The following is a 115,343-nucleotide window of genomic DNA, read 5'->3' as shown; positions in this document are numbered from 1 at the left end:
TCCGACCCTGGCTCTACACGCTGTCCGCGGCTGTTCCACTGGCGGATCTCCTCGTTTTTTGCCAACGGGCCCCGGGGCGCGAACGGATCCTGAGGGTGGATCCAGGGGTAATCCGCCTCCGCCACCCAAGGCTGGCTGTCCAGCGGCAAACGGTGGCCCATTGGGGAGCCGCCCGGCACCAGGTAACAGCGCTCACTGCGCAGGAACCAGGGGCCCGTCTCCCACGTCTGTTCCTTTTCGGAGACCCGCAGGGGCAACACGTAGCCCACCGGCTTATCCAGGCCGCGACTGAAAATCTGCTGGAGCTGTTTCCGCTCCAGTGCGTTTTCCAGACGGGAGTCGAAGGGATCGACGTTGACCGGCAGGCGCCGCTCGCGCCAGAGATAATAGAAGGCATCCTCAAAAGCCGGGAACACCTGTTCGGCATCCAGGCCCAGCTCCCGGGTCAGGTTCTGTATAAAGCGCTCGGCCGCTTCTGCGGTGGCGCCGCTGTCGGTGCGTTCGTCCGCCAGCCAACGTTCATCCTGCCAGATCTGTTCTCCATCCTTGCGCCAGAAACAATTCAGAGACCATCTGGGCAGCGGTTCGCCCGGGTACCACTTGCCTTGGCCGAAGTGTACCAGCCCGCCAGCACTATAGCGGTCCCGCATCCGGTGGTAGAGTTCGATGGCTTTTTTGCGCTTGGTGGGGCCCATGGCCTCGGTGTTCCACTCCGGCTCGTCCCGGTCATGATTCGCCACAAAGGTGGGTTCGCCGCCCTGGGTCAGGCGCACATCGAGCTCAGTAAGGCGCTTGTCGACATCATGACCTAGCCCAACAATGCGCTGCCACTGGTCCTCGGTGTAGGGTTTGGTTACCCGCGGCGCTTCCCAAATGCGCTGGACGCTCATCTGGTGCTCGAACTCAACCTCACAATCCTCCACCATGCCAGTAATGGGCGCGGCGGAGGACGGATCGGGGCTGCAAGCCAGGGGAATATGCCCCTCCCCGGCAAACAAGCCGGAGGTAGGGTCCAGCCCCACCCAACCCGCGCCGGGCAGGTAGACCTCGCACCAGGCATGCAGGTCGGTGAAGTCTTCCTCGGCCCCGGAGGGGCCGTCCAGTGCTTTCTGATCCGCCTTGAGCTGAATCAGGTAACCGGACACGAACCGCGCCGCAAGCCCCAGGTGCCGGAGTGTCTGAACCAGCAGCCAGGTGGAATCCCGACAGGATCCAGAACCTTTTTTCAGGGTTTCCTCCGGCGTCTGGACACCCGGCTCCATCCGAATCAGATAGTCAATTCGATCAGCAACACGTTGGTTCACACCCACCAGGAAATCCACACTAGGGGTTTCCTTGCGGTCTATGGTGGCCATCCACTTACGGAAGTCCGGTGTCTCCGGCAGTTTCTGTAAGTATGGTGCCAGCTCTGCCGTCTGCCATTCCTCGTAGTCGAAAGGAATGGTCTCCGCCCGGGGTTCCAGAAAGAAATCAAACGGGTTGATCACGGCCATCTCGGCAACCAGGTCTACCGTGATCTTCAGTTCATCGGTTTTCTCAGGAAATACCAGACGGGCCAGATAATTAGCCTGCGGATCTTGCTGCCAGTTCAAGAAGTGACCTTCCGGCTCAACCTTCAGCGAGTAGCTGAGAATGCGGGTTCTCGCATGCGGACACGGTCGCAAGCGAACGATCTGCGGCCCCAGGGTAACCGGGCGCTCGTAGCGATAGTGCGTGGTATGACTCAGGGCAACGTGAATCGACATGAAACCTATCTCGCAGGCGAATATGTTTGGGAGTTTCAGGCTGTCTCGTAGACAGGAAACCAGGTCTCTGCAATGTCATCGTGAAGCTCACCGATCTCCAACTGCAGGTTTTCCAGGAACAGGATCCCCTCATCCTTACGAATAAGCGCATCCACGTCTCCTTCCCGGGTGTGACGTACCGCCTGTAATGCCGTGCGTAACGGAATCTCGTTCCTTGGCAAACGACCGAGGGCACTGGCCACCTCGTTGAGGCTGTGCAGCACCGATCGCGGAAACGGCTCGTTCTGCAGCAGAAAGCGAATGACCTGGGGTCCGCTAACCTTGCGTCGAACATTGTGACGGTACATCTGGAAGGCACTCTGATAACGCAGCACGCTGGTCCACAGCAGCCCGCCGTAGGTTTCGGTGCCATCCCAGCCATCCAGGAACTGCAGGGCACCCACTTCAATCTGCCGGGTGGCCATGTCAGCCCGCTCCAGGTTGCGCCCGACCCGGATGAAGTCATACCCCTCGTCGTGACTCATACAGCCGGCAAGCAAGCCATTGAGCATCTGGCAGCGCCCCACGATTTCGTTCAGGAACTCGTATCGCGCGCGCTTGCCAACCCCCTGGTCTATGTGTTCCAGAATGTACCGGTAAAGCTCGTTGATCACCTCCCAGGCATCGGTCGGAATCTGGTCCCGAGTCGTGCGAACATTCTCCCGGGCCGCTTTGATGCAGGAGGCTATGGAACTCGGGTTGTAACCATCGGCCATCAGGAACTTCACACAATTGCGCTCATCGGCCTTCTGGTGGTGCTGATCGAACAGGGCTTCCATTCCGGTAACCGCTACCAGACTCTTCCAGGACAGTTGGGTTTCTCTCGGCATATCCAGCGCCAGGGAATTGAAGGCCATGATCATCCGGGCGTTGTTCTCGGCCCGCTCAAGGTATCTGGCCATCCAGTACAGTCGTTCCGCTACACGTGACAGCACATCAGTTCTCCTCGTCCACGATCCAGGTATCCTTGCTTCCACCGCCCTGGGAAGAGTTCACCACCAGGGAGCCTTTGCGCATCGCCACTCGTGTAAGCCCTCCAGCGGTTACGTAGGTTCGTACGCCCTGCAGCACGAAGGGCCTCAGATCCAGATGCCTTGGCGCCAGGCCCTCGTCGCAAAGGGTCGGCGCCACCGACAGGCTCAAAGTGGGCTGGGCGATGTAGTTGCGCGGGTTCTTCTTGATCAGCCGGGCAAACTCGGTGCGCTGCTTCTTGGTGGAATGGGGCCCAACCAGCATCCCGTAGCCCCCGGATTCGTTCGCCGGTTTCACCACCAGCTCATCGAGGTGTTCGAGGACATACTCCTGGTCCTGCTTGTTCACACACATATAGGTGGGCACGTTCGGGATGATCGGCTCCTCATCCAGGTAGTAGCGGATCATGTCCGGCACAAAGGCGTAGATGACCTTGTCGTCGGCCACGCCGGCACCGGGTGCATTGGCCAGGCCAACCTTGCCATTGCGCCAGGCCCGCATCAGGCCCGGCACGCCCAGAGTGGAATCCGCCCGGAACTCCTCCGGGTCCAGGAAATCGTCATCAATGCGGCGATAGATCACATCCACACGTTCCAGGCCCTCGACCGTGCGCATGTAGACACAGTCATCCTCACCAACCACCAGATCAGCCCCTTCCACCAGTTCTGCGCCCATACGCTGGGCCAGGAAGGAGTGTTCGAAATAGGCGGAGTTGAAAATGCCCGGCGTGAGCACCGCAATTTTCGGATGGTCCTGGGGCCTCGGCGAAATCGATGCCAGCATGTCGAACAGCTGGTTGGTGTAGTCATCCACCGGCAGGATGCTGGTGTTGTCGAACAGCTCCGGGAACACCCGCTTGGTCAGCTGCCGGTTCTCCAGCATGTAGGAAACACCCGAGGGAACCCGCAGGTTGTCCTCCAGGACATATACCTTGCCGTCTTTGTCACGCACGAGATCCGATCCACAGATGTGGGCCCAGACCCCCAATGGCGGCGTAAACCCCCGGCACTGCTCGCGGAAGTTCTTGGAGTTGGCGAACACGTACTTGGGGATCACCTTGTCCTTGACGATGTTCTGGTCGTTGTAGATGTCGTTGATGAACATGTTGAGGGCCGTCAGGCGCTGCGCCAGTCCCTGCTCGATGGTTTCCCACTCGCGGAGCGAGATCACCCGGGGAATGATGTCAAAAGGCCAGGCCCGGTCAATATTTTCGCCCTCACTGTAGATGGTGAAGCTGATCCCCGTCTCCAGAATCGCCAGTTCGGCAGCCTGCTGGCGCGCCTGAATCTCCTCGGAGTCAAGATTGCCCAGGTAGTCGGTAATCGCCGTAGCTGCGCGCCTGGGCTTCCCTTTGGCGGCGATCAGCTCATCATAGAAGTCGTTTGGGTCATAGTTTTTCCAGTCAATCGATTTGTTCTTCTTCATTTGATGTCCTTTCATTAACCACCGTGAACTATTCGGTGTACCAGGCGAAGCTTTTCCACCACCGGAGGAGGAAGCACAAAGGGGTAGGCGTCTTCATGCCCCATGCTTCGGTTCAGGCTGTTGAGCGCAAGCGTCAGGGGTAACCAGTGCTTGATCAGCGCATCGAAATCATCGGCCTGGTAAGGATCAAACGCTGGGCCCGGTTCGCTGCTCAACATAGGGCTCTGGCGAGCGTTCACCCGCATCCCGAACTGCCAGGCGGTTTCCAGTGTATCCACCATATGCAGGTAGTGTGCCCAGGTCTCCGCCCAGTCTTCCCAAGCGTGGCTGCTGGCATAGGCGCTGATGTACCGGTTTTGCCAGTCACTTGGCGGGCCGTACTGGTAATGCTGATCCAGGGCTTGCGGGTAGTCTCTGGTATCGTCACCAAAAAGCGCCCTGACTTTATCCAGCCAGGGACTGTTACGAACCAGCAGATCCCAGTAGTAGTGACCGGACTCGTGGCGGAAGTGCCCCAGAACAGTGCGATAGGGCTCAGCCATTTGGTTACGCATCCGTTCCCGTTCCACCGGGTCCGCCTCGGCAATGTTTATGGTGATGACACCATTAGCATGGCCGGTTGCTACCTTGGAGCGCTCATCAAACATCGCCGGCTGGTCGGCCAGAAAATCGAAGGCCAGTCCAAACTGTTCTTCATTGCGGGGAGCGCAAGGCAGCTTGAGCCGCAGCACCGAATACACCAGGCGTCGCTTCTCCTTTTCCAGACGCAGCCAGAGATCGTGGTTTTTCGGGATACTAAGATTGGGAATGGTGCGATTCAGGCGGCAGGCGACGCAGAAGGTGTGGGGATCGGTTTTGGGGATCAGCCAATTGCAGGCTTGCTGATTCTGATAGTTGTCACACAGCCGATAGAGGTCACCACTGGCGACACTCGCCCAGGTGGCATTACCTTCTGGCTCGATAGCCAGCAAATCCATAACATCCGGAGCAAAGCCCAGGTCCGCCCCGCAGTTGGTACAACGACTGTTTTCAAAATAAAGCAGGTTGGCGCACCGGCCACAATGGAACAGCTTCATTGGAAGGCATCCTTGGCCACCATCGGCAAGACCATGCCTTCAAGTATTGGCCATCCAGGCCAAAATGCAAAGAATCCTCAAATAGGTACGAACGCGCACCGGATCATCAGGAAAGCCCGAGTCCTTGTTTGGGAGCAGCTAGGCGAGCGAATCTGACAACCTGCACTAGTATGTAGGTATCCAGACATCTGATTGATCGGGAAATCCGGAGGCAAACCAATAATGAAAATCGGTATCCCAAAGGAAATCTTTAAGGACGAGCGGCGGGTGGCCGCTACGCCACCCTCGGTTCACAAACTGATCGGCCTGGGTTACGACGTGATCGTTGAAGGTGGCGCCGGGGAGGCAGCAAACTACTCCGACGCCGCCTATGAAAAAGTGGGCGCGGCCATCGCCGCTGATACCACCATGTTGTGGAAAGAGTCCGATTTTATCCTGAAAGTCCGGTCGCCCATGGAGAACCCGGCGCTGGGCAAGCACGAAGCAGACTTGATGAAGGAAGGGGCGTTTCTGGTCAGCTACCTATGGCCGGCGCAAAACCCGGAGCTGCTGGAAAAGCTGGCCGCCAGAAAGATCACGTCTTTCGCCATCGACAGCCTGCCCCGCATCAGCCGCGCCCAGAAGATGGACGCCCTCAGCGCCATGGCGAATATTGCCGGCTACCGGGCGGTGATCGAGGCGGCGAATCACTTCGGACGTTTCTTTACCGGGCAGGTAACGGCTGCTGGCAAGGTGCCACCGGCTAAGATTATGGTGATCGGTGCCGGGGTGGCGGGCCTCGCAGCGATCGGCGCCGCTAACAGCATGGGCGCGATCGTTCGGGCTTTCGATACCCGACTGGAGGTGAAGGAACAGGTCGAGAGTATGGGGGCCGAGTTCCTGGTGCTGGATTTTGAAAACGAGGATGGCAGCGGCAGCGGCGGCTACGCCAAGCAGATGAGCGACGAGTTCATCAAGGCGGAGATGGCGCTATTTGCAGAGCAGGCGGAAGAGGTGGATATCATCATCACCACCGCCCTGATTCCCGGCAAACCGGCACCGAAGCTGATCACCGCCGACATGGTGAAATCCATGAAACCCGGCAGCGTGATCGTCGATCTGGCCTCCGAGCGGGGTGGTAACTGCGAACTCACTGAGCCCGGCAAGGTAGCCCATCATCATGGCGTCACCCTGATCGGCTACACCGATCTGCCAAGCCGGATGGCCAAGGTGGCCAGTGACCTGTATGCCACTAACCTGGTGCATCTGCTCACCGAGCTGACACCGGAAAAGGACGGCCAGCCAGTGGTGAACATGGAAGACGAAGTCATCCGTGGCCTTACGGTAGTGCACGAGGACGACATCACCTGGCCACCTCCAAAACCCGAATCGCCGGTCAGCCCAAAACCGGCACCGGGCACCGAGGAGCCGTCAGCCGAAGCAAAAGCCGCCGCCAAGAAAAAGGCCGACCGCCGCAGCCAGATCGGCAAGGGCGTGTTATTCGTGGTCACGGCACTGGCACTCTACGGAGTCGGCGCCCACGCGCCAGAGAGCTTCCTGCAACACTTCACCGTATTCGTGCTGGCCTGCTTCATTGGCTGGCAGGTGATCTGGAACGTTACGCCTTCCCTGCATACACCCTTGATGAGCGTCACCAATGCCATCAGCGGCATCATCGTAATCGGCGCCATTCTGCATCTGGCCCAGGCGGAAAATATTGCCGTGGGCATCATGGCGTTTGTCGCGGTGCTGATTGCCAGCATCAACGTGGGCGGTGGCTTCCGGGTCACCCATCGCATGCTCAAAATGTTCCGCAAGTAGGAGACGTCCGATATGAGCACAGGACTGGTGAGCGTGGCCTACGTGGTCGCAAGTATCTGTTTCATTCTCAGCCTGGGTGGTCTCAGCCACCAGGAATCGGCACGGCGAGGTAATCTTTACGGCGTAGCCGGCATCATCATCGCGGTGGGGGCGACCCTGGCCAGCGTCGACGGTGGTATCAGTGCCATTGTTATTGCGGTGCTGCTCGGTGTCGGCATTGGCATTCCCATCGCCAACAAAGTGGAAATGACCCAGATGCCGCAGCTGGTGGCCCTGCTCCACAGCTTTGTGGGTTTGGCTGCGGTGCTGGTGGGCTTTTCAGGCTACATCGAGCCGTTGATTGCCACCTCCGGTACCGAGCACACCATCAAGCTGGTGGAGATATATGTGGGCATTTTCATCGGTGCCATTACCTTCACTGGCTCACTGGTGGCCTGCGGCAAGCTGGACGGCCGAATCGACAGTAAGGCGCTGACCCTGCCCGGCCGGCACCTGATGAACCTGGCAGCGATCATTGTCTGCGTATTCCTCGGGGCCTGGTTCCTGGGCACCGAGAGCATGGCCCTGGGCATCGGCGCCCTGATACTGATGACCATCATTGCCTCGGTCCTGGGCATTCATCTGATCATGGCCATTGGCGGCGCCGACATGCCGGTGGTGGTGTCCATGCTCAACAGTTATTCCGGGTGGGCCGCCGCTTCCATCGGGTTCATGCTGGGCAACGATCTGCTGATTGTCGTGGGTGCCCTGGTGGGCAGTAGCGGTGCCATTCTCAGCTACATCATGTGCAAGGCCATGAACAGGTCTTTCATCAGCGTGATCCTTGGCGGATTCGGCCAGACCAGCAGCAGTTCGGCAGCTTCGAATGGCGACCAGACGGTGCACGAATCCAGTGTCGATGATGTCTGTGAGGAGCTGCGCAACGCCCAGTCGGTGATCATTGTGCCCGGTTACGGCATGGCGGTGGCCCAGGCCCAAAATGGGGTCAGCGAGATGACCAAACTACTGCGGGACCGGGGCGTGAACGTGCGTTTTGGCATCCACCCCGTAGCCGGACGCCTGCCAGGTCACATGAATGTGCTGCTGGCCGAGGCCCACGTACCCTATGACATCGTGCTGGAAATGGACGAGATCAACGACGACTTCCCGGATACCGACGTGGTTCTGGTGATCGGCGCCAACGACACGGTGAACCCGGCAGCGGCTGAAGACCCGGGCAGCCCGATCGCCGGCATGCCGGTATTGGAAGTCTGGAAGGCCCACCAGGTGGTTATCCTCAAGCGGGGCATGGCCACCGGTTATTCCGGGGTGGAGAACCCGCTCTTCTTCAAGGACAACGCCCGTATGTTGTTTGGCGATGCCAAGGACAGCATCGACAAGCTGGTCAGTGGTCTGCGGGGCTAGAGGAAGGCTTGCGGGGCTGAACTGATACAACCTGAACTATCATCATCGGGTGGCGTTCACCAACCCTGAGAAAAGCCCCCGACTGGCGGGGGCTTTTTTTGTGCAGCTTACTTAACCTTAGGGTCCAGCTCGCCAGCCGCGTAACGCTCGAACATCTGCTCGAGGTTCAGAGGCTTGATCTTGCTGGCCTGGCCGGCGCAACCGAAGGCTTCGTAGCGAGCTACGCAGATATCGGTCATGGCGACCATAGTGGCTTTGAGGAATTTGCGCGGGTCGAATTCGGCCGGGTTCTGGGCCATGAAGCGACGAACGGCACCGGTAGAGGCAAGACGCAGGTCGGTGTCGATGTTGACCTTGCGCACGCCGTGTTTGATGCCTTCGACGATTTCTTCCACCGGTACACCGTAGGTTTCCGGAATCTCACCACCGAATTCGTTGATCACTTTCAGCCACTCCTGGGGTACGGAGCTTGAGCCGTGCATGACCAGGTGGGTGTCCGGGATGCGGGCGTGAATGGCTTTGATCTGGTCGATGGCCAGGATGTCACCGGTCGGCGGACGGGTAAACTTGTAGGCACCGTGGCTGGTGCCGATGGCGATGGCCAGGGCGTCCACGTGAGTCTTCTTGACGAAGTCGGCGGCTTCTTCGGGATCGGTCAGCATCTGGTCGTGGTCCAGGGTACCTTCTGCGCCGATGCCGTCTTCTTCACCAGCCTGGCCGGTTTCGAGGGAGCCCAGGCAGCCCAGCTCACCTTCTACGGAAACGCCACAGGCGTGGGCCATTTCAACGGTGCGACGGGTAACGTCTACGTTGTATTCGTAGCTGGTCGGGGTTTTGCCGTCTTCACCCAGTGAGCCGTCCATCATGACGGAGCTGAAGCCGAGCTGGATGGAGCGCTGGCAGACGGCGGGGCTGGTGCCGTGGTCCTGGTGCATAACCACCGGGATGTGGGGCCATTCTTCGATGGCAGCCAGGATGAGGTGGCGCAGGAAGGGGGCGCCGGCGTATTTGCGGGCACCGGCAGAGGCCTGGACAATCACCGGGGAGTCGGTTTTGTCGGCGGCTTCCATGATGGCGCGCATTTGTTCCAGGTTGTTTACGTTAAAGGCTGGCACACCGTAACCATGCTCGGCGGCGTGGTCCAGAAGTTGCCGCAGCGATATCAGGGCCATGGGTTGTCTCCTTCGTTGACTTTTTGAGGTTTGAATTCTGTTCGTTTTTAGACTTTGGAGTCTGCTTCGGCTGGCGGCGGCGCTGGCCTCCCGAGACACGCCGTAAATACATCCCTGTAGGCTTGAGCGCAGCATCCATGCTGCGCACAGTCTCGGGAGGCCAACCCCACCACCAGCCTTGCGAATCTAACTATTGAGTGATCCCTTAAGCACCACGTTCTTCCAACACCGCTACTGCCGGCAGGGTTTTGCCTTCCACGAATTCCAGGAACGCGCCGCCGCCGGTGGAGATGTAGGAGATCTTGTCAGCTATGCCGTATTTGTCAACGGCCGCGACGGTGTCGCCGCCGCCTGCCAGGGAGAAGGCGTCGCTTTCGGCGATGGCTTCAGCCAATGCTTTGGTGCCGTTGCCGAACTGGTCGAATTCGAATACGCCAACCGGGCCGTTCCACAGGATGGTTTTGGCGCTCTTGAGCAGGTTGGCGAACTGGCCGGCGGTTTCCGGGCCTACGTCGAGGATCATGTCGTCGTCGCTGACGTCGGAGATGTTTTTCACCGTGGCGGTGGCGGTTTCGGCGAATTCGCTGGCGACCACTACGTCTACCGGCAGCGGGATTTCCACGCGGCTGGCGATGTCTTTGGCGGTGTCGATCAGGTCGTGTTCGCACAGGGATTTGCCCACCGGGTGGCCGGCTGCGGCCAGGAAGGTGTTGGCGATGCCGCCGCCGACGATGATCTGGTCGCACACTTTCTCAAGGGCGTTGAGCACGTCGAGTTTGGTGGAGACTTTGGAGCCGCCAACGATGGCGACAACGGGTTTGGCCGGGTTATCCAGGGCTTTGCCGAGGGCGTCGAGTTCTGCTGCCAGCAGGGGGCCGGCGCAGGCTTCTGGAGCGAACTTCGCTACGCCGTGGGTTGAAGCCTGGGCGCGGTGGGCGGTGCCGAAGGCGTCCATCACGTAGACGTCGCACAGGGCGGCGTATTGTTTGGCCAGGTCTTCGTTGTCTTTCTTTTCGCCTTTGTTGAAGCGAACGTTTTCAAACAGCACCACTTCGCCGTCGGCGACTTCAACACCGCTGAGGTAATCCTTGATCAGGCGCACTTCCTGGCCCAGCAGGGTGCTCAGGTGTTCGGCGACTGGCTTCATGGAGGAGGCTTCGTCGTACACGCCTTCTTCCGGGCGGCCCAGGTGGGACATCAGCATGACTTTGGCGCCGGCGTCTTTGGCGGCTTTGATGGTCGGCAGCGAGGCGCGGATGCGGGCGTCGCTGGAGACTTTGCCGTTTTTGACCGGTACGTTCAGGTCTTCACGAATCAGAACCCGCTTGCCGGCGAGGTTCAGGTCAGTCATTTTTTTGATGGCCATAATCAGGTTCCGTAGTTATGGGTTCACAGGTGCAAATTGTTAAGCCTATGGGTGGGGTCAGACCCCTTTGTATCCGTCGGGGCTGGGTGAAAGGTCAGGCCCCTTTGTAACCTTCAGGTTTTGGTTAGCCACGCCTTGCTGACATCCAGCATCCGGTTGGCGAAGCCCCATTCATTGTCGAACCAGCAGAGTACTTTCACCATGGTGCCGCCGGTGACTCGGGTCTGGCCGCCGTCTACCACGCCGGAATGGGCGTCGTGGTTGAAGTCGGAACTGGCCAGCAGTTCGTCGGTGTAACCGAGGATGCCTTTCAGGCCTCCCTTTGCGGCGTTCTGTAATAGCTGGTTCACCGCCATTACATCGGTGGCCTCGCGTACATTCACCACCATGTCTATAGCAGAGACATTAAGCGTTGGCACGCGCATGGCCACGGAGCTGAAGCGACCCACCATATGAGGCAGCAAACGCTCGATGCCACGGGCCAGTCCTGTGTCTACCGGGACGATATTATGAAGCGCGCTGCGGGTGCGGCGCAGGTCCTGGTGGTGGTAAGCATCGATCACCGGCTGGTCGTTCATGGCGGCGTGGATAGTGGTGGTACTGCCCTGCTCTACGCCGAAGGCGTCGTCCAGTACCTTGATCACCGGTACCAGACAGTTGGTGGTGCAGGAACCCGCAGCCACAATCACATCCTCAGCATTCAGCTGGTCGTCGTTGATCCCGAACACCACGGTGCGGTCCACATCGGATTCGCCTGGCTGGGAAAACAGCAGGCGTTGGGCGCCCGCCTCGATGTGCTTCTCCGCTGTGACGCGGTCGGAGTAGGCGCCGGAGCATTCCAGCACCAGGTCTACGTCCAGCAAACGCCAGGGCAGATCACTCGGGTCCGGGTGGCGCAGCACCCGGATGCGATCGCCGTTGACCACCAGGTTATCGCCATCCACCTCCACCTCACCGTGAAACCGCCCGTGGGTGGAGTCGTATTTGGTGAGATGGGCGATGGTGTCGATATCCGACAACTCGTTAATCGCGACCACCTGCAGATGGTCGCGATAGCCGTTTTCATAGAGTGCCCGCAACACGCACTGGCCTATGCGGCCGTACCCGTTGATGGCGATGCGAAACGGCGTTGAGTTGGTCATCAGGCGTCCAGGAGCTCGTCAGCCACTTCCAGGATGTTATCGACGGTGAAGCCGAATTCCTTGAACAGCTCGCCAGCAGGCGCAGACTCACCGAAGGTGGTCATGCCCACAACCCGGCCGTCCAGGCCCACGTACTTGTACCAGTAGTCAGCAATGCCGGCTTCGATGGCGATGCGGTTGGTGACTTCCAGCGGCAGCACCTGTTGCTTGTACTCGGCGCTCTGGGCGTCGAATACATCGGTAGACGGCATGGACACCACACGCACAGCCTTGCCCTGCTCGCGCAGCTTGAGGGCAACGTCTTGGGCCAGGGCCACTTCAGAGCCGGTGGCAATCAGGATCAGCTCCGGGGTGCCTTCGCTGTCAGACAGCACGTATCCACCCTTGGCAACGTTGGCCAGCTGCTCGGCGTCACGCTGCTGGTGCGGCAGGTTCTGACGAGAGAACACCATGGCGGTGGGGCCGTCGATGCGCTCGAGGGCGGCTTTCCAGGCCACCGCAGATTCCACGGTATCGGCCGGGCGCCACATGCTCATGTTCGGCGTGGTGCGCAGGCTGGCCATCTGCTCGATGGGCTGGTGCGTGGGGCCGTCTTCGCCCAGACCGATGGAGTCGTGGGTGAAGACAAAGATGGAGCGCTGCTTCATCAGAGCCGCCATGCGTACCGCGTTGCGGCAGTATTCCATGAAGATCAGGAAGGTGGCGCCGTAGGGAACAAAACCACCGTGCAGGGCGATGCCGTTCATGATGGCCGCCATACCGAACTCGCGCACACCGTAATAGATATAGTTGCCGGAGGCGTCGTCTTTGGTCACACCTTTGCAGCCAGACCAGATGGTCAGGTTGGAACCGGCCAGATCGGCGGAGCCGCCCATCAGTTCCGGCAGCAGCGGGCCATAGGCGTTCAGGGTGTTCTGGGATGCCTTACGGGAAGCGATGGTGTCGCCCTTGTCCTGGCATTCCTGAATGTAGGCCTGTGCCTTCTGGGCGAAATCTGCCGGCAGTTCGCCGGCCATACGGCGCTTGAACTCAGCGGCCAGTTCCGGCTCGGCTTTTTCGTAGGCGGCGAATTTCTCTTCCCATGCCTTCTGGGCAGCAACGCCTTTTTCTTTGGCATCCCAGGCTGCGTAAATTTCAGAAGGAACTTCAAACGGACCGTGCTGCCAGCCCAGCGCTTCCCGGGTCAGGGCGATTTCATCGTCACCCAGCGGGGCGCCGTGGCAATCTTCCTTGCCCTGTTTATTGGGGGAACCAAAGCCGATGATGGTTTTGCAGCAGATGATGGTGGGCTGATCGGTATTCGCGCGGGCCGCTTCGATGGCCGCACGAATGGCATCGGCATCGTGGCCATCCACGTTCGGGATAACCTGCCAGCCGTAGGATTCGAAACGCTTGGGCGTGTCGTCGGTAAACCAGCCTTCTACTTCACCATCAATGGAAATGCCGTTGTCGTCGTAGAAGAACACCAGTTTACCCAGGCCCAAAGTACCGGCCAGGGAGGCGACTTCGTGGGAGATGCCTTCCATCAGGCAGCCATCGCCCAGAAATGCGTAGGTGTAGTGATCAACAATCTCGTGGCCCGGGCGGTTGAACTGCGCCGCCAGGGATTTCTCGGCCAACGCGAAACCAACGGCATTGGCAATGCCCTGCCCCAGCGGGCCAGTGGTGGTCTCGATGCCCGGCGTATAGCCGTATTCCGGGTGGCCCGGGGTTTTGGAGTGCAGCTGGCGGAAGTTCTTGATGTCGTCAATGGAGACGTCGTACCCACTCAGGTGCAGCAGCGAATACTGCAGCATGGAGCCATGGCCGTTAGACAGCACAAAGCGGTCACGGTTGGCCCACTGAGGGTTGGCCGGGTTGTGGCTGAGGTAATCGTTCCACAGTACCTCGGCGATATCCGCCATACCCATGGGCGCACCCGGGTGGCCGGACTTGGCTTTCTGAACCGCATCCATGCTCAGCGCGCGAATGGCGTTGGCGAGATCTTTACGGGACGACATTGACTATTCTCCAGTGTTTTTCAGGAAAAGAATTCAAGCTGCAAAAACTGCTTAAAAAGAAGGCGCGTATTTTCGCCGATTACGGTATGCCGGGGCAAATCCATATGTAGTGGTTTTCCGATGGCGGCGGCACAAACTCGCCAAAGCAACTGATTTCACAAAGCCATAAATCTATATCAAAAAATTTTGATATGACTATTGATCGACCAACTAATCCCCCCTACACTTGCCAACCATGACCTCACTCAATGCACATGCTAACGAACTGTCCTCTGTGGACACCCTGGCACCGATCTTCAAGGCGAGCGGAGACCCCCTGCGCCTGGAGATCCTGCGGGTGCTGCGCCGTGACACCTTCGGCGTGCTTGAGCTGAGCCAGCTGTTTGATATGCGCCAGTCCGGCATGAGCCATCACCTGAAAGTGATGAACAAGGCCGGGTTGCTGGAACCCCAGCGTGAAGGCAACGCCATTTTCTACCGCCGCCCCCTGCATCTGGACAGCGACAAACTGGCGGACCAGGCGATCCGGCAGATATTCGAGACGGTAGACCGCGTGCCCTTGCCGCCGCAGCTGGAAGAAAAGATTGAGGCAATACGTGAGCAGCGGGCGGAGCAGTCCCAGGCGTTTTTCTCCCGACACTCGGAGCAGTTCCGGGAACAACAGGAATTGATTGCAGCCTTTGACCTGTATGCCGAGCCCACAGCAGAGCTGATCCGCAAGCGCACGACCCGGCAAGAATGGCGCAGTGCGCTGGAAATCGGCCCAGGTGAAGGTGCCTTCCTGCCCGTACTGTCAGCCCTGTTTGAACACGTGGTAGCGCTGGATAACAGCAAGGACATGCTGGCCAAGGCCACCCGCACCTGTATTGATGAGCGTTTGAATAATGTGGATTTGATTGAAGGCGTCACCGACACCCTGCTGGCCCGCGGTGATGCCTTTGACCTGATCGTCGCCAACATGGTGCTGCACCATGTGCCCAGCCCGGCGGACATCTTCCTGGATGCCGCGGCACTGATGAACAGCGGTGGCTGTTTTATCGTCAGTGATTTGTGCAGCCATGATCAGGACTGGGCGAAAGAGAATTGCGGCGACCTCTGGCTTGGCTTTGAGCCGGAAGAGCTGACCGCCTGGGCCGCTGATGCCGGTCTGACCGCCGGAGAGCAACTGTTTATTGGCCTGCGCAACGGTTTTCAGGTGCAGGTCAGGGAATTCTGGAAAACGACCGCAACGGGCTGAGGCCTGCGCGGATACTGGAACATCAAAAAACTTTGATATTGTCGTACGTAGAAATACGTACACTGACTTTGAAAACGCTCACAAAGGAGCACCGCTATGTCTGACTACAACATCTTCACCTCCGAATCGGTCTCTGAAGGCCACCCGGACAAACTGGCCGACCAGATTTCCGATGCGGTACTGGATGCCATCCTGGCCGACGACCCGCACGCCCGCGTGGCCTGCGAAACCATGGTCAAGACCGGCGTTGCCATCGTTGGCGGTGAAATCACCACCAGCGCCTGGGTAGACCTGGAAGACCTGGTGCGCGGTGTGATCAAAGACATCGGCTACACCTCCTCAGACGTGGGCTACGACGGCGACACCTGTGGCGTGATCAATATCATCGGCAAACAGTCTGTCGACATCGCCCAGGGCGTTGACCGCCAAAAGCCGGAAGACCAGGGCGCCGGCGACCAGGGCCTGATGTTCGGCTACGCCAGCAACGAAACCGACGTGCTGATGCCGGCCCCGATTACCTTCTCTCACCGGCTGGTACAGCGCCAGGCCGAAGCCCGCAAGAGCGGCCTGCTGCCGTGGCTGCGCCCGGACGCCAAGAGCCAGGTCACCTGCCGCTATGAGAACGGCCAGGTTGTCGGTATCGATGCCGTGGTTCTGTCCACCCAGCACGACCCGGACGTGACCCAGGAAGACCTGAAAGAAGCGGTGATGGAACTGATCGTCAAGCACACGCTGCCGGAAGAACTGCTGCACAAAGACACCCAGTTCCACATCAACCCGACCGGCAAGTTCGTGATCGGCGGCCCGGTGGGCGACTGTGGCCTGACCGGCCGTAAGATCATCGTAGACACCTACGGCGGCATGGCCCGTCACGGCGGTGGTGCGTTCTCCGGCAAAGACCCCTCGAAGGTTGACCGTTCTGCCGCCTATGCCGGTCGTTACGTGGCCAAGAACATCGTCGCCGCCGGCCTGGCCGAGAAATGCGAGATCCAGGTGTCCTACGCCATCGGTGTAGCCCAGCCGACCTCCATTTCTTTGAACACGTTTGGCACTGGCAAGATCAGCGACGACAAGATCATCGACCTGGTACGCGCGCACTTCGACCTGCGCCCCTATGCGATCACCAACATGCTGGACCTGCTGCACCCGATGTACCGGGCCACCGCAGCCTACGGCCACTTCGGCCGCGACCCATACGAGATGACCGTTGGCGGCAAGACCTTCACCGCGTTCCCGTGGGAGAAGACCGACCGCGCTGCGGCTCTGAAGGACGCTGCAGGCATCTGACGATTTTGGGTCTGACTCTTTGAGTTGGGCCCTATTTTGGCCCGGCCCTCTGATTTTGGAGTGGGCGGCGGCAAGGAACGTCTTTCCGGGACACGCTCAAGCCGTCCGTGGGCGCTTAGCTTTGGCCATCCATGGCCAAAGATAGTCCCGGAAAGACGTTCCTCACCACCGCTTTTGCACTTGTGGTGAGGGCTTATCGAAAACTCTTTCATGCAAGACGCTGAAAGAAGGCCAAATTCAGTATTTCGGCGTACCGGAGACGGCATACGCCAAAAGTTTGAGAGAGGAGATGGGGAACGTCTTTCGCGGAATTTCGAAGGCCAAGGATGGCCTGAGAGAAGCGCACATGGATGTGCTCGTAGCGGTTCCGCGAAAGACGTTCCCCATCTCCGACACAACCCATACAGGCGGTACCCGATAATGTTCCGGGACCGTAGAGAAAGGCTGACAGGAGAACACCCAAATGAGCACTCCGGCAGAAAAACTGACCACGTTTGAAGACTACAAAGTCCGCGACATCACCCTCGCCGACTGGGGTCGCAAGGAAATCAAAATCGCCGAAGGCGAAATGCCCGCCCTGATGAAACTGCGCGAGAAATACAAAGCCGAGCAGCCGCTGAAAGGCGCCAACATCATGGGCTGCATCCACATGACCATCCAGACCGCCGTATTGATTGAAACCCTGGTGGAGCTCGGCGCTAACGTGCGCTGGTCATCGTGCAACATCTTCTCCACCCAAGACCAGGCCGCAGCCGCCATCGCAGCACAAGGCATACCCGTGTTCGCCTGGAAAGGCGAAACCGATGAAGAATACGAATGGTGCCTGCACCGCACCGTGGGTGCGGACGTAGACGGCTGGGAACCCAACATGATCCTGGATGACGGCGGCGACCTGACCGAAGTACTTCATAAAGAGTACCCGGCCATCATCAACAAGTGCCACGGTGTGACCGAAGAAACCACCACCGGCGTTCACCGCCTGCAGGAAATGCTGCGTGACGGCACCCTGAAGATCCCGGCGATCAACGTGAACGACTCAGTCACCAAATCCAAGAACGACAACAAGTACGGCTGTCGTCACAGCCTGAACGACGCCATCAAGCGTGCTACCGACCACCTGCTGTCTGGCAAGAAAGCGCTGGTGATCGGTTACGGTGACGTAGGTAAAGGCTCTGCCCTTTCCCTGCGTCAGGAAGGCATGATCGTAAAAGTGACCGAAGCCGACCCGATCTGCGCCATGCAGGCCTGCATGGACGGCTTTGAAGTAGTGTCTCCGTACATCGACGGCATCAACACCGGCACTGAGCAGGGCATCAACACTGATCTGCTGGGCACCACCGACCTGCTGGTGACCACCACCGGTAACGTCAACGTGTGCGACGCCAACATGCTGAAGGCCCTGAAGAACGGTGCTGTGGTGTGCAACATCGGCCACTTCGATAACGAAATCGACACTGCCTACATGCGCAAGAACTGGGAGTGGGACGAGGTCAAGCCGCAGGTTCACGTGATCTACCGTGACAAGGCCAGCAACGACCACCTGATCCTGTTGTCCGAAGGCCGCCTGGTGAACCTGGGCAACGCCACCGGTCACCCGTCTCGGATCATGGATGGCTCCTTCGCCAACCAGGTGCTGGCCCAGATGTACCTGTTCGAGCGCAAGTTTGCTGACCTGCCGGAAGAGTCCAAGGCCAAGGGCGTTTACGTTCAGGTTCTGCCCAAGCAGCTGGACGAAGAAGTGGCCCGCGCGATGGTGGAAGGTTTTGGTGGTGTGATCACCAAGATGACGCCAGACCAGGCAAAATACATCGGTGTGCCGGTCGAAGGCCCGTACAAGCCGGAAAGCTACAGGTACTAAGCGGAAACGATCATGGAATCCCAGAAGCAATTCAAGCGCCGTTTCAGCTTTGAGTTTTTCCCGCCCAAGACCGATCAGGGCAAGGAAAAACTCCAGGCGGTGCGCAACCAGCTGGCCGAGGTGAACCCGGATTTCTTCTCGGTCACCTTCGGCGCCGGCGGTTCCACCCGGGACCGCACCATTGAAACGGTACTGAACCTGCACAAGCAGGGCATTTCCACAGCACCGCATCTGTCCTGCGTGGGTGGTACCCGCGCAGAGATCGGGGAGCTGCTGGATCTGTATAAAGAGAACGGCATCAACCGGATTGTCGCCCTGCGCGGCGACCTGCCCTCAGGTATGGGCGCCTCCGGTGAGCTGCGTTACGCCAACGAGCTGGTGGAGTTTATCCGGGAGCACAGCGGTGATCACTTCAATCTGGAAGTGGCAGCCTACCCGGAGTTTCATCCCCAGGCGCGCAACGCCGAGGAAGACCTGAAGAACTTCGCACGGAAGGTACAGGCCGGCGCCAACAGCGCCATCACCCAGTACTTCTTCAATGCCGACAGTTACTTCTACTTCATCGACCGTCTGGAGAAGATGGGCGTCACCATTCCGGTGGTGCCGGGCATCATGCCTATCGTCAACTTCTCCAGCCTGGTGCGGTTCTCGGATATGTGCGGCGCGGAAATCCCTCGCTGGATCCGCAAGCAACTCGAAGCCTACGGCGACGACACCGACAGCATCCGCAAGTTCGGCGAAGAAGTGGTCACCGAGATGTGCGAAAAGCTGCTGAAAGCCGGGGCGCCCGGGCTGCACTTCTACACCCTGAACCAGGCTGAACCCAGTATCTCCATCTGGAAGAATCTGGGCATCAGCGACCGGGAGAAGATCGCTTTCTGATCTGCTCCCCGAAGCCCTCTGCCAGCCGGCAGAGGGCTTTCTCTTTCTCCCTCCCCAGTTTCATAACCAACTGATTTTCTGCAAATCCTGCTTTTCTGGTCTAGGCTGTGTCTGATGTATCCCCATCAACGCTCCTCGCACGGCAAGCGTTAAAAGCGGTTACCTGTGCGAATTGCCTTACCGGGCAAATGGAGCATAAAAAAACAGAAAGGAGATCACATGAGCACGAAATGGCTGAAAACACTGGGCGCTGGTCTGGCATTGTCGGTTGCAGCGTCAACCGTTAGCGCAGAAACCCTCCGAGTGGTGACCGACCCCAGTTTTGTCCCCTTTGAAATGATGGACCAGGAAACCGGCGAGATGATCGGTTTCGACATGGATATCATCTCTGAGGTGGCCGAGCGCGCGGGATTTGAGTACAACCTGCAGACCATGGATTTCAACGGCATTATCCCGGCCCTGCAAACCGGTAACGTGGATATCGCGATTGCCGGCATAACCATCACCGAAGAGCGCAAGCAGATTGTCGATTTTTCTGATCCCTACTACGACTCAGGCCTGCGGATTCTGGTGCGGGCAAACAACAGTGATGTCGATGAGCTTTCTGATCTTGAGGGCAAGAAAGTTGGCACCAAGATCGGCAGCACCAGTTACGACTTCCTGATGCAGAACCTGGATAACAATGGCGGTGTCACGCCGTACCCGGGCAGCTCCGATATGTATATGGCGCTGATGTCGCGGTCCATCGATGCCGTGTTCTACGATGCTCCCAATGTAGGCTACTTTGCCAGCACCCGTGGCGAAGGCCGGGTGAAAACCGTCGGCCAGCTTTATGAAGGCCAGCAGTACGGTATCGCCCTGAAGAAGGGTAGTAAATGGGTTGGCCCGGTCAATGAAGCACTGGCTTCTATTAAAGAGGATGGCACCTACAAGGCCATTTATGAAAAATGGTTTGGCCCCATGCCTGAAGACAAGTAACCCGCCATCCGTTCTGGTCAGGGCGTACAACGCCCTGACCGGTTCCTCCCAACTCAACGGAGACTCACACTGTGGAATTCCAGTTTCAGTTTGACTGGCAGGCAGCAATCCATGCCATTCCATTTCTGGCCAAAGGCATCCCCTACACTTTGATGATTTCCTTTGGCGGCCTGGCCATTGGCTTTGTGCTGGGCATCCTGTTCGGTTTGCTGAGCATCAACAAAAGCTGGTTCCTGCGCTGGCCAGCCATTGCCTACATCGAGATTTTTCGTGGCACGCCGATTCTGGTTCAGGTCCTGTTTATTTTCTACGGCCTGCCAGACCTGATCGGTGGGCCCATCGACCCACTCACCGCTGGCATTGCAGCCATCGCACTCAATTCCGGCGCTTATATTTCCGAAGTGGTACGCGGTGGCGTGCAGTCCATCGACAAAGGCCAGACCGAAGCCGGCCTGTCGCTCGGTCTCTCAAGAACCCAGACCTTCTGGTCCATCATCTGGCCCCAGGCGTTCCGGCGCATGATTCCGCCACTGGGCAACCAGGGCATTGTCAGCATCAAAGACACGTCCCTGTTTTCTGTCATCGGCGTAGGTGAACTGGTCCGCCAGGGGCAGGTGTACATTGCCAACACGTTTACCGCGTTCGAGGTGTATTTCGTGGTGGCGCTCATGTACCTGGCCATCACCTTAACTCTGTCCCTGCTCCTGCGTTTGCTTGAGCGCCGTGGCGTAGCGTCTGTCTGAAGGAGCCCGACAAATGACTCAGATTGTGAAAATGAAGGGCATGAACAAGTACTTCGGCAAACTGCATGTCCTCAAGGATATTGACCTTACCGTCGAGCAGGGAGAAGTAGTGGTGATTATCGGTGCCAGCGGCTCCGGCAAGTCCACTTTGATCCGCTGTGTGAACGGCCTTGAAGAATATGAATCCGGCGTCCTGGAAGTAGATAACCAGAAACTCGCGCCCAAAGGTGGCAACCAGCAGGCATTGTCGGAAATACGCAAGGAAGTGGGCATGGTGTTCCAGCAGTTCAATCTGTTCCCTCACCTGACGGTACGAAAGAACATCATGCTGGCCCCCATGAAAGTCAAAAAGGCGTCCCAGGTAGTGGCCAACGCCACCGCAGAGCGCCTGCTGGACAGAGTGGGCATCGGCAACCAGGCCGACAAATACCCCAGCCAGTTGTCGGGTGGCCAGCAGCAACGGGTAGCCATCGCCCGGGCCCTCGCCATGGAACCCCGATTGATGCTGTTCGACGAACCTACCTCGGCGCTAGACCCGGAAATGATCGGGGAGGTGCTGGATGTCATGCGGGAGCTGGCCAAGGAGGGGATGACCATGATGGTGGTTACCCACGAGATGGGATTTGCCCGGGAAGTCGCAGACCGGGTGATCTACATTCATGAAGGCCAGATTGTCGAGGAAGGCAGGCCCGACGATGTCTTCGACAATCCCCAGAACGAGCGTACCCAGGCATTTCTGTCACGGGTGCTGGCGCACTGACCGCCTCGCACCCGGTTCTTTTGGTCTCGGTAGTTGTCTAAGGCTTACCGAGGCCTGCAATCACGCTCTGGCCAGGCGGAACAGCAATTCCGGCGACAGCCGCTTGACCCAGAGCGCCGCCATTTCCTTGCCCTTGCCTACCGGGATTTCACGCTTTTTCGCTTGAAGCCCTTTGAAGATCACCTCAGCACATTCGTTTACGTCCATGCCACCGGCAATGTCGGCATCTTCCTCACCATAGGCAGAGCCATCACCGGCCAAGGCATTACGGGAAATATCCGTGCGAATGAAGCCCGGCGTGATGGTGGAAACCTGAACACCCTCGCCTTCCACTTCCGCACGAAGGGCATCAAAAAAGCCCATAACCGCATGCTTGGCGGCGCAATATCCGGTTCTCATGGGGGCGCCGACTTTGCCGGCCACACTGGAGGTGACCGCCAAGTGGCCGGAACCGCGCTCCAGCATGAGGGGCAGTACGGCCTTGGTGAGTGCAATCTGGCCCATCACATCCACATCCATCAGTTTCTGATAGACCGACATATCGGTGTCTTTGCACAAAGAGCGTTGAGACACACCGGCGTTGTTAACCAGAAGATCAATGGTTTCGAAAGTATCCAGAACCGTCTGTACCGCCGTGGGCAACGAGGCCCAATCGGTGACATCCAGCGGGAGCACAAGGACGTCATCAGCAGCCAAACCGGCCTCCCGGCAACGGCTCGCGACTCGCTCCAGTTCACTTGCTCGCCGCGCCGATAACACCAAACGCGCACCATCTTTTGCATATCGCAGGGCGAGCGCCTCACCAATGCCGGAGGAAGCTCCGGTAATCCAGACAGTTTGTGCAGACATAACCAGTGAGTCCTTGAGTTGTCGATTGTTGTTCTTGCCTAATCTGAACCTGAGACTACACCAGCCCTTGTTCCCTCGCCATAGCCATTGCAGCTTTAGGCCCGGTCCAGAGTGAAGGCAGGATAATCAGGGAAACCGGTATGGCTGTGAGCACAATAAACTGTTGAAGCACCCCGATCTGACCAGCACCCATATACAGCAGAATGGCGGCCATCAGCGCCATCGCGCCTCCCCAGAATACCCGAATCCAGGGGCTGGGCTCATCGTGACCCGCACCGACCATGGCAATGGCGTAACTCATGGAATCGCCGGTAGTAGCAACAAAAATGGTGGTAAGCAAAAGAATTGCTGCGGCCATCCAGGTGCCGCCGGGCAACGCCTGAGCGACGGTCAGAGTGGCAACATCAAAGCGGAAACTGTTCAGCGCATCGGTGAGGTCAAAGGTTCCGGCCAACTGGTGATAGATACCGGAACCGCCCAACAGGGTGAACCAGATAGTCGTAGCGATCGGCGCCAGCAAAGCCACGGCAAGAATCATTTCCCGCACGGTCCGCCCACGGGAAATCCTTGCGACAAAAACGGCCATCAACGGTGTGTAGCCGATGAACCAGGCGAAGAAAAACACGGTCCACCATTTCATCCACCAGTCTGGCGCCGTTTGCGCAGTCATGGTGGCCATGGCGAAAAACGACGTGACATATTCACCCATAGACTGGGTATAGGTGTTTGCCAGGAACAACGTCGGGCCAAAGATAAAAATGACCGCCGCAATGGCCAGCGCAAGCAACACGTTAAAACGGCTGAGCAACTGGATACCTTTGTGTAGCCCGGTCATCGCGGACGTCATGTAAACGCCCGCCAGTACAATCAGCACGGTCAGCTGCGTGCCATAGCCGTCGGTCACGCCAAACAACTCGTGTAGACCAAAGCTCATTTGCGTGGCAAGAAAGCCTATCGGCCCAACGGTGCCCGCCACCACCGCAATCACACAAAACGCATCAACGATGCCGCCAAGGCGTCCCTGGATAACCTTCTCGCCAAACACCGGATACAACAATGTGCGGGGCTGCAGTGGCTTGCCCTGATCATAGTGGGCTCTGGTCAGAACCAGAGCTGTCAGCGAACCGAGCACCGCCCAGGCCAAAAAGCCCCAATGGGTAAACGCCTGCGCCATGGCCGGTGCGACTGCCGCCGCAGTCCCCGCCTCGGTACTAAACGCCGGGGGCGTCACCACAAAATGATACACCGGCTCACCGGCGGCAAAGAACACGCCGCCACCGGCCAGCAAGGTACACATGATCATAGATAACCAGCGAAAGCGACCAATCTGAGGCCGATCCAGGCCTCCTACCCGCGCAGCCCCGGCGCGACTGAGCGCCGTTCCGATGGCAACGAAGAATGTCAGCAGCAGAAGTAACTGAAAAAAGGAACCCAGATACTTTGCTGTCCAGGTGAAACCGGCACCAATAACACTGGCCACAGATTCGCTGTTGACGATTGAGGCCCCGACAAAAAACAGGATAAAACCGATGGTAAGGATCAGAACCACCGGATCACTGTCGGCCAGGGCGTTGGATTTGTCCCGTGTCACGGGAACAGATGATGTCGCTGTCATGAGTGATGCCTCTCGAGAAAAAAGCCGCGCAGGCTACAGGAAAATTCGCGATCTTGCACGGATCAGCTACTAAGTACGCGGCTATGGAGAAAAGGCATCACCAAGAAGGTCACAACAACTGCCGGGTAACCTCATACTCCCGCTCAATCTTTGCGTGGGAGTCCTCGGCCAGGAACTTGGCGACCTTTTTTCCCAGGAAAGGCACATCGCAGTGAACAGACAGGTTCACGTAGTTGATGCAGCGATTACCATTGCCCAGCAAACGCATAATGCCCTTGATTCGAGCTGGCACCCCATCAATCCTTACCCGAAACTCGCAGTGCCACTCGCCATCGTCTTTCTTGAACCAGTGCTCTTCCTGGCGCACCCGGTTCCACTCCCGATGAAAGCTCGCCAGCATGCCCGGTACCGGGGCTGAGGCCATCATTTCCCGCTCAATGACCAGCTTGGCTGCAGCATCGTCCCGTTGCAGCTCAGCTACACGAAGGTTCCGGGAACCGAGCTTCTCGTTCTTTTCAATAATGTGATGCTCACTGAAGAACCGTTCGATGATGTGATCCAGCCCTACCTCATAGGGATGCTCCAGAGTCAGCTCCATAATCGCCTCCTGTTGTGTTGAATTCATTGTTGCTTTAGCCGGCCATCCTCACATTGGCCGCCCGAGCGAGCGTTTCTGGCATGGAAGCCATCCGACTGGTTCACACGCCACCGCTGTTCTGGGTCACACCCAGGCGCTGTTAACCGAGCGTTCCGGGAAGTATCATGGGCGGTCTCAAACAAAATGCCCCAGCCGGGACGACAGGAGAACACGATGCGCAATGCTGATCTGGTCGCACGGGACCTCAAATCCGTGTGGCACCCCTGCACCCAGATGAAAGACCACGAAAGCCTGCCGCTGATCCCCATCAAGCGCGGCGAAGGCGTGTGGTTGGAAGACTTCGAGAGCAACCGGTATATCGATGCGGTCAGTTCGTGGTGGGTGAACCTGTTCGGCCATGCCAACCCGCGCATCAACTCCGCTATCCAGGAACAGATTGGCCAGCTGGAACACGTGATTCTGGCGGGCTTTACCCATGAACCGGTGGTCAACCTGTCTGAACGCCTGATCGAAGTCACACCGGAAGGGCTCAGCAAGTGTTTCTACGCGGATAACGGTTCATCCGCCATCGAAGCCGCCCTGAAGATGAGCTACCACTACTGGAAAAACCTGGGCCAGCCCGGCAAGAAAAACTTCGTCAATCTCAGCAACAGCTACCACGGCGAAACCCTGGGCGCACTGGCACTCGGTGATGTGGCGCTCTATAAAGACACCTATCAGCCGCTGCTGATGGAGGTACTTACTGCCCCCTCCCCGGATGCCTACAACAAGGAACCGGGTGAAACCGACGAAGACTACGCCCTGCGCCAGTTCGAGGCCATGGAAAAACTGCTGGCCGAACGCCACGACGAAATCTGTGCTGTGGTGGTCGAGCCCCTGATCCAGTGCGCCGGCGGCATGCGCATGCATCACCCGATTTACCACACCAAACTGCGGGAAGCCTGCGACCGCTACAACGTACACCTGATTGCCGACGAGATCGCCGTGGGCTTTGGCCGCACCGGTACCCTGTTCGCCTGTGAACAGTCCGGCATTACCCCGGATTTCATGTGCCTGTCCAAGGGCCTTACCGCCGGCTATCTGCCGTTGTCCGCCGTACTGACCACCGAAACCGTGTACAACGCCTTTTACGACGACTACGAAACCCTGCGCGCCTTCCTGCACAGCCACAGCTACACCGGCAACCCCATCGGCTGCGCCGTCGCCCTGGCCACCCTGGACATCTTCCGAGACGAAAACGTCATCGAGAACAACCGCCAACTGTCCCGCTGCATGGCCGAATCCGTCGCACACCTGGCCGACCACCCCAACATCGGTGACATCCGCCAGCACGGCATGACACTGGCCATCGAAATGGTCAAAGACAAAGCCAGCAAAACCCCGTTCCCCTGGCAGGAACGCCGGGGCCTGAAAGTCTACCAGCATGCCCTCACCCGCCAGGCACTGCTGCGGCCGCTGGGCAACGTGGTGTACTTCATGCCTCCGTATGTCATCACCGAAGACCAGATCCGCCACCTGGCCCAGGTAGCGACCGAAGGCATCGGCATCGCGGTTAAAGGCTGAGGGCAGCCCATGCGCATACCCAGGATATTCACAGACAGCCCGCTCCAGACGGGCAGCCTTTGCGAGCTTGACGAAAACGCCGCCAACCACGTGGGCCGGGTACTGCGCATGCAGCCAGGCCAGGAGTTGCGCCTGTTCAACGGTGACGGCCAGGACTACACCGCCACCATCACCCAGGCCGGCAAGAAAAACGTCCAGGTAGAAATAACCGATGCTGAAACCAACAGCACCGAATCTCCCCTGAACATCATCCTCGGCCAAACCCTGTCCAAGGGCGACCGGATGGATTACGCGGTACAGAAAGCGGTCGAAATGGGCGCCACCACCATCGTGCCCCTGACCACCGAACGCTCTGATGTAAAACTCAAAGGCGACCGGGAAGAAAAACGCCTGCGCCACTGGCAACAAGTCGCCATCAGCGCTGCCGAACAATGCGGCCGGGCGCGGGTACCGAACATATTGCCAGTAATGACCGTTGCCGAATGGCTGCAATACAGCCAGACAGCCGACCTGCGACTGGTACTCCACCACCGCACCGAGCAGTCGTTGAACACCCTCACCAAGCCGGGCAGCGTTGCCCTGATGATCGGCCCGGAGGGTGGTTTGACCGCCGATGAAATCAACCTGGCAGAACAAAACGGCTTTCTGCCCGTGGCCCTTGGCCCCCGAGTATTGCGCACCGAAACCGCCCCAGTTGCAGCCATTGCTCTGTGCCAGTGGCTGTGGGGAGACATCGGCAGCTGAGGTTTGTGGCCCTGATTGGCAAACCTGCGGGCGTCGCAGTCATTGACAGATCTGGCGGCGGCTAACATTATCCGTGTCAGACAAAACTTGGCTGACCGCCCCGAACCTGGGGTGGTCGGTTGGGGGACAGGTTTCCAAAACCTTGTGGAGCCATGGATGGCGGAGCAGAGCGTACAGGGAAGTATTCACAGCGTGTTTTGGAAACCTGTCCCCCAACCGGCCGCTTGCACCCAAGAAAACAAATAAGAGCCCAGGATGACAGACCTACTTACCAATCCAGAGTTTTGGCAATACCTCAGCATCCCCGTGATAGCGGCCCTGATCGGCTGGAGCACCAACTGGCTCGCCATCAAAATGACCTTCTACCCCCTGGAATTCATTGGCAAACCACCACTCCTGGGCTGGCAAGGCATCATCCCCTCCAAAGCACGGAAAATGGCCGCCATCAGCGTCGATGCCACCATCTCCAAAATCGGCACGGTCCAGGAAATCTTCGACCAGATCGACCCCAAAGTCCTGGCCGCCCACATCATCTACACCGTCGACCCACGCATCGAAGAATACGTAGACGAACTCATGCTCCGGGAATACCCCACCTTCTGGGAAAACCTGCCAGCATCCGCCCGCAAAATGGTCTACGACAGGGTTCGAAAGTCCACACCACAACTGGTAGACAACCTGGTTGACGACATCTCAGACAACATCGAAGACCTGCTGGACATCAAAGGCATGGTCATCGAACGCCTGGCCCGGGACAAAAAACTGCTTAACCGCATTTTCCTTGAATGCGGCGACGTAGAGTTCCGTTTCATCATCAACTCGGGTCTCTACTTCGGTTTCCTGTTCGGCCTGATCCAGATGGCCGTCTGGTACTTTTACCCCGCCATCTGGGTACTGCCCCTGTTCGGCCTTCTGGTCGGTTGGGCCACCAACTGGATTGCCCTGAACGTGATCTTCCGACCGCTTCATGAACACAAAGTCGGCCCACTTCGGCTCCAGGGCCTGTTTCTCAAGCGCCAGCCAGAAGTTGCCGAGTCTTTCTGTCACATCGTGACCCATGAAATTCTCACCGTGGGCAACATCATCAACTCCATCCTTGAAGGCCCCAAGGGCGGGCGGGCCCGCAACATGGTCAAGAAACACATCAAACCCCTGGTGGATGAAACCGCCGGCATGGGCAAGGCGCTGACCCAGATGGCCTTCGGCCCCACCGGCTTTGCCACCCTGAAAAACCAGGTGGGCGAGAAAGCCATCCAGATCTCCCAGAGCTCCTTCAACAACCCGGTGTTCGAGCAGGACCGTGCCCGCGCAGTGGAATCGATTATGGTTGAGCGGATGATTGCGCTGTCATCGGAAGAGTTCCAGGACCTGCTACGCCCCTGTTTCCAGGAAGACGAAATCAAACTGATTCTGGTTGGGGCTTTCCTGGGCTTCGTCGCCGGTGTGTGCCAACTGGTATTCGTGTTTGGAGAAGCCTTCTTCTGAAGCCACACAAGGCTGTGCAGGGTTGCGTAACGCAACTATACTGAACCGGTGAACGGTCACTTTTAAATACACGTTAAACCGGAGGCAATGGATGCCGGGCTTTTTTTCCTGGATATCAGGCTTGTTTGCAACGCCGCCACCAGCCGCGGCTGCCACCGAGACACGCCTGTTTAACCCGGCGCAAAGTCACAGCCCCGAACAACACGCGTCAGACGCCGTGGTTGTCAAACAACTGGAAGACCACCTGTTCTGCTGGCTGCTTGACGCCTCTCCCGCTATGCTCCGGTCCGAACCCGCCGGGGCAGAACAAATACTGGCCGAGCTGGAGCGCCGCCTGCGCTCCAGTGAAATGGAAGAGCTACCGCGCAGGCCCGGCAGCCTGCCCATGCTGATGCGGGCGCTGTCTAACGAAACGACCGACCGCAAGCAGATTACCGACATCATCCTGAGCGACCCGTCGCTCACAGACCAACTCCTTCAGGTAGCCAACAGCCCCTACTTCCGGCCCGGTGACAACACCATAGAGTCAGTGGATCAAGCGGTGTTTGTCTTAGGGCTGGATGGCATCCGTAACGTCATTTCAGCAGCCGTTATGCGCCCGATGATGGCCGCAAGAAACAGTCGGGAAGCCCTGTTTGCCCAGCGGGCCTGGCGCTGGGGGCTTACCTGTGCCAGATCCGCAGAATTGATTGCCCGCATTCACCGCGACGACACCAGTGCCCATTTCATGGTGGGACTGCTACCGGCACTTGCCTATATCACCATTCGTCGGGAACTGGGACGCATCTGCCGGACACAGAATACGGGCAGCGAGCCAGAGCCAGCAGTTCTGAGGATAGCCCTGATCCGCCATCAATGGACCGCCTGCCAGCTGCTGGCCAATGTCTGGAACCTGCCGCCGAAGTATCATGCCTGGCTGCTCTCGGCAGAGCGCCCGGCACCCAGGCAGGCACACTCAGCGCTCACCGATGGTTTGTTGTTGGGCACCCGTGAAGTGCTGCGCCATGCCCGCCAACGCAACCTGCCGGAAGACAAGCTGGCTCAGATCGTGCACCTGACACCGGAGCAGGTTACCCCTGTGCGCAAGGCCGTTGTCAGAATGCTGCAGGAAGGCAAAAGCTCAAAAGCCGACGCCTGACACCGTCGAAGCATCCTTGGCGCTGTCTTGGGAATCTTCCCCGCCAGCCAGCAACTCCGCAAAACTGACATCTTCCCGGTGGCCCACCAGATCTCTCAGCTGCACCGGCATGGCACTGCTTGGAAGGCGGTCAACAACCCGGTCCTCATCCCGGCGGATGGTCTGAAGGACGCTTCCAACCGTGATAAGGTGCAATGCCTTGCCGGGTACCAATTGATCACCATTACGCCCCGCCAGACTCAACAGGCCGGCGCGAATCAGCTTGTCACTGATGCTCCGTGTGACCTCCCCAGGTACACGCAGATCATATTCCAGCGCCTCTTGCTGCGGTGCTGGCTGCCCCAGGCTGAACGGCTTGGCCACCATCCACATCAACGCCAGGCCCACCCGCTCCTGCAACTCCGGAGCCAGCTGCACGTTCTGACGCTTGGCCACAGACCCCGGATTCTGCATGTAAAAGGCCAGGCTGGCGCCGAGCAGCAGGATCATCCAGTTCAGGTAGGTCCATATCAGCAGGATTATGCCCACCGCGAAGCCCGAATATATTGCCGCGTACTTGGTCGAATTGGCTACGAAGGACGCAAACAGCATACCCGCCGCCTGCCAGGAAACACCCGCCACCAGACCAGCAATAAACGCATAACGCAGCTTCACGCGGGTATTGGGGATGAACACATAGACAAACGTGAAGGCCCCCACCACCAGGAAAAACGGGGTAAAGCGGCTTACCATCACAATCAAAGAACCGAACGGCTCAATCTCCATGAACCGCTGCACCACGTTGGATGAAAAAATGGTGGCGGTCACACCAATGGCCGACACCATCAGCAGTGGGCCAACCATGATCACGCTCAGATAGTTGCTGAAGCGCTGGGCCATGGATCGCATCTCGGGCACGCGCCAGATCATGTTGAACGAACGTTCGATTTTCTGGACCAGCGAAATGACGGTGTACACCAGCAGTGCCAGACCAACAGAGCCCAACACGCCAACTCTCATGTTATCGACAAAACCCAGGATGCGCTCTGCAACCTCCATGCCCTGGGGGCCCATCGGCTCAAAAAACTGGTATAGCAAGGGCTCCATGCGCTGGTGCACACCCATCGCTTTAAGCACCGAAAAGCTCAGAGCCAGCAAGGGCACAATGCTTAGCAAGGTGGTGTAGACCAGGCTCATGGCGTGAAGGGTTAGCTGCCCGCTGATGACATCCCTAGCCACGGCATACACAGAACGCCCGGTTTTATAGAGCCAGGTCCAGGGCCACTTCTGGGGTGGATTGGGGTTGGCGAGAATCCACTTCTCCGCCGCCTGAAGCCGCTCTTTGGTTTGAATTGATGCCACGCAAGATCCTGCTTGTCAGTGTTTTCTACAGCTTATCAGCCGAAAGCCAGTAAACAAGGGGATTATAGTGGCGCCGCATCCTTGCCAGGCCGGCACGCTGGTGCCAACCGCTCGCAGCAATCCAGTCCCTGGTTAGTTGGCAACGTAGTGCCGGCGCGTCCATCCCCGCATTTCGTCCAGCCGCTGCAGGCGGACAGCTGCCTGGCTGAGGGTTGGGCGAATCGGCGCATCGCCTTCCAGCATGGTCGAGAAGCGGCGCGTCATCAGGTCCCAGAAGCGTTTCATTTCGGGAATATTGGGCATAATTTCGCCACCACGGGCCGACCGGAAGGTCTGATCGATAAATGGGTCCTGACTCAGCGTCTTCACCACCTCAAGGTGGGCGACCGCTCCCAGTGGTTTGTCATCATTGACTGCGTGAAGCCCCTCCTCCGTCAGCAGATAATCCTCAATAAATTGCCGGGCAAGATCCTGATTCGTGGAAACCGCACTGATGCCTGCAGCCAACACCCCCACGAACGGCCGGCCCACTGTGCCCTCCACTGTGGGAACATCGGCGATACCGACATCGATCCCGGAGGCCCGTAGCTCGCTCCAGGCCCAGGGACCATTGATGATCATGGCCACCTTTCCGGCCTTGAAGCCTTCCATCATGGTTCCATAGTCGGTATCCCGTGCCAGCACCCCCTGTTCCAACAGCTCGCGAATGCCGGCCACGGCGCGAATCGCACCGTCTGTAGCGACCCCCACGTCAGACAAGTCGTATACGTAATCATCAACACCAAAACTGTAGCCGCCGGAACCGGCAAAGATCGGCCAGGAAAAATAGACATTGCGATAATCCCAGGCGATGGCCTGGATATCCTCGCCGGCCAATTGTCGGTGTACCTCTGCCACCTGCTCCAGAGTGGTCGGCGGTTCCGACACCAGTTCCCGGTTGTAGAGCAGGCTCACCACCTCCATGGCGATGGGGTACCCGAACACCCGTTCACCAACCGACACCGACTGCCAGGCAAATGGGGCAATCACCTCACGGACAGCGCGGGAAGGTTCAATGGCCGCAAGGTGGCCTTCATTAATCCAGCTGCCAAAACGATCATGGGGCCAGATGATGATATCGGGCGCCTTGGCAGTGTAACCATAGTGATCATACTGGGTGGTGAGGTCATCTGGCGTTTCAACGGTCACGGGCACGCCGGTTGCGGCCTCAAAGCGCTTACCGACTTCGGCAAGCCCCTGATACCCCTTGTCGGAATTTATCCAGATCAGCAGTTCGCCGCGTTCAAACGCCTGCACGGCATGGGATTGGAAAAACAGGCAGACCAACACTGCCAGAGTGGTTCGGATCATCGCGCATAGCCCTTTTGTTGTTATTCGGGTTTTGCGCCATGAGAGCAGATTACGTCAACGATCGCGTCATACACCTGCGATAATCCAAGGGGTGAACGAGGGGGCGTAAGTTCTCAGCCCCCGGCAGGAACCTACCGAGCAAGATTGCCCGCAGTGATCTCCACAATCCGCTGACGGGCCTCACGGCTGGCCCAGGCGGAGTGGGGAGTGAGAATCAGGTTCGGAATATCGTCGGCCAGCAGTGGGTTACCGTTACGTGGCGGCTCCTCAGTCAACACATCAAAGCCAGCCCCGGCGATCTGACCATTGCGCAGGGCATTCACCAACGCCGCTTCATCTACCAGACCTCCCCGGCTGGTGTTGACCAGCAGCGCTGTGGGTTTCATCAACCCCAGTTCCCGCTCACCAATCATATTCCGGGTGTCATTGGTCAGCAGGCAGTGCAGAGACAGTACGTCGGCCTGCGCCAACAGGTCGTTCAGCGGAACCCGGGAATAGCCATCGACCTCCCCGGGCTGCTGACCCGGCCGACAACCCAGCACAATGTTCATACCAAAGGCCTTTGCCCGTTCCGCCACGCCCTGGCCCAGGTCGCCATAGCCGACAATGCCCAGAGTTTTGCCCTCCAGCTCCATAATCGGGTAGTCCATCAGGCAGAACATATCACTCTTGCCCCAGGTGCCGTTTCGGGCATCCCGGTTGTAATCCAGCAACCGCGTAGCCAGCGCCAGAATCAGCGCCATAGTATGCTGGGCTACCGTGGAACGGCCATAGTTGGTCACGTTCATCACCGTGATCCCATGCTCCTTTGCGGCCGCCCGGTCAATGTTGTTCAGCCCCGTGGCCACCACCGCAATCGTCTTCAGCTCCGGGCAGGCGTCGAAGTGCTCCCTGCCCAGCACCACCTTGTTTACCAGCACCGTATCAAAACCCTGAATCCGCTCCACAACCTGCTCGGGCGCGGTTCGGTCATAACAGGTCAGGCCACCGGTCACCTGCTCTAGCGGCGACAGATCCACATCACTGCCAAGGGTTAGGGTATCCAGAAAGACCGCCTTCATACTTTTCTCCCAACTCATGATCGGCACAGATTAAGGTAGACTGGGTAAAACGAGCAAATTCAGGGAGGCAAACCATGGAACACGAATTCTGGCACGAACGTTGGGAAAAGAGCCAAATCGGCTTCCACGAAGGCACGGTAAACCAGTACCTGCACGATCACTGGCCGGAACTGGCCGGCCAGGGCGCCGAAGCCGTATTCGTGCCCCTGTGCGGCAAAGCCCATGACATGTGGTGGCTCCACGACCGTGGCCACCCCATCATCGGCGTGGAACTCAGCGACATCGCCTGCAAGGATTTCTTCGAAGAAGCCGGTGAAAAAGCCAAGGTCCATCCGGGCGAGCCTTTCACCACCTTCAAACACGACGACCTACAAATCTGGTGCGGCGACTTCTTTCAACTGGTGCCGGATGATCTCAAACACATCCGACTGGTCTACGACCGCGCAGCGCTCATCGCCCTGCCCCCGGAAATGCGCAAAGGCTATGTGGACCACCTGACCGCCATCATCCCGGACGGCACCAGAATCCTGCTGATCACCCTCGATTACGACAGCAACGAAATGCAAGGCCCTCCCTTCAACGTCAGCGACGAGGAAGTGTTCCAGCTGTATAGCGAGGACTACGAAGTTAACCACGTACTGAAGCGCGACATGGCCCACGACAACCCTTTCGCCAAAAGAAGAGGCCTGAGAAACGGCGCCGCAGAAAGCGTGTTTACACTAACGAAGAAGTAAAGGCCCACCGCAGTCCAAAGGCTGGGGCCCCCTCCGAAGCCCTGATCGACGTATGCCGGGGCGGATTTTTTAGATCAAACTGAATGTCTGAGCAAAGCGAGTTTCAGTTTGATCTAAAAAATCCGCCCCGGTGTACGTCAGCCCTAAAATCCGATACGCCCCGTAACATAATTTAATGAACCTAAGGTGAACCCCACCTGTCCAACCCCCGAACTCTGAACTAAGCTCAGAATAAGCAGGCCGGAAAGCTCCGGATAACGTATACCTGTTTAACAGAACCATCCCATCAACCTATTAACCAGAGCACACCGCCCGGACCGGCGGCGTTTCAGCAACGGGGATATTGCGTGAGTTAAAGCGGTTTTATAACAAGCAAGAGCAAGCGAGGGGCCATCTATGAGCATTCTGCAGCACTTCAAAGACCGGTATGCATCCACTCAGGAGGAAGAATACTCCCTTGAGGAATACCTGGAGATCTGCAAAAAGGACCCAACAGCCTACAGCACCGCCGCCGAGCGAATGCTGATAGCCATCGGCGAGCCAGAACTGATCGACACCTCCCGTGACCCTCGCCTGTCACGCATATTTTCCAACAAAGTCATCAAGCGATACCCGGAATTCTCCGAGTTTTACGGCATGGAAGAAGCCGTGGAAAACATCGTGTCTTTCTTCCGCCATGCTGCCCAGGGCCTGGAAGAGAAGAAGCAGATTCTTTACCTGCTGGGCCCGGTGGGCGGCGGCAAATCCTCCCTGGCGGAAAAACTCAAGGCACTGATGCAGAAGGTGCCGTTCTATGCCATCAAGGGCTCGCCGGTCAACGAAAGCCCCCTGGGCCTGTTCGACCCGGACGAAGACGGCCCGATTCTGGAAGAAGAGTACGGCATTCCCGGCCGCTACCTGAAAAGCATCATGTCGCCCTGGGCAGTCAAACGCCTGCACGAGTACGGTGGTGATATCAGCCAGTTCCGGGTGGTAAAACGCTACCCCTCGGTGCTCGACCAGATCGGTGTGTCCAAGACCGAACCCGGTGACGACAACAACCAGGATATTTCGGCGCTGGTGGGTAAAGTCAATATTCGCATGCTGGAAGACTTCTCCCAGGACGACCCGGACGCCTACAGCTTCAGCGGCGGCCTGTGCAAAGCCAACCAGGGCCTGATGGAATTTGTGGAAATGTTCAAGGCCCCCATCAAGGTGCTGCATCCGCTGCTGACCGCCACCCAGGAGGGCAACTACAACACCACCGAGGGCATGGGCTCGGTACCCTTCGACGGAGTGATCCTGGCCCACTCCAACGAATCCGAGTGGCAGACCTTCCGCAACAACAAGCACAACGAAGCCTTCCTTGACCGGGTGTACATCGTCAAGGTGCCCTACTGTGTGCGGGTGACCGAAGAAATCGAGATCTACCGGAAGCTGCTGAAAAACAGCTCCCTGTCCGGCGCCCCCTGTGCCCCAGACACCCTCGACATGCTGGCCCAGTTCTCGGTGCTGTCGCGCATCAAAGATCCGGAAAACTCCAGCATCTTCTCCAAGATGAAGGTGTACGACGGCCAGAGCATCAAAGACACCGACCCGAAAGCCAAGTCCATTCAGGAATATCGGGACGCCGCCGGTGTGATGGAAGGCATGGACGGCTTGTCTACCCGCTTCGCGTTCAAGATTTTGTCCAAGGTGTTTAACTTCGACACCACCGAAGTGGCAGCCAACCCGGTACACCTGTTGTACGTGCTTGAAAAACAGATTGAGCAGGAACAGTACCCGTCTGAGATCCAGGAAAAATACCTGCGTTTCATCAAGGAATACCTGGCACCCCACTATGTGCAGTTCATCGGCAAGGAAATCCAGACCGCCTATCTGGAAAGCTACAGCGAATATGGCCAGAACCTGTTCGACCGTTATGTGACCTACGCCGACCTGTGGATTCAGGACCAGGAGTTCCGGGACCCGGAAACCGGGGAAATTCTGGACCGTGCCTCCATCAACGACGAACTGGAAAAAATCGAGAAGCCGGCGGGCATCAGCAACCCGAAGGACTTCCGCAACGAAGTGGTCAACTTTGTACTGCGGGCCCGGGCCAACAACCAGGGCCAGAATCCCAGCTGGCTCAGCTACGAGAAACTGCGCAGCGTGATCGAGAAGAAGATGTTCTCGAACACCGAAGACCTGCTGCCGGTGATTTCCTTCAACCCGAAAGCCAGCCAGGAAGACCAGAAGAAGCACAAACAGTTTGTGGAACGTATGGTTGAACGTGGGTACACCGAGAAACAGGTCCGCTTGCTCGCTGAGTGGTATCTGCGTGTGCGTAAGTCCCATTAACTGCCAGCGGGAGCAGACCCATGGGTATGACCCACATAGTCGACCGGCGACTGAACGGTAAAAACAAAAGCGCGGTGAACCGGGAACGATTCCTGCGCCGCTATCGCCATCACATCAAAAAAGCGGTGTCCGAAGCGGTCCAGAAACGTTCCATTACGGATATTGAACGGGGCGAGAAAGTCAGCATTCCGGCCCGGGATATACAGGAACCCATCTTCCACCACGGCCCTGGTGGTCGGCGGGAAGTGGTACACCCGGGCAACCAGGAATGGGTGGCCGGTGACACCATTCCCAAACCCCCGGGCAGTGGCGGTAAAGGTCAGGGCCAGGGCCAGGCCAGCCCGGACGGTGAAGGCATGGACGAATTTGCCTTCCAGATCACCCAGGAGGAATTCCTGGAGTTCCTGTTTGATGACCTGGAACTGCCCAACCTGGCCCGCAAGAAACTCAAGGATACCGAAGCCTTCAGTTACGTGCGCGCCGGGTTCACCAGCCAGGGTGTGCCCGCCAAACTAGATGTGGTGCGCTCCCTGCGGGGCGCCCATGCCCGCCGGCTCGGCCTCGGCGGCGCCCGCAAGAAGAAAATCAAGGATCTGGAAAAGCAGCTGGAAGCCCTGAGAGGCGCGCCGGAGGATCTGGACCCGGCCTTCAGCCATGAGGACCAGATCAAGGTGCTGGAAGACGAAATTGCGCGCCTGAAAGCCAACGTCAAACGCATTCCGTTTATCGACGAGATCGACCTGCGTTACCGCCAGCACCAGAAGCAGCCCAAGCCCGCTACCAGCGCCGTGATGTTCTGCCTGATGGACGTGTCCGGTTCCATGACCCAGATGCACAAAGACATCGCCAAGCGCTTTTTCATCCTGCTGTATCTGTTCCTGAAAAAGAACTACAAGAAGATCGATGTGGTGTTTATCCGCCACCACACCAGTGCCAAGGAAGTGGACGAAGAAGAATTCTTCTACAGCCGGGAAACCGGCGGCACCATTGTTTCCAGCGCCCTGAAGCTGATGCACCGGATCATCGAAGCCCGATACTCGCCGGCGGAGTGGAACATCTACGCCGCCCAGGCATCGGATGGGGACAACTGGAACGATGATTCCCCGGTTTGCAGCAAGCTGTTGGCCAACAGCATTCTGCCGCTGGTGCAGTACTACTCTTACATCGAAATCACACCCCAGGACCACCAGATGCTCTGGTATGAGTACGAGAAGATCCTGGAACAGTTTCCCCAGAGTTTTGCCATGCAGCAAATTGCAGACCCTGGCGATATTTACCCGGTATTCCGACAGTTGTTCGAGAGGAAAGCGGCATGAGCAGCCTGATTGATCGCCCGAACGCACCGGAGAGCGAACAACCCAAGGCAGGAACGCCCATTTCCACCGGCTCGGAGTGGACCTTTGAGCTGATCCAGAAGTACGACGAGGAGATTGCCAAATGCGCCGCCGAGTTCGGCCTGGACACCTACCCTAACCAGGTGGAAGTGATTACCGCGGAGCAGATGATGGATGCCTACAGTTCCGTAGGCATGCCCGTGGGCTATCACCACTGGTCGTTCGGCAAGCAGTTCCTGCAGACCTCCAAGGGCTATCAGCGCGGCCAGATGGGGCTGGCCTACGAGATTGTGATCAACTCCAACCCCTGCATTGCCTACCTGATGGAAGAAAACACCCTGCCCATGCAGGCGTTGGTGATTGCCCACGCCAGCTATGGTCACAATTCGTTTTTCAAAGGCAACTACCTGTTCCGCACCTGGACCGATGCCAGTGCGATCATCGACTACCTGGTGTTCGCCCGCAATTATGTCGCCGAATGCGAGGAGCGCCATGGCGTGGATGCGGTGGAAGAGATCCTCGACTCCTGCCACGCCTTGATGAACTACGGCGTGGACCGCTACAAGCGACCGGCGCCCATTTCCGCCGCTGAGGAAGCCCTGCGTCAGAAAGAGCGGGAGGAATACCAGCAACGGCGAATTAACGATCTGTGGCGGACCATCCCGAAACCGGAGGAAGATGACGACCCGGTCAAACGCAAACCCCGGTACCCGGAAGAGCCCCAGGAGAACCTGCTGTACTTCATCGAGAAGAACGCGCCACTGCTGGAAACCTGGCAGCGGGAACTGGTGCGGATTGTACGCAAACTGGCACAGTACTTTTACCCGCAGCGCCAGACCCAGGTGATGAACGAGGGCTGGGCCACCTTCTGGCACTACACCCTGTTGCACCGGATGTACGAGAAAGGCCTGGTCACCGACGGCTTTATGCTGGAATTCCTGCAAAGCCACACCGCGGTGGTGTATCAGCCACCATTCAACAGCCCCTGGTATTCCGGCATTAACCCCTACACCCTGGGCTTCTCCATCTTCACCGACCTGCGCCGCATCTGCGAGAACCCCACCAAGGAAGACCGGGAGTGGTTCCCGGACATCGCCGGCAAGGACTGGCTGGAGACCGTGCATTTCGCTATGCGCAACTTCAAGGACGAAAGCTTCATTCAACAGTTCCTGTCGCCAAAAGTCATGCGGGACCTCAAACTCTTCGCCATCGAGAATGATGACCAGGAAGACCACTACACCGTGACCGCCATCCACGACGACCCGGGGTACCGGGTGCTGCGGGAGAAACTGGCGCGCCAGTACAACCTCAGTTACCGGGAGCCGAACATACAAGTGTGGAATGTGAATGTGCGGGGCGACCGTTCACTCACCCTGCGGCATATTCCCGTGGACCGGGTACCGCTTGGCAAGGAAACAGACGAAGTGCTCAAACACGCCCACCGGCTGTGGGGCTTTGATGTGCACCTGGAAAGCGTGGATGACGGCAAGGTGGTTGAGGAACATCACTGCCCACCCAGAGGCGCTGAGGAGGCGTGACCACAATGGGCCACCCCTGAGATCACAAATCAGAAAGTCAATTCAAGGCCCGCATAGAACGTTCTGCCGGCACCGGGCTCGAAGTAACCGCGATCTTCAACGGCCCGGTCTGCGTTGGCATTAATGCGCACGTTGCTGAAATAATCTTCATCCAGCACATTGCGGACACCGGCGTAGAGACTGAGCGTCTGATTACCCAGACGCACGGAGTCACCCGCGCGGGCGCCCAGCAACCAATAATCGCTTACCTTGGTCTGGTTGCTGTTCTCCGCATAAAAGCTGCCAACGTACTGCCATTCCAGCGCTGCGAACCGGCCAGCCATACCCTGCCACTCCAGTTCAGACACCCAGAGCGTGCCGGGCAAGCCGGGGATGTCATTGCCATCAGCATCATTGCCCTGTTCGTCAGTGAAATCGCGCAGCTCGTAGTCTGCCAGAGTCAGTGCAGTAGTCACCCGCCAGGCATAGGAAATATCCCAGCCCAGGCCCAGTTCAACGCCATTGCGGCGAGTCTCGCCGGCATTTTCGTAGAAGGTGCGGCCGTCCAGTTCGTAGGGCAGGATTTCATCCTTAACCCGAATGGAGAACAGTGCCAGGTCGTAACTGAGTGAGTTACCCCATAAACCACGAACACCAATCTCCCGGTTCAGCGCCTTTTGCGGTTCCACATCCGGGTTAAAGCCCCCGGCACCAGAGGGGTTGGCAAACTCGGTAAAGGTGGGCGACTCGAACGCCGTGCCAACGGTGGCATATACCTGATGCCGGGGCGCCAGGCGATAGCTCAGGCCAACCACGCCGCTGACTTCCCGGAACGTCCGGCTGCCGGAATCATCACCGTCCTCAAGCCGGTCATCATCGACCGACAGGCGCAGATGATCCCAGCGGGTCCCGAGTGAAAAATTCAACCGATCCGTCAGCGCCAGATCCCCCTGGGCGAATACAGCCACGTTTGTCGCGTTCTGGGTTTCTGCCTGGGTTTGCCCGGTAATCTCGCCCATGGGTGACACCTGGTAGCGCCGGCGGTCATCCGACTGCCGATGGACATCCGCGCCGGTTACCCAGGTCAAAGGTCGCCCGGCCAGCTCGGAACCTTGCTGGTACTGGGAACTGATTCCGTAAAAATGGCGGTCGTAGGCCACTCGGCTGGCGCCGGGAAAAGGCAACTGCTGGGCGAAATCCCGATGACTGTAAAAGGTGTTCACGGTGACCTCACCGGGCAATACAGCGGCATCCTGATACTGCAGCCCCAGGGTTTGCTGATTCACCGTCTGGCCGCTGTCCAGCCGCTTGGCCATAAAGGTAGCCTGGTTCGGATCATCCTCTACCTGGGACAGGGTCAAGCCGCCCGGGTCCTGGGCTTTCGGGTTATGTAAGGCGTTGAAGGTGGCGGTCAGCTCCCTCTCGGAATCCAGCTCATGGGAAACTCGGGCGTTGAACAGGCCCTTTTCCGCCTCACTCTGTTCCCGGTGGCCGTTTACATTCATCCAGGACAGCGTTGCGATGGCACTGGTGTCGCCGTGAACGCCATTACCCTGAATGGCGGCCTTGCGGTAATCATCGCTGCCGCCATCAAGGCGCAGCCGGGCACCGGGGGGCAAATCATCGCCACGGGCCGTGGTGATATCCAGCACGCCACCGGCGGCATTGCCATACTGCACCGAGGACGGGCCCCGAATTACCTCAATGCGCTGAGCGGAATCCAGGTCGATGGCATCGATCTGCGACTGGCCATCCGGCAGGGTATAGGGAATGCCATCTACCTGAATGCGGATACCCCGAATACCGAAGGGCGCACGAGCCCCGAAACCCCGGGTCGACAGTCGCAGATTCTGGGCGAAGTTGTAACGGTTCTGGAAGAAAAGCCCAGGCACGGTATTGAGGGATTCGTCCAGTTGCAGGCGCTGCTGGCCCTGGCGGATGGCGGGGGCGTCCACTACGCTGACCGCAGCGGGGGTATCGTAAAGGTCACGAGCCAGGCGAGGTGAGGTCACTTCCAGAACGATTTCCCCAATCGCCTCGCCCTCGTCCGCAACCTGTGCCGCCAACTCGCTTGACGGCATCATGACCGACCCAATGGCGAACGCAATCACCAACCGCTGTGAGTAACCATGCCCCTGAGCTTCCTCTTTCACTTCGCTTCCCCCCCTGCCATCAGTTGCATGATACGCACCAGCCGCGAACCCGATCACATCCACGCAGGCCTGAGCATAACGACTAAGCCGGAGACTGAATACCCAACAATAGTTGGAATATTGTGCTCCCAAAGGCTGGCAGGTACGTCACCATCAACAGCGTAGTGCCCATGACCATCACCGGGAGAATGAAGCGGAAATTGCGCTGCCAGAAGGTACCATACAGGCTCTCCGGCGATGTGGGCACGCCCACCACCTGCCTGGTCAGCAAATGGTTGAGCGCCACGGGTGGAGTCAGATACCCCATTTCAAATGCGAGCACGGTCATCACCCAGAAGTGAAGCGGATCAATACCGTTGTTCAGGGCAATTGGTGCCAGCGTGGCGTTCACCAACAGTACCGCGCCATAGGGGTCCATGATCATGCCTATAAACACCAGCAAGCCCATCAGCAGCGTAAGCGTCATCCACACCGATCCCAGTTGTTCCGGGAACAACTCAAGTAAGCCCGAACGTTCGATCAGGCCGCCGACACTGACGGACAGTGCCATTAACATCAGCAGGGCACCGATCAGGGCACTGGATTCACGGGTAGCGCGCAACACAGCGGATGAAAAGCCGCTTGCCAACGGACCACGGGCATCCTCCGGCAAATCATCAGTGTCAGGATCCGGTGTTTTGAGCACCCAACGCTCGAACGCCAGCACCAGCAGCAAAATCAACGGCAGAATGGCTGGCGCAGAGAACTCATCCAGCCCCCTATTCAGCAGTAGATTCCACAGCAGGATCACGCCCGCGAAAATAGCCACGTAAGGCAGCAGTGGCAACAACGCACGCAGCATGCCGGGCACCGCCTCCCGCAGTGGAGCGATCTCTCCTTTCGACGGCCCGCCAATCAGGAACACATAAATCGCGTACACCGACGCGGTCAACAACAATACCCTGGCGCCGGCGCTGAACAGTTCATCGGTGGTCACACTGTTGTTGAGGGTGGCAACAATGACCACCAGCAGACAGGGACGCAGCATGGTCCCCATGGAGCCGGAGATCGCCGTAGTCGCCAGTGCCAGTTGCTCCGATGTACCCGCGCGCCGCAGCTCCCGGTAAAGAGTAAGGCCCGCCGCCAGAATAAAGATACCGGACGCGCCGCTGTAGGCGGTGGGCAAGGCAGTGAGCAGCAGCACCGCCACCCCGAGCCATTTCGGAGGCAACCGCCAGGGCCGCAGAACATCGAAGACCTTCCTGGGAAGATGGGTGCGCGCCAGCAACATACCCACCCACACGTAGAGCCCAAGATTGAGGAACAGTGCCGATAACTCCGCCATCATGGTGAGGTAGACGGCAATACCGTGGTAGAAGCCGTGAAACGCAAACTGGATAGAGGCAGAAATACACATGAAGCTGTAAAGAGGTACGCTCAGCATGGCCCGAGACCAGCTTCTGCCCACAGGCAGGTCATCCCTCCGCTGGCGCAGCTGCCAGAGGGAAATCAGGGTGAGCGAACCAAAACCCGCCACCCAGATATCGTGCATGAACAGATGGGCCAGGGGCATGCCGGCCTCTGCCTGGGCCAGCTCCTGTTGCCGATAAAGCCAGGTAGAGGCGGTCAGTAACCCGTTGGCCACCAATTGCGAAACCGTGGCAACCCGATCATCCAGACGGCTTTCTACCGGCCGAAGGGCAATGTGCTGACGCCCCAGGGTTGCGGCCGCTGCACAGAACAGCAGCATCAGCCCCAGCAGCACCCGACGATTTCCGGTTACCAGCAGAACGGCCTGAGACAGCCCTGCCTCTACCAAAACGAAAGCCTGAACCCCTGGAGTGTTGAGCGACTGTAGGCGCTCCCAATTAGCAAGACGATTCTCGCAGGCGCGGGACGCGGCCAGCACTGAAGCGCGGACCTGTTCATGGTCGATCTGGTCGCCGAACACATCGGCAAATGGGTCGGCAGATTTTTCCGCCTTTTTAACCGCAACCGCCAGGTCTACAGCCGCTTCTTCATCGACCACGACCTGGCAACCCGGCGCACTGATCCGGTCGATCACCCGCAGGTTGAAGTAGTCGGGCCAGGTTTCCCCGCCGATTTCCAGTATCCGCGAGTGCAGGGTTTCGCCTACCGAGGCCAACAACGTCAGCACAAGAATGGCCAGCATCGGCGCACTGGCCAGGGTCATTGACCAGGTGCGACTGGCCGATACAGGAGCGGTCCGGGAATCGGTGGTCATGGCTTACTCCACCGGATTACTACATTCCTCACGGCTACCGTCAGCGCGGCACCGGATCTTGCGCTGCAGAGTCAACATGTCCCCGCTGTAGTACCCTTGCTCGCGCAACTCCAGCCTCGCTGCCTGCATCATGGCATCGTATTCCCGGCGGTCTTCAGCGGGAATTCTGATCCACCACTTGTCCGGCACCTTTTCCTCTTCCATCCGGACGCGACTGATTATTTCATCGGACCCCTGGAAAAAAGCCTCTCGCACAAGCTGCGCCAGTTCGTTGGGGATGACCTCGGCGCGGCCAATCAGCTGCATGGTGATATGGGTCAACGGCAGGTCGATAATGCCACCGTCCGGCTCCAGCCCCTTGTGCAGCTCCAATACCTCATAGGCTGCCAGCGGTGCTGCCAGTACGTCGACCACCCCGGTATTGAACATATTGGGGGCATTAACAATGTCAGCGACCACCGGGGTAGCGCCCACACCAGAAATCATCTCCGCCTGGGTAGGATCGTAATCCAGCACCACCACTCGCTTACCAGATGCCTTTGCCAGGGTATTGATGCTGCGGTCGTTCACAAACACGTGGGCGGCGCCCGCCGGAGCAATACCCATCACCACATAACCGTTGCTCACCATGCGATCCGCACTGCGGGGATCGGCCATCAGCTGCAACCCCAACTGCATTTGCTCGTGATCCGGGAAGCCGCCAATCGAATCCAGGGTGCCGGTGTATTGATTGAACAATCGCGCACGCAGCCCACTCATCAGCGCCGCGTCGCAGGTACCGGATTTGAGCTCTTCTACCATCACCGATTCGCTGGTGTAGGGCACCATCTCTACGTTGATACCGTACTGAAGAATTCGGTGCCGCTGATCCTGGGCTGCGCCATAAATAGGGCCGGAGCGCCCAAAGATATCCCAGACACATACCCGGTAGGTCCGGTCTGGATCGGGCTGCAGGCCGGTCAATTCCTGCATGGCGTTGATACGCTGTTCCAGGGGAAGGCTCTGGTCATAAACCTTCGCCCGCAAGTCTTCATTGGCCCAGGTCAGAACCGGGAGGAAAGACATCGCGAAGGTGGTCGCCAGTAAAAGACACCGGGTGATCCAGTGGCAGGAAGGGGGCGTTCGAAGGGCAAGAGGCATCATTATTGTTATCCTGAGCTGAAAATCTGTGGGCTCAGGGTAACAGTGATGCCTTCATGCCCCTCTGTCTCTGGCGGCAGCGGGCGGCTGGCAAATATGTCAATCGACTGGTTGGGAGGCGGTGGTCTGCACATTGGATTTGGGAATAATGCTGCGGCCATAAACCGCCAGCAAGAACCCGATGGGAAACATAAGCACACCGTATACGGCAGCGGGGATGGACATGGCGCTGGATTCCAGCAGCGTCAGGGTAACCATCAGGCCAATGGTCGCGTTCTTGACGCCCAGTTCAACCGCCACGGCCAGCGACTCGCGCTGCGTCAGGCCCGCCGCACGCCCGGCAAGCAGGCCCAGAACAATGCCCACCACATTGAGCATGATGGTTGAAGGACCAGCCTGCTTCAGCAAATCGCCGATCTGGTCACGAACACCGAACAGCAGGGCCACAATCAGAACCGCCAGCACCACGCCCCCGAAAATGCTGACGACACTCTCAGCTTTACGTGCCAGCTCAGGCTTGCGAGTGCGCACAATCATGCCAAGAGCCACCGGGAACAACACGATGCCCACCAGCATGCCGATGGTTTTGCCCACTGGTAGCGAGATGTCCTCCGCCGTGCCCATAAAATGCTGCAGGGCCATATTGGCAAACAGCGGCAGGGTTATGATGGTGATCAGGCTGGCTACCACGGTCAGAACAATAGACAGGGCAATGTTGCCCCTGGCCAGTAAAACGAACAGGTTGGATGTGGTGCCGCCAGGGCAGGCTGCAATAATCACCAGCCCCACCGCGATGGCAGGCGACACCCCAAACAGATAGGCCAGCGCAAACGCAGCCAGCGGCATCAACAATATCTGGGCGATGGTGCCGACCACCATGCCACGGGGGTAAACCGCCACCTGGCGAAAGTCCCGAACGGTCAGGGTCATCCCGATACCGATCATGATGATAAAGAGCGCCACCGGCAAACCTGCCGAGATCAGCGGGCTGGATTCCACGAAACCTCCGTCATTCTTTGTTATTCATTGTTTGCAGAGAGAAATTAGCACACTACCCGACAGATCGGCAGCGCCGGATGGCTACATTGTGTAACTGCAAAACCCTGTAAAAGCCAGAACTAAATGGGCGTTTTGATCGTGTGTTACTGCGGTAATCAGTATACTTGCATGTAACAATCAAAAAATGACTAAGTGACGGAGATACACAAGGAATGAAACGTCTCGGAACACTGGACGCCTCATGGCTCGCGGTAGAATCTGAAGATACCCCCATGCACGTCGGTAATTTACAGATTTTCTCGCTACCGGAAGGCGCTACGGAGACTTTTCTGCGGGACATGGTGACCCGCATGAAGGAAGCAGGTGATGTCGCAGCCCCCTGGGGATACAAGCTGGCCTGGTCCGGCTTTCTTGGGCGACTGGTGGCACCAGCCTGGAAAATCGACAAGGACATCGATCTCGATTACCACGTCAGACACTCAGCCCTGCCCCGTCCCGGCGGCGAGCGGGAGCTTGGCATTCTGGTGTCGCGCCTGCACTCCAACCCCCTGGATTTTTCCCGCCCGCTGTGGGAATGCCATGTCATCGAGGGGCTGGAAAACAACCGTTTTGCCCTGTACACCAAGATGCATCACTCGATGATTGACGGCATCAGTGGCGTGCGCCTGATGCAGCGTGTACTGACCACCGACCCGGATCGCACCAACATGCCGCCGCCCTGGACGGTTCGTCCCGAGCGGCGCCGTGGCAGCAAGACAGACAAAGAGGCCAGTGTGCCGGCGGCCGTCTCGCAAGCCATGGACGCGCTGAAACTGCAGGCCGATATGGCGCCAAGACTCTGGCAGGCCGGTAACCGCCTGGTTCACTCTGTGCGGCACCCGGAAGATGGCCTGACAGCACCCTTCACTGGCCCCGTGTCTTTGCTGAATCACCGGGTGACCGGCCAGCGCCGTTTCGCCACCCAGCATTATCAACTGGAGCGGCTGAAAGACTTGGCACATGCCAGCGGTGGCTCCCTGAATGATATTGTTCTGTACTTGTGCGGTACGGCTCTGCGCCGGTTCCTGCTTGAGCAGGACCAGCTGCCAGACATCCCTTTGACGGCAGGCATTCCGGTTAACATCCGCCCGGCAGATGACCAGGGTACAGGTACCCAGATCAGCTTCATGATTGCCTCTCTCGCTACCGATGAAGCCGACCCGTTGAACCGGCTTCAGCAGATCAAAACATCTACCCGACGGGCCAAGGAACATCTGCAAAAACTGCCGAAGAGTGCACTGACCCAATACACCATGCTGCTGATGTCACCCTATATCCTGCAGCTTATGTCTGGCCTGGGCGGGCGCATGCGGCCGGTGTTTAACGTGACGATTTCCAACGTCCCGGGGCCGGAGCGAACGCTTTACTACGAGGGCGCAAAGCTGGAGGCCATGTACCCGGTGTCTTTGATTGCCCACGGCGGGGCCCTGAACATTACCTGCCTGAGCTATGCCGGCTCACTGAACTTCGGTTACACCGGCTGCCGCGACACTCTACCCAGCATGCAGAAGCTGGCGGTGTACACCGGGGAAGCACTGGATGAGCTAGAGAGCCTGATCCTGCCTCCGCCCGCTAAAACGACAAAGGTAAAACCTCAAAGAAGCAGAAAAGCGCCGAAAGCTACGGGCACCAAAAGCCAAAGCTGATCTCCGGGCAGACCTCCCCGGCGCTAATCCAGGGTCTGAAGGTAATCCTGCAATGCGGCCGGATCGGTGAGTTCGATCCGGCCGTAGGTCAGTTTCAGTAGCCCCCGCTGCTCAAAATGCTTGATCCACTGGTGCACGCCCTGTCGGGTCATGCCCATCATATTCGCAATGTGTTCCCGGGTAATGCGGATGGTCACCGGCTCGGTGCCAGCGTCACCATCGCCCTGAATCTGGGCCAGAAACAGCAACCTCCGGCCAATCCTTGCGGCAACGCCTCGAAGTGCATCGTCTTCAATAATCGACATCGCCGCCCATAACCGGCGGCTTACCATGTCCAGAACCACCGGATAGCACTCAGGGTACTTTGCCATTACGCTCCGGAATGCATCGCCCGGTAGCTCTACCAGGGTTGCCGCTTCATGAGCCGTGGCGCCGTACACCCTTTTCATACCGGGAGAAAAAACTGAATCCCCGAACCAGACTCCGGCGTTGAACATGATCAGAGTGGCTTCCCGCCCTGCGGAATTGACGGAACTTATCCGGACCACACCCGAGGCAATCACATTCAGAGTGGCTGTGGCAGATCCTTTGTCGTAGATCGGCTCATCCGCATCGAATATCCGAACTCGGGCAATGTCGGCAAGGTCGTCAAACGCCCGCACAGGGAAACCTGCAAACAAGGGGCAGTCAGCCAGGATGGTCTTGATGTTAGTCATAACCTCAATTGTAAACAATTTGACAGTCTTGGCCGATCACTTATCCCTACACTCGACGCTAAAGAGGATGAATACCACAAGAACAACACCCATAGAGAGAAACACATCATGTCAGAACAGCTCTCCATTCCGTCAAAGAAAAACAACGTCAGTGAACAAGAATGGCAACTGCGGGTCGACCTTGCAGCGGCCTATCGCCTGGTGGCACTCCACGGTTGGGACGACCTTGTCTTTACTCATATCTCCGCGAGGATCCCCGGCGATGAGCACCATTTCCTGATCAATCCCTACGGGATGATGTTCGAGGAAATTACCGCATCAAGCCTGGTACGTGTTGACCAGGACGCAAACAAGATCGACCCCGACGATTTCGACATCAATCCCGCCGGCTTTACCATCCACAGCGCCATTCATTCGGTGAGAGAAGACGCAGCCTGTGTGATGCACCTGCACACCGCCGACGGCATTGCGGTATCGGCGCAACAGGATGGCCTGCTTCCCCTATCCCAGCAAAGCCTGTTTGCGCTGGCCAGCCTGTCCTATCACGATTATGAGGGTGTTGCCCTGAGGGAAGACGAAAAGGCACGTCTACAAAAAGATCTGGGCAACGCGAACTTCATGATCCTGCGCAACCACGGCCTGCTGACCACCGGGACCAGCATTGCCGATGCGTTTCTTGCCATGTACATACTGCAGACCTCGTGTCAGATCCAGATCAAAGCGCTGTCGGGCGACCGCCCATTGACGCCCATCCCCGCCGGCATAGTCGACACCATCAAACAGCAAGCCGAACAGGTTACCAAAGGCCTTGGTGGCAAACTGGCCTGGCCTGGCTTGCTGCGCAAGCTGGACCGCATTGACCCAGGTTTCCGGGACTGACAGGAGCTCACATGCTTGCAAACCTTGGCCTTCTGGCCGGTCTGATTTTGCTGATTGTGATGGCGTTGCGCGGAATCAATATTCTGGTCGCAGCGCTGGTATCCAGCCTGATTGTCGCGGTGACCAACGGATTGGGACTATCCCCGACCCTGCTGGAACACTTTCCTTTTGGTCCGCTGGGCGCCTTCAGCTTTGCCGGCAAGTTTTTTATCCTGTTCCTCGCCGGCGCCATCTTCGGCAAGATGATGGCCTCAAGCGGGGCTGCGGGCTCCATCGCCAATGCCATAACCCGTGGCCTGGGCGCAAAACGCACCATCCTGGTGACCATACTGGTGTGTGCGTTGTTAACCTATGGTGGTGTCGTGGTGTTTGTGGTGATCTTCACCATGTACCCGCTGGGCGTCGCGCTCATGCGCGAAGCCAACCTGCCAAAACGCCTGTTTTGCGGCGCCAGCGCGCTGGGGTCTGGCACCTTTACCATGACGGCACTGCCTGGCACTCCCTCTATACACAACGTCATCGGGGCTTCCGCTCTTGGCACAGACCTGTTTGCCGGCGCCCTGATCGGGCTGACCGCCGGCGCTGTTATGTTGGTGTTGGGACTGGTGTACCTGGAACGGCAATGGACCCGGGCTCGCGCAGCCGGAGAGGGCTACCAGGTGAATGCCCAGGATGAATACATGGAGAACATGGCGCCTGCGCTACAGCATGGGCCCAAGTGGCAACGCAGTATTGTTCCGCTACTGCTGGTTCTGGGCACCATTATTGTTCCGAGACTGTTAACCGCACTCGGCATAGCCGATGGCGAGACGCCTTTGCTGGGCCCCCTGATCGCTTTCGCCGGTAACGAGCCGATCGTCTGGCCAAGCTTTGCCCTGATGATTGGCGCGGGTAGCTGTGTGTTGCTGTTCCCGGATTTTCGCAGCAAGGCCATGGAAAGTCTGGGCGTTGGCGCCAACGACGCTATCATGCCTTTGCTCAACACGGCCGCCGTGATCGGGTTTGGCAGCGTGGTGACTCAGACTACCGGCTTCAACAGCTTTGCGCAGTGGGTACTGGAGCTGCCGCTACCTCCGCTGTTATCCGCGTTCGCCTCAGTCAGCGTGGTGTCGGCGATTGTGGGCTCGGGGTCCGGGGGATTGCAGATCTTCATGCAGACCTTTGCGGAAAAGTATCTTGCGATGGGTATAGAGCCGGAGACCCTGCATAGAATTGCCACCCTCGGTTCCGGCGGCATCGACTCACTGCCCCATTGCGGCGCGGTAATTGCCATGCTGACCATCATGGGCCTCAAGCACAAGGAAGCCTATAAGGACATCTTTGTGGTGACCGTCGCCATTCCAGTTATCGCCACCTTGGTGGCCATTGGCGTGGCGTCGGCAACCTAGTGTCCCGCCTCAGGCGCTGTCGCTGTTCCAGTTGGCAGCGCCGACAAACACCATCTGCAGGAAACGGGTGGTGCGCTTACGCACCTGGCCGATCTGGTAATCGTCGTCTTCGGATATGCTGAGCAGGTCGGTCAGGCTGAAGGCCACGGTTCGCACTACCAGATCGCATGTTACATCCAGATCGGCGTCACTAAGATGCTCCATTAACCTGAGCCGGCGAAGATCGTTGGCCAGCTCGCTGGCGAAGAAACGCATTTCACTGCGAATCCCCTCCTGTACCGCCCGACTTTCCCCCGCCAGGCCCTGAGCCATAAACAGGAAGAAACTTCGGTTGGCCTGGGCATGAGCCACGAAGATACCCACAGACTCTTCAATCAGCTTGTCCGCCTGCAACACATTGGCTCGCGCTTCCCGCATCATTCGGCGTAGCACCAGGCCCAGCTCATCCACCAGCTGCAAACCCAGATCGTCCATGCTCCGGAAATGCCTGTAAAAGGATGTAGGCACCACACCCGCCTGCCGGGTGACCTCCCGAATGCCCAGGCTGGCGAAATGCCGGCCTTTACCCACCAATGCCAGAGCCGCACTCATCAGCTTCTCGCGGGTTTCCCCTGGCTTGCGCCTTTGTTTGTCTGCCATTCCTCTTCCCGTACCGCTTAACCAGGTTCACAAGTGTACACATTAGACCGGAGAAAGAACCACCAGACTTGTCATTTCGAGCCAACCATCACGCCAGGTAATTGTTGAAAGTCAAACTTGTGTGTACAGTCGTACACATTAGTGAACACTTGTACACATGCAGTGGAACAAGTACCAACAAGTATGGAGAACCAATCATGCTGGCACGACTTTCAAACACCAAAGCACTTCACTGGCTTGGCCGGCAGTTACTGAACCGGGACAACCCGGCCGGCTATTTCGACCCGCTGGCCGAAGCCATCAACCCGATGTGGGTACAAGAGTACACACCGGCACGGGTAGAGAACATTATTAACGAAACAGCTGACACCAAAACCTTCGTTCTGAAGCCGGCAAAACGATGGGCCGGGTTCCAGGCAGGTCAGCATGTGAACATCTGTACCGATATAGAGGGTGTTCGCCGCACCCGCACCTTCAGCCTGTCCAGCTCACCGTTGTTGTGGCAATCCGAGGGGCAGATCACCCTGACCATCAAGCGCCTGCCCGGTGGACTGGTCACCAACTGGATGCACGACGCCCTGCAACCGGGAGATGTGATTGGGCTTACAGAGGCGTTTGGGGAGTTCCTGATTCCCGAGCCGGCGCACCCCGTGCTGTTCATTGCCGGCGGTAGCGGCATCACCCCTATCCTGAGCCAGCTTCAGACCATGGCAGCAGAGGACTATCGGGCCCCCGTTACCCTGCTTTATTACGTGCGCACCCATAATGACGTGATCGCCCGGGAAGCACTGCAGGCCCTGGCAGCACGCTGGCCTGCGCTGTCACTGACTATCATCGCAACCAATGAGAGCGACGAGCCTCGTTATCTGCGGGACAGCGACCTGGAGACCGTCGCGGGCATCAAGGCCAGAGAAGTATTCCTGTGCGGACCCAAAGGTCTGATGGACCTGGCAACGGACCTTCTGGCCAAGCGCGGCCTGAAGGAGAAGCAGATGCACAGTACCTTTTTTGCGCCCCCGGCACAGGCATCTCTGGATAGCGATCAACTGGGCGGTGAGGTGACCTTTTCCAACAGCAACCTGAAAGTGGGCTCAGAAGGCGATGCCAACCTGCTGGAGATTGCCGAAGCCGCTGGCCTGAAACCCCAATACGGCTGCCGCATGGGCATCTGCCACCAGTGCAGCTGCCGCAAAACCAGCGGCATCGTGGTTAATCGACTTACCGGCAAGGTCTCCGGCCCGGGTGAAGAGCCTGTTCAACTTTGTGTTTCGGTTCCCCAAGGGCCTGTCGCCCTGGACGTCTAACCCCATTCTTTTGTATTGCGGCGATTATTGCCGCAGGGAGTCATCGATATGAAAAAGCTTAACGAAGACCAACTGAACGAACTGCAGAAAGACCTGGACGCCATCCGTGACGAGGTCATTGCAGACCTGGGCGAGCGGGATGCCAAGTACATCCGCAAGATCATCCGCCTGCACCGCACCCTGGAAGTGGGCGGCCGGGTGATGATGCCCTTCGGCTTCATTCCACCCGTATTCGTGGCTGCTACCGCTACGCTGGGTATCGCAAAAATCATAGAGAACATGGAAATCGGCCATAACGTCATGCATGGCCAGTACGACTGGATGAATGACCCGGCCCTTAACTCTCAAACCTATGAGTGGGACACCGTTTGCACCAGCGATTCCTGGCGCCGGACCCACAACTACGAGCACCACACCTACACCAACATTATCGGCAAAGACCGGGATTACGGTTATGCGGTGCTGCGCCTGAGTGATGACGTGAAATGGCACCCCGGCCACCTGTTGCAGTTCATCAACTACATCCTGCTGACCGTGCTGTTCCAGTGGGGCGTCGGCGTACACGAGCTGGAGAGCGAGAAGATCCGCCGGGGAGAGTTGCGCTGGCGCGACAAGCTGCCGTTCCTGAAGGATTTCGTCCGTAAGGGTGGCCGCCAGGGATTCAAGGATTACGTATTCTTCCCGCTGCTGACCCTGCCTGTCGCTCCTATCGTTCTGGCAGGCAACGTGGGTGCTAACCTGATTCGTAACATCTGGGCATCCACCGTTATCTTCTGCGGGCACTTCACCCAAGATGCGGAGACCTTTACCGAGGAAGAATGCGAGGGTGAAAGCAAAGGCCACTGGTATCTGCGCCAGCTCACCGGTTCATCCAACTTCACCGGCGGCAAGTGGCTGCACGTGTTGAGCGGACACCTGAGTTACCAGATTGAACACCACGTGTTCCCCGACCTGCCGGCTCACCGTTACCCGGAGATTTCCGAGAAGGTTCAGGCAGTGTGCGAGAAATACGACATTCCGTACAACACCGGGAGCTTTGCCAAACAGTATGGCACCGTCCTCAAACGTATCGGCAAATTCTCGCTGCCGGACGTGGTAAGAACCCGATTGGAAGGAAAGCGCGAGCTTCAGGCGATCTGAAGCAAGCGCACCAGCTGTGGCCGGTGTTTATCCTGGATAACATCGGCCAGAGTGTATTTGTCGAGTGTTTCAAGGAAAGCCTTCAAGGCTTCGGCAAACATGGCCTTCAGGCCGCACACCGGGGTGATCTTGCAGGCGTTCTTTGATGAAAAGCACTCAACAATGCTGAGGTCCTGCTCCGTTTCCCTGACAAGAACACCGATGTTGATCTCATTGGGCGCCATGTGCAGGCGCATACCACCTTTCTTGCCCCGAATGGTCTCGATGTAGCCTTTCTTGTTGAGCTGATGAACCACTTTCATCAGGTGATTCTTGGAAATTTCGTAGCTGTCTGCAATTTCCTGAATGGTGGCCAGACGATCACCCTGTTCAGCCAGATAAATCAGAACTCTCAAGGAATAATCTGTATAGCGGGTGATGTGCATTCATAACTCCATAAATATGACGGAAAACTTTAACAGGATGGCCTCGTGAGCAGATAACCTGCAACGCTCAGCAGGAACAGCCCCGAAACCGTCAATACAAATACCGTTGAACCTAGCCAGACCAACATGCTCCAGCTCAACGCCATCATGGCGCAGGCAAGAATCTTCGCCTTAACCGGAATGGCCCTGCGCTCATGCCACTGGGCAATTGCCGGGCCGAAAGTCGGGTGCTCTTCAAGCCACCGGGCAAACTCCGGAGACCCTTTACTGGCAAAGTAAGCCGCCAGTATGACAAACGGCGTGGTCGGCAACAGCGGAAGAACAACCCCGACGGCACCAATCGCTACAGACATATACGCAAGTATCCGGAAACCGGTTTTACCGGAAGGTGCTTTCATGGCACGGGTCTCGGAACGATTCATAACTGCATCTATTCTACCGTGAATCAGTGTACGGGTCTGCCCAACTTGCTCAGAAAGGCCAGACGGGCAACGTAGGCAATTTTCACCCCAACCGCGAATAACAGGGTTCCGATGTGGGCGGCAATCTGCACTGGCAGTGCCAAGGCATCGGCCAGCGGGTAAGCCAGCATCACCGTCAACAGCAACCCCAGGAACGACACCAGAACCGCGGTATTGGATATGACCAGCCATTTTTCAAAGCGTTCCATAACCCCCTCCACCTAATTACATTTATTGCGATTACATCTTTAAGGCTATATCGAACGACATCGAAAATCAAATTCGAAAAAATATCTAAACAAATCAATTGCAAGAGCCAATTTAAAGACCTGAAACACAGAATCCTAGAACTTTATATTTGACATTCAACTTACATCTAAATGAAAATTCACTCCGATACATTTATCTGTTATACATGTTTAGGAGTGCATAATCATGAACCTGACTAACCTTCCACTCGGCCAGCTGGCCCGTGACATTCCTGGGGCCTCCGCCGTGCTGCATCGCCACAAGCTCGACTTTTGCTGTCATGGTGACGCCTCATTGATGGCTGCAGCCACGGCAAAAGGACTCGACCCGAACGCCATTGCCAGCCAGCTGATCGCCTTGCAAGCCCGGACTGACCAGGCTACGCCAGAAGACCAAACCAGTAACGAAGCGTTGATTGAGCACATTCTGACTCGCTTCCACGATGTACACCGTGAACAACTCCCTGAGTTGATTCGATTGGCTCAGCGCGTAGAGCGCGTTCACAGCAAGCACCCCCGCTGCCCTTCAGGGCTGGGCGCACACCTTGAAAACATGCAGAACGAGCTTGAATCGCACATGCAAAAAGAGGAACAGATCCTGTTTCCGATGATTGCCCGTGGAATCACTGGCATGGCCGCAGCACCGGTTTCAGTCATGCGCAATGAACACGAGGACCATGGTGCCGCCCTGGCTGAAATCCACAGCCTCACCTTCAACCTGACCTTGCCAGAAGGTGCATGCAACACCTGGAGAGCGCTCTATCTGGGCCTGACCGAACTGGAGAATGACCTCATGGAACACATCCACCTGGAAAACAATGTGTTGTTCCACCGGGTTGATGGCTTGCTGGGGGGCGCGCAACGTGGCTGACTATCGAAAACTCTGGTGGATTCTGATCGCCATTCTGGCAATCACTTTTACACTGCTTGGTTACTTTGGTCGGGAGGTCTACCGAGAGGCTCCCCCCATACCCGACCAGGTGGTTTCTCCCGCTGGCGACCTTCTGATGACAGAAGAGAGCATTCTTGATGGCCAGACTGCCTGGCAGTCCATGGGCGGTATGCAAGTCGGATCTATCTGGGGGCATGGTGCCTATCAGGCGCCGGACTGGACTGCAGACTGGCTTCACCGCGAACTGGAAACCTGGCTGGAAATTGCCGCACAGGAGGAGTTCGGGCATGCCTGGCACAGCCTGAGCGGCCAACAACAGAACGCTCTGCAGTACGATCTGAAAACTGAATACCGGAACAACACCTATGATGACGCCACCGGTACCCTGCATCTCTCAGACCGGAGAACCCGCGCCATTGCCAAAACGGCCGACTACTACAGCCGGTTATTCAGCGATGCGCCAGAGCTACAATCCACCCGCGCAAGCTATGCGATGAAGGAGAACACACTGCCCAGCCCCGAGCGCCGGCAGCAAATGACTGAGTTCTTCTTCTGGACGGCCTGGGCTGCAGCAACCGAGCGCCCGGGAAGCAACGTCACCTACACCAACAACTGGCCACACGAACCGTTGATCGACAACAAGCCCAGTGGCGAGAATGTGGTCTGGTCAGTGATCAGCGTCATTCTCCTGATCGCCGGGGTAGGAGGCCTGATCTGGGCCTGGGCATTCTTGCGCAAACACGATGACGATGAACCTGCGGCGCCGCTTAAAGATCCCATCAGTGCCCTTGCACTTACCCCCTCCCAAAGGGCACTGGGAAAGTATCTGCTGCTGGTCGTCGGCCTCTTCACCTTCCAGGTCATGCTGGGTGGGTTTACCGCACACTACACCGTCGAGGGTCAGGGCTTCTACGGAATCAACACGTCGGAATGGCTCCCGTACTCGCTGGTCCGCACCTGGCACATTCAGGCGGCGCTGTTCTGGATTGCGACCGGCTTCCTGGCAGCCGGACTGTTCCTTGCGCCCGTCATCAACGGCGGCAAGGATCCGAAATTCCAGAAACTGGGTGTAGACGTGCTGTTCTGGGCACTGGTTGTGGTCGTTGGCGGCTCATTCATCGGTAACTTCCTGGCCATTGCCCAGATCATGCCCCCGCATCTGAGTTTCTGGCTGGGCCACCAGGGTTATGAGTTTGTCGACCTTGGGCGTCTCTGGCAGATCGGCAAATTCCTGGGCATCGTTTTCTGGCTGGTCTTGATGTTACGCGGCATTGTGCCAGCACTTCGCCAACCCGGTGACAAAAACCTGCTGGCATTGCTCACCGCCTCGGTGGTTGCAATTGGCCTGTTCTACGGCGCTGGTTTCTTCTACGGAGAACGTACCCATATTTCCATCATGGAATACTGGCGCTGGTGGATTGTTCACCTTTGGGTAGAAGGCTTCTTTGAAGTATTCGCCACGGCCGCCCTGGCGTTCATCTTCTGCAGCATGGGACTGGTCTCGCGCACCATCGCAACGTCGGCCAGTCTGGCCTCCGCCAGCCTGTTCATGCTCGGTGGCGTACCAGGGACCTTCCATCACCTGTACTTCTCTGGCACCACAACACCGGTGATGGCGGTTGGTGCAACATTCAGCGCACTGGAAGTTGTGCCATTGGTTGTCCTTGGCTATGAAGCCTGGGAAAACTGGCGGCTGAAGACCCGCGCTCCGTGGATGGAAAATATCCGCTGGCCGCTGATGTTCTTCGTTGCTGTCGCGTTCTGGAATATGCTCGGCGCGGGTGTTCTGGGTTTCATGATTAACCCGCCGATCGCCCTCTATTACATTCAGGGCCTGAACACGACGCCCACCCATGCCCACGCAGCGCTGTTTGGTGTCTATGGGTTCCTGGCCCTGGGCTTCACGCTGCTGATCCTGCGTTACATCAGGCCGAGCATTGTCTTTGACGAACGACTGATGAAGATCAGCTTCTGGTGGCTGAATATCGGGCTCGTCCTCATGCTGTTCACCAGTCTGTTGCCCATCGGCATCATCCAGTTCCTGGCAAGTGCCAGTGAAGGCCTCTGGTACGCCCGAAGCGAAGCCTTCCTGCAGAGCGATGTCCTGCAAACCCTTCGCTGGATCCGGACTATTGGCGATGTTGTGTTCATCGTTGGGGCGCTTGGGGTCACCTGGCAGGTGGTAAAAGGCATTTTCTTCCCCAATCTGGAGCCGGCGCCCTACCCTGATGATGAGGCCATCTCCGAGCGGGCATAGAGTGTATTGACCGTTTTCCCCGGGGCCTTTTCTGGCCCCTTTTTTTTGGTTCATACAGGGATTACCCCCCGAGAGGTATCGGATTGGGTTGGGATATCTGTGATACTTTGACTATCCTTTATACATATGACTCCAGACAGGGAAACCTGCCCATGCCGCAAGCCAAGCTGACCGACCGATTTGGCCGCACCGTCAATTACGTGCGCCTGTCGGTGACTGACCGCTGCGACTTCCGCTGTGTGTACTGCATGGCGGAGGACATGACCTTTCTGCCCCGCCAGCAGGTTCTGACGCTGGAGGAGATCGCCAGGCTGGCTCGAAACTTTGTTGCCCTGGGTACGGAAAAAATCCGCCTGACCGGTGGCGAACCCCTGGTCCGCAAAGACATCCTTGAGCTGGTCCGCGAAGTAGGCACCTATGGTTTGCGGGACTTTGCCATGACCACCAATGGCAGCCAGTTGCCGACCATGGCGGAGAAACTGCGTAAGGCGGGCCTGCACCGTCTCAATATCAGTCTGGATTCCCTGGATTCCGAAAAATTCCGTTCCATTACCCGCACTGGCAATCTGCAGCAGGTATTGGACGGTATTGATGCCGCCCGGGACGCAGGCTTCCGCGGTATCAAGCTGAATACGGTGGTGATGAAAGGCCGTAACGATGAAGAGATTCCGGAGCTGATTGAGTTTGCCCGGAAAAAGCAGGTGGATATCAGTTTTATCGAGGAGATGCCGCTGGGCGAGATTTCGGAGCATGATCGTGGTCTTGCTTTGTGCACCAGCGAGGAAGTGCGCGAGATTATCCGCCGGCGCCATGAGCTGATTCCGGTAGCCAAGGATTCTGGCGGGCCGGCACGTTACTATCAGATGCCGGACAGCGATGTTCGGGTTGGGTTTATTTCACCGCATTCCCATAACTTCTGTTCGACCTGTAACCGGGTTCGGGTGACGGTTGAGGGACGGCTTTTGCTGTGCCTTGGCAATGAGCATTCGGTGGATTTGCGGCGGGTTCTACGGGGCAATCCGGTGACGGATGACAAGCTTCAGCAGGCGATCATTGATGCGATGGATCTGAAGCCGGAGCGGCATCACTTTTCCAGCAATGGTGAGGTTCAGATTCTTCGGTTTATGAATATGACTGGCGGTTGATTGTCTGTTTCGGCTCCTAGCCTGCGGGGGTAGGCGTTAGAGCAGGTGAGGGAAGGCTTTCCAAAAACCGCTCCTTCGGCACATCCCTGTGGCGCTTCTGCTCCGCCATCCATGGCTCCGCAAATTTTTGTAAAGCCTTCCCTCACCTGCTCTCTCTTACTTCTCGGACTCCGCCTTTACAGGCTATCTCAAGCCTCCCGTGGTTATCTGATCCAGCCGTCGGGCATCTCAATGGCCATTGTGACTGCTATGATTGTCAGTCATCTGACCGGAACGAATACCGGCATCTTCCTGATTATGCATATCGTGCATGCCATCCATCCCCTCCATGCCATGCATTGCCATACCAGCATTCAGGTGCTCCAGCGTGATATCCGCAAAACCGATGACCTGACCGCCGTATTCTGCGGCAAAGTCGGTCGCTTCGGATTCTGTTTCGAACGAGGCCAAGGTCGGACCCATGGCACCGGTGCGTTCTGAGCCGACGACGTACCAGGCTTCACGGGCGTCGATCAGGTGGGTGTCGTCCGGGTGGTCCCAGTGGGTTTCGGCCATGTTGTGGACGTAGAGGGTGTGGTCGCGGTTTTCGTTTTCCGGCTGCAGGAACCAGGCGAACATGTCTTTGGTGGAACAGAACTTGCGGGTGTGCTGCTGGCGCTCGGTGAAGGCCTGGCCTTTGGGGCCGGGGAAGCTGGTGATGACCATGCCGCATACGTGGCATTCGTCGCCGGAGTCAAAGTGAACGGGGTCGGGTTTGGCAGCGGTTTGTTGTTCGCCGTTGGAGCAACCCGCGAGGGTGATCGCCGTCAGGGCCGCTATAAGCCATTTGGTGAGCGGTGTGGGCATGGTTCTGTTCTCCGGTGGTATCAGATTTTTCGGTTTTTGAATAACAACAGGGCGCCAATCAGCGGTGTGGCACACCAGAGCGCCAGGCCCAGCCAGAGTCCTCCGGTACCGATGGGCAGGTCTGAGCCCAGGCTGAGTACACCGCTCAGCTGGTTGCCATCACCGAAGGCCACGATATTGAGCAAGCGGTAGATATCGGTGGGGTTCAGCATCAGCAACCATGGCAGCAGCTCCGGGTTGAGCTTGCCCTCGCTGGCAACAAGGATGCCCAGCAGCATCAAGTCAAAGATCAGTACGAAGAAGAACCAGATGGCCAGGGCCAGGCCTGCGGCGACCGGTTTCTCGCTGACCCGGACGCTGACCAGGTATGCGAGGGCGATGAACCCCCACCCCAACAGAACGGTTGAGCCGATGAACCGGCCCATGGCGGCCGCCAGGGCACCGACGGCGACATCGTCTACCAGGACGGCGATGGCGATGGCCGCAACCCCGAACCCGATGAGTGTGGCCAGGGCCAGGGTCAGGCCGTGGCCAAGGAATTTGCCGAGCAGGAGCTGGTTTTTACTGAGAGGGTAGGTCATCAGCAGCAGAAGTGTGCCGCCCTCTTCTTCACCCACAATAGCGTCGTAGGCAAGCAACAGGGCAATCAGCGGTATCAGGAAAATGCCAAGGCTGGCCAGGCTGGCAATGGTGGCCGGCGTGGAGGCGTAACCGACCTGCCCGGACGCCGCCGCACCAAACCAGGCAATGCCCAGAGCCAGGGTGGCAAACACCAGGCTGATCGCCACCAGCCAACGATTGCGAAAGCTGTCGCTGAGTTCCTTGCGGGCAATGGTCCAGATAGCATTCATTGGCCACCTCCCCGGTGGGCCAGTCCGCCCGACCCGATGAAGTGGACGTAGATATCTTCCAGGCTGGGCTGGTGTATTCCCAGGTCCGCCACCTCTCCGGAGTTCATCAATGCGTGTATCAACGCCATTTTTTCCTTCGGTCTCACGTCCACTTGCAGGCGGCCGTTGTTGCTTTTCATGAGTAGCCCGGCGTTGGGGCGTGCACCGTCAATCGCTTTCTCCAGCGCCATCATGGTAGTGGCCGGCTCCAGGCTGAGGGTGACCGGCATGTTGGCCTGGCGGCGAAGTGCCGGCAGGTCGCCGGCGGCTTTCAAGGCGCCATCGGTCAGAATGGCGGCGCGGTCGATATAGGGTTCTACCCCCGGCAATACATGGGAGCACAACACAATGCCCGTGCCCTCATCCCGCAGGCGCCGCAGCAACCGGTACAAATCAGCCGTTGCCACCGGGTCCAGACCAACCGTGGGTTCGTCCAGCATCAACAGTTTGGGCTTGCCGAGCAGCGCCTGGGCCAGGCCAAGGCGCTGGCGCATGCCCTTGGAGTAGGTTTTGGTGCGGGCATCCATGGCATCGCCCAAGCCAACCTGCTCCAGCAGCTCTGGCACCTGATTCAGGCTCGCACCTTTGAGCCGGGCAAAATGGCTGAGGATTTCCCGCCCAGTCAGCTGCGGGTAGAACATCACGTTCTCCGGCAGATAGCCTATATGTTGGCTTACGTGGGGATCACCAGCTTCGCCACCCAACACAGAAACCTGGCCCTGGGTCGGTTTCATCAAACCCAGAATGAGTTTGATTGAAGTGGTTTTACCCGCCCCGTTGTGGCCAAACAGTCCGAGAATTTCCCCCGGCTCCAGCCGCAAGTCCACGCCGTGGAGCACCGTCGCCTTATCGTAGCGGTGGCTCACATTGTCCAGTCGAAAGCAGTTCATCGGATCTCCGATTGCAGGTGTTCGGGAATTCGCATCAACGGTTTGGGATCACTCACCCCGGCAGACTTCACCACCGGAAACGCATCCTGCACCCAACGCAGGGTGTCCACCGCCGGGCTGAACATCAGCACCCGCGCCTCCGGGTACTTCCACAACAAGCGGTCCACGTTGTCATTAGGCTCGTAGGGCACATCACCAATGCCATCCTGGTTACGATCCCAGCCCAGATAATCACTCCAGAAATTCCCTCGCCCATCCTTCGCCCAGGACTGGGTACGCGTGGCCACATACTTCACCTGCCGCTCGTTGTTCACAAAGGCATTATCAAACACCTCGTTCTGCTCGGAACCGGCGGTCAGATGAATGCCGATATTGCTGTTGCCGAAGTAGTTACCCTCGAAGGTGTTGTACAGCGAGTTATAGATGAACACCGCCTTGCCCTCGCCTCCGGAAATCATCACCCCACCGGTTTGCCCCTGAGACACCCCGGTGACCACATTGCCTTTGAGGGTGGAATTGGTGATGAAATTCATCAGAATCCCGTAATTCTCATCATTCTCCGACCGGTTATTCACCACCGTCAGATACTTGCTCTGCATCAACGCGTACCCCGTGCGAGTGCCACGGGTCACATTGCCTTCCAGCAGGTTGTGCATGGAGTACATGTAGTGAATGCCATAACGCAGATCCGACATCACGTTATTGCGAATCTTGTTGTTATTCGCCGTCTCGATATAAATCGCATCCCGGGTCTGGCGAATGTCATTTCCCTCAATCAACGCCCCGGTGGTATTGAACAGATGAATCCCGTTGCCCCGATCCTGGGACCGAAGGTTTGTATCCCCCCGTATCTCGTTATTCCGGACAACCACATCCGGCGTCGCATCCAACCAAATCCCAAACGCCGGCCCCTGAAGCCGGTTATCCGCAACAACCGCCCCCTTAGCTTCCCGAGCCACAAAAATCCCCGCATCCAACTCATTCAGATCCTGACCCCAGTTGCGCACCACACAACCGGAAAACGACACCCCTTCCGCCAGAATCTCCACGCCATGCCCTGCCCCGCCGGCATCAATCACCGAATCCTCAGCACAGGACACAGAAACGCCGGGCACCCGGATAGCCAATGGTGGAAGCTGCTCGGAAGGAAGCTCGAACGATGCGCCTGGCTCCAGGGCATCCAGCTGATCTTGCAGGTTGGCACTTGCGGTCAGCGAAATCAGAGCGACTGACAGGGCCACCCCATAACGCAAAAGTTGATACATCAAATGCTCTCTAAGGTTGATAAATAGCCCGTGGACGTCGCAATCTCAGACAACACACGGGAAAACTCCTCAAATCTGCAGCTCCCAGAGGGCTGCACAAAGCCGGGCAAATCAATGGGAGAGGCCTTTCCAAAACCTTGCGGAGCCAGGGATGGCGGAGCAGAGCGTACACGGACGTATCCACAGCGTGTTTTGGAAAGGCCTCTCCCATTGGTTTGCTTCACCAATACTTGAAGGCTGGGGCCCCAAAAAAGGGACCCCGAACCAAGGTCAGAAGCTATCAGGCCTTCTCGACCAACATGCGACCACCCATCTCCATATGCAGCGCATGGCAGAACCAGTTGCAGTAGTACCAGTAAACCCCAGGCTTACCCGCCGTAAAGGTCACCGATGCCGTCTGCTGAGGACTGATCTCCATACTCACACCATGGTTCACCATACAGAACCCGTGAGTCACATCCTCAATGGAGTCCAGATTGGTCACAACCACCGTAACCTCATCACCCTCCTTCACCTTGAACTCCAGCATCCCGAACTGAGGTGCCACAGAGGTCATGTACACACGAACCTTCTTGCCATCCCGGATAACCTTGTTATCCGCTTCCAGCGTCACGCCGTCTTTCTCAGCCTGCGCACGGGTAGAGGCAAAATAAGGATCGTTCCGGTCCCAGATCTTCTTCGGACGGATCTGGTCACGGCGCACAAGGATGCAGTCGTGCGGTTCAGCGAAAGCAGGGCCGTCGTGTACCAGTTTCATTTCCTCGCCGGAAATATCGATCAGCTGATCGTTCTCCGGGTGCAGCGGGCCTACCGGCAGGAAACGGTCCTTGGAGAACTTCGACAGCACCACCAGCCACTTGCCATCCGCATCGCGGGATTCAGTCAGCGACGCGTGGTTATGGCCCGGCTGGTAGTGAACATCCAGCTTCTGGCGGATGTAATTCACTTTCTCGCCATTGTAGTGCTTGATGGCATCGTCAATGTTCCACTTGGCCACCTGGCTGTCGATAAACAGCGTGGTGTAAGCATTGCCGCGACCATCGAACGTGGTATGCAGAGGCCCAAGACCCAGCTCCGGCTCCGCAACAATCGGATCGCGGTCACCGATCTTGTCATCAAACAGATCATTGAGCTTGTCGATGGCAATGATGGACACGGTCGGAGACAATTTGCCGTTGGCAATGAAGTACTTGCCATCGGGGGAGGTATTCAGGCCGTGAGGGTTCTTCGGCACCGGAATGTAACGGGTAACGTCGGAACCCTTGCGCCCCTCAACCACGGGCACCTTGGAATCACCGATGGTTTTGAAGTTGCCGGCTTTCACGGCCGCTTCAATACGCTCAACGTTGAACACCACCACCCAGTCACGGTCGTTACGCATGGTACCGGCCAGGTCTACGGCTTTCTCGGAGTTGTAGCAGGTAGAGGCTGCATATTTGCCGGTGAAGTCCGCATCGGTGTTATCCAGGTTGCCGTCGACAATCACCTGCCATGCCACTTCCATGGTGTCTGCGTCTACGGCCGTAAACATGGTGTAGCTGTTCTCAAGGCTGTAATCGCTGCCATCGTTCGGCTGTGGAATCACGAATTCCGCGTTACAGAAAACATACTTGGTGCGCGGCACCTTCTGAAGACGCAGACCGTGAATCGCCTGAACGTTCGGGATATGGGTGACCTTGTCAGTCTTGAAGATATCCAGGCGGATACGGGCGATCCGGCTGTTGGCCTTGTCGTTGATGAACAGGTACTTGCCATCGTAGTGGCCATCGTCCATCGAGACGTGCGGGTGGTGACAGTCACCGTTCAGGTACAGCTTGTCTTTACCCAGGATTTCCTTGCTTTCGTCAGTGATGCCCCAGCCGGTGGCAGAGTCCACGTTGAACACTGGAATTCGCATCAGCTCGCGCATGGACGGAACACCCAGAACACGCACTTCACCCTGATGCCCACCGCTCCAGAAGCCGTAGTACTCATCCAGCTCCCCTGGCTCAATATGGGCCTTGTTGCGGGCGTCTCGGGCTGCGGCGGCGAACGATTCGCGGGTCATCATGGTGGTGCCGAGGCCAGTTGCACCAGCCACGCCGGCCAGGGCCGCGGCCCCCATAAAGCGGCGACGGCTCAGGCCACCTTCGGGAACCTCCGGTGCGTTCTGGCTCAGATCATCTTTCTTGCTCATAGCGACAACTCCGTTATTGGTTATGGCGGTTTTAGCTTCTCATGGCTTTTTATAGGTACTGCTCAGTTCACCTGAACCACGGGGATCTCCTCCGGGTGGCCCGGTGCGTTGTGACCACGGCGTTTGCCCCGGCGCTTGACGATCAGCGGTGGGCACTTGTGGTCATCGAAATAGGTCATCTGGCAATCCAGGCAGTAGTGGCACTCCATGTAATTGATGTGCCCATCCGGATGGATAGCCTGCACCTCACATTCGTGGTCGCAGAGGCGGCAGGGGTTACCGCACTCTTTGCGGCGCTTGAGCCAGTCGAACACCCGCAGCTTGGAAGGCAGAGCCAGGGCGGCTCCCAGCGGGCACAAGTAGCGGCAGAACACCTTCCGGGTGAACAGGTTGACCACCAGCAACAACAGGGCGTAAGTGACGAAGGGCCAGGTGCGATCGAAGCGGAGCGTAATGGCGGTTTTGAAGGGTTCCACCTCTGCCATTCTTTCTGCGGTAGCAAGCGACTCCAGGGAAACACCAAACAACACCAGAAGAATGATGTATTTGATGGCCCAGAGGCGCTCATGCACGGCAAACGGCACGGTGTACTGGGGCACCTTCAGTTTGCGGGCAATTTCGTTGGTCAGTTCCTGCAGGGCGCCGAACGGGCACAGCCAGCCGCAGTAAACCGCTCGCCCCCAGAGCAATACGATGCCAGCCACCACCGACCAGAGAATGAATAGCATCGGATCAATCAGGAAAGTTTCCCAGCGGAAGCCGCTGATCACGCTGTTCACAAAGGTCAGTACGTTGACAATCGACAACTGCCCGAGGGCATACCAACCAATAAAGAACAGGGTGTAGGTCAGGAATGCATGGCGAATCCAGCGCATCATCCGCGGCTTTTGTACCAACCAGTCCTGGAAGAACAGGATGAACAGCAGCACCGCAATACCAAAACCAACCACGATGATCTGGAACTGCTTCTGATACCAGACCTGAACCCACATGGGTTGCTCTTCCAACCACTCTTCCTGGGTAAGCTCGGGTTCCGCACGGGTGTAATACTTGTCAGGCAGTTGGTATTCCAGGGGGAACACCGCAAATTCGCTGTCCAGAGGGCCGGTCTGGCGCTTTACGGTCAGCTCCAGGGACCAGGGTTCGCCGGGGTCGAAATTGTATTGCTGGCGAATGATGAAAATGGCCATTTCCGGCAGGCGCGGCATATCGCCCAGGTACACATCGCTCAGGCGATAGTAGTCCAGGTCACGGAAGTTGAAGGTGTCTCCGAACTGGCGGATCTGCAAGCGATCAAAGATACCGCCACGCACATAGCCTGAACCACGGAAGGAGTAGGACCCGGTGGCCAGCACCGCAATGGCATGCTCGCCTTCCTTCAACTCAGACATCAACCACTCGTACTGGCGATCACCCAACAGGTTACGGCCAATGGAAGGCACATCCAGGTAAGCGGTGTATAAATCGATCAGGGGTTCGTCACGCTGATCCGGTGCGGCAGTTTCAAAACCCTCTGCCGGCCCACCGGCAAAGGCATCATCCACCTGGCCCCGGGTCAGCAGCATCCGGCGAATGGAGCCATCACCGGTTAATTCTGTCCAGGAACGTTGCCGAAAGCTGTCCTTGATCACTTCCGCCTTGGGTGGCCGCTTACCAACGCCAACGCCTTCGACCAGGCCCAGCTCACCGCCAACTCGATGCGCCGTGCGCATAATGACTTCGTTGATGACCATGACCGTGACGGTCGCACCAGACAGCCCATCCACCGCCACCCTGCGTTCGGACGATTTTCCCCCAACGGTTACTCGCTGGTCAGCTTTCAGGCCGGCGTATTGGTCAGTGAACTCATGCATCTTGGCTTCGGGAATACCGATCAAGAGAATCGGTTCATCGTGATGGATCACCCGTGCGCCTTTAATCTCGCCTTCGGTATCCAGCACCACCATGGCGTTCAAGGGCTTACCGGAGTATGCCGGGGTTTGCACGAAATCGAGGGTCTGGTAGGCGTAGCCCACCAGTTCATCGCCGGCGTAGAGTTCCTGGATGGCCCGGTTGTCTTCCCGGGGCTCATAGCGAGTGACCGACGGAATGGCAACCTGGATCACCTGCCGGCCGGCAACGGGCTCGTATTCACTGAGCGACGTGGCGCTGGCAACCGATGCAAGAAGCATCAATGCCAGCATTACGAGAACAGATTCCCTGAACACTCAAACCCCCAATCCAATCGGAATACAACTAGGGTGGACAATGATTGATAAAAATCACATACCTCTTTTTGGATACGCCAGCGGCGTAACCGGACCGGTTCAGCCCAGGCTCACGGCCTGGCCGGATTGATCGAGGGGTAGGTAATTGCCAACGTTACCCATACGGATGCTTTCGACCATCATGGTCATGGGTTGCTGGGCTTCATCACTGGAGGGTTCTATGCCGCCACGGCCAGACATGGCCGCCACGAACACCATATCCCAGTCTTGGCCGGTGGTTCGGGATTCTTCAGCCAACACAGTGAAGTCTGGCGCTTCCTCAGGGGTTTTATCCACGCAGATTACCGGGGTCAGCGCCCCACCCTCACCACGTTCGAAGGCGGCCCGCTCGGCAGCGGATGCATCATCTGGCAGCTCGGCTTTGCAAAACACGAACAGGAATCGCTGGGGCTCATGTTCGTTCTGGCTGGCCTTCACAAGGTCCTGGTAACTGCTGATCATAATGATGCCCCTGACTTGGCGAAAATTGGAAAAAAGGGTCCGGAGGACCCGAAAGCTACTGGCTGATTTCGATCAGTCGCTGAGGATCGGAAATGAATAGTTTGCTGCGGTTCACCCGAACCAGGCCGTTGGACTTTAGATCGGCCAATATCCGGGAGAAGGTTTCCGGCTGCATGGCCAGGCGCGAAGCCACCAGGCATTTGGGCAGGGGCAGTTCAACTTCGCCCCCTTCCAGGGCGCCATTAGGCAGCAGGTCAATCAAGTAGCGGATCAGGCGGTCACGGGCGTTCTGGACGGTCATGATTTCCAGGTCGTGGAACCGTGTGACGGCGCGCATGGCGTAATGGCGAAGCGCGGCCTGGGCATACTCCGGGTGCCGGTCGAGCAGGTCCTGATAGGCTTTGACCGGGATCATCAGCACTTCGCTGGATTTGAGTGCTTCGGCGTAGCAGGCGTACCTTGGCGGATCGGCGTAGATCATGACTTCGGCGAAGCAGTCGCCGGGGGCGATGCTGTCGAGGGTTCTGTCGATGCCGGAGGAGTCCAGGCGGTAGAGTCTGAGGCGGCCGCTGATCACAAAGAAGAAGTGGTGCGCTGGCATGTCCTGGCGGTAGAGCAGCTGGTGGTGGCCGAGACGCAGGCGCCGGGACTGCTGGATGAGGTAGTCCAGGTCGTGGGCTTTGAGGCTGCGGAACAGGGCGTGGCTGCGTAGTGCTTCCAGGCCGTCTTCTTCATCAAGCGGTTTGTTGATGGCGACGAGTACGGGTTTGGTGTATCGGCTTTCGGCGCTTTGGGTGACGGCCATTGGGGTATCCTCTCTGCATATTCATGCATTCAATATCTTGTTTTAAATAGTAGAGGGATAGTGGTGAAAAATCGCTCCCCCGATGGGGGTATAAGGCGGGTTCTTGTTGAGTAGTTGACTTAACTCAATTATTCGCCCTGCTAACTAGTTTGGGGGTTGGAGCGCCGTCATTGGGCGGGATCAGCTTTCCAAAACACGCTGTGAATACTTCCCTGTACGCTCTGCTCCGCCATCCATGGCTCCGCAAGGTTTTGGAAAGCTGATCCCGCCCAACGCCTCCAGACTCAGGTGAAATCGCTAGGCTTTCTCCTCCGGGACGAATCCGCCTCACCAGAGTTCTCATTGCATCAACGGCGAATCCGGCAGCTCCAGGTCGACGCCTTCTATGCCGGTTTCAACGGCCAGGACTTGCAGGTACTGGCGGAAGGCGCGGCGGGTGACGCTTTCGCTCAGGTATTGGCGAATCTGGGGTTTGACGTGTTCGTACGGGAGCTGTTCGCCGTCGATTCGTTGGTCTACCCGGACGATGTGCCAGCCGTAGCGGGTTTCGATGAGTTCGGGATTCAAACCTTCGGTGAGGCTGAGGACCGGGCGTTCGAATTCTTCGACGGTCTGGCCTTTGCTGATCTGCCCCAGGCTGCCGCCCTGGTGGCGGGATTCGCAGGCGGAGTATTGTTTGGCCAGTTGGTTGAACTGTGAGCGGCCGTCCAGGAGGGCGGTCAGGAGTTGTCGGCCGGCTTCTTCCTGGCGTATGCGTTCTTCGATGTCGTCCGGGGCGGCAGCCAGGAGTATGTGGCTGACGGCCATGATGGTGGGGCTGCAGAATCGGCCGGGGTTGGCGGCGTAGAAGCGTTCGCAGTCCTGTTCATCGGGGTCCGGGACGTTGAGTTCGAGTTCCAGTACCCGGGCGATGCGGTCTTCTTCGTCTTCGATGTTGTCCAGGTTCAGGCGGCTGGCCTGTTGCAGGAGTAACTCGCGGATGACGAGGCTTTTGGCGGCTTCGTGCCAGGCTTCGGCCAATTCTTCGGCGGGATGGTGCTGCATTTCCCGGGCGATGTCGTCTTCGTGGATCAGCGTGTCACCCACGTACACCGGAGGGAACTGGTTTCTGGGTTTGCCGGCTTCGCCGACGGGGATTATTTGCATGTTGCTTCTCCAGAAAGATTCTTTGCCACGGAGCCGGCAGGCTCCGTGGCAATCTCATCATTACGCGCGTTTGCGAACCACCTGGTACTTCCGGCCGAAATACTCCACCGGCACGCTGAGCATGTGCACCAGTCGGGTGAACGGGAAGAGTACGAAGATGGTCAGGCCCAGGAAGATGTGGGTTTTGTAGATCCAGTGCACATCCGCAATGTGGCCAGCCACACCGCCCTGCAGGGTCAGCACGCCTTGTGCCCAGGCAGAGAACTTGAGCATTTCGGAGCCATCCAGGTGCCCCATGGTGGGCAGGATGGTGGCCAGGCCGAGGGCGACCTGCACCACCAGGATGATGATGACCAGATTGTCAGCGACGGTGCTGCTGGCACGAACCCGCGGGTCGGTCAGGCGGCGGTAGGCGAGCATGGCGCCGCCAATCAGGCACATAACGCCGGCGATGCCGCCGACCACCACGGCCATGACCTGTTTCTGGCCGGGCGTCATCAGCCATTCGTAGGCCCATTTCGGCGCCAACAGGCCAACCAGGTGGCCGAAGAAGATCACCAGGATACCCACATGGAACAGCACGCTGGCCAGTACCATGTTTTTCTTTCTCAGCATCTGGCTGGAATGGGCTTTCCAGGTGAACTGACCGTGGTCATAGCGCGCCCAGGTTCCGATGAACAGGACCGCCAGGGCGATGTACGGGTATACCCCGAAAACCAGTGTGTGTAGATAGGACATTGTCATTTCCTCCTGCGCTTACGCGCGCCCTGCCTGACGGGGGGTAGCGTCCGTCATCAGCTGATCACTCAGGTGAATGGTCTGGGTCTGTTCCAGCTCACGGCGGCGTTGTCCAACCACGCCACCGGTGCTGCAGGAGCTGCCCTGGTCATCCACAAATTTCACCATTTCTTCTTCCCAGACCTTGTCCAGGGCTTCCGGCGTGTCGTCGCGCTCTTCCGAGGCAACGATCTGGGCCAGTTCCTGGCGGTTGGTCTTCCGGCCAGAGAGCACCAGCAGCGAATCCATCACCACGTGGTAGACGCTTTCACGCTGGTACAGCCGCTCGCCGAGCAGGCCGAGGATGTGGTGGATGTCTTCCAGCCAGTTTTTGATTTCGTCCCATGGCCGGGTAGACAGGTACTCCAGAAACAACGGCAGGTAGTCCGGCAGTTCCCGGGCATCAATCTCCAGGCCATTGGCCCGATACTGTTCCATCAGGTCTACCATGGCCTGGCCGCGATCACGGGACTCACCATGCACGTGTTCGAACAGCAGCAGGGAGGTGGCCCGGCCCCGGTCGAAGGTGCCTACGTAGGATTCCTGAAGGTCCATCAGGTCTCCGTCGCACAGGCGGTCGATGCAGGTCAGCAGCTGTTCCTTGTTCTGCCGGGGCAGCCGGCTGTCCTCCAGGACAGCGGCTACCAGGGCGTCTTTGGATTGCTGCAGTTCGTCGGTGGGGTACTCGAGTACCCGCGCCAGTACTTTCAGAAGTTGCATAACTTGCTCCTCAATCCTGCAGCTGTTTCGGGTCGACCTGCTTTACGGTCGCCAGCTTGCTGACCATGCTGGTGGTCTGCTTCTTGCCACCGAACAGGCTGAACTCGCTGTCACCACCGTTGCAGCCGTCGCCGAAGCTAAAGCCACAACCACCACGCTCGCCGTAGGCGTCCGCATCCGGGAAAGCTTCCTTGGCCAGCTCGCGATGGCTGGTCGGAATCACGAAGCGGTCTTCGTAGTTGGCGATGGCCAGGTAGCGGTACATTTCGTCCGCCTGGGCTTTGGTCAGGCCGCACTCCTCCAGCGCTCGCAGGTCTTCCTTGCCTTCCACGGTCTCGGCACGCTTGTACAAACGCATAGCCATGATCCGCTTCAGAGCGCGAACGATGGGCTTCTCGTCACCGGCGGTCAGCAGGTTCGCCAGGTACTTGACCGGAATCCGCAGGCTTTCGATCTTCGGCAGTACGCCGTCGAACTCGACCTTGCCGGCTTCCGCCGCAGACTGGATCGGGCTGAGCGGCGGCACGTACCACACCATGGGCAGGGTGCGGTATTCCGGGTGCAGCGGCAGGGCCAGTTTCCAGTCCACCGCCATTTTGTACACCGGGCTCTGCTGGGCGGCTTCGATCACGTTCATCGGGATGCCGTCTTTCTTCGCCTGTTCGATCACTTTCGGGTCGAACGGGTCCAGGAAGATTTCCAGCTGCTTTTCATACAGCTCGTGCTCGCCCGGGGCGCTGGCCACTTCTTCAATGCGGTCTGCGTCGTACAGCAGCACACCGAGGTAGCGGATACGGCCTACACAGGTCTCGGAGCAGACGGTCGGCAGACCGGCTTCGATACGCGGGTAGCAGAAGATGCACTTCTCGGATTTGCCGGTTTTCCAGTTGAAGTAGATCTTCTTGTACGGGCAGCCGGAGACACACATCCGCCAGCCGCGGCACTTGTCCTGGTCGATCAGCACAATGCCGTCTTCTTCGCGCTTGTAGATGGCACCGCTCGGGCAACTGGCTACACACGCCGGGTTCAGGCAGTGCTCGCACAGACGCGGCAGGTACATCATGAAAGTGTTTTCGAACTGGCCGTAAATGTCTGCCTGCACCTGATCAAAGTTCTTGTCTTTGCGGCGCTTGGCAAACTCGGTGCCCAGGATTTCTTCCCAGTTCGGGCCCCATTCGATTTTCTTCATGCGCTCGCCAGAGATCAGCGACCGTGGCCGGGCGACCGGCTGGTGCTTCACATCACCGGCGGTGTGCAGGTGCTGGTAGTCGTAGTCAAACGGTTCGTAGTAGTCATCGATTTCCGGCAGGTCCGGGTTGGCGAAGATGTTCGCCAGTACCCGGAACTTGCCGCCGATGCGGGGGCGGATTTTGCCGGAGCTGTCGCGCATCCAGCCGCCCTTCCACTTGTCCTGGTTCTCCCATTCTTTCGGGTAGCCGATGCCAGGCTTGGTTTCGACGTTGTTGAACCAGGCGTATTCCATGCCTTCACGGCTTGTCCATACGTTTTTGCAGGTGACGGAACAGGTGTGGCAACCAATGCACTTGTCCAGGTTCAGCACCATGCCGACTTGGGAACGGATTTTCATTTTACTGCCTCCTGAGCATAGTCATTGCCTTCACCGTCGAGCCAGTCCACGTTCTTCATCTTGCGGACCACCACGAACTCGTCCCGGTTGGAACCTACGGTGCCGTAGTAGTTGAAGCCGTAGGAATACTGGGCATAGCCACCGATCATATGGGTCGGTTTCGGGCACACACGGGTGACCGAGTTATGGATGCCGCCCCGGGTACCGGTAATTTCAGAGCCCGGCACGTTCACGTTGCGTTCCTGGGCGTGGTACATCATCACCATGCCAGGCATCACCCGCTGGCTGACCACCGCCCGGGCCGCAATGGCACCGTTACTGTTGAACAGCTCGATCCAGTCGTTGTCTTCAACCCCGATGTCTTTGGCATCGTCTTCACTCATCCACACGATAGGGCCACCGCGGGAGAGGGTCAGCATCAACAGGTTGTCGCTGTAGGTACTGTGAATACCCCACTTCTGGTGCGGCGTGATCCAGTTCAACGCTTTCTCCGGGTTACCGTTGCTGCGCTGATCCTGCATGCTCTCAATCGCCTTGGTGTTGATGGGCGGGCGATACACCAGCAGGCTTTCACCGAAGGCGCGCATCCACTCGTGGTCCTGGTAGAACTGCTGGCGGCCGGTCAGGGTGCGCCAGGGAATCAGCTCGTGCACGTTGGTGTAGCCAGCGTTGTAGGACACATGCTCGTCTTCCAGACCAGACCAGGTCGGGCTGGAGATGATCTTGCGCGGTTGCGCCACGATGTCCCGGAAGCGGATTTTCTCCTCTTCCTTGTTCTTCGCCAGATGGGTGTGGTCCAGGCCGGTCATTTCAGACAGCGCGGCCCACGCCTTCACGGCAACCTGGCCGTTGGTTTCCGGCGCAAGGGTCAGAATCACTTCCGCGGCATCAATGGCGCTTTCAATCTTCGGACGACCCGCGTTGGCACCTTCCAGATGGGTGTAGTTCAACTCCTTCAGGAAGTTGACTTCCTTCTCGGTGTTCCAGTTGATGCCCTTGCCACCGTTACCCAACTTGTCCATCAGCGGGCCAAGCGAGGTGAAGCGTGCGTAGGTGTTCGGGTAATCCCGCTCAACGGTGATGAAGTTGGGCGCAGTCTTGCCCGGGATCAGGTCGCATTCACCTTTTTTCCAGTCCTTCACATCGAACGGCTGGCCCAGTTCCGCCGGCGCATCGTGCAGCAGCGGCAGGGTCACCACATCTTTCTCGACACCCAGGTGGCCCTCAGCCGCCTTGGAGAAGGATTTGGCAATGCCCTTGTAGATTTCCCAGTCACTGCGCGCTTCCCAGGCCGGATCAGTGGCGGCGGTCAGCGGATGGATGAACGGGTGCATGTCTGAGGTGTTCAGGTCGTTCTTCTCGTACCAGGTAGCGGTCGGCAGAACGATGTCTGAATACAGGCAGGTGGTGGACATGCGGAAGTCCAGGGTCACCAGCAGGTCGAGCTTGCCCTGCGGGGCTTCGTCGCGCCACTTGACCTCTTGCGGCTTGGCACCGCCTTCCACGCCCAGGTCTTTGCCTTGCAGGCCGTTTTTGGTGCCCAACAAGTACTTGAGCATGTACTCATGGCCCTTGCCGGACGAGCCCAGCAGGTTGGAGCGCCAGATGAACAGGTTGCGCGGGCAGTTCTCCGGCGCTTCCGGATCCTCACTGGCGAAGGCCAGGGAGCCGTCCTTCATGGACTTGGCCACATAATCGGAGACGTCCATGCCAGCCTTCTCGGCTTCCGCCGCAATACCCAGCGGGTTGCGGTTGAGCTGGGGCGCAGAGGGCAACCAGCCCATGCGCTCGGCGCGCACGTTGTAGTCGATCAGGCTGCCACTGAATTTGGACTTGTCCGCCAGCGGCGACAGGATTTCGTCGACACCCAGTTTCTCGTAACGCCACTGGCCGGAATGGGCGTAGAAGAAGGAGGTAGAATTCATGTGGCGTGGCGGGCGCTGCCAGTCCAGGCCAAACGCCAACGGCTGCCAGCCAGTCTGCGGGCGCAGTTTTTCCTGGCCAACGTAGTGGGCCCAGCCACCGCCGCTCTGGCCGATACAACCACACATGATCAGCATGTTGATCAGGCCACGGTAGTTCATGTCCATGTGGTACCAGTGGTTCATACCGGCACCCACGATGACCATGGAACGGCCCTTGGTCTTGTCGGCATTATCCGCAAACTCACGGGCAATCCGGATCACTTTCTCGGCGGGTACGCCAGTGATCTTTTCCTGCCAGGCCGGAGTGTAGGGCTTCACTTCGTCATAGGAAGAAGCTCCGTCGTCATCACCCAGGCCGCGGCTGATGCCGTAGTTGGCGACCATCAGGTCGTAAACGGTGACCACACGGCCTTCGGAGCCGTCAGCCAGCTTGACCTTGCGGGTGCCCAGCTTGTGCTTGAGGATGTCCTTGATTTCCACGTGCTTGAAGTGGTCGTGCTCAATACCACCGAAGTACGGGAAGGCAACGTCCACAACGTCGTCGTGTTTCTCGACCATGGACAGCTGAAGGTTTACATCGGAGCCCTTGGCGGTCTGCTTCAGGTTCCACTTGCCCTTCTCGCCCCAGCGATAGCCGATGGAGCCGTTCGGTGCGGTCAGCTCGCCAGTGCTCTCGTCAATAGCGATGGTTTTCCATTCCGGGTTGTTCTCCTCACCCAGTCCGTCCACCAGATCACTGGCGCGCAGGAAACGGCCCGGCACATAGCTGCCGTCGTCCTTTTCATCCAGCATGACCAGGTAGGGCATGTCGGTGTAACGGCGCACGTAGTCGGTGAAGTATTCACTGGGCTTGTCGACGTGGAACTCTTTCAGGATCACGTGGCCCATGGCCATGCCCAGGGCGGCATCGGTGCCCTGCTTGGGGTTCAACCACTCGTCAGACAGCTTGGAGACTTCGGCGTAATCCGGGGTAATGGCAACGGTCTTGGTGCCCTTGTAGCGCACTTCGGTAAAGAAGTGGGCGTCCGGGGTACGGGTCTGGGGCACGTTGGAACCCCAGGCAATGATGTAGCCGGAGTTGTACCAGTCAGCGGATTCCGGCACGTCGGTCTGCTCGCCCCAGGTTTGTGGGGAGGCCGGCGGCAGGTCGCAGTACCAGTCGTAGAAGCTCATGCACACGCCGCCAATCATCGACAGGTAACGGCTACCGGCGGCATAGGACACCATGGACATGGCCGGAATCGGCGAGAAGCCGATGATGCGGTCCGGACCAAACTTCTTGGCGGTGTAGACGTTGGAGGCAGCAATCAGCTCGTTGACCTCGTCCCAATTGGAACGGACAAAACCGCCCATACCGCGGCGGGGCTTGTACTCGGCGGTTTTCTTGGGGTCTTCAACAATGGACGCCCATGCTTGTACCGGGTCGTTGAACTGAATACGGGCCGCACGCCAGAGCTTCATCAGGCTCTTGCGCATCAGCGGGTACTTCAGGCGGTTGGCGCTGTACATGTACCAGGAATAGCTGGCACCCCGAGGGCAGCCGCGGGGCTCGTGGTTAGGCAGGTCTGGGCGGGTACGGGGGTAGTCGGTCTGCTGGGTTTCCCAGGTAACCAGGCCGTACTTGACGTAGATCTTCCAGCTGCAGGAGCCGGTGCAGTTTACGCCGTGGGTGGAACGCACAACCTTGTCGTGCTGCCAGCGCTGGCGGTAGCTGTCTTCCCACTCGCGACTGACTTCATGGGTTTCGCCGTGGCCGCCCGCGAACGGCTCGCGCTTCTTCCTGAAGTAATTCAGTTTGTCGATTAAATGACTCATGGTCTCTCTCTCCGTCTGCCGGATCGTTGCTCCGATTTGAGACCATTGTGTGTGAGAAAAACCGCGAAATCTGCGTGGTTACTACCACATAACCCGGCTGTACCACCGAGGTGGTAGCAGGGCTATATCCCTGGGTGGAGAAGGGTTCTTCGCTCCTCACGACGGGTGTCGCGAGCGAACATCAGAAGGCTGCTGCTGAGCAACAGGAAGAGAATCATGAACACCGCTGTTCGAACACCCAGCCACTGGTTAACCGCGCCAAACAGGACCGGTAGAACAAACGCAACGGAACAGGCAGAAACCAGCAGAAAGCCTGCGAACAAGGCGGCCTCGGCACGATTGGCCAGTATCACCATTCGTTGCAGGCTCCCCATGGCACTCCCCATGGCGACACCCAGCACCACAATCAAACTACCTTCAATCATCAGAGGCAGGGCAAATTCCACAGTGATGATCTCATCTACCCCCCTGACAAATAACGTCATTGGCGGGTAAGACAACACAGCCAGCGCCACCAGGCACAACACCAGTGACCGCGTGGCGACCCTGGCACTGCCAAACCGGTCAGCCAGGCCACCACCCAGAATCTGCGCAAGGGCACCGGGAATAACGAACCACTGAGCCTGGCGTGCGCCCGCGTCCAGGGACAAGCCAAACTGTGCCGACAGGAAATCCGGCAACCAGAGCGCCAAGGCAAAGAAGCTTCCGGCCACCACACCAAAGTAGGCAGTGAGCGGGAGCGAGCGACCACGTCTGAGTATTCGAACCACCTGCCCGACAGACCAGGGCCTGTCCGCACCGGATTCCCTGGATTCCGGATCGGTCAACATCACCAGAAGGGCAATCACCAGCAGCAATACAATCAGGTAGGCCAGGGGCACTCCCTGCCAGGAAAACGCATCGTGAAACAGCGGTACCAGGTAATAGCTGAAGCCAGCGCCTGTGACTCCCGCACCAAAAACGCCAAGCACCAGCCCCAACCGTTTCGGCTTACAGTGACTGACCACAAACTGCAGGCCGGCACTGTAGAATCCACCGGCCAGCCCCAGACCGCCGGCAACCAGAAGGTAACCGTAGAAACTTTCGGTCAGCAGGAGTAAGCCCATACACAGTGCCAACCCTGCCAGGCAGGCGAGCATCACGGCGCGGGCACCATAACGCTGGGCGGCCAACCCGGCCGGAATTGCCAATACAGCACTGACGGCCATGGGCGCGGCCAGCAATATGCCGAACTGAAGACTGCTCAAGGCAAGATCGGCCCTGAGGTGCACTCCCGCCACGGCAAACAGCGTCCAGCATCCTGCCGCAACAACAAAGCCTGTCACTGCCAGCGGCAGAATCACCACCAGCGATGCCAGCTTGTCATCGTCCTGCTCCAGTCGGGTTTGCATCCTGTCACCTCGAATTAACCAACCTTTAGTGTCGGCTTTTGCTCTCCAAAGGGTCAAAGGCTATGATGGAGGACTATCCATTGGGGTAATTGACTATCCTCAAGGAGGTATCGGAACCGCAGTTCCTCGGTCATAATCTGGCCTGGAAAGGCACCTTTCGAACTCCCTAACAGACAACAACCCATGACATCCAGAAGTCCGCTAGTAAACCGACTCGCTGTGGTGATCGGCGCCATCGTGCTGACCGCTATCGTCAGCATGTCTACAACCCTGGCGGTTTCCAACAGCATTGAAGGCAATGCCACGGCCATCAACCTGGCCGGAGCGCTGCGAATGGGCGCCTTCCAGTTAATTGCCCGTTCTGCCACCGAAGATTACGAAAATGGACGGGCTTCCTCAGGCGCACGCATCAATGATTATGAGCGCCGCCTTGAGGACACCGCCATCCTTCGCTCGGTTCCCGGCGCAGACGACCACCCTCTGGCACGACAGTACCGTCAGATGCTGGCGGCATGGCAGGACGAACTTAAACCAGCCCTTGAACAACATGAAGTAGGCACACCCATCACCCCGGCTATGGTTCAGGCTGTGGAGGACTACATCCAGGAAGTTGACCGCCTGGTGACTATGCTGGAACAGCGCACAGAAGCACGTGTTGATCTGCTGCACCTGATTCAGATCATCAGCATGGTGTTCTCGGTGCTGATCGTGATCGCCCTGTTCTACGACCTGAAAAACCGGATCCTTCGCCCCCTGCGAAAACTCGTGGCCATCGCCGGCGCCGTTGGCGAGAAAGATTTCTCCCGGAAAGCCGACCTGAAAGGTGCAGACGAGCTGGCACAACTAGGCCAGGCCTTCGACCAGATGACCAGCGAACTGGCCCTGACCTACTACGAACTGGAAGCCAAGGCCCGGCAGAAAACTGAAGAGTTGGAAGTCAGCCACCAGGCCCTGCAGGTGATGCATTCGGCCAGTAGAGACCTGTTTGCCAATCATGACCTCTGTAATGGTGCCATTCCCATGCTGCAGGAGCTGGAGCTGCTGCTGGGCATTGGTCCGATCCGTCTGTTCCTGCACGACAAGGAATCCGCAGAGCCTGTGGAAGCCATTACCACGGCCACGGACAAACGGCCGTTCTACTGTCGCGACCATCACTGCAATGCCTGCCTGGTGACCCCCGAGGTCTACGATGAAATGCCATTGGAGAACAACGATGGCCGTCGTTTATTACTTCCCATCCGCACACCCAGCCAGTTGCTCGGCACCCTGGAGGTTTGGTACCCGGCAGCCAAAGGGTTGTCCGCCACCTCTCGCCGGCTGCTGGAGACCCTGACCGACCAACTGGCAACCGCCATTTTCCTGGAACGGCAAATAACCGAGGAACAGCAGCTGACCCTGGCCGAAGAACGCACCGTGATCGCCCGGGAGTTGCACGATTCACTGGCCCAGTCGTTGTCTTACCTGAAGATGCAGGTAACCCGGCTGCGCCGGCTCAATATCACGGGCGAGCAGAAACCCATCCACGACGACATTCTGGAAGAGCTCAGTACTGGCCTGAACAGCGCCTACCGGCAACTGCGTGAGCTACTGGCCACGTTCCGCCTGAAACTGGACACACCAGACCTGGCCACGGCTTTGCGCAAGACCATCGACGAGTTTTCCGAGAGACTGGGCCACCCGGTGGACTTTGAATACAACCTGCCGCCTCAGACGCTGTCGCCAAACGAGGAAATCCATACCCTGCAGATTATCCGCGAGGGACTGGCAAACGCCGTCAAGCATGCCGACGCTACGGTCATATCCGTTAAGGTGCTGTTCGAGTCTCCGCAGGTTCGGGCAAGTATTCGCGACAACGGCAAGGGCCTGCCCGGCGGCGACCAGCCGGTTAACCATTACGGCCTGGTGATCATGCAGGACCGCGCCCGAACGCTCGGGGGTAAGGTAAAGGTTGATAACCGGGACGAAGGCGGCGTGGAAGTGACATTAACATTCGTTCCCAAAAGCCGTAACCTGATTCCTACCGAATCTTCACCGGCCTGACCCAAACACCAACATCAACGAGAGAAACCATGGCTGAGACACCCGCAAGTATACTGCTGATTGACGACCACCCCCTGCTGCGACAGGGCATCAAGCAGTTGATCGGCATGGAAGACGACATGGAAGTGATCGGCGAGGCAAGCAACGCCGCCGACGGCATCAAGCTGGCCCTGGAAACCGAGCCGGATTTGATCCTGATGGACCTGAACATGCCGGAGATGGACGGCATTGAAGCTCTCAAACACCTGCGGGACCAGAACATCAGCTCGCGTATTGTCATGTTTACCGTGTCTGACCAGGAAGACGATGTGGTTGCCGCCCTGCGTGCCGGTGCCGACGGCTACCTGCTGAAAGACATGGAGCCGGAAGATATGATCGCCCAGTTACACCAGGCGGCTGTTGGCAAAATGGTCATCAGTGACCGGCTAACAACGTTACTGGCCCAGGCCCTGCGTTCCAACAAACCGCAGCAGTCATCCCGGCCGGACTTCGACAGCCTGACGCCGCGGGAAAAAGACATTTTGCGCCTGATCGCCGAAGGCCTCTCCAACAAGATGATCGGCCGCAAGCTCGACATCAGCGACGGCACGGTAAAAGTGCACGTAAAGCACCTGCTCAAGAAACTCAACCTGCGCTCGCGGGTTGAAGTAGCCGTTTGGGCCGTAGAAGAAGGTCTCCACAAGGGCTGAGTTAAATCAAGTCGCCGCCGGCGACCTTTTGATACTCTGGGCGGGTTGTCGTCCTGCCCGGAGTTGAACATGGCCTTTTCACTGCCTCCCATCGCGTCTTTGCACAGCCCATTACTGGAGCAATCCATCGCGGTTCTGAAAGAATACCTCCCCTCCCCGACGCCACTACTGGACACCATCGACCGCAACGTGCCCGTTAGCTTCAAACAACTGGTTGCCGAAGCCCCGCTAAACCGGCTGTTTGCAGAAGCGCTGGCTGAGGGCGAATTCGATGATTTTGAAGGCCGCACAATTCGGCTGGAGGTCAATGGAGGTCAACCAGGTATTACCATCGGTTTCTGGGCAGGCCGGCTTCGCGTTGTGGAAGGCCCAGGCGAAGCGACCATTCGGGGGTCGCTGGCAGCCTTCAAGACTCTTGCAGAGCGCCGGCAAGACCCGGACCAGCTGTTTTTCCAGCGGCGCCTGGTGATTGAAGGGGACACCGAGCTGGGGCTGGCTTTGAAGAATCTTCTGGATAGTCTGGAGTGGGATTTGTCTGTCCGTCAGCTAATGGCGAAATCCAGGTGAGCAACTGATAAAAATCAAAAAATATACATATTAAAATTTCACTTTTCAGACAGTCGATCTGAAGCCCATTCTATTAACCCAAAAGCCCTCAGAAATCACACCTAAGATCCAGAAAATTAGGTCCAAAGTACCATTCCTTTGCAGCGTCACCCAACCCTAGAGTGGACATGGGCGGAGTTATTCCGCCGCCATAAACATTCATAACAAATACAGGTGATAAAATGAAATGGACCGACCCTGACTTCAAAGACCTGCGGCTTGGCTTTGAAGTAACTGCGTACGTTTACGTTCGCTGATCAATTCTGTCCCTGTGAGCCTCTTCCTCTTGCAGGGACAGCCCTTCGCCTTGTAAGCCCCTGGGAGCAGCCAATGACCAATTCAAACAACTACACTGGTCTTACCCGATTCCGCATCGCACCGGTCTTCATGTTTCGCTGGGAAGAATCACAGCAAGCTTACGTGCTGATGTATCCCGAAGGCATTGTAAAACTGAACCCCACCGCCGGTGAAATCCTCAACCGGTGTGACGGTGCCAGAACGGTGTCAGACATCGTCGCCGAACTTTCCGGCCTGTTCTCGGAAGCACCCGACTTCATTGAGCCCCGTGTTCACCAGTTCCTGGAGGTATGCTATGGCAAAGGCTGGATCCAACCTGAATCTTGATGGTCAGGGCAACCCCGTCTGGCTGTTGCTTGAGCTGACCTACAAATGCCCGCTCAAATGCGCGTTCTGCAGCAACCCCACGGATCTGGATAACCATCCGGATGAACTGAGCACCAATGAGTGGAAGCAGGTTATTCACGATGCCCGCAACATGGGGGCGATGCAGATCGGCTTCTCCGGCGGTGAGCCCACACTGAGAAAAGATCTGGAAGAGCTGGTAGCTGAAGCCAATGGGTTGGGGTATTACACCAACCTGATCACATCGGGCATCGGGCTTACCAGAAAACGACTGGAGAACCTGAAAGAAGCCGGTTTGCGCCATATACAGCTGGGCTTCCAGTCCAGTAATCCGGAAACCGCCCACTGGCTGGCCGGAGTAGATTGTTACGAAAAGAAGCTCCAGATGGCCAGAGAGATCAAGTCGCTCGGCTTTCCGATGGTGCTCAATGTTCCCGTTTCAAGTGTCAACATTCACCAGGTGCCGGACATTATCAATCTGGCGGCCGACATAGGCGTGGAATACCTGGAGCTTGCCAATGTGCAGTACTACAACTGGGCGCTGGTCAACCGGGATCAATTGATGCCTACCCGAGAGGCTCTGGAGAAAGCGGAGGCGCAAGTTGCCGAAGCAAGGGAGCGACTGGCCGGCAGTATGACCATTTTCTTCGTTATTCCGGATTACTACGAAGGCCGCCCCAAGGCCTGTATGAACGGCTGGGGCAGCATTCACCTGACCATTGCACCAGACGGCATAGTACTCCCCTGTTCACAAGCCCGCACCCTGCCGGGGCTGAATTTCCCGAGCGTTCGGGACCGTGACCTGAGCTGGATCTGGCACCAGTCGGAGAGCTTCAATTTGTATCGCGGTGATAGCTGGATGAAAGAACCCTGCCGAAGTTGCTCAGAGAAAGAAAAAGACTTCGGCGGCTGCCGCTGCCAGGCCATGCTTTTGACCGGGGATGCCGCCAATCCCGACCCGGCCTGCAGCAAATCACCGCATCACTACATGGTAACGGATGCCGTGGACCGTGCGCTGAAAACCCGCCAGCACCCGGAAAAACTGATCGCCCGGGCAGCCGGGTGGGTACCCACGGAGGTATAACATGAAGGTCCCCCATGATTCATTGGTGGGCACGCTCGCGGCCGGCATGGTGCTGACCATCGTGCTCTATCTGATTACCAAAGCGTGGATTCAGGCAGGCCTGTCATGAGCTGGACACTGGTGGACATTGCCATGCGCTGGCTGCATATCGTCTTTGCTCTGATCTGGGTTGGTCATAATTACGCGAACGTGGTTAAAGCGCCCCGCTTTATACCGTTGCAGATAGACCCAAAAGATGAGAGCAATAGAACGGAAGACCTTACCCGCAGGATGCACCAGGAGCACGGCACCTTTCGCTATGCGTCTCTGGTTGTCCTCGCTTCTGGCGCTCTCATGCTCTGGCACAGAGGCATACTCATGGATGCCCTCACCCTTGAGGGGCATCACGCAGTGATCGGCGTCGGGGCGTGGATTGGCATTATCATGGTGCTCAATCTGTGGTTCGTACTCTGGCCACATCAGAAAAAAGTGCTGGGGTTTGTCGCGGCACCAGCCGCTGAGCGGATACGTTGTTCCAGGGTGACCTTTCTGTCCTCCAGAACAAATACCATTCTCTCGTTTCCCCTGATCTTTTTCATGGCCGCAGGAAGCCATGGCCTGAACCTGTTCTGATGGAAAGGTATAACAAGAAATTCAATTTTGCGGCTGGCCCTGCCCCCCTACCGGGGTCGGTATTGGCCAAAGCCAGAGCGGAACTGTATGACTGGCAGGGTCAGGGCTACTCCATATTGGAAACGCCCTTCTCAAGCGACCGGTTTGCAGAACTGATGGTGCAGGCAAAAATGCGGTTGCGGGCACTACTGAATCTGCCACCCGGGTACCAGATTCTATTCCTTCAGGGAGGCGCATCGGCCCAGTTTTCACTGATTCCGCTGAACCTGCTTCCAGCCAGTGGCAAGGCGGGATACGTAGACACAGGTCACTGGTCTGCCCGTGCGTTGCAGGAGGGCGCGCGCTATGGCAAGGCGCATACTGTTGCCAGCTCTCGCAGCACCGGATACGACCGCATTCCATCCCCTCACCGGTGGAGCCTCCCTCAGGACTTGAGCTATTGCCATATTACGACCAACGAGACAGCAAATGGGGTGCAGTTTCATGCAGATCCGGATTGTGATGACATCCCGTTAGTTGCCGACATGACCTCTGAATTTCTCTCCCGGCCGATCAATATTAACCAATACGGGCTGATCTATGCGGGCACCCAGAAGAACCTGGGGCCGGCCGGTCTGGTCATCGTGATTATCAGGGAAACCCTGCTGGGCCGGGCGCGCCCGGAGACGCCCCGAGTATTCAATTACGAGTCACAGATCGAAGCCGGCAACCGCACCAACACGCCATTGATGTTTGCCATCTACCTTGTGGATCTCATGCTGGAGTGGCTTGATGCACAAGGCGGCCTCCCCGCCATACAGATTCACAATAAGCATCAGAGCGAACAGGTTTACTCGGTCATCGATCAGGATGATTTCTATCATTGCCCCGCTCAACTGGGTCACCGCTCCGTGATGAACCTTTGCTTCGGACTTGCCAGCGAATCGCTAAGACAAACCTTTCTGGCTGAAGCCTCTGAAAGGGGACTCTTCAATCTGTCCGGACATAGCCACGCCGGGGGGTTGCGCGCGAGCCTGTATAACGCTCAGACAGACGCGGCCGTTAGTGCCCTTGTCGATTTCATGCGGGATTTCAGGAACCGTTATGGATAGGCCAGAAAACCAACTTCCCGACATTCGGCGGAGGGCATTCGAGAATGCCTGCCAACAGGCGCTGACTGACTGGCCGCCTGGGATTGCAGCCCGTGCACCTGAGCGGCCTGTTACCTGTATGGGCCTGTCGTTTTCCAACAGGTTGGGCATTGCCGCCGGTTTCGATCGCACCGGCAGACTGGGAAGAAACGCCGGCGCGCTCGGGTTCGGATCCATCGAAATCGGTAGCTGGCAGCGCTCTGTGCCACCACAGATCGCAGGCGGCGGCCCGCCGCGCATGACCTTGGCCGGGATTAGACTGGCAGTACAGGAAACCGAAGCGCCAGAACGGGAAACTGACCGGTTAAAAGAACTTATCGAGGCGTGTTGGTGGTCAGCCGATTACCTGACTCTTGCCCCGAACTGGCTGAGGACTGCCACGGCGTTTCCAAAACTACACGCCAACCTGGTGGCGCTCATCGAATTTCGAGGCCAATTGGCACAACTCACCGGCAAACACTGCCCCATAGTATTCAAACTACGGCTCACCCCGGGCAGCACCAACGATCTGGGCCTTTTACCCTACCTGGCATCCATGGGCCTGGACGGAATTCTAATCTGTTTCGATTTTGGCAAACCGTTCACCGAAAAAAGCTTTCGGCAATGGGACTGCCAAAAGTTACAAGCCTCAGTCTGCCATACACTGGAACTATGCCGAAAACGCATGCCTGCCGGCACTGCCCTTCTGACCAATGGCGGAGTGCAGTCATCCAGGCAGTATCGGGACCGATTGAATGCCGGGGCCGATCTAGTTCAGGTCCACAATGCGCTGGTATTCAAAGGCCCTGATGCTGGCTACCGGATTCTGCAGCCTCATTTGAGGGTCACAAACCGTCGTATGCCTGCCACTCCGGAAAAGTTTTCCAGTTGGCGATCCACTCCAGGAGGCGATCCGGCTCAACAGGGGGAGACATCGCATAACCCTGGGCCTGCTGGCACCCCAGCGACAACAGAATCTGGCCCTGTTTGATCGTTTCAACACCCTCAGCAATGATCTGTTTTCCGAATACACCCGACAGCCCGACAATCCCCCGAAGTATTGAAAGGTTCTCTCGACTTCCGTCGGCCCCGGATACAAACTCCCGATCCACTTTGAGAGTGTCGACAGGGAGTCGCTTCAGATAAGACAACGACGAATAGCCTGTACCAAAATCGTCGAGCGAGAAACGAACGCCGAGCTCCCGACACTCGTTGATTGTCTGGACAGCCCTGTCCAGCTCCCCCAGGGCAGCCGTCTCCAGGATTTCCAGATCCAGCCTGGCAGGGTCAATCTGCGGGAACTCTGAAAGGATGTGCTTAAGCCGTTCTGGAAAATCACCACTCTGAAGCTGGAAAGCCGAGACATTGACGCTGACATTCAACTCTACGCCCTGCTTGTCCCAGCGCTGCATTTGCTGAAGAGATTCCCGCAACACCCATTCGCCAACCTGAACGTTCAGGGCATGATGTTCTATGCCTGGCAGAAAATGAATCGGTGACAACAAGCCTTTCTGAGCGTGTTGCCAGCGGATAAGCGCCTCAACGCCCAGTACTTCACCGGTCCGAAGGTTCACCTTAGGCTGATAAAACAGCCGAAACTCTTCATGACTGAGGCCTCTTCGAATGTCATCCAGTAACAATTGGCGGGCGTGGTACTGGTTTTGTTCACCTGCATCCAGATACAACCACCCGCCATGCATTTCATGCTTCGCACGATAAAGCGTGTTATTTGCCTGTCGCAACAGGATGTCAGCATCCTGAACTGCCTGATCAGGAAATAGAACAACTCCAGCCGTAAAAGTAACAGACACTTCTGCCCCATCAAGCTCAAAAGGCTGGCGCGCCGTCAACCGAAGGGCCTCGAGTCGGGATTCCGTCTGGCTGGCATCAGGCAGCAGAAGCGCAAATTCATCACCGCCAGTCCGGGCCAGACAGGCATCAGCCGGTATGGCATCAAGCCAGCGCCGTGCCAACAGGCCAAGTAAACGGTCTGCGGCATCCTCCCCAAGGCACGCGTTCAGATCAATAAAATGATCGAGGTCGATGGACACCAAAGCTGCCGGGTTGACTGCCCTCTCTGCTTCCGCCATGCAGTCGCGGATTCTTCGAATGATCCCGTTGCGATTCCAGAGGCCTGTCAGGGCATCGTTGTAGGCCAGGGTTTCAAGGTGCTGCTGATATTCGCTGGCCTGTTCTTCCAGAGCCTGACTCAAGCGTTCGTTCTGGATTCGCTGCAAATCGTCTTCGGCCCTGTGGCGCGCCATTTTTTCACGCATCAACTGAATGGTGCTTGAAGACAATTTGCCGTAAATCTCCAGAAGCGCATTAACCAGCACAGATACCGAACCGCTGAGTTCTGAGTCCACCCGGTCCCTGGCCTCATTTAACGCGTAGCCCTTTTCTACCATCTTGGCAGTGAGGGCCATGCGGCGATCAGACTCCAGAATATGAAACGCCAACCAACGAGTCAGAAAATCAAAAAGATTGGTCAGTATGTCTTCGTGGGGTTCGCCACTTTTACGCAATTCATGAATCTGAACAAAGAACATCTGGTGGGCATCGTGATGATTTCTGGCCATACCATCCTCACCCAGTGTCTTATTCCAGATCTTTTCCTCAAACTGGAAGTGAAACGCGGCATAGGAAAGCAACTCATCAAGAACGTGGTCCGCGGAAAGTTCAGAGCTATCCGATGCGAAGTGCCAGGCAAGACGATTAAGGATATTAACCAGCACCTTGTGCTGCTCATCGATTTCCTGAATGCCGGTTTCGAAATTACGATTCCAGGGGAAAATTTCGAAGGCATCCGAGGTATCTGGTGCTTTGATCACGAAGTACGCTCTCCCAAAACGGACACTGCCACTTTGAGCATAGCGCAATCACCAAAATGTGCTCTTGCTAATTGTCATAGAACCGGGAATATCAGAGCTCGATTACCCAGGCATTCCATCCGCCCTGGCGGTCACAAGAAAACGCCCGTAAGCGATTGCGTAAAGCAGATAGGAAACCAACCAGAGCACAAAGGGCAGCACGACGCCCGCCAACAGGTAGTACTCCGGCCACCAGACCGGTACAAACGTTCGCAACAGTGCCGTTGCGACCAATGCTACTAGCGCAGGCCAGATCAGCCACGGCAGCGCCAGCGACCTTCCGGTATGGCGCAGCCCGGCAATACAGAACACAGCAAGAATTGCGGTACCCGCTGCACCGGCCGACAAGGCATGGCGGCCGGTGTAACCGGGCAAGGTGTCGATGAGTGCGGTGACACCCACCAGAACCAGCCCGACCACCATCCACAGATACGCCAGCGTCAGCAGCAACAGGTATAACCGGGTCATCGCCCTGCCCCACGGCCATTCACTCAGGCGGTCGGCCTGGGCTGCCGCGGCAGCGAGGGCAATCCAGCCGGTAACCACGTGACCGGGAGCCCAGAAATCCGCAATCACAAACAGAATCAACGCGGCCACCGCCAGATGCTCCCGGGCAGGTGTTAATCGACCAGGGCCTGAAAAGCCAATTTCCTTTCGTGCCTCCATGGCCACCACACGGACAATGCGGGTAGCCGTAAGGGCAATCAGTACCAGCAGCAGATTGACGGTGGTGTTAAGCACCGCCACCGGAGTGATCGTGCCAGTGACCTCCGGCCACAACCAGGCCGTATAGAAAAGCACCTGAACCAGCACATAGCCGATCAGTGCCATGCCGATACTCAGGTGTCGGCGGCCAGCCTCGGACAGCAAGGCCGGGGCCGCCCAGAGTATCAAAACAAGAGGCAAGGCAAGGTTCACAATGGCCACCAGCCAGCCCGGTATCAGGGCGGATAACCAGAACAGCAATCGCCCCGCCAGCCAGAGCAAAACCAGGGCTGCCAGCGACTTACCCGCGATGGGTGTCACACTGGCCCAGGACGGTATCGAGGTCAGCAGAAACCCTACCAGAGCTGCACTGACAAACCCGAACAACATTTCATGGCCATGCCAGGCCAGCGGAGGCAGCGCCATGGGCAAGGTGAATTGCTGCATCAGCGCACCAATCCAGGGCAGAAGCGCAATTGGTGCGTACAGGGCACCTAACAGGAAAAAGGGCCGGAAGCCGTAAGCCAGCCAGGGATGGTCAAACATGGTAGAAATCCGCATCCGGCAACTTGCCTCCAATGAACCCAGACGACAATTCAGACAGTGCCGAGAAAAAGTCCTCCAGAGCTGGCCGGGCTTCCTGCGCATTGACCATTTTCAGCGCGGTGCGGGCAATCGCTCCTTCATACACCTGACGGCTCAGGGGCGACCGATCCGCCCCCAACCTCGCCGCTGCCTCCGACTCACCGACTACCCAGTCAACCGCCCGGCCAATGGCCGCTTGCAGCGCTGCAACCTGCTCGGGTGCCTGCTCCAGCAACTCCCGCCGGCAGAGTACCCCTGCCTGGGGCAGCAGTGGCTCACCACCGGCCAGCCGCGCCCACTCCTGCTGAAGATCCAGCTCATTAGGTGACTGCCCGAACTGCATGCTCTGTAGCCGGGTTGCCGTGCGCATGGGTTCTGGCAACACCGCAGCGTCCAGGCGTTGCGCCACATACATCTGTACCGTCTCGAACGGGCTGGACTGATAGCTCACCCTGACGTCACGCCCCACTTCCAGGCCGGCCTTACCGAGCAAGTAGCGGAACACCAGGTCCGGCATATCCCCGCGCCAGGGCACGCCCACATGCCTGCCAGCCAGATCTTCCATCTTCGCCAACGGGCCTTTCTGCTCGAGGCCCAGCATGCCCAGGGTGCCCCACACATTCACGTTCATCAGCACCACGGGTACGCCACGGTTATACAGGTTGGCGGCCACATTGGTTGGGGTCGCCGTCACCATCACTTCGGCCCGGGCCAGCCAGGCCCGCAACTGATCCGGGTCTTTCCAGTCCAGAAGTTCCCGTTCAGGGATCAGGTTATTCAGCTCCGGATCTTCCAGCGCCCGGGCCAGGATCACCTGGGGCAAGCCAAGAGGTGTAGCTGCAATCAGTTTGCCGGGTTTGGCTGCAAACGCCCTTTGTAGGGGAACGGCTGAAATCAAAGCCGAACAGGCCGCCAGTTTGAGCAGTTCACGACGATTCATGCCACCTCCGAATCCGGATGAAACAGAAAACTCTCGCTGACCACCGGTTGCCTCAGCAGGTGGCCAGCTTCTTCATACAGCCAGGCATGGCTGCGTTCCCGGTAAGGGGTGGTGACTGGATGTTCAAACACCACGGTACCGGGCGAGCCGGAAACGACAATAATTCGATGGGCCAGACGCAGGGCTTCAGTGAGATCGTGAGTCACCATCAAGGTTGCTATACCCTGATCGACCACAAGCCGTTCCACCAGATCCTGGGCTTCGCTGCGCAGCCCCACATCCAGGGCACTGAAAGGCTCATCCAACAGCAGGAAATCGGCGCCTACGGCCAGCGCCCGGGCCAGAGCCACCCGCTGTTGCATGCCACCGGACAACTCGTGGGGAAAATGCTCGTCATAATCTGAAAGCCCTACCTGATCGGCCAACTCTTTCGCCTGCGTCAGTCGATCTCGCCGAGGCACGCCCCGGGCTTTCAGGCCCAGGGCAATGTTGTCGAGCAGCCGCCGCCAGGGCAGCAACCGGGACTCCTGGAATACTGCCGCGGTGGTTGTAAAGTGATTTCTCACCTGTCCCGAAGTAGCCGCAAGCACCCCCGATGCCAGACGCAACAGGCTGGTTTTTCCGCAGCCGGACGGCCCCACCAGGCACACGGATTCACCTGGTGCCACCTGAAGATCCACGCCGGACACAATGGTGTTCGGGCCAAGATCCAGTGAAACCTTTTGCAGCGTCAGCATCGCAAACTCCTCAGCCCGGCATGGCAGGGCCTTTGACCTGCCGCCAGGGTTCCATTTTTTTCTGCAAGGGGCGCAGAAATCCGTGTTCGGCCACCAATAGCAACACCACGACCACCAAAATCCAGGCCATGGCACCGGCAGTGTCCAGGCTCACCCGGGCCATGGCCATGCCCGCCCCTACCCCATCTTCTGTGGCAAACAATTCCGCCATTACGGTGACTTTCCAGGCCACCCCCAGAGCGGTAATCAATGCCGGGAATACGTAGGAAACAATGTGGGGCAGATAGAAATCCCAAAGGCGCATGGCAAAGGGCACGCGGAACACATCGCCCATCTCCTGCAGGCGCTGGTCCAGGGTCCGGGCCCCGATCTGAGCACCGGCGAAAGCGACAGGAATGGTGGTGGCCACCACCGTGTAGATCGCTGCCAGGGAGCCGCTGCCGAACCACAACAGTGCCAGCACAATCCAGGCGATGGGCGGTATGCCCAGAAGTACCGTTGAAACCGGCTCCAGCGCTCGGCCAACCGTGTGGGACAACCCTGCAATAAGGCCCAGAGAGACACCAGCCAGCGCAGCAATGGCAAAGCCGGTCATGGCCCGCCAGGTGGTGGCCCAAACGGCCGTCCAGAGCTCACCGTTGTCGGCAAAGCCTACGATGGCCGATAGCGCATCCCGCGGGCCGGGGAGCAAAAAGCTACCGTATGACAAACTCCCCCACTCCCAGAGCGCCACGAATAATAAAACTCCGGTAAGGCTGCCACCCCAACCCAGACCACTGCGAATCAAACTACCCATACACTCACACCCTGCAATAACTGACATGAGTGTACCCGCACGAACACAAACTCCTGTTGATGAAAATCAAATACGAATCAGTTTCATTTGCAGTATATTGCGAACCATTCTCAACCGTAAGCAGTTATCGGAGAACTCCATGAATCGACGCCCCCATCCACTGGCTTTAGCCATCTTTGCCTTTTCCGCTTTACCCGCAGCACACGCTGCAACCGGCCATTCTTCAGAACTTAAGGAACTGGTCGTAACCGCCAAAGGCTACGAATCCGACACGCTGGAAACCGCGAGCGCAACAGAGCGTTTAACCACGGACCACACTGTCGCTTCAAAAACCGCCGGCGATCTCTTCCGTGGCAAACCCGGTCTGGCGGTCCAGGGCGATGGCGGCGCCTGGGGTGGTAACCCGGTTATTCGCGGCCTGAAAAAGGAGAGTGTGGTACTTCTGGTGGACGGTGTCCGCCTGAACTCTGCCCAGCCCCAGGGGGCCATTGCATCCCTGGCAGACATGAGCCTGCTGGAAACCGTCGAAGTGGTCAAAGGCCCGGCCTCGGTACTGCATGGCACCGGCGCCATGGGCGGCGCTATCAACCTGCGGACTCCAGAGGCGACTTTCTCAGAACAACCTGAAGCCCATGGTCGATTCTCCGGCAGCACTGGCACGGTGGACAGCAGTCTGGCCGGCGGCGCCCTGCTGGAGCTTTCCAGCAAGAACCACGGCCTTGTCATCGGTGCCGCCGCCAAAGATGTGGACGACTATGAAACACCCGACGGTGATGTTGAAAACAGCGGCTTCCGCTCGGAATCCTTTCTGGCGAAATACGCTTTCAGGTTAACCGACAACCAGAAACTGACCCTGAACCTGCAGAACCATGAAGACCGGAAAGTCTGGTATCCGGGGTCTGCCAAGCCCGGCCCGGGCGGCAACGGAACCCTGACGATCCATTCGCCCAAGCAGAAGCGCACACTTGCGGAGCTTGGCTACGAGGCCGGTATCGGTACCGGTACCCTGGAGACCAGCATTTATCGGCAGGAAGTGGACCGGCAAATCCGCGCCTGGTGGGATTTCAAGGAGCGCAACCAGGTGTGGAACGATGTCAGTTTCCGCACCGACGGTGTTAAAGCGCAGTACAGGTTGCCTGTGGGTGATAACCACCTGGTCACGGTTGGGGCCGAGGGCTGGGAAATGACCGGTGACCCTGAGCGTTTTACCTACAACCCGCCCATGTCAGATAACGCTGTTGCCAACTCACCCTTCCGGGATGGCGAAATCGAGAGTCGGGGCCTGTTCGTGCAGGATGACATCATGGCCGGCAACTGGAACATACAGCTCGGTGCACGCTATGACAAAGTGACAGGCGATGCACGGGTGGTGGGCAACGGACCGGCAGCCAGAACCGAGGGGTTAAAGAACACTTCCGAAACGCTGTCCTGGTCTGCCGGTGCCATCTACAACCTGAGCGACATGGTCAATCCTTACCTTAATATCGGTACCGCCTACCGTGCACCTGACATGCGCGAACGCTTTGAAGATGCCACCCGGGGTGACGGGTTCTTCCACCGTGGTAACCCTCAACTGGATCCGGAAAAATCCACCAGTGCGGAAGTTGGCCTGAAAGGTCGCGGCCGTCTGGGCCAATACCAGGTTGCAGCCTTCTACACCCGGATTGATGACTATATTGCAGGGCGTATCACAGGCCAGAACCACCCCCAGAATAACCTGCCCATCAAACAGACCGAGAACCTGGATGAAGTGGTCATCTACGGTGCCGAAGCCGGTTTCGTGATGCCACTGGAAGCCCTGAACACCACCGCCCCCGCCATCGACCTGGATGGCAGCCTGACCTGGCTGCGGGGTAAAAACAAACAGGACAACGAGCCGCTGTACCAGATGCCGGCACCGGAACTGACCCTGGGACTGGGCCAGCAAAACCGCCTCGGCTTTAACTGGCATGGGCAAGTGCGAGCGGTAGCCGAACAGGATCGGACTGCCGATGTCTTTTCCAACGGCACGGAAAACAGCACCCCCGGCTATGCAACTGTGGACGTTGAGCTGGGCTGGAACTTTGGCGCTACCGGCAGCCTCAGTGCACTGGAAGTCTCGGTTGAAGGCAACAACTTGCTGGACAAGCGTTATCGGGAGCACCTGACAGACGGCGGTATACTATCGCCGGGCCGGGGGCTGGTCGCTAAAGTCTCCGGCCGCTTCTGATTTCGATGAGCCGTGCCAGGGAAGGCAGCGGCTCAGATCATACCAAGCTCGAGGCGCGCTTCCTCATCCAGGCTGTCATAACTCCAGGGCGGATCGAACACGATATCCACCTGACACTCCTGTACATAAGGCACCTGCAAGGTCTTGCTCCTGACATCATCAGCGATAATGTCGCCCATGCCACACCCCGGCGAGGTCAGAGTCATAGTGACCTTCACCAACTGTTTTTCCTGGTTGATATCCAGGCCGTAGACAAGACCCAGACTGACGATATTGACGGGGATTTCCGGGTCATATACCTGGCGCAGGCTGTCCCGGCATTGATCTTCACTGATCAGGCCATCCTCCGGTGGTTCAAACATGACGATATCAGTTTGCAGGCCCAACTGACGGGCCACCTCCGGAGACAAACGGTAAAGGTTACCCTCGTAGTTCACTGTAAAACTGCCGCCAAGTGCCTGAGTAATGGTGACCTCTGCCCCCTCCGGGATCGTAAAGTCCGTTCCGTAGGGAACGCGCAAGGCAGGACAATCCTGAGATACCGTGAAGGTTTTGGGTGGTTTTGCCGGCTTCTTGCTGTTCGGGGCCTTAATGGTCAGAGTCTGCAGCTTGCCTTCGCCATGCACACCAATTTCCATATCTTTGAGGTAAGGCACACTGGATGCATCAAAGAACAGGGTCAGATCTTCAAAATCCCGACGGATATCATTGGCGGACTCCTCTCCCGGCGGGCAGAAGGCCAGGCACGTTTCTGCCTGAGAGGTACCGCCCTTATCCACATACACTCTGGCGGCCATACCCGGCACCTCCTGTTTTGCCAACACCGCATTCAGATAGTCGCGGGCAGCCGGTGTTACTTCAGCGTTGATCTCCACAGTTCACCACCTCCCGCTCTCTCTGTTTTTCCCGAAGATATTTCGCCCAGTTGGATTTGCATTCATCCCGAACCAGCTCCAGCCAGCTCAGGTGCTGCGCCCAGAGCTCTTCTTTTATGTTTTCCGGCTTACTGCACGTCATCACCATCTCCTCCCTCACACGACAAGAAAATGAGAATAATTCTTGACTATCTGTAACATGTATTTTATATGTATTTTAAAGCAAGAGAGGAGGATGAGCAATGAACTATCAGGATATTCTTGGACGCTGCAGCGAAACCACTGTCAGCCAGCTGGCAAGCAGAAGCCCGGAAACACTCGACGTGTTCCGCCGATACGTGCCACATATCGACAAACACCGTCAGGCCACCGTGGAAATGGTCGCCTCCATTGCCAATGTTGAACCAGGGCAGTTATGCCAGGAGCTGTTTGACACAGTCATGGAGCAGACATCTATTGAAGAGCTGGATACTGACGTACTGCTGGAGCTGATACTGCGGGGGTACGATGCTGCTCACCTCGCAAAACTGCCCGAAATCCACCGGCTCGCCCGCAAGATTGAGGCGGTTCACAGAGCCAACCCAGACGTACCGAAAGGCATCACGCTGGCGGTCAAAAAGCTGGAGCGCCTGCTTCGAGATCATATCGAGAAGGAGAACACTCACGTACTGAACCAGATGGCGCATGACCAGCCCCCACGCCCGGAAACGCCCATCGCCCAAATGAACGAAGAACATTCAATCATCAAAAAACAACTGAAAAAGCTCCGCGACATGACCAGAAACTACCGGGCACCGGAGTCGGCATGTCGTTCATGGAGGCGCTTCTACCATGAACTGAAAGCTCTGGATTTCAGGCTTTCCGAACAAATCTACCTGGAGCGGGATGTACTGTTCCCGCGTTTTCAGTTCTGAACAGAGGGGACAGAATTATGGCCTTTAAACAACTGAAAAACCTGATCGAGTGGATAACCGAATACCACGAACTGCTCGAAAAACAGTATGAGATGCTGGCTGAAGTGCAGGAAGACGAACGTATGCAAATGGCGCTCAGTTTTCTTGCAAGTCGGGAGCATCGCCAGGCGGAAGCCATGGAGGACTTCCTGCAGGATACCGACGATGATTTGATGGACGCCTGGCTGGTTGACTCTCAGGATTTCGAAAGCCGCCGGATCCCGGACCGGATACCAGCCTGTACAGGGTGCCATGACATACAGGATGTTCTGAAGAACATCCTGGGTTCACACAAAACCCTGACGGAAATGTATGAACTGCGCGCCAAACTTGCCCAGAATAATCGTGAGGCGGAACTCTTCAGGGAGCTGGCAGCCAACCAACAGGCAGAAGCCCGCCTGCAATCCAGGGATATTGGGCGGCTGGAAATGTACTAACGACGCACCACCAACGCTTACGGTCCGCATGAAACCCCGGTCAAGCCGGGGTTTCGTTTTTCTGAAGATACTCCCGGTATACCTGGATGGAGGCCATCAGGCTTTCCCGATAAGCGGCACCGTATTGATTGCCACAGGAATCCGATTCCCGAATGGCAGACTCGTACTGGGCAATACCCTGATGAGCAAAGACCAATGCCGCTGCCCTACCATCACGGTTCTCAACAAAGGCCAGCCTTTGCCATTCCCGACTCTCCCGGGTATCCATCCGTTGCCTCCTGGGTTACTTCACCGCTTGATGCAGCATAGCTGGTGTGTGTTCGGCGTTAAACACTTCCGTGCAGCGCGAGAATGGCACAAGTTACACCTGCGTTTTCCCACCGTCTAATACTCCAAACACACTTTCCTCTGCTAACCTGACATTAAACTAATACAGGAAATGAATCATTTTCTGGAGAATAGCAAAATGTCTGCCTTTATCGCTCGTGTGTATCGCTACAACCCGGAACAGGATGACGCCCCTTACAACCAGGATATCCAGGTCGACGGTGAATTCCGCAATCGCATGGTGCTCGATGTCCTGGAACACCTGAAAACCCGAGATGTTACACTGGCCTTCCGTCGCTCCTGTCGGGAGGGCGTGTGTGGCTCAGACGGTCTAAACATCAACGGCCGTAACGGGCTCGGCTGTATCACACGGGTAGAGGATGTGCTTGGGAAGAGGGGTATTCTCCAAATCCGGCCGCTACCGGGCATGCCGGTTATCCGGGATCTGGTGGTGGATCAGTCTCTGTTCTTTAAACAGTATGCCCGGGTACAGCCCTGGCTCATCAATGACAAGCCGGAACCGGCCATTGAACGCCTCCAAAGCCCGGAAGACAGAGCAAAGCTGGATGGCCTTTACGAATGTATTCTCTGTGCCTGTTGCACCTCAGCCTGCCCTTCATGGTGGTGGAACCCGGAAAAGTACATCGGCCCCTCCGGTTTGCTTCAGGCTTATCGTTTTCTGGTGGATTCGCGGGATACGGCCACCAGAGAGCGGTTGGAGAAGCTGGAAGACCCCTTTAGTGTATTTCGTTGCCGAGGTATCGGTAACTGCACAGCCTACTGCCCCAAGGGATTGAACCCCATGAAAGCCATCGGCCGAATCAAGGCGATGCTGGTGCGGGAACAGGTTTGAGCACCGCAAGCCAGGCAAAGTAACCAAACTGGCGGCCCCGCAGCGGGCCGCCGCGTTGATTATTTCCAGTAATCGTTGGCCGCTGCAACCGTCTGGAAGTGAACCGCGATCACTTCTGATGCATGCATCAGGGCCTCACCATCCTCTGAATATTTTGCCCGCTCCCGGAACAGAACCTCTTTACTGGACTGGGTGCTTTTTACTCCCATTCGGGACAGCTTGATGGCTAGCTCAAAACCCTCCTGTGGGGTATCCGTAATCAGGCTGGGCAACCAGACGTCAGCTTTCTCCTCTGCTTGAATCACCATCGGTATGAGCATGGCCAGTGCGGCCAATACGGCGGCTAGCTGTTTTTTTGTTTTCATCATCAGAATCTCCTTGCATCTCATCAGTCAAAACCCTCTAAAGGGAAGCACCTCCATTAATGGACCATAATACAATTATTTTCAATGAATCTTTAAGCTCATGGCGCTGCTACTAAAGATGCAGATTCAGCAGCGCCACACTGCCACCGTCGTTTATTCACGGCTTCATGGTACTGCTGATGATTGCTGAGGTGGGTGTCTCACTGGTGCTGGGGTCGGGCGCCCTCATAGCCACATGGCAGTAGCCTATAAAACAGGGAGATCACTCGGGAGCCAACCAACCACAAACCTCCAGCTCAGAACCGGCTGGTATTACTGAGCGCTACAGGAGAGATTGATGTTCAATGAACATGCGCATAAAATGGGCGCATCGATCTGTGTGAGGGCTAAACCATGCAAGCTTCCCAAGCTACCAAATCCATACGAAAGCCAACGAACCTGTCGCTAGATAGCGCCCTCCTCAAAGAGGCAAAAGCTCTGGGAATCAATGTTTCACGATCAGCAGAGGCAGGGATCGCAGAGGCTGTGAAGCTTCAGAAGCAGCAGAAGTGGTTGAAAGAAAATGCCAGAGCTCTCGCAAGCTCTAACGCATACGTTGAAGCTAACGGTTTGCCTCTTGCACGGCACCGGCAGTTCTGATGGCCCGTTTCGATATCTTTGAAAATAAGGATGGGGCTGGCTATCTTCTGGATGTTCAGTCAGACCTTCTCAGTGGCTTGAACACCCGAGTTGTTGTGCCACTGTTACCCAAGTCCTCGGCGCCCTCTCCTGCCCAGAGGCTGAACCCTGTATTTAACATTGAGGGCCAGGAGGTAGTCATGGCTACTCAGTACATGGCTGCTGTGCCTGAAAGCGAATTGCGTTTTGGTGCTGGCAGCCTCGCTGGGCAGCAAGATGAAATCTCCGCGGCGTTGGACATGCTGTTTTTGGGTTTTTGATACAGGAACTTCATGTTTTCAGTGGTGCGCCAAAGTCGCTAAACAAGGCACCGCGATGCCCACCGGCGTGCGAATCTGCGCACCGCTGGAATGCAGCACCTGCCCCTCTCAGGGCGGCGTTAAATCAACTGCCGGATTTCACTGGCCCGCCAGGTTTGAATATTGCCTCTGATTGCCATTCGATAGATCAGGCCGCTAATCAACCAAGGAAACCAACCGCCTTAACCGGCTCATCACATCCAGATTATTGGCTTCCATGGCCTCCAGTGCTTTCAGCGCATCTTCATGACGACTGTCATGGTGGGCCTGCACTGCCTTGATAGCGTATACATGCACCAGTCGGTGCGGCTCCTCAATGGCTTTAAAATCCATTCGGCCGGCATACTGTTGGTTGCCATCACCCTGGTAGTACCACTGGCCGAGCCGGCATTCAGTTTCTGAGGGAAGAGAGCCTGCAGTTCGATCAGACAGTCCAGCCAGAATCTGGTAAACCGTGAGCTTGATTTCCAGCTCTTCCAGGTTCGCCAGCTCAATTTCCGCCAACAAAGCGGCGTTACCCAGCGCCGTGGACGAATTGTCCGCAAGGTCAATCAACGACATCAGGCGACTTCTGGCAGTTTCCGCTTCTTCGGCCAGCTTTTGCATTTCTTCGCTGCTCGCCTTGCTGGCCCCGGAGACGGCGGAGGTCTGGCTACGAATCCGGTTGATGGCCTCCTCGATTTCACGGGTGGCCTCACCCGCCCGGAATGCAAGGTTACGGACCTCCGTCGCCACCACGCTGAACCCCCGGCCGTGCTCGCCGGCCCGGGCGGCCTCAATGCTGGCGTTCAGAGCGAGTAGCGAAGTCTGGTCAGACACACCGTCAATAACATCCACCAGCGACGTTATGCTTCCGGTTTCTGTTTCCAGCGCCTCCATCTGCCCGGCAGAACTCACTACTCTCTGGCGCGCTCCATCCAGACGCTGTACTAGCGTTGCCATGCCGTCGCGCACCTGGCCGGATTCATCCCGGGTTTTCAGGGCTTCACTGCGCCGGGAGCCGAGCAAATCCGACAACTCGCTGAAGGATCCTTTGAGTTCGCTCAGTGAGGAACTAAATTGACCAAGGCCTGCCATCAATCGGTGACCAAGCTCAAGTTCTGAGCGGGTCTTTACCAGCGCACTGCGCTCTTCTTCCAGTTCCGCTTCCAGCCTGCGATTCTGCTCATCTCGCTCAGCATATGCCTTGTTCAATGCCGACAGCTCCGCTTCAAGCGCTTCCACACGCTTTGTGGACGGCCAAAAACCCATAATCTTACTCCAGCCCATTAATAATGATTCATATTCTATACATGTTTAAGATCGTGACAGTAAGGGTTTGTAACAACTGGCCCAACCCAAAGCGGATAGCGGATGGCTTCAGAGCGTTTCGTTCAGGATATAACCCCGCAGCGCCACCGCGTTGTTGTGCTCGGTGTCTTTGGCAGCAAACACCAGCGTTATGCGTTTGTGCTCATCAAGGATCTTCCAGAGTGTTTCCAGGTCCTCTGCGGCATCGTCGGACTGAAGCTCTTTCAGGTAGCTGTCGCAGAACTCCGGCCATTTGTCCGGATCATGGCCGAACCACTTACGCAATTCAGTAGACGGAGCAAGCCCTTTCAGCCAGTGGGCGATGTCGGCATCTTCCTTGGCAACGCCCCGGGGCCAGATGCGGTCTACCAGTATACGCGGGCCGTCTGAGCGGGCGGCGGTGTCGTAGGCTCGTTTGAGTCGGATATCCATTAACGCTCTCCGATTGAACAAGTCTGCTCCCAGACTACTCCCGCATGTCGAGGGTTTCAAAAAGCGGAGTGAGTTTGTTACGGACGTTTTGCTTGTTTTCCATGCTCAGATACCCGGCCCCGATGGTGCCATTCAGCATCTGATCACTTCGGGCGATCTGCACCGCAAACCGGCGCACGCCCTGATCTGACAACTGCTCCCCCACGGTAATCACCTGCTCCGGTGACTGCAGGGCGCCATGCCAAGTCATCCGGCATTCAAAGTCCACGCCGGCCTTTTGCAGTGCGGAGATAGCCGCCCAGCTTTCCTGCCCGGCATGGCGGTTGGTGGTGATGATTTCATAGTCTGAAGGCAGCGCTTTGATGTCCAGGCCCACCCAGTCCAGCCAGGGCAACAGCGGTTCCAGCAGTTTCAGATGCGGGGCGCCGGTGTGCAGGCCGTTACGAAAACCCAACTCGCGGGTTTGTTGAAGGGCAGGCAACAGTGCTTTCTGAATGGTGGGTTCGCCACCACTAAACACCACAGCATCCAGCAACCCCCGCCGGCTTGTCAGGTGCCGATGAGCTTGTTTCCAGGTGATTTTTTCATCACCAGCTTCAAGTGGTATAAGATGAGGGTTATGGCAGTAATGGCAACGCCAGGGACAACCCTGCAGGAACAGGGTTGCCGCCAGGTGTTGCGGATAATCGACGGTGGAAAAGGCGGCCATGCCTCCAATCACCAGGTTATCCGCAGTCATTTCAACGCTCCCGGAAGTGGGTGCGTTCGCGATGCTCGGATTGCTTGCCTTTGTTAAAGGCTGAGACCGGGCGGTGGTAGCCCATTACCCGAGTCCACACTTCGCAGCGCTGGCGTTGGCTGTCATCGGGAAGTTTCTGGTTATCCATGCTGAACTCCTTCTTTGCTTTTTGGGGAAGTGCCGGCCGTTGCCAGCTGTGATAGCTGCCCGGCGAGCAACAGTTCGTCGCATTTCGGGCAGAATTCGTGTTCTCCGTTCAGGTACCCATGTACCGGACAGATGGAGAAGGTGGGCGTGACGGTGATGTACGGCAGCCGGTAATTCTCCAGCACCGTTTTCACAAACCGGCCGCAGGTGGCGGCATCGCTGATGCGTTCACGCATGTACAGGTGCAGAACTGTGCCGCCGGTGTAACGGGTTTGCAGTTCATCCTGAAGATCCAAAGCTTCAAACGGGTCGTCGGTGTACCCCACCGGAAGTTGGCTGGAATTGGTGTAATAGGGGGCATCCGGTGTACCTGCTTGCAGGATATCGGCAAACCGCTTCTGGTCTTCCTTGGCGAACCGATAGGTGGTGCCTTCGGCCGGAGCGGCTTCCAAATTATAGAGATGGCCGGTTTCTTCCTGGTATTGCTTCATCCGCTCCCGTACATGGTCCAGCAGCTCCAGCGCAAAGGCCCGGCCCTGCTCGCTGCTGATATCTTCCTGATCACCGGTAAAGTTGCGAACCATTTCGTTCAGGCCATTCACACCAATGGTGGAGAAGTGATTTCTCAGGGTGCCCAGATAGCGCTTGGTGTAGGGGAACAGGCCTTCCACCATCAGCCGGCCGATCTCCTGGCGCTTGGTTTCCAGGCTGTCCCGGGCCAGACCCATCAGCTCATCCAGGCGGGCAAAGAGCGCCGGCTTGTCTCCTTTATACAGGTAACCCAACCGGGCACAGTTCACGGTGACCACACCCAGCGAGCCTGTCTGCTCCGCTGAACCGAACAGGCCATTGCCCCGCTTGAGCAGTTCCCTCAGGTCCAGCTGCAGACGGCAGCACATGGAGCGCACCATGTTGGGCTCCAGATCCGAGTTGAGGAAATTCTGGAAGTACGGCAGGCCGTAACGGGCGGTCATTTCGAATAATCGCAGGGCGTTGTCGGATGCCCAGTCGAAATCCCGGGTGATGTTGTAGGTAGGAATCGGGAAGGTAAATACCCGGCCCATACTGTCGCCTGCGGTCATTACCTCGATGTAGGCCTGGTTGATCATGTCCATCTCGGCCTGCAATTCGCCATAGCTGAATGGCATTTCCTCACCGGCAATAATGGGTATCTGCTCCCGCAGATCGTCCGGGCAAACCCAGTCAAAAGTGATGTTGGTAAATGGCGTCTGGGTGCCCCAGCGGGACGGCACGTTCAGGTTGTAAACAAACTCCTGGATGCACTGGCGCACAGTGGCGTAGTCCAGGTTGTCCTTGCGGATAAACGGCGCCAGGTAGGTGTCGAAGGAGCTGAAGGCCTGGGCCCCGGCCCATTCATTCTGCAAGGTGCCGAGAAAATTGACCATCTGCCCGATGGCGCTTGAGAGGTGCTTTGGCGGGCCCGCTTCCACCTTGCCTGGCACACCGTTCAGGCCCTCGTGCAGCAGCGTGCGCAAGGACCAGCCGGCGCAGTAGCCGCTGAGCATGTCCAGATCATGGATGTGCAGGTCTGCTTGCCGGTGGGCCCGGCCGATTTCCGGGGTATACACCTCGTTCAGCCAGTAGTTGGCAATCACTTTGCCGGCGGTATTCAGAATCAGGCCACCGAGGGAATAGCCCTGGTTGGCGTTGGCGTTCACCCGCCAGTCGCTGCGGTGCAGGTATTCACCAACAGTGGCGGAAATATCCAGCAAGGCCGGATCAACAGGGTGCGAGGTGGTGTGGGCAGACATCAGGTTCCTCCTGGAAGCGCGTCAGGTTGTCGCAATAGGTGCAGCAACGTTCGCGAATACAGGAGGTCAGGCACGGGCGAATACCCGAGACATGATCAGCTGTTCACCCTGAATCGCGAAGGTGCAGTGCTTGTTGCCCTGGCAGGTCTTCGGACTCAGGGGCGTGAGCCTTTCGGCTCTGCCTTGCGTGGCGACTTCCCGGCTTTCGCCAGTGTCATCATGCCACGGTCGTTCCCCAATACCGCTGCGCGTCAGTTCCGGACTCTCACCGGATTCCTTACTACAAACACAATATGTTGTGTATTACCAAGGCAAACAAACTATATACAGAAACTTCCCTACCCTGCAAATTAAAATGTACCTGATCTGAACTTTTTGAATGGCTTTCATCTGAGCCCTGATCCGCCATTCTCCATCTTGTTTCTTGCTTGATTGGTATTCATCAATCAAAATAAAGCAATTAATTACTTTCTTCCCTGGACAACACTAATGGCAACAGCAAGAACCCCCGACAAACGACCCTACCAAAGCACCGAACTACGCCAGTCCGCCACCATCGAGGCGGTTGTTCAGTTATGTGCTGAGCAGGACCCGGCCACCCTTACCACCGCCCGAATTGCCGATGAAGTGGGACTGTCGCAGGGTGCGTTGTTCAAGCATTTTCCGAACAAGAACCGGCTGTGGGAATCGGTGGCCGGCTGGGTTTCGGGGCAGCTGACCAGCCAGGTATTCCGGGAAGCGGACCGGCATGAGCAAGCTGACCAGTCTCTGGAAGCCATGTTCCTTGCCCATGTGGGCTTCATCTCCCGACACCCGGGCATTCCCCGCCTGATGCTGGGAGAGCTGCAAAAACCGAGCAACGGCCCAGCCAAAACCATCGTCCGCCAGACCCTTGTCCGCTACCGCAAAAAGGTGGTCGGTTTACTTCAGCTCGGCATTGAACAGGGACACATAGCGGCCGGTATCGATACGGAAGCGGCGGCGGTGTTGTACCTAGGCGCCATTCAGGGGCTGGTGGTTCAGGGCATGGTGAGCGGAGAAATGGCCACCCTTGAGCAGACAGCCCCCCGAATTTTCAAACTATACGCCGCCAGCTTCCAGGAGATACCCAATGACCCGAAAAAATAAACTGACTCTGGCGCTGGCCCTGATTGCCGGCATTGCCTTTGTGGTAATCATGGTAAAGCTGAAGCAGCCCCCGGAAAGGGTCGAGGCACAGGCAGCCGCAACGCCGGTGCGGATTATGGAAATCACTCCTCGCGAGTTCCGTACCGAAGCCCGCGGCTATGGCCAGGTGCTGCCGGCCCGAAGCTGGAATGCGGTGGCCAACGTGGGTGGCCGGGTTATCTGGAAACACCCGGAGCTGGAAAGTGGCAATCTGATCCCAGAGGGCACTCGACTGCTTGAGATCGACCCGACCCGCTATGAACTGGCCGAAGCCTCCGCCAGGGCGGACCTAGCCGGTATTGAAGCGGAGCTGCGACAGCTGGACCAGGAAGAACGCAATACCGGCGAGTTACTCAAGCTGGAAGAACGCCGGTTAACACTGGCCCGGCGGGAGCTGGACCGGGCTGAAACCCTGGTGGCGCGGGGCGCCCTGTCGCAAACCCGCTACAACGAGCAGCAACGAGCCACCCTGCAACAGGAGCAGGCGGTTCAGACCCTGCGCAACCAGCTGAACCTGGTTCCGGTCCGGCGTGACATCCTGCAAGCCCGCATGGCCCGAGCGGAATCTGCCCTGGCCAGTGCCCGGGAAGACCTGGACGACACTCGTTTTGAAGCGCCCTGGGATCTGCGGGTACACCAGGCCGACATCGACACCGGCCAGCATGTCAGCCCCGGGCAGACGCTGTTCATTGCCGACGATATCACCCGCGCCGAAGCCACTGTGCAGCTGGAAGTGGCGGAACTGCGCCGGGTGCTGTCGCAGCTGTCCGGGGGCAGCCTGCCGAAAACTGGTTCCACCAACCACTTCACCGACTTTCATGATCAATTACCCCTGGACGAACTCGATATCCGGGTAACCCCCACCAACGTGCCGGATGCCCACTGGCCGGGCAAACTCACCCGGGTCACCAGCAGCCTGGACCAGGCCACCCGCACAGTTCAGGCCGTTATTTCTGTAGACGAACCCTACCGAAACGCCAATCCGCCAGCACGCCCGCCCCTGGTCCGCAACATGTTTGTGCAGGCAAGCATTACCGCGCAGACTCCGGAGCCTGTCATCGTCATCCCGGCCAGCGCGGTGCATCAGGGCGTGGTGTACCTTGCCGACGAGGACAACCGCCTGCAGCGCCAGCCAGTGTCTGTCGCCTGGCAACAAGGTGAAGATGTCATTATCGATGACGGACTGGCACCGGGAGACCGGCTGGTTCTGGATGACCTGGTTCCGGCCATCGACGGCACCCTACTGACCCCGGGAGATCAGCCATGATCCGCTGGTTCGCGGGACACCCGACCGCCGGTAACCTGCTGCTGATCCTGATTCTGGCAGTAGGCCTGTTCGCTGCACCCAACCTGAACCGGGAAACCTTCCCCGACTACCTGCCGCCGGAAGTCAGCATCACCATGGAATACCGGGGGGCCACCGCAGCGGATGTGGAAGAAGCCATCTGTCAGCGACTGGGTGAAGCGCTGCAACGGGTGGATTACATGAAGGAGGTTTCCTGCACCGCCCGGGACAACCAGGCCCAGACCATCGCCAGCATGGCACCACAGGGTGATATGGGCCGGTTTCTGGATGATATCCGCACCGAAATCGAAGCCCTGACCGACCTGCCCGAAGAAGCAGAAAACCCCATAATCCGTGAGTTGTACCGCACCAGCCTTGTAGCCGCCATCGCGGTATACGGGCCCATGAGCTTTTCTCACCTGGAAGCCTACACCAGTCAACTGGAGGACCGCCTGTTCGCCATGGACGGGGTGGCCGATGTGATTCCCGTGGGCCTGTCCCAGCGCCAGTGGCACATTGAAGTATCCCGGGACCTGCTGCGCCAGTATGGCCTCGGTGTGCGGGATATTGCCCGGGCCATCAACAGCCAGAACCTGGACATGCCACTGGGCACCATCGAGACCGACAGCCAGGACATCCAGCTGCGGTTTGTGGATGAACGCCGTTCCCTGCATGCCCTGGCCGAACTGCCAGTGATCGGCGGAGCAGCCGGCGCTGTGCTGACGCTAGGCGACATTGCCACCATCACCGAGGCCCACGAACGGGAAGAGGAACGGGTGGATTTCAACGGCCAACGCGCCATCATCCTGGAGATCCACAAAAACCGCCACGACGATGCCCTGCGGGTGATGGATTCCCTGGAAGCTTTTATCGACGAGGAAAAGGCCAGCCATGGCGGCAATGTTGAGCTGAAAATCACCCAGAACATGACCTCAATCGTCGAAGACCGCCTGCAAATGCTGGTGGGCAACGGCATCACCGGTTTGCTGCTGGTAGGCCTGGTGATGGCCCTGTTCTTCCGCCCCCGCCTTGCCTTCTGGGCCCTGTTCGGGCTTCCGACTGCGTTTGCCGGTGCCTTTGTGGTGATGGTTCTCACCGGCCTGTCCCTGAACATGATCACCCTGGTGGCCCTGCTCATGGCCATCGGTATTGTGATGGACGATTCGGTAGTGATCACCGACAACATTGCCCAGTGGCACGCCGACGGCAACAGCCCGCTGGAAGCGGCTGCCAAAGGAACCCGGGAGATTCTGCCCGGGGTGTTGTCCTCCTTCCTGACCACGGTGTCCGTGTTCATCCCGCTGGCGTTTCTGGCCGGAGAACTGGGCGCAGTGCTGGAGGTGCTGCCGGTGGTGCTGATTGCGGCACTGGCCGCCTCACTGATCGAAGCCTTCTGGATATTGCCTCACCACCTGAAAAGCGGCCTTGGCAAAAAGCGCGAGAAAGCGCCTTCCCGCTTTCGCTCCGCCTTCGACAACGGCTTTGAAAAAACCCGGGAGAAAGTGGGGCAACTGGCCGACGGGGCTATCCGTTTCCGTTACGGCGTGCTGGCAGGCATGCTGCTGATACTTCTTGGCTCCGTGGGGCTGATAGCCGGCGGTCATGTGCGCATGGAAGCCATGCCGGAAATCGACGGCGACGTGCTGGAAGCCCGGGTGCTGATGCCCCAGGGCACGCCACTGCACCAGACCCAAGCCATTACCGAGCGCATCACCTCGGCCATGCTCCGGCTCAATGAGGAATACACACCAGACCAGCCCGACCAGCAACCCCTTGTGCAGAACATCCAGACCCGCTTCAACCAGCACGCAGGAGCGGGCGAAAAAGGTGCCCATGTGGCCACCGTGATGGCTGATTTGCTAACAGCAGAGCTGCGCACTGTAGATCTCGCCGCCCTTACCGACCGCTGGTATCAGGAAATCGGTGAGATTCCGGGGCTGATTGCCCTGAATATACAGGAACCCGGCTTCGGCCCCGCCGGCATTCCCATCGAAGTCCGCCTGCAGGGCAGTGATCTGGATGAGCTGAAAGCGGCCGCCCGGTATCTGAGCGACGAAGTTGCCACCTATAACGGCACCTTCAACGTGCTGGATGATCTGCGCCCTGGTAAGCCCCAACGCACCCTGTCACTGAATGACCGTGCCCTGTCCCTCGGCTTAACAGCGGCCGAAGTGGCCAGCCAGATCCGAACCGGACTGCTCGGTGATATCGTGGATACGTTACAGATCGGTGATCAACACATCGAAATCCTGGTGCGCCAGACCAGCGCAGAGCGCAACACCCGACAGTTCCTGGAAGATACCGTAATCACCACCGGCCAAGGCCAGATGGTGCCGCTGCGGGAAGTCGCCACCATCACCGAGGAACGGCAATGGTCACAGGTTACCCGTATTGATGGCCTGCGCACGGTCACCGTCTCCGCAGATGTCAACGGCCGGGAAACCAATGCCGATGCCATCGTGGCCGACCTGCAGAGCCAGGCGTTCCCGAAACTGCGTGAACAGTGGCCAGAGATTACCTTGCAGATAGAAGGCCAGACCGCCCGCTCCCGGGAAACCGGCCAGTCCATCGCCCGGGGATTGCTGATCGGTCTGTTGGGAATCTTTCTGATTCTGTCGTTCCAGTTCCGCAGTTACCTGGAGCCGATCATCGTGATGCTCGCCATCCCGGTGGCCTTTATGGGGGCCGTCTGGGGCCATATGCTGATGGGTTACAACCTGTCCATGCCCTCGCTGATCGGCGCCGCCTCACTGGCCGGCATAGTGGTGAACAACGCCATCCTGCTGGTGCAGTTCATCAAGAGCTATCGGGCACAAGGCATGAGCGCCAAAGAAGCCGCCGGGGCCGCCAGCCGCGCCCGCTTCCGGGCCATCCTGATTACCACCAGCACCACGGTAGCCGGCATGCTGCCGCTGCTGGCGGAAACCAGCACCCAGGCCATGGCGGTCATTCCACTGGTGATCTCGGTGGTGTTCGGCCTGCTGGTGTCCACCTTGCTGATCCTGATTGCCTTGCCCGCACTCTATGCGATTCTTGAGGATCTTGGTTGGGCCAAAAAGGGAAAGCCCTGAACGGAAGAAGGCGGGGTTGATTACCCGGCTTCCGGTTCACGCACCAACCAAATCCATACCCGGCCTGCCATACCAATACCCGTTGCAGGGTGGTGCTTCCACCAGCTGCAGCGGGTCGGCGGCCGGCACTTCTCCCCGGCGCACCTGATCAAAGCGTCTGACCACCTCATCCATGCCCTGATGTTCCGGGCTCAGGCGGACGGTGCTCACGCCCATTCGTTCCATATCCGGCAACTCCCTCATCAGATCATAGCGGGAGCCAGACAGGGTAGAAATGCCGTTCAGGCGGAACAACTCCTGGCTTTCCCGGGAGCGCAGCTCCATGCCATCCGGATGCTCCAAACAGCGGAACTCGCAGTTGTCCTTGGGCAGGTTGTAATGGCGGGCGGTGAAGCAACGGGACGACCAGGCCAGCGGCAGGAAGCCCCAGGAGAATACCTCGGCGGGCAGATCCAGGCCTTCGGCTTTCAATTCCCTGATCAGCTGTTCCAGGGTTTCCTTCCCGAGTTCCACCGGCAGGTTCCAGCCTTGCAGTCCCTGTCTGGCCAGGATTTTCAGGGTGGCGGTGTTGTAGATGTTCATGGAGGGGCCGGTAACAAAAGGGATCTTGTTACGGATGGCCACCTGCAGGGCGCTCTGGTCGTTGGCTTCCACCAGGAAATCATCCTGTTCGCAGAACCGGCGCAGGCGGCGCAGGTCGGCTTCGGATTCAATCAGCGTGAGGGTGGAAAGCACCACGTTCTTGCCGCAGGCTCTCAGGTCCCGGGCCAGGTCAAGCCAGTCATCCGGCTTCAGTTCCCGGCGACGGGAACAGACCACCTCGCCAAGATAAATGATATCTACCGGCCATTCAGCGGCCTTGGCGTAGAAGTCGAACACGGACTGCTTGGACCAGAACCACAGAATCGGGCCAAGGGATAGTTTCATCATAATCTGCTGAACCTTATTTCCACTTGCGGTGATAGGCGCCAATGGTGGTCAGGCCACCCTCGGACAGCCCGGCCAGCGTCTGATTCCACTGGCTCTCTACAGAAAACACGCCCGGTGTTGCTTCCAGCCGATCCAGTGCCTGGCGCCAGGTGCGGGCCACGTCGGCAATGTAGGCGGGGCTGCGTTGGCGCCCCTCGATCTTCACCGCGCTGATACCCAGCTCTTTTAGCTCTGGCAGCAGGTCCAGGGTATTGAGGCTGACCGGCTCTTCAATGGCATGATAGACACTGCCCTCCACTTCAAAGCGGCCCTTGCACAGGGTCGGGTAACCGGCCGACTCGCCCTGGCCATAACGGTCGATCAAGACATCGTTCAGGCGGGATTCGAGACCTTGCGGGGTTTCCTGCCAGCGCACGGCTTTGGCGGGCGAGCAGGCGCCTCGTGTGTTGGGAGACTCATCGGTGAGATAGGAAGACAGATAACAACGGCCCTCCGCCATAATGCACAGACTGCCGAAGGCGAACACTTCCAGCTCCACCGGGCTGTGTTTGGCAACGCCCCTCACCTGATCAATGGACAGTACACGGGGCAGAACCGCCCGGCGGATATCGAAATTGTCTTTATAGAACGAGAGGGCTTCGTGGCTGGTGGCAGAGCCCTGTACCGACAAATGGCGAGGGGTGTCCGGATATTTGCTGGCGGCGTACTCCAGCAGGCCCATATCGGCCAGGATGATGGCGTCCACACCCAGGTTCGCGGCGCAGTCCACCGCACCCTTCCATTGTTCCCAGCCATCAGGCTGCGGATAGGTATTGATGGCACAGAATACCCGGCTGCCCTTGGAGTGGGCGTATTCAATGCCCTCCCCTGCGCGCTTTTCGTTGAAGTTCAGACCAGCAAACTGGCGGGCATTGGTGCTGTCGCGAAAGCCGAAGTACACCGCATCGGCGCCGTTATCGACGGCGGTTTTCAGTGCGGGAAGGCTACCGGCGGGGCAGACAAGTTCCATGGTTTTCTCCGCTGAAAGACGTGCCGGCACCATACCCGCCAAGCCACTAAGGCACCTTGACCTTTGTCAGCGGAGCGGGCGATAACCGCCTTCTACCCCAAAAGCAGTACTCTACGCAGTTGCCCGTACAGGATCATTTTTTCTAACCAGGCCATACAGATAGCATTACTTTACAGGCACTTACAAAGCCCAACCTACCCCATCAGCTACCCCGATTCGTGAATACCCTCGGCTGCTACACTTGCCCACAATGGACGAATTAATTTAGTGAAGGGGATCTTCCATGTCATTCCTTAATAACCTCTCCATGCGGGGCAAGCTCATTACCCTCGTGCTTCCGGCCCTGCTGGTCATCGTTTTCTTTGCCGCTTTCAGTATCAGCCGTAACGCGGATGAGCTGGGCAACATGCGCCAGTTGCAGGCCATGGTGAACCTGGCAGAGCTGGCTGATCCTTTGATTGAGTCCCTGCAAAAGGAGCGCGGCCGCTCGGCCGTTCTGCTGTCGAGTGCGGCAGGTTCCAGCGGCGAGCAACAGTCAAAGCGCGACCTGGATGCCCAGCGCCAGGATACAGACCGAAGCCTTCGAACCTATCGCGACGGGCTCCGAGTCCTGGTGTCTGACACCGAATTTGATGGCGTGATCAAAGCCAGTATTGACCGCCTTGAACAGCAACTGTCTGGCCTTGGCCGGCTTCGCCAGGGCATCGACAACCGCAACATCAATAGTGCCGACTCTGCCAGCCAGTACACCACGATGATCATGGAAATGGTTGACCGGGTTCCCCTGCTGGTGCGCCGCTCAACGGACGCCGACCTGAGCCGCCAGATCAACGGCTATTTTGCATTGGCGGGAGCTGTGGAAATGGCCGGGCGGGAGCGCGCTAACGGCGCGGCGCTCATTCGATCCGGGGACTTTGACCTGCCAACGCTCGGGCGGGTAACCGGCATGCGCGGTCAGCAGGATGCCTACCTGAATTCGGCCATCAGTATGTTGCCGGGCGATTCGGAACTGCGGGGAGACATCACACAGCTGGCAAACCTGCCGGTAAGCCGCGAGTTCCGGAGCCAGCGTGAAACCCTGCTGAGCAGTCCGTCTGGCATGTATGCCCTGGACCCCGGCGAGTGGTTCACCGCAGCAACCAGACGAATTGAAGCCATCAACCGTATCCGCAGCCAGATGCTGGCCCAAGTGGAAGCCGCGGCTACCGAAGCGGTAGGTGATGCCCGCAAGGCACTTATTGGCGCCTCTACGATTGCAGGCGGTGCCATCATTATCGTGATCTTGCTGATGCTGGTGATCATCCACGCCATCCATAACCAGGTAGCCGCATTGTTGTCTGGCGTGCGCTATGCCATGGACAACAAAGACCTGACACGGCATATCCCGGTGTCCAGCCAGGACGAAACCGGCACTATTGCCAAGGCGGTCAACGAACTTTTCGGCCGGTTCAGCGAAGCCCTGATGCAGATCGATAAGGCCAGCGTGCAACTGGCCACCGCCACCGAAGAAACCAGCTCCACCGCGGGCCAGAATTCCGGCCAGATCAAGAACCAGCAACAGCAGATTGAGCAGGTAGCGGCCGCCACCGAAGAAATGTCCGCCACCTCGGAGGAAATCTCCCAGAACACCCAACAGGTTGCAGACGCTTCCAACAGCGCCATGGACAAGAGCCGGACCGGTGAGCAGGTGCTGCACTCAAGCGTTAAGCAAATCCGCACCCTGGCGCAATCGGTTCAGGAAGTAAATCAGGTGATCGAAGAGCTGGAGGAACGCAGCGGCACCATCAGTGAAGTAGTGGATGTCATCCGTAAAGTGGCGGACCAGACCAACCTGCTGGCTCTGAATGCTGCCATCGAGGCGGCACGAGCTGGCGAGCATGGCCGGGGCTTTGCAGTGGTGGCCGATGAGGTACGGACCCTGGCCCAACAAACTCATGAATCGACTACCCAGATTGAAGAAATCATCAACGGCTTCAAGAACATTACCGACAGCGCCAGCCGATCCATTGTTGCCAGCCACAAGCTCGCCAACCAGACCAGCGAACAGGCCTCTGAGATGGAAAAAACCTTCGCGGACATCCTGACGGACGTAAATAGCATCTCCGACATGGCCACCCAGATTGCCACTGCATCGGAACAGCAAGTCGCGGTGACACGTGAACTGGCAGGCAGTATGGAGACGGTCAGCGAAGCGGCCATTCTGACGCTGACCGGATCACAGGAGATTAATCAGGTGACTCAAGAGCAGGCCAGACTGGCCCGCAAGCTTCAGGATCTGGCCAACGAGTTCAAAGTGGCTAGCTAATTCATCGAGTCAAACCAACAAGGGCTGCCATTTGGCAGCCCTTGTTGGTTCTGTTTACAGCAAACCCGGTCAGATAATCCGCGAGAACCGCTGGCTGGCACCTTCCTTGCGGTACATATCGAAGATCTGGCAGATGGCCCGAATCAGCAACCGGCCGGCGGGCTGCACCTGAAGTGCACCGCCATCGTCGCCAATCAGTTCGTCCTGGATCATCGGCTTCAGGCGGTTCAGTTCATCCGCGACGTACCGATCGAAGTCCTCGTTCCATTTGTCTGCAAACTGTTTGCGATCCAGGCGGAACTGGCAAATCAGCTGGCCGATCACCCACCGGCGAATCCGGTCATCCCGGCTCAGGCCCACGCCACGAACGATCGCCAGTTGCCCCGCATCAATGGAAGCTTCCCAGGACGGCAAATCATGGTTGTTCTGGAAATAGGCATCGTCAGTCTGGCCGATGGCAGACACTCCCAGAGACACCAAATCGCAATCCGAATGCGTGGTGTAGCCCTGGAAGTTCCGGTGCAGCCGGCCTTCCCGCTGGGCCACGGCCAGGCTGTCGTCCGGCTTGGCGAAGTGGTCCATGCCGATGTATTCGTAACCGGCTTCCAGCAGGCGGTTGATGGTGTTATGCAGAATGGTCAGCTTCTGCTGCGGGCTTGGCAGAGTGTCGGCCTGAATCCGGGTTTGCGGGTAGAAGCGGTCCGGCAGGTGCGCGTAGCTGAACACGGAGAGCCTGTCCGGGGACATCTCGATCACCGATTCCAGGGTTTGTGCAAAACTTTCCGGGGTCTGGTACGGCAGGCCGTAGATCAGGTCCAGGTTAATGGAACGGAAACCAATGCGACGGGCTTCGTTCAAAACCGCCTCGGTCATGTCCTTGGGCTGAATACGGTTAACCGCCTTTTGCACTTCCGGGTTTACGTCCTGAACGCCGAGGCTGATGCGATTAAAGCCCAGCTCCCACAGGGTCGACAGGGTATCCTGGTCCACTTCCCGAGGGTCAATCTCGACGCTGTAATCCCGCTCATCGCCAGACTGCAGGTTAAACAGATCAGCGTATCCGGCCATCAGGTGCTGCATCACATCCCGGGGCAAGAACGTTGGCGTGCCGCCGCCCCAATGCAACTGTTGCACCGGGCGGTCCGCCCCGAACAGTTTTGACTGGATGGCGGCTTCTTTCAGAACACGCTCCACATAAGGCATAGCCTTATCGCGCTTTTTGGTGATCACCTTGTTGCAGGCACAGTAGTAACAGAGATGTGCACAGAACGGCAGGTGCGTGTACAAGGAAATGGGGCCACCGGCAGCCTTGCTGCGGCCGGCCGCTTTCACCATGTCTTCGATGCCGTACTTCTGGGTGAACTCGACCGCCGTGGGGTAAGACGTATAGCGAGGCCCACTGAGGTCGTAACGGCGAAGTAGTGCCTCATCCCAGATGAAGGCGGGCAGGTTGTTTTCTGCAGCGTTGTTGGAAGCCATAGTTAAAACTCTGTCGTCAGAAAAGGTCGGCAAGCCGGAAAGCGCCCATTATGCCCTATCGGCCCCGAGCATCAGTTGATGCGTATCATCTGGAGTCTATCAGCATAGCCACTGAACCACCCTTGCGCCCATGGCGTATTCAGCCTACCCCTTTGGGATAATGCCAACACCGGAGCCGATGCCATGGCCAACCTGATTCTGATTCTCGGCGACCAGCTGAGCCACCAGCTTTCTGCACTCGAAGACGCAGATAAAGACAACGATCGGGTGGTGATGGCCGAAGTCCATGACGAGGCCAGCTACACCAATCACCACAAGAAAAAGCTGATATATATTTTCAGCGCCATGCGCCACTTCGCCCGGGAACTGGAACAGCAAGGTTGGCACGTGCATTACCAGCACTACCATCCGGATAACCCGGAACAATCCCTGGAAGCGGTCGTTTCAAAGCTCGCCGCAGAGCACAGGCCCGAGAGACTGATCACCACCGAGTGCGGTGAATGGCGGCTGCACTCGCAGATCAGCCAGTGGCACGAACACCTGGGTATTCCAGTGGAGATTCGGCCAGACACCCGCTTTGTGTGCCGCAAACAGGAGTTCGCCGACTGGGCCAAGGGTCGCAAACAACTGCGCATGGAATTTTTCTACCGGGAAATGCGCAAGAAAACCGGCCTGCTGATGACACCCGAAGGCAAACCGGAGGGCGGTCAGTGGAATTTCGATTCCGACAATCGAAAGAAATGGTCCGGCAAACCGCCCGCGCCGGCACCGTTTCGCGTGGAGCCGGATTCGGTTACCCGAGAGGTGATCCAGCTGGTAGAGGAGTACTTTCCCGACCATTTCGGCACCTCAGAGGACTTCCATTTTGCCGTCACGGCGGACCAGGCCCAGGCAGCGCTGGAACACTTTATCGACTTCGCCCTGCCCTGTTTCGGTGACTATCAGGATGCGCTGTCCGACCACGAAGACTGGTTGTTCCATTCCATCCTGTCCCCCTATCTGAACACCGGATTACTGGACCCGACGGACGTTTGCCAGGCGGTGGCACAAGCGTGGTATTCCGGGCGGGCGCCACTGAACGCGGCAGAGGGGTTTATCCGCCAGATCATCGGCTGGCGCGAGTTTGTTCGCGGCA

97 protein-coding genes, 1 pseudogene and 1 riboswitch (2 of these 99 only partly in view) are annotated in these 115,343 nt (G+C 57.8%); of the genes and pseudogenes, 44 read left to right on the top strand and 54 right to left on the bottom strand.

The window, feature by feature from the left end:
* The 4 genes in view from C7H10_RS10255 to C7H10_RS10240 are tightly spaced (at most 35 nt apart) and all read right to left on the bottom strand, a layout consistent with a single transcriptional unit that may run on beyond the window.
* Positions 1-1,745, bottom strand: the 5' portion of a protein-coding gene (locus tag C7H10_RS10255) for a transglutaminase family protein (protein ID WP_106694786.1). 1,573 nt of this gene lie to the left of the window's left edge; the window shows 1,745 of its 3,318 coding nt (coding positions 1-1,745); the start codon lies at positions 1,743-1,745; its stop codon lies beyond the left edge, outside the window.
* Between the two features lie 35 nt (positions 1,746-1,780).
* Positions 1,781-2,719, bottom strand: a complete 939-nt coding sequence (locus C7H10_RS10250; RefSeq protein WP_106694785.1) for an alpha-E domain-containing protein — start codon at positions 2,717-2,719, stop codon at positions 1,781-1,783.
* 1 nt (position 2,720) lies between these two features.
* Complete coding sequence (locus C7H10_RS10245) at positions 2,721-4,181, bottom strand: circularly permuted type 2 ATP-grasp protein (RefSeq protein WP_106694784.1); 1,461 nt, start codon at positions 4,179-4,181, stop codon at positions 2,721-2,723.
* A gap of 14 nt (positions 4,182-4,195) precedes the next feature.
* On the bottom strand, positions 4,196-5,257 hold the full coding sequence (locus tag C7H10_RS10240; protein WP_106694783.1) for a zinc-binding metallopeptidase family protein: 1,062 nt from the start codon (positions 5,255-5,257) through the stop codon (positions 4,196-4,198).
* A gap of 222 nt (positions 5,258-5,479) precedes the next feature.
* Here C7H10_RS10240 and C7H10_RS10235 point away from each other — a divergent pair, with 222 nt between their 5' ends.
* Entirely contained in the window at positions 5,480-7,057 is a 1,578-nt protein-coding gene (locus C7H10_RS10235; RefSeq protein WP_106694782.1) for a Re/Si-specific NAD(P)(+) transhydrogenase subunit alpha, read from the top strand.
* 12 nt (positions 7,058-7,069) lie between these two features.
* Entirely contained in the window at positions 7,070-8,461 is a 1,392-nt protein-coding gene (pntB, locus tag C7H10_RS10230) for a Re/Si-specific NAD(P)(+) transhydrogenase subunit beta (RefSeq protein ID WP_106694781.1), read from the top strand.
* Between the two features lie 107 nt (positions 8,462-8,568).
* On the opposite strand, the gene fba is transcribed toward pntB, so the two are convergent.
* The 4 genes from fba to tkt all read right to left on the bottom strand — a co-directional run bounded on the left by fba (position 8,569) and on the right by tkt (position 14,141).
* On the bottom strand, positions 8,569-9,633 hold the full coding sequence (gene fba, locus C7H10_RS10225; protein WP_106694780.1) for a class II fructose-bisphosphate aldolase: 1,065 nt from the start codon (positions 9,631-9,633) through the stop codon (positions 8,569-8,571).
* A gap of 205 nt (positions 9,634-9,838) precedes the next feature.
* Positions 9,839-10,999, bottom strand: coding sequence for a phosphoglycerate kinase (locus tag C7H10_RS10220; RefSeq protein ID WP_106694779.1), 1,161 nt, complete (start codon positions 10,997-10,999; stop codon positions 9,839-9,841).
* 113 nt (positions 11,000-11,112) lie between these two features.
* On the bottom strand, positions 11,113-12,141 hold the full coding sequence (gene gap, locus C7H10_RS10215; RefSeq protein ID WP_106694778.1) for a type I glyceraldehyde-3-phosphate dehydrogenase: 1,029 nt from the start codon (positions 12,139-12,141) through the stop codon (positions 11,113-11,115).
* Positions 12,141-14,141 (bottom strand): transketolase, encoded by a 2,001-nt coding sequence (gene tkt, locus C7H10_RS10210; protein ID WP_106694777.1) that lies wholly within the window; start codon positions 14,139-14,141, stop codon positions 12,141-12,143. The genes gap and tkt overlap by 1 nt, the downstream gene beginning before the upstream one ends.
* A gap of 235 nt (positions 14,142-14,376) precedes the next feature.
* On the opposite strand from tkt, the gene C7H10_RS10205 reads away from it, so the two are divergent.
* From C7H10_RS10205 to C7H10_RS10175, 7 genes are all read left to right on the top strand, one after another.
* On the top strand, positions 14,377-15,378 hold the full coding sequence (locus tag C7H10_RS10205; RefSeq protein WP_106694776.1) for a metalloregulator ArsR/SmtB family transcription factor: 1,002 nt from the start codon (positions 14,377-14,379) through the stop codon (positions 15,376-15,378).
* A 96-nt stretch (positions 15,379-15,474) separates the two neighbouring features.
* Entirely contained in the window at positions 15,475-16,665 is a 1,191-nt protein-coding gene (gene metK, locus C7H10_RS10200; RefSeq protein WP_061332607.1) for a methionine adenosyltransferase, read from the top strand.
* Between the two features lie 463 nt (positions 16,666-17,128).
* Positions 17,129-18,523 (top strand): adenosylhomocysteinase, encoded by a 1,395-nt coding sequence (gene ahcY / locus C7H10_RS10195; protein WP_106694775.1) that lies wholly within the window; start codon positions 17,129-17,131, stop codon positions 18,521-18,523.
* Between the two features lie 12 nt (positions 18,524-18,535).
* On the top strand, positions 18,536-19,405 hold the full coding sequence (gene metF / locus C7H10_RS10190) for a methylenetetrahydrofolate reductase [NAD(P)H] (protein ID WP_061332605.1): 870 nt from the start codon (positions 18,536-18,538) through the stop codon (positions 19,403-19,405).
* Positions 19,406-19,624: 219 nt separating this feature from the next.
* The gene (locus tag C7H10_RS10185) at positions 19,625-20,383 is read left to right on the top strand and encodes a transporter substrate-binding domain-containing protein (RefSeq protein WP_106694774.1); all 759 of its coding nucleotides are present in this window, start codon (positions 19,625-19,627) and stop codon (positions 20,381-20,383) included.
* Positions 20,384-20,454: 71 nt separating this feature from the next.
* Entirely contained in the window at positions 20,455-21,126 is a 672-nt protein-coding gene (locus C7H10_RS10180) for an amino acid ABC transporter permease (RefSeq protein WP_072676474.1), read from the top strand.
* Between the two features lie 13 nt (positions 21,127-21,139).
* Entirely contained in the window at positions 21,140-21,886 is a 747-nt protein-coding gene (locus C7H10_RS10175; protein WP_058092726.1) for an amino acid ABC transporter ATP-binding protein, read from the top strand.
* Positions 21,887-21,946: 60 nt separating this feature from the next.
* On the opposite strand, the gene C7H10_RS10170 is transcribed toward C7H10_RS10175, so the two are convergent.
* From C7H10_RS10170 to C7H10_RS10160, 3 genes are all read right to left on the bottom strand, one after another.
* Positions 21,947-22,735 carry an SDR family oxidoreductase gene (locus C7H10_RS10170; RefSeq protein ID WP_106694773.1) on the bottom strand — a complete coding sequence of 263 codons (789 nt, stop codon included), beginning with the start codon at positions 22,733-22,735 and terminating at the stop codon, positions 21,947-21,949.
* A 55-nt stretch (positions 22,736-22,790) separates the two neighbouring features.
* Positions 22,791-24,350, bottom strand: coding sequence for a BCCT family transporter (locus C7H10_RS10165; RefSeq protein WP_106694772.1), 1,560 nt, complete (start codon positions 24,348-24,350; stop codon positions 22,791-22,793).
* A gap of 109 nt (positions 24,351-24,459) precedes the next feature.
* Positions 24,460-24,948, bottom strand: coding sequence for a DUF2505 domain-containing protein (locus C7H10_RS10160; RefSeq protein WP_106694771.1), 489 nt, complete (start codon positions 24,946-24,948; stop codon positions 24,460-24,462).
* Between the two features lie 213 nt (positions 24,949-25,161).
* Between C7H10_RS10160 and C7H10_RS10155 the strand changes: the two genes are divergently transcribed.
* From C7H10_RS10155 to C7H10_RS10140, 4 genes are all read left to right on the top strand, one after another.
* Complete coding sequence (locus C7H10_RS10155) at positions 25,162-26,511, top strand: adenosylmethionine--8-amino-7-oxononanoate transaminase (protein WP_106694770.1); 1,350 nt, start codon at positions 25,162-25,164, stop codon at positions 26,509-26,511.
* Positions 26,512-26,520: 9 nt separating this feature from the next.
* Positions 26,521-27,255, top strand: coding sequence for a 16S rRNA (uracil(1498)-N(3))-methyltransferase (locus C7H10_RS10150; protein ID WP_106694769.1), 735 nt, complete (start codon positions 26,521-26,523; stop codon positions 27,253-27,255).
* Positions 27,256-27,510: 255 nt separating this feature from the next.
* Complete coding sequence (locus C7H10_RS10145; RefSeq protein WP_072678147.1) at positions 27,511-28,740, top strand: DUF445 domain-containing protein; 1,230 nt, start codon at positions 27,511-27,513, stop codon at positions 28,738-28,740.
* A 91-nt stretch (positions 28,741-28,831) separates the two neighbouring features.
* On the top strand, positions 28,832-29,878 hold the full coding sequence (locus tag C7H10_RS10140) for an HDOD domain-containing protein (RefSeq protein ID WP_106694768.1): 1,047 nt from the start codon (positions 28,832-28,834) through the stop codon (positions 29,876-29,878).
* Here C7H10_RS10140 and C7H10_RS10135 read toward each other — a convergent pair.
* From C7H10_RS10135 to C7H10_RS10125, 3 genes are all read right to left on the bottom strand, one after another.
* Positions 29,861-31,219 carry a YihY/virulence factor BrkB family protein gene (locus C7H10_RS10135; RefSeq protein ID WP_106694767.1) on the bottom strand — a complete coding sequence of 453 codons (1,359 nt, stop codon included), beginning with the start codon at positions 31,217-31,219 and terminating at the stop codon, positions 29,861-29,863. The two genes, C7H10_RS10140 and C7H10_RS10135, sit on opposite strands and share 18 nt — an antisense overlap.
* Positions 31,220-31,351: 132 nt before the next feature.
* On the bottom strand, positions 31,352-32,569 hold the full coding sequence (gene malE / locus C7H10_RS10130; RefSeq protein WP_106694766.1) for a maltose/maltodextrin ABC transporter substrate-binding protein MalE: 1,218 nt from the start codon (positions 32,567-32,569) through the stop codon (positions 31,352-31,354).
* 131 nt (positions 32,570-32,700) lie between these two features.
* Positions 32,701-33,630: a D-2-hydroxyacid dehydrogenase gene (locus C7H10_RS10125; protein WP_106694765.1), complete on the bottom strand. Its 930-nt coding sequence runs from the start codon at positions 33,628-33,630 to the stop codon at positions 32,701-32,703.
* A 74-nt stretch (positions 33,631-33,704) separates the two neighbouring features.
* Between C7H10_RS10125 and tmpT the strand changes: the two genes are divergently transcribed.
* From tmpT to C7H10_RS10105, 4 genes are all read left to right on the top strand, one after another.
* Entirely contained in the window at positions 33,705-34,364 is a 660-nt protein-coding gene (tmpT, locus tag C7H10_RS10120; RefSeq protein ID WP_106694764.1) for a thiopurine S-methyltransferase, read from the top strand.
* Between the two features lie 396 nt (positions 34,365-34,760).
* Positions 34,761-36,683 carry a PrkA family serine protein kinase gene (locus C7H10_RS10115; protein ID WP_106694763.1) on the top strand — a complete coding sequence of 641 codons (1,923 nt, stop codon included), beginning with the start codon at positions 34,761-34,763 and terminating at the stop codon, positions 36,681-36,683.
* Positions 36,684-36,709: 26 nt separating this feature from the next.
* Entirely contained in the window at positions 36,710-37,999 is a 1,290-nt protein-coding gene (locus tag C7H10_RS10110) for a YeaH/YhbH family protein (RefSeq protein ID WP_208622832.1), read from the top strand.
* Entirely contained in the window at positions 37,996-39,555 is a 1,560-nt protein-coding gene (locus tag C7H10_RS10105) for a SpoVR family protein (RefSeq protein ID WP_106694761.1), read from the top strand. The genes C7H10_RS10110 and C7H10_RS10105 overlap by 4 nt, the downstream gene beginning before the upstream one ends.
* Positions 39,556-39,584: 29 nt before the next feature.
* On the opposite strand, the gene C7H10_RS10100 is transcribed toward C7H10_RS10105, so the two are convergent.
* The 4 genes from C7H10_RS10100 to C7H10_RS10085 form a co-directional block, all read right to left on the bottom strand.
* Positions 39,585-41,687: a TonB-dependent receptor family protein gene (locus tag C7H10_RS10100; RefSeq protein WP_244178248.1), complete on the bottom strand. Its 2,103-nt coding sequence runs from the start codon at positions 41,685-41,687 to the stop codon at positions 39,585-39,587.
* An 82-nt stretch (positions 41,688-41,769) separates the two neighbouring features.
* Positions 41,770-43,911, bottom strand: coding sequence for a TRAP transporter large permease subunit (locus C7H10_RS10095; RefSeq protein WP_208622823.1), 2,142 nt, complete (start codon positions 43,909-43,911; stop codon positions 41,770-41,772).
* Positions 43,912-43,914: 3 nt separating this feature from the next.
* Positions 43,915-45,054, bottom strand: a complete 1,140-nt coding sequence (locus tag C7H10_RS10090) for a putative solute-binding protein (protein ID WP_146136808.1) — start codon at positions 45,052-45,054, stop codon at positions 43,915-43,917.
* A 96-nt stretch (positions 45,055-45,150) separates the two neighbouring features.
* Positions 45,151-46,050 (bottom strand): bile acid:sodium symporter family protein, encoded by a 900-nt coding sequence (locus tag C7H10_RS10085; protein ID WP_106694759.1) that lies wholly within the window; start codon positions 46,048-46,050, stop codon positions 45,151-45,153.
* 212 nt (positions 46,051-46,262) lie between these two features.
* Between C7H10_RS10085 and C7H10_RS10080 the strand changes: the two genes are divergently transcribed.
* Positions 46,263-47,735 (top strand): WS/DGAT/MGAT family O-acyltransferase, encoded by a 1,473-nt coding sequence (locus C7H10_RS10080; RefSeq protein WP_106694758.1) that lies wholly within the window; start codon positions 46,263-46,265, stop codon positions 47,733-47,735.
* Positions 47,736-47,758: 23 nt separating this feature from the next.
* Here C7H10_RS10080 and C7H10_RS10075 read toward each other — a convergent pair whose 3' ends face one another.
* A complete protein-coding gene (locus tag C7H10_RS10075) occupies positions 47,759-48,451 on the bottom strand; it encodes a Crp/Fnr family transcriptional regulator (protein WP_106694757.1) in 693 nt (230 codons plus the stop codon).
* 108 nt (positions 48,452-48,559) lie between these two features.
* On the opposite strand from C7H10_RS10075, the gene C7H10_RS10070 reads away from it, so the two are divergent.
* Both C7H10_RS10070 and C7H10_RS10065 read left to right on the top strand, forming a co-directional pair.
* Entirely contained in the window at positions 48,560-49,330 is a 771-nt protein-coding gene (locus tag C7H10_RS10070; RefSeq protein WP_106694756.1) for a class II aldolase/adducin family protein, read from the top strand.
* 11 nt (positions 49,331-49,341) lie between these two features.
* Positions 49,342-50,718 carry a GntP family permease gene (locus C7H10_RS10065; protein ID WP_106694755.1) on the top strand — a complete coding sequence of 459 codons (1,377 nt, stop codon included), beginning with the start codon at positions 49,342-49,344 and terminating at the stop codon, positions 50,716-50,718.
* 9 nt (positions 50,719-50,727) lie between these two features.
* Here the strand turns inward: C7H10_RS10065 and C7H10_RS10060 are convergent, their stop codons facing one another.
* Positions 50,728-51,357: a TetR family transcriptional regulator gene (locus tag C7H10_RS10060; protein WP_058092709.1), complete on the bottom strand. Its 630-nt coding sequence runs from the start codon at positions 51,355-51,357 to the stop codon at positions 50,728-50,730.
* A 197-nt stretch (positions 51,358-51,554) separates the two neighbouring features.
* On the opposite strand from C7H10_RS10060, the gene C7H10_RS10055 reads away from it, so the two are divergent.
* Positions 51,555-52,661, top strand: a complete 1,107-nt coding sequence (locus C7H10_RS10055; RefSeq protein ID WP_106694754.1) for a ferredoxin reductase — start codon at positions 51,555-51,557, stop codon at positions 52,659-52,661.
* A 48-nt stretch (positions 52,662-52,709) separates the two neighbouring features.
* A complete protein-coding gene (locus C7H10_RS10050; protein WP_072676455.1) occupies positions 52,710-53,801 on the top strand; it encodes a fatty acid desaturase family protein in 1,092 nt (363 codons plus the stop codon).
* Here the strand turns inward: C7H10_RS10050 and C7H10_RS10045 are convergent.
* Genes C7H10_RS10045 through C7H10_RS10035 form a run of 3 tightly spaced genes read right to left on the bottom strand, consistent with a single transcriptional unit; the run spans position 53,789 to position 54,896 of the window.
* A complete protein-coding gene (locus tag C7H10_RS10045) occupies positions 53,789-54,226 on the bottom strand; it encodes an RrF2 family transcriptional regulator (RefSeq protein ID WP_058092706.1) in 438 nt (145 codons plus the stop codon). The genes C7H10_RS10050 and C7H10_RS10045 overlap by 13 nt on opposite strands.
* 29 nt (positions 54,227-54,255) lie before the next feature.
* Positions 54,256-54,648, bottom strand: coding sequence for a YbaN family protein (locus C7H10_RS10040; protein WP_244178247.1), 393 nt, complete (start codon positions 54,646-54,648; stop codon positions 54,256-54,258).
* 23 nt (positions 54,649-54,671) lie between these two features.
* Complete coding sequence (locus C7H10_RS10035; RefSeq protein ID WP_106694753.1) at positions 54,672-54,896, bottom strand: hypothetical protein; 225 nt, start codon at positions 54,894-54,896, stop codon at positions 54,672-54,674.
* Positions 54,897-55,122: 226 nt separating this feature from the next.
* On the opposite strand from C7H10_RS10035, the gene ytfE reads away from it, so the two are divergent.
* From ytfE to moaA, 3 genes are all read left to right on the top strand, one after another.
* Positions 55,123-55,806, top strand: a complete 684-nt coding sequence (ytfE, locus tag C7H10_RS10030; protein WP_106694752.1) for an iron-sulfur cluster repair protein YtfE — start codon at positions 55,123-55,125, stop codon at positions 55,804-55,806.
* Positions 55,799-58,084 (top strand): nitric-oxide reductase large subunit, encoded by a 2,286-nt coding sequence (locus tag C7H10_RS10025; protein WP_106695156.1) that lies wholly within the window; start codon positions 55,799-55,801, stop codon positions 58,082-58,084. The genes ytfE and C7H10_RS10025 overlap by 8 nt, the downstream gene beginning before the upstream one ends.
* A 152-nt stretch (positions 58,085-58,236) precedes the next feature.
* On the top strand, positions 58,237-59,229 hold the full coding sequence (gene moaA / locus C7H10_RS10020) for a GTP 3',8-cyclase MoaA (protein WP_106694751.1): 993 nt from the start codon (positions 58,237-58,239) through the stop codon (positions 59,227-59,229).
* Positions 59,230-59,457: 228 nt separating this feature from the next.
* On the opposite strand, the gene C7H10_RS10015 is transcribed toward moaA, so the two are convergent.
* The 14 genes from C7H10_RS10015 to C7H10_RS09950 all read right to left on the bottom strand — a co-directional run bounded on the left by C7H10_RS10015 (position 59,458) and on the right by C7H10_RS09950 (position 78,171).
* On the bottom strand, positions 59,458-60,075 hold the full coding sequence (locus tag C7H10_RS10015) for a nitrous oxide reductase accessory protein NosL (RefSeq protein ID WP_106694750.1): 618 nt from the start codon (positions 60,073-60,075) through the stop codon (positions 59,458-59,460).
* A 20-nt stretch (positions 60,076-60,095) separates the two neighbouring features.
* Positions 60,096-60,926: an ABC transporter permease gene (locus C7H10_RS10010; protein ID WP_058092703.1), complete on the bottom strand. Its 831-nt coding sequence runs from the start codon at positions 60,924-60,926 to the stop codon at positions 60,096-60,098.
* Positions 60,923-61,855, bottom strand: a complete 933-nt coding sequence (locus C7H10_RS10005) for an ABC transporter ATP-binding protein (RefSeq protein ID WP_106694749.1) — start codon at positions 61,853-61,855, stop codon at positions 60,923-60,925. The genes C7H10_RS10010 and C7H10_RS10005 overlap by 4 nt, the downstream gene beginning before the upstream one ends.
* Positions 61,852-63,120 carry a nitrous oxide reductase family maturation protein NosD gene (locus C7H10_RS10000; protein WP_106694748.1) on the bottom strand — a complete coding sequence of 423 codons (1,269 nt, stop codon included), beginning with the start codon at positions 63,118-63,120 and terminating at the stop codon, positions 61,852-61,854. Before C7H10_RS10000 ends, C7H10_RS10005 begins: the two co-directional genes overlap by 4 nt.
* A 280-nt stretch (positions 63,121-63,400) precedes the next feature.
* Entirely contained in the window at positions 63,401-65,296 is a 1,896-nt protein-coding gene (nosZ, locus tag C7H10_RS09995; RefSeq protein WP_106694747.1) for a TAT-dependent nitrous-oxide reductase, read from the bottom strand.
* Between the two features lie 62 nt (positions 65,297-65,358).
* A complete protein-coding gene (nosR, locus tag C7H10_RS09990; protein WP_106694746.1) occupies positions 65,359-67,479 on the bottom strand; it encodes a transcriptional regulator NosR in 2,121 nt (706 codons plus the stop codon).
* A 123-nt stretch (positions 67,480-67,602) separates the two neighbouring features.
* Positions 67,603-68,004 carry a ribonucleotide reductase subunit alpha gene (locus C7H10_RS09985; protein ID WP_106694745.1) on the bottom strand — a complete coding sequence of 134 codons (402 nt, stop codon included), beginning with the start codon at positions 68,002-68,004 and terminating at the stop codon, positions 67,603-67,605.
* 55 nt (positions 68,005-68,059) lie between these two features.
* Complete coding sequence (locus C7H10_RS09980; RefSeq protein WP_072676445.1) at positions 68,060-68,809, bottom strand: Crp/Fnr family transcriptional regulator; 750 nt, start codon at positions 68,807-68,809, stop codon at positions 68,060-68,062.
* Between the two features lie 339 nt (positions 68,810-69,148).
* Positions 69,149-69,955, bottom strand: a complete 807-nt coding sequence (locus C7H10_RS09975) for a peptidylprolyl isomerase (protein WP_106694744.1) — start codon at positions 69,953-69,955, stop codon at positions 69,149-69,151.
* A gap of 60 nt (positions 69,956-70,015) precedes the next feature.
* Entirely contained in the window at positions 70,016-70,693 is a 678-nt protein-coding gene (gene narI, locus C7H10_RS09970) for a respiratory nitrate reductase subunit gamma (RefSeq protein ID WP_106694743.1), read from the bottom strand.
* An 18-nt stretch (positions 70,694-70,711) separates the two neighbouring features.
* Entirely contained in the window at positions 70,712-71,452 is a 741-nt protein-coding gene (gene narJ, locus C7H10_RS09965; protein WP_106694742.1) for a nitrate reductase molybdenum cofactor assembly chaperone, read from the bottom strand.
* Positions 71,453-71,462: 10 nt separating this feature from the next.
* Complete coding sequence (gene narH / locus C7H10_RS09960; protein WP_072676441.1) at positions 71,463-73,040, bottom strand: nitrate reductase subunit beta; 1,578 nt, start codon at positions 73,038-73,040, stop codon at positions 71,463-71,465.
* Positions 73,037-76,780: a nitrate reductase subunit alpha gene (locus C7H10_RS09955; protein ID WP_106694741.1), complete on the bottom strand. Its 3,744-nt coding sequence runs from the start codon at positions 76,778-76,780 to the stop codon at positions 73,037-73,039. Before C7H10_RS09955 ends, narH begins: the two co-directional genes overlap by 4 nt.
* A 122-nt stretch (positions 76,781-76,902) precedes the next feature.
* Entirely contained in the window at positions 76,903-78,171 is a 1,269-nt protein-coding gene (locus tag C7H10_RS09950) for an MFS transporter (RefSeq protein WP_106694740.1), read from the bottom strand.
* 183 nt (positions 78,172-78,354) lie between these two features.
* On the opposite strand from C7H10_RS09950, the gene C7H10_RS09945 reads away from it, so the two are divergent.
* From C7H10_RS09945 to serC, 8 genes are all read left to right on the top strand, one after another.
* On the top strand, positions 78,355-80,211 hold the full coding sequence (locus C7H10_RS09945; protein WP_106694739.1) for a histidine kinase: 1,857 nt from the start codon (positions 78,355-78,357) through the stop codon (positions 80,209-80,211).
* Between the two features lie 29 nt (positions 80,212-80,240).
* On the top strand, positions 80,241-80,900 hold the full coding sequence (gene narL, locus C7H10_RS09940) for a two-component system response regulator NarL (protein WP_058092689.1): 660 nt from the start codon (positions 80,241-80,243) through the stop codon (positions 80,898-80,900).
* 69 nt (positions 80,901-80,969) lie between these two features.
* Complete coding sequence (gene ubiT / locus C7H10_RS09935; RefSeq protein ID WP_106694738.1) at positions 80,970-81,467, top strand: ubiquinone anaerobic biosynthesis accessory factor UbiT; 498 nt, start codon at positions 80,970-80,972, stop codon at positions 81,465-81,467.
* 221 nt (positions 81,468-81,688) lie between these two features.
* The gene (gene pqqA, locus C7H10_RS19475) at positions 81,689-81,763 is read left to right on the top strand and encodes a pyrroloquinoline quinone precursor peptide PqqA (RefSeq protein ID WP_099617646.1); all 75 of its coding nucleotides are present in this window, start codon (positions 81,689-81,691) and stop codon (positions 81,761-81,763) included.
* Between the two features lie 73 nt (positions 81,764-81,836).
* Entirely contained in the window at positions 81,837-82,130 is a 294-nt protein-coding gene (gene pqqD / locus C7H10_RS09925) for a pyrroloquinoline quinone biosynthesis peptide chaperone PqqD (protein ID WP_106694737.1), read from the top strand.
* Positions 82,099-83,232 carry a pyrroloquinoline quinone biosynthesis protein PqqE gene (gene pqqE, locus C7H10_RS09920; RefSeq protein WP_106694736.1) on the top strand — a complete coding sequence of 378 codons (1,134 nt, stop codon included), beginning with the start codon at positions 82,099-82,101 and terminating at the stop codon, positions 83,230-83,232. The genes pqqD and pqqE overlap by 32 nt, the downstream gene beginning before the upstream one ends.
* Before the next feature lie 105 nt (positions 83,233-83,337).
* Positions 83,338-83,844, top strand: a complete 507-nt coding sequence (locus tag C7H10_RS09915; protein ID WP_106694735.1) for a urate hydroxylase PuuD — start codon at positions 83,338-83,340, stop codon at positions 83,842-83,844.
* Complete coding sequence (gene serC, locus C7H10_RS09910) at positions 83,844-84,935, top strand: 3-phosphoserine/phosphohydroxythreonine transaminase (protein ID WP_106694734.1); 1,092 nt, start codon at positions 83,844-83,846, stop codon at positions 84,933-84,935. Before C7H10_RS09915 ends, serC begins: the two co-directional genes overlap by 1 nt.
* Before the next feature lie 863 nt (positions 84,936-85,798).
* Here the strand turns inward: serC and C7H10_RS09905 are convergent.
* From C7H10_RS09905 to C7H10_RS09885, 5 genes are all read right to left on the bottom strand, one after another.
* Positions 85,799-87,784 (bottom strand): putative bifunctional diguanylate cyclase/phosphodiesterase, encoded by a 1,986-nt coding sequence (locus C7H10_RS09905; RefSeq protein ID WP_244178245.1) that lies wholly within the window; start codon positions 87,782-87,784, stop codon positions 85,799-85,801.
* Between the two features lie 102 nt (positions 87,785-87,886).
* Entirely contained in the window at positions 87,887-89,074 is a 1,188-nt protein-coding gene (locus C7H10_RS09900; protein ID WP_167392893.1) for an NnrS family protein, read from the bottom strand.
* On the bottom strand, positions 89,067-90,053 hold the full coding sequence (locus C7H10_RS09895) for an ABC transporter substrate-binding protein (protein WP_106694732.1): 987 nt from the start codon (positions 90,051-90,053) through the stop codon (positions 89,067-89,069). Before C7H10_RS09895 ends, C7H10_RS09900 begins: the two co-directional genes overlap by 8 nt.
* Positions 90,050-90,790 carry an ABC transporter ATP-binding protein gene (locus C7H10_RS09890; protein ID WP_106694731.1) on the bottom strand — a complete coding sequence of 247 codons (741 nt, stop codon included), beginning with the start codon at positions 90,788-90,790 and terminating at the stop codon, positions 90,050-90,052. The genes C7H10_RS09895 and C7H10_RS09890 overlap by 4 nt, the downstream gene beginning before the upstream one ends.
* Before the next feature lie 10 nt (positions 90,791-90,800).
* Positions 90,801-91,586 (bottom strand): ABC transporter permease, encoded by a 786-nt coding sequence (locus C7H10_RS09885; protein WP_106694730.1) that lies wholly within the window; start codon positions 91,584-91,586, stop codon positions 90,801-90,803.
* Positions 91,587-91,725: 139 nt separating this feature from the next.
* Between C7H10_RS09885 and C7H10_RS09880 the strand changes: the two genes are divergently transcribed.
* The gene (locus C7H10_RS09880; RefSeq protein WP_106694729.1) at positions 91,726-93,795 is read left to right on the top strand and encodes a TonB-dependent receptor plug domain-containing protein; all 2,070 of its coding nucleotides are present in this window, start codon (positions 91,726-91,728) and stop codon (positions 93,793-93,795) included.
* 32 nt (positions 93,796-93,827) lie between these two features.
* Here C7H10_RS09880 and C7H10_RS09875 read toward each other — a convergent pair whose 3' ends face one another.
* Both C7H10_RS09875 and C7H10_RS19205 read right to left on the bottom strand, forming a co-directional pair.
* A complete protein-coding gene (locus tag C7H10_RS09875) occupies positions 93,828-94,670 on the bottom strand; it encodes an iron-sulfur cluster assembly protein (RefSeq protein WP_106694728.1) in 843 nt (280 codons plus the stop codon).
* On the bottom strand, positions 94,654-94,812 hold the full coding sequence (locus C7H10_RS19205) for a hypothetical protein (RefSeq protein WP_167392892.1): 159 nt from the start codon (positions 94,810-94,812) through the stop codon (positions 94,654-94,656). Before C7H10_RS19205 ends, C7H10_RS09875 begins: the two co-directional genes overlap by 17 nt.
* Before the next feature lie 100 nt (positions 94,813-94,912).
* Here C7H10_RS19205 and C7H10_RS09870 point away from each other — a divergent pair, with 100 nt between their 5' ends.
* Positions 94,913-95,584 carry a hemerythrin domain-containing protein gene (locus C7H10_RS09870; protein WP_106694727.1) on the top strand — a complete coding sequence of 224 codons (672 nt, stop codon included), beginning with the start codon at positions 94,913-94,915 and terminating at the stop codon, positions 95,582-95,584.
* A gap of 17 nt (positions 95,585-95,601) precedes the next feature.
* Positions 95,602-96,060: a hypothetical protein gene (locus C7H10_RS09865; RefSeq protein ID WP_106694726.1), complete on the top strand. Its 459-nt coding sequence runs from the start codon at positions 95,602-95,604 to the stop codon at positions 96,058-96,060.
* A 40-nt stretch (positions 96,061-96,100) separates the two neighbouring features.
* Here the strand turns inward: C7H10_RS09865 and C7H10_RS09860 are convergent, their stop codons facing one another.
* Positions 96,101-96,328: a hypothetical protein gene (locus C7H10_RS09860; RefSeq protein WP_106694725.1), complete on the bottom strand. Its 228-nt coding sequence runs from the start codon at positions 96,326-96,328 to the stop codon at positions 96,101-96,103.
* 198 nt (positions 96,329-96,526) lie between these two features.
* On the opposite strand from C7H10_RS09860, the gene C7H10_RS09855 reads away from it, so the two are divergent.
* Positions 96,527-97,240, top strand: a complete 714-nt coding sequence (locus C7H10_RS09855; RefSeq protein ID WP_106695154.1) for a succinate dehydrogenase iron-sulfur subunit — start codon at positions 96,527-96,529, stop codon at positions 97,238-97,240.
* A 59-nt stretch (positions 97,241-97,299) separates the two neighbouring features.
* Here the strand turns inward: C7H10_RS09855 and C7H10_RS09850 are convergent, their stop codons facing one another.
* Positions 97,300-97,608, bottom strand: coding sequence for a hexameric tyrosine-coordinated heme protein (locus C7H10_RS09850; protein ID WP_244178244.1), 309 nt, complete (start codon positions 97,606-97,608; stop codon positions 97,300-97,302).
* 390 nt (positions 97,609-97,998) lie between these two features.
* Between C7H10_RS09850 and C7H10_RS09845 the strand changes: the two genes are divergently transcribed.
* On the top strand, positions 97,999-98,244 hold the full coding sequence (locus C7H10_RS09845) for a type II toxin-antitoxin system CcdA family antitoxin (protein WP_106694724.1): 246 nt from the start codon (positions 97,999-98,001) through the stop codon (positions 98,242-98,244).
* Complete coding sequence (locus C7H10_RS09840; protein WP_106694723.1) at positions 98,244-98,543, top strand: CcdB family protein; 300 nt, start codon at positions 98,244-98,246, stop codon at positions 98,541-98,543. The genes C7H10_RS09845 and C7H10_RS09840 overlap by 1 nt, the downstream gene beginning before the upstream one ends.
* Positions 98,544-98,738: 195 nt before the next feature.
* Here the strand turns inward: C7H10_RS09840 and C7H10_RS09835 are convergent, their stop codons facing one another.
* The 5 genes and pseudogenes from C7H10_RS09835 to C7H10_RS09815 all read right to left on the bottom strand — a co-directional run.
* A complete protein-coding gene (locus C7H10_RS09835; RefSeq protein WP_167392891.1) occupies positions 98,739-99,833 on the bottom strand; it encodes a methyl-accepting chemotaxis protein in 1,095 nt (364 codons plus the stop codon).
* Positions 99,834-99,941: 108 nt separating this feature from the next.
* Positions 99,942-100,304, bottom strand: coding sequence for a DUF488 domain-containing protein (locus tag C7H10_RS09830; protein WP_106694721.1), 363 nt, complete (start codon positions 100,302-100,304; stop codon positions 99,942-99,944).
* 34 nt (positions 100,305-100,338) lie between these two features.
* Positions 100,339-101,043, bottom strand: coding sequence for an anaerobic ribonucleoside-triphosphate reductase activating protein (locus C7H10_RS09825; protein ID WP_106694720.1), 705 nt, complete (start codon positions 101,041-101,043; stop codon positions 100,339-100,341).
* Between the two features lies 1 nt (position 101,044).
* On the bottom strand, positions 101,045-101,191 hold the full coding sequence (gene nrdD / locus C7H10_RS19420) for an anaerobic ribonucleoside-triphosphate reductase (protein ID WP_048496192.1): 147 nt from the start codon (positions 101,189-101,191) through the stop codon (positions 101,045-101,047).
* Positions 101,184-102,935, bottom strand: a pseudogene (locus C7H10_RS09815) (ribonucleoside triphosphate reductase); the annotation flags it as partial. The pseudogene C7H10_RS09815 and the gene nrdD, both read right to left, overlap by 8 nt.
* A 150-nt stretch (positions 102,936-103,085) precedes the next feature.
* A riboswitch (cobalamin riboswitch) is annotated at positions 103,086-103,288 on the bottom strand.
* A gap of 163 nt (positions 103,289-103,451) precedes the next feature.
* On the opposite strand from C7H10_RS09815, the gene C7H10_RS09810 reads away from it, so the two are divergent.
* Genes C7H10_RS09810 through C7H10_RS09800 form a run of 3 tightly spaced genes read left to right on the top strand, consistent with a single transcriptional unit; the run spans position 103,452 to position 108,485 of the window.
* Positions 103,452-104,090, top strand: a complete 639-nt coding sequence (locus C7H10_RS09810; RefSeq protein ID WP_106694719.1) for a TetR/AcrR family transcriptional regulator — start codon at positions 103,452-103,454, stop codon at positions 104,088-104,090.
* Complete coding sequence (locus C7H10_RS09805) at positions 104,074-105,396, top strand: efflux RND transporter periplasmic adaptor subunit (protein ID WP_106694718.1); 1,323 nt, start codon at positions 104,074-104,076, stop codon at positions 105,394-105,396. The genes C7H10_RS09810 and C7H10_RS09805 overlap by 17 nt, the downstream gene beginning before the upstream one ends.
* Positions 105,393-108,485 carry an efflux RND transporter permease subunit gene (locus tag C7H10_RS09800; protein WP_106694717.1) on the top strand — a complete coding sequence of 1,031 codons (3,093 nt, stop codon included), beginning with the start codon at positions 105,393-105,395 and terminating at the stop codon, positions 108,483-108,485. Before C7H10_RS09805 ends, C7H10_RS09800 begins: the two co-directional genes overlap by 4 nt.
* A gap of 36 nt (positions 108,486-108,521) precedes the next feature.
* On the opposite strand, the gene C7H10_RS09795 is transcribed toward C7H10_RS09800, so the two are convergent.
* The gene (locus C7H10_RS09795) at positions 108,522-109,415 is read right to left on the bottom strand and encodes a U32 family peptidase (RefSeq protein ID WP_106694716.1); all 894 of its coding nucleotides are present in this window, start codon (positions 109,413-109,415) and stop codon (positions 108,522-108,524) included.
* A gap of 13 nt (positions 109,416-109,428) precedes the next feature.
* A complete protein-coding gene (gene ubiU, locus C7H10_RS09790) occupies positions 109,429-110,424 on the bottom strand; it encodes a ubiquinone anaerobic biosynthesis protein UbiU (protein WP_106695152.1) in 996 nt (331 codons plus the stop codon).
* 283 nt (positions 110,425-110,707) lie between these two features.
* Here ubiU and C7H10_RS09785 point away from each other — a divergent pair, with 283 nt between their 5' ends.
* Positions 110,708-112,729 carry a methyl-accepting chemotaxis protein gene (locus C7H10_RS09785; protein WP_106694715.1) on the top strand — a complete coding sequence of 674 codons (2,022 nt, stop codon included), beginning with the start codon at positions 110,708-110,710 and terminating at the stop codon, positions 112,727-112,729.
* A 69-nt stretch (positions 112,730-112,798) separates the two neighbouring features.
* Here C7H10_RS09785 and hemN read toward each other — a convergent pair whose 3' ends face one another.
* The gene (gene hemN / locus C7H10_RS09780) at positions 112,799-114,208 is read right to left on the bottom strand and encodes an oxygen-independent coproporphyrinogen III oxidase (RefSeq protein WP_106694714.1); all 1,410 of its coding nucleotides are present in this window, start codon (positions 114,206-114,208) and stop codon (positions 112,799-112,801) included.
* Between the two features lie 183 nt (positions 114,209-114,391).
* On the opposite strand from hemN, the gene C7H10_RS09775 reads away from it, so the two are divergent.
* A protein-coding gene (locus C7H10_RS09775) for a cryptochrome/photolyase family protein (RefSeq protein ID WP_106694713.1) crosses the window boundary here: on the top strand, positions 114,392-115,343 show its 5' portion. It continues 581 nt past the right edge of the window; only the first 952 of its 1,533 coding nucleotides appear in the window; it begins with the start codon at positions 114,392-114,394; its stop codon lies beyond the right edge, outside the window.

The sequence above is a fragment of the Marinobacter shengliensis genome, from assembly GCF_003007715.1.
GTDB lineage: Bacteria > Pseudomonadota > Gammaproteobacteria > Pseudomonadales > Oleiphilaceae > Marinobacter > Marinobacter shengliensis.
Note: the sequence above shows the minus strand (reverse complement) of the source record. Positions and strands in the feature narration are given on the sequence as shown.

What these genes read in the sequence shown, in the direction of transcription:
- C7H10_RS09830 (WP_106694721.1), bottom strand. Translation starts at nt 100,304, where the DNA reads ATGGATATCCGACTCAAACGAGCCTACGACACCGCCGCCCGCTCAGAC.
- C7H10_RS10070 (WP_106694756.1), top strand. Translation starts at nt 48,560, where the DNA reads ATGTCAGAACAGCTCTCCATTCCGTCAAAGAAAAACAACGTCAGTGAA.
- C7H10_RS09845 (WP_106694724.1), top strand. Translation starts at nt 97,999, where the DNA reads ATGCAAGCTTCCCAAGCTACCAAATCCATACGAAAGCCAACGAACCTG.
- C7H10_RS10175 (WP_058092726.1), top strand. Translation starts at nt 21,140, where the DNA reads ATGACTCAGATTGTGAAAATGAAGGGCATGAACAAGTACTTCGGCAAA.
- tkt (WP_106694777.1), bottom strand. Translation starts at nt 14,141, where the DNA reads ATGTCGTCCCGTAAAGATCTCGCCAACGCCATTCGCGCGCTGAGCATG.
- C7H10_RS09860 (WP_106694725.1), bottom strand. Translation starts at nt 96,328, where the DNA reads ATGGATACCCGGGAGAGTCGGGAATGGCAAAGGCTGGCCTTTGTTGAG.
- malE (WP_106694766.1), bottom strand. Translation starts at nt 32,569, where the DNA reads ATGATCCGAACCACTCTGGCAGTGTTGGTCTGCCTGTTTTTCCAATCC.
- C7H10_RS09900 (WP_167392893.1), bottom strand. Translation starts at nt 89,074, where the DNA reads ATGTTTGACCATCCCTGGCTGGCTTACGGCTTCCGGCCCTTTTTCCTG.
- ahcY (WP_106694775.1), top strand. Translation starts at nt 17,129, where the DNA reads ATGAGCACTCCGGCAGAAAAACTGACCACGTTTGAAGACTACAAAGTC.
- nosR (WP_106694746.1), bottom strand. Translation starts at nt 67,479, where the DNA reads ATGCTGGCATTGATGCTTCTTGCATCGGTTGCCAGCGCCACGTCGCTC.
- ubiT (WP_106694738.1), top strand. Translation starts at nt 80,970, where the DNA reads ATGGCCTTTTCACTGCCTCCCATCGCGTCTTTGCACAGCCCATTACTG.
- C7H10_RS09885 (WP_106694730.1), bottom strand. Translation starts at nt 91,586, where the DNA reads ATGGGTAGTTTGATTCGCAGTGGTCTGGGTTGGGGTGGCAGCCTTACC.
- C7H10_RS10140 (WP_106694768.1), top strand. Translation starts at nt 28,832, where the DNA reads ATGCCGGGCTTTTTTTCCTGGATATCAGGCTTGTTTGCAACGCCGCCA.
- C7H10_RS09810 (WP_106694719.1), top strand. Translation starts at nt 103,452, where the DNA reads ATGGCAACAGCAAGAACCCCCGACAAACGACCCTACCAAAGCACCGAA.
- C7H10_RS10240 (WP_106694783.1), bottom strand. Translation starts at nt 5,257, where the DNA reads ATGAAGCTGTTCCATTGTGGCCGGTGCGCCAACCTGCTTTATTTTGAA.
- C7H10_RS09945 (WP_106694739.1), top strand. Translation starts at nt 78,355, where the DNA reads ATGACATCCAGAAGTCCGCTAGTAAACCGACTCGCTGTGGTGATCGGC.
- hemN (WP_106694714.1), bottom strand. Translation starts at nt 114,208, where the DNA reads ATGGCTTCCAACAACGCTGCAGAAAACAACCTGCCCGCCTTCATCTGG.
- C7H10_RS09880 (WP_106694729.1), top strand. Translation starts at nt 91,726, where the DNA reads ATGAATCGACGCCCCCATCCACTGGCTTTAGCCATCTTTGCCTTTTCC.
- C7H10_RS10150 (WP_106694769.1), top strand. Translation starts at nt 26,521, where the DNA reads ATGCGCATACCCAGGATATTCACAGACAGCCCGCTCCAGACGGGCAGC.
- nrdD (WP_048496192.1), bottom strand. Translation starts at nt 101,191, where the DNA reads ATGGATAACCAGAAACTTCCCGATGACAGCCAACGCCAGCGCTGCGAA.
- fba (WP_106694780.1), bottom strand. Translation starts at nt 9,633, where the DNA reads ATGGCCCTGATATCGCTGCGGCAACTTCTGGACCACGCCGCCGAGCAT.
- C7H10_RS10235 (WP_106694782.1), top strand. Translation starts at nt 5,480, where the DNA reads ATGAAAATCGGTATCCCAAAGGAAATCTTTAAGGACGAGCGGCGGGTG.
- C7H10_RS09890 (WP_106694731.1), bottom strand. Translation starts at nt 90,790, where the DNA reads ATGCTGACGCTGCAAAAGGTTTCACTGGATCTTGGCCCGAACACCATT.
- C7H10_RS10220 (WP_106694779.1), bottom strand. Translation starts at nt 10,999, where the DNA reads ATGGCCATCAAAAAAATGACTGACCTGAACCTCGCCGGCAAGCGGGTT.
- C7H10_RS10160 (WP_106694771.1), bottom strand. Translation starts at nt 24,948, where the DNA reads ATGGAGCTGACTCTGGAGCATCCCTATGAGGTAGGGCTGGATCACATC.
- C7H10_RS10105 (WP_106694761.1), top strand. Translation starts at nt 37,996, where the DNA reads ATGAGCAGCCTGATTGATCGCCCGAACGCACCGGAGAGCGAACAACCC.
- C7H10_RS09795 (WP_106694716.1), bottom strand. Translation starts at nt 109,415, where the DNA reads ATGATGAAACTATCCCTTGGCCCGATTCTGTGGTTCTGGTCCAAGCAG.
- C7H10_RS10170 (WP_106694773.1), bottom strand. Translation starts at nt 22,735, where the DNA reads ATGTCTGCACAAACTGTCTGGATTACCGGAGCTTCCTCCGGCATTGGT.
- C7H10_RS09855 (WP_106695154.1), top strand. Translation starts at nt 96,527, where the DNA reads ATGTCTGCCTTTATCGCTCGTGTGTATCGCTACAACCCGGAACAGGAT.
- C7H10_RS10050 (WP_072676455.1), top strand. Translation starts at nt 52,710, where the DNA reads ATGAAAAAGCTTAACGAAGACCAACTGAACGAACTGCAGAAAGACCTG.
- nosZ (WP_106694747.1), bottom strand. Translation starts at nt 65,296, where the DNA reads ATGAGCAAGAAAGATGATCTGAGCCAGAACGCACCGGAGGTTCCCGAA.
- metF (WP_061332605.1), top strand. Translation starts at nt 18,536, where the DNA reads ATGGAATCCCAGAAGCAATTCAAGCGCCGTTTCAGCTTTGAGTTTTTC.
- tmpT (WP_106694764.1), top strand. Translation starts at nt 33,705, where the DNA reads ATGGAACACGAATTCTGGCACGAACGTTGGGAAAAGAGCCAAATCGGC.
- metK (WP_061332607.1), top strand. Translation starts at nt 15,475, where the DNA reads ATGTCTGACTACAACATCTTCACCTCCGAATCGGTCTCTGAAGGCCAC.
- C7H10_RS09870 (WP_106694727.1), top strand. Translation starts at nt 94,913, where the DNA reads ATGAACTATCAGGATATTCTTGGACGCTGCAGCGAAACCACTGTCAGC.
- C7H10_RS09800 (WP_106694717.1), top strand. Translation starts at nt 105,393, where the DNA reads ATGATCCGCTGGTTCGCGGGACACCCGACCGCCGGTAACCTGCTGCTG.
- ubiU (WP_106695152.1), bottom strand. Translation starts at nt 110,424, where the DNA reads ATGGAACTTGTCTGCCCCGCCGGTAGCCTTCCCGCACTGAAAACCGCC.
- C7H10_RS09840 (WP_106694723.1), top strand. Translation starts at nt 98,244, where the DNA reads ATGGCCCGTTTCGATATCTTTGAAAATAAGGATGGGGCTGGCTATCTT.
- narI (WP_106694743.1), bottom strand. Translation starts at nt 70,693, where the DNA reads ATGTCCTATCTACACACACTGGTTTTCGGGGTATACCCGTACATCGCC.
- pntB (WP_106694781.1), top strand. Translation starts at nt 7,070, where the DNA reads ATGAGCACAGGACTGGTGAGCGTGGCCTACGTGGTCGCAAGTATCTGT.
- C7H10_RS09895 (WP_106694732.1), bottom strand. Translation starts at nt 90,053, where the DNA reads ATGAATCGTCGTGAACTGCTCAAACTGGCGGCCTGTTCGGCTTTGATT.
- gap (WP_106694778.1), bottom strand. Translation starts at nt 12,141, where the DNA reads ATGACCAACTCAACGCCGTTTCGCATCGCCATCAACGGGTACGGCCGC.
- pqqD (WP_106694737.1), top strand. Translation starts at nt 81,837, where the DNA reads ATGACCAATTCAAACAACTACACTGGTCTTACCCGATTCCGCATCGCA.
- serC (WP_106694734.1), top strand. Translation starts at nt 83,844, where the DNA reads ATGGAAAGGTATAACAAGAAATTCAATTTTGCGGCTGGCCCTGCCCCC.
- C7H10_RS10110 (WP_208622832.1), top strand. Translation starts at nt 36,710, where the DNA reads ATGACCCACATAGTCGACCGGCGACTGAACGGTAAAAACAAAAGCGCG.
- moaA (WP_106694751.1), top strand. Translation starts at nt 58,237, where the DNA reads ATGCCGCAAGCCAAGCTGACCGACCGATTTGGCCGCACCGTCAATTAC.
- C7H10_RS10055 (WP_106694754.1), top strand. Translation starts at nt 51,555, where the DNA reads ATGCTGGCACGACTTTCAAACACCAAAGCACTTCACTGGCTTGGCCGG.
- C7H10_RS10005 (WP_106694749.1), bottom strand. Translation starts at nt 61,855, where the DNA reads ATGAACTGCTTTCGACTGGACAATGTGAGCCACCGCTACGATAAGGCG.
- C7H10_RS09915 (WP_106694735.1), top strand. Translation starts at nt 83,338, where the DNA reads ATGAGCTGGACACTGGTGGACATTGCCATGCGCTGGCTGCATATCGTC.
- C7H10_RS10090 (WP_146136808.1), bottom strand. Translation starts at nt 45,054, where the DNA reads ATGATGCCTCTTGCCCTTCGAACGCCCCCTTCCTGCCACTGGATCACC.
- C7H10_RS10060 (WP_058092709.1), bottom strand. Translation starts at nt 51,357, where the DNA reads ATGGCAGACAAACAAAGGCGCAAGCCAGGGGAAACCCGCGAGAAGCTG.
- C7H10_RS09825 (WP_106694720.1), bottom strand. Translation starts at nt 101,043, where the DNA reads ATGACTGCGGATAACCTGGTGATTGGAGGCATGGCCGCCTTTTCCACC.
- C7H10_RS10185 (WP_106694774.1), top strand. Translation starts at nt 19,625, where the DNA reads ATGAGCACGAAATGGCTGAAAACACTGGGCGCTGGTCTGGCATTGTCG.
- C7H10_RS10010 (WP_058092703.1), bottom strand. Translation starts at nt 60,926, where the DNA reads ATGAATGCTATCTGGACCATTGCCCGCAAGGAACTCAGCGACAGCTTT.
- C7H10_RS10205 (WP_106694776.1), top strand. Translation starts at nt 14,377, where the DNA reads ATGACCTCACTCAATGCACATGCTAACGAACTGTCCTCTGTGGACACC.
- C7H10_RS10155 (WP_106694770.1), top strand. Translation starts at nt 25,162, where the DNA reads ATGCGCAATGCTGATCTGGTCGCACGGGACCTCAAATCCGTGTGGCAC.
- C7H10_RS09865 (WP_106694726.1), top strand. Translation starts at nt 95,602, where the DNA reads ATGGCCTTTAAACAACTGAAAAACCTGATCGAGTGGATAACCGAATAC.
- C7H10_RS09975 (WP_106694744.1), bottom strand. Translation starts at nt 69,955, where the DNA reads ATGCAAATAATCCCCGTCGGCGAAGCCGGCAAACCCAGAAACCAGTTC.
- C7H10_RS10040 (WP_244178247.1), bottom strand. Translation starts at nt 54,648, where the DNA reads ATGAATCGTTCCGAGACCCGTGCCATGAAAGCACCTTCCGGTAAAACC.
- C7H10_RS10015 (WP_106694750.1), bottom strand. Translation starts at nt 60,075, where the DNA reads ATGCCCACACCGCTCACCAAATGGCTTATAGCGGCCCTGACGGCGATC.
- C7H10_RS09785 (WP_106694715.1), top strand. Translation starts at nt 110,708, where the DNA reads ATGTCATTCCTTAATAACCTCTCCATGCGGGGCAAGCTCATTACCCTC.
- C7H10_RS09985 (WP_106694745.1), bottom strand. Translation starts at nt 68,004, where the DNA reads ATGATCAGCAGTTACCAGGACCTTGTGAAGGCCAGCCAGAACGAACAT.
- C7H10_RS09850 (WP_244178244.1), bottom strand. Translation starts at nt 97,608, where the DNA reads ATGATGAAAACAAAAAAACAGCTAGCCGCCGTATTGGCCGCACTGGCC.
- narJ (WP_106694742.1), bottom strand. Translation starts at nt 71,452, where the DNA reads ATGCAACTTCTGAAAGTACTGGCGCGGGTACTCGAGTACCCCACCGAC.
- C7H10_RS10080 (WP_106694758.1), top strand. Translation starts at nt 46,263, where the DNA reads ATGAAACGTCTCGGAACACTGGACGCCTCATGGCTCGCGGTAGAATCT.
- C7H10_RS10045 (WP_058092706.1), bottom strand. Translation starts at nt 54,226, where the DNA reads ATGCACATCACCCGCTATACAGATTATTCCTTGAGAGTTCTGATTTAT.
- ytfE (WP_106694752.1), top strand. Translation starts at nt 55,123, where the DNA reads ATGAACCTGACTAACCTTCCACTCGGCCAGCTGGCCCGTGACATTCCT.
- C7H10_RS10075 (WP_106694757.1), bottom strand. Translation starts at nt 48,451, where the DNA reads ATGACTAACATCAAGACCATCCTGGCTGACTGCCCCTTGTTTGCAGGT.
- C7H10_RS10245 (WP_106694784.1), bottom strand. Translation starts at nt 4,181, where the DNA reads ATGAAGAAGAACAAATCGATTGACTGGAAAAACTATGACCCAAACGAC.
- C7H10_RS10165 (WP_106694772.1), bottom strand. Translation starts at nt 24,350, where the DNA reads ATGACAGCGACATCATCTGTTCCCGTGACACGGGACAAATCCAACGCC.
- C7H10_RS10035 (WP_106694753.1), bottom strand. Translation starts at nt 54,896, where the DNA reads ATGGAACGCTTTGAAAAATGGCTGGTCATATCCAATACCGCGGTTCTG.
- C7H10_RS19205 (WP_167392892.1), bottom strand. Translation starts at nt 94,812, where the DNA reads ATGACGTGCAGTAAGCCGGAAAACATAAAAGAAGAGCTCTGGGCGCAG.
- C7H10_RS10065 (WP_106694755.1), top strand. Translation starts at nt 49,342, where the DNA reads ATGCTTGCAAACCTTGGCCTTCTGGCCGGTCTGATTTTGCTGATTGTG.
- C7H10_RS10095 (WP_208622823.1), bottom strand. Translation starts at nt 43,911, where the DNA reads ATGACCACCGATTCCCGGACCGCTCCTGTATCGGCCAGTCGCACCTGG.
- C7H10_RS09955 (WP_106694741.1), bottom strand. Translation starts at nt 76,780, where the DNA reads ATGAGTCATTTAATCGACAAACTGAATTACTTCAGGAAGAAGCGCGAG.
- C7H10_RS09835 (WP_167392891.1), bottom strand. Translation starts at nt 99,833, where the DNA reads ATGGGTTTTTGGCCGTCCACAAAGCGTGTGGAAGCGCTTGAAGCGGAG.
- C7H10_RS10000 (WP_106694748.1), bottom strand. Translation starts at nt 63,120, where the DNA reads ATGTATCAACTTTTGCGTTATGGGGTGGCCCTGTCAGTCGCTCTGATT.
- C7H10_RS10145 (WP_072678147.1), top strand. Translation starts at nt 27,511, where the DNA reads ATGACAGACCTACTTACCAATCCAGAGTTTTGGCAATACCTCAGCATC.
- C7H10_RS09950 (WP_106694740.1), bottom strand. Translation starts at nt 78,171, where the DNA reads ATGCAAACCCGACTGGAGCAGGACGATGACAAGCTGGCATCGCTGGTG.
- narH (WP_072676441.1), bottom strand. Translation starts at nt 73,040, where the DNA reads ATGAAAATCCGTTCCCAAGTCGGCATGGTGCTGAACCTGGACAAGTGC.
- C7H10_RS10125 (WP_106694765.1), bottom strand. Translation starts at nt 33,630, where the DNA reads ATGAAGGCGGTCTTTCTGGATACCCTAACCCTTGGCAGTGATGTGGAT.
- pqqE (WP_106694736.1), top strand. Translation starts at nt 82,099, where the DNA reads ATGGCAAAGGCTGGATCCAACCTGAATCTTGATGGTCAGGGCAACCCC.
- C7H10_RS09980 (WP_072676445.1), bottom strand. Translation starts at nt 68,809, where the DNA reads ATGGCCGTCACCCAAAGCGCCGAAAGCCGATACACCAAACCCGTACTC.
- narL (WP_058092689.1), top strand. Translation starts at nt 80,241, where the DNA reads ATGGCTGAGACACCCGCAAGTATACTGCTGATTGACGACCACCCCCTG.
- C7H10_RS10115 (WP_106694763.1), top strand. Translation starts at nt 34,761, where the DNA reads ATGAGCATTCTGCAGCACTTCAAAGACCGGTATGCATCCACTCAGGAG.
- C7H10_RS09805 (WP_106694718.1), top strand. Translation starts at nt 104,074, where the DNA reads ATGACCCGAAAAAATAAACTGACTCTGGCGCTGGCCCTGATTGCCGGC.